Raw genomic sequence first — 115,343 nt, forward strand, 5'->3', positions numbered from 1 at the left:
CCTTGTCAATGCGGGAGCCGACGTACTCGTTGCCGGAAGTTTTGTTTTCAAATCCAAAAATCCCACCACTACTATTGCAGAATTGGCAAACTTGGCCAGCACCTAATATTGATCCAACAGGTATTTGATTAAATCTGTAGTGGTTACGATTCCCACTAATTTTTCGTCTTGAACGACAGGCAATGCGTGATATTCCTTTTCGGCCAAAATCTCGGCTACCTCTTTGATGGTAACATCAGCTGGGATACTCTGAATATTTTTGGCCATTACCTGAGGTACCGTGAACATATTATATACGATTGTTTCCACACTTTCCTCATCTTCATAGGCGCCATCGGCAAAACTTATTCTAAGCAGATCGGTAAGGCTCAGCATGCCTATTACTCTTTCCCCATCTACAACGGGAATATGACGAATTTTATGCTCCTTAAAAAGGCGCTCAGCAGTATCAAGTCCATCGGTTTTGTTCAGCACTACCAGATTGGTGGTCATAATAGTGGAAATCGGAGTTCTTTGTCTAAGGCTCATAATCAATCATTTTAAAATTAGTATAGCCTAAAGGTCTCCCTTTTCAAAAGGGTTAAATATGATATTTGTCATTATTGCCCACAAATTTATGATACGCATACCACAGCCAAGTCTTTTTAACGGGCTCTTAGTTTTTCCTTTACAAATCCAGTATTTTTGCCTTCTATTCGTTATTCATAATGGACAAACAGAATGTATTCGATATACTCATTGTAGGTGGTGGACCTATCGGGATTGCCTGCGGACTGGAAGCAAAAAAAGGCACTCAATTATCTTATTTTAGAAAAAGGCCCAATAGTCAACTCGCTTTTCAATTATCCTGTGAACATGCAGTTCTTTTCCTCTTCGGAGCGATTGGAGATTGACAACGTTCCCTTTATCAGCAATGAGGCCAAGCCAAAGCGAAACGAGGCTCTGGAATATTATCGAAGAATCGTAACAAGCAATGAGCTAAACATCCATCTATTTGAAATGGTGGAACAAGTGTACAAATCGGATAGTTCATTTTCGATTGAGACCAACAAATCTAACTATACCGCAAACAACGTAATCGTTGCGACTGGTTTTTATGACCTTCCCAACGTATTGAACGTTCCTGGAGAAGACCTGCCCAAAGTATCCCATTATTACAAAGACCCCCACTTTTATGCCAGTCAGAAATTAGCCGTTGTGGGAGCTAGCAATTCTGCCATCGACGCTGCCCTGGAATGTTGGAGAAAGGGTTCAGAAGTATCATTGATTATTAGAGGCCCCGAGGTTGGCCAACGTGTAAAATATTGGGTACGGCCCGATATCATTAACCGTATCGAAGAGGGTAGCATTAAGGCATATTACAATTCAGAAGTCAAAGAGATTACCGAAAATGAGATTATCATTGAAACTCCAGAAGGAATCATCTCGCTTGAAAATGATTTTGTTTTGGCATTGACAGGATATAGGCCCAATTTCGAGTTTTTGGAAAAAATGGGCATTGAACTTTCGGCAGACGAAAAAAGACTTCCAAATTATAATCCGGAAACCATGCAGACCAATGTTGAAGGACTTTATCTAGCCGGAGTTATTTGCGGAGGTATGGAAACCCACAAATGGTTTATAGAAAATTCCCGGATTCACGCACCTATCATCATCCAAGACATTTTGACTAAAAAGGATAGCTAGCCTACATGCACCCCAATTTTCAGGGAGCACCGATTCACCATATAAAGGTTATTTCAAGGCCTTCATTTTCAAGAACTTTGTATCATCAAAACCAGTTCTTATGAAAATCCAATACCCCTTAGCCTTACTTATTTTTATTGCACTCGCTAAATATTACGATAGAAACCCAAACGTTTCAAAAGTAGATGTAAACGAGAAGAATTATAAATCCTACAAACTTTTAGTAGAAAGAGGAGCTTTTCATGATGACTCGTTTCAATTGACCTTTGATTCAATAGTGTTCGTTCCAAGTGCAAATTCGTTTCATGATGTCGAGAAATATATTCTTTACAACACTGTATCTTTAGACAGTTCTCTCACAATCAATTTCTTCAAGGAATTGGAATACGAAGGGTTTTGGAAACTTAAGGATACGTATAAAACGGAATCTTCGTGTACCAGCCAACTACGAGTTACCCTAATGAAAGGCCAAAAATCAAAAACCGTACTTTGTGATGATTTTGAAAGGGATTGTCCCGAATTGATGAAATATATCGATAAAAAAGTAGTTGAATTGGAAGGAAATGATTTAAAAAGATTTTACCTACCAGGCTAAAAAATTAGAAATGAGGAAAATACGTCCTGTTTTTCTTTATTGTTCAATCCGAAGATTATTTGACAATCTTTGGATTGTATTCTGTTTGCTGGGTTTTCATCTTTCTGCCCAAACCGATTCATTGGTACCGGCTTCGGGTGGTGACAAAATTTGGTTTTCCACGATTCCCAATACAAAACAAGAATCTTTAGAGCCCTATTACAAAGCGTTGAAAAATGCCGAGTACGGCGTACAGCGTTTCTCCGTGATAGATCAATTGGCCGCATTCCATATAGATCAGGCCAATACGGACTCCATTTTGTACTACGGAAACCTCTACAAAAAAGAGATAGCACTTTGGGACGCTCCAGAAAACGCGAAAAAAATACATTTCTCCAAAGCATATTACATGCTCGGAGTAGGTAACCGTTTTAATGGACTATTGGATAATAGTATTAAATGGCATATAAACGGTATTACGAGTGGAGAAGAAGGCAATAGTTCTAAAGGAGTCTATAGAAACAAGATAGGGCTGGCTAAAATATATATCTTGAAAGAAGAGGAAAATAAGGCCATTTCAGTTTTGGAAGAGGGTTTATCGGCTTTTGAAGATGAACTACCTTTAATTACCAATGATGCCCTTATTTGTCTTGGGGATGCATTCTTCAATCTAAAGGAATATGATGAGGCAAAATCACTTTACGAAAAAGCATTCGAAGGTGCTAAAAATTTGGGAACCTTACCCAAGAATTGGAAGTCAATTTAAAACTAGGCCGACTGGCAGAGATCGAAGGTGATTATGACCGAGCTTTCGAACAATATAATGAAACTAGAGAAAAAGGCCTTAAAGCCGGTATCACAGTATTTTATTTTGAAGGAACAATAAGAGTCGCCCATGTTTTTTATAAAGAAAAAAATTACGAAGCGGCCACCGCGGCCCTAAGCACCGCTTATGTAAACGCAATAGAGCGTGAAAACCTTAATTACCAAAAAGAGGTTTTGGAAATTCAAAGAAGAACTTTCGCAGCTACGGGAGATTATCAAAATGCGTACGCCGTAATGACGCAACTCGATGGTGTAACTTCCCAAATTCGTGCCCAACAACAGCAAAGGTTGAACAGGGAACTCGAAGTGCAGTACGAGACCTTACAGAAGGAAAAAGAAATTGACTCCTTACAAGAAGACCAAATTTTAAAAGCTGCCGAACTCAAGCGACAAAAGACGATAAAGAATGCTTTCTTAATCGGTTTCCTCATCATCTTGATTCCAATATTCGCCCTATTATATGTCTACTATCAAAAGCTTCAGGCGCAAAGTCAATTATCAAGTCAGCAAGAAGAGCTGAACAAGCAAAAGATGGCTGCTTTGAAACAAGAACAAGAACTGAATTTGATTAAGGCCTCCATTGATGGCCAAGATGAAGAACGTAAGCGAATCGCACAAGAACTTCACGACAGTATCGGAGGTAATTTGGCCGGCATCAAATTACAATTAGCGAGCTTGGACGGCACCTCAAAAAAACTCAAACCCATCTCAGACCAATTGGATGAAACCTATCAGTTGGTAAGGGATATTTCACATACTTTGATTCCCAAAAAATTTCGAGAACATGAGTTTACGGGACTCTTACAAGAATATTTGAACTCCATATCGGGTACGGGACAGGTTCAAATAGGTTTTCATCCGCATCCGAAGGGAAAAATAAATACCATTGATGAAAAGGAGCAATTAGAACTTTTCAATATCGTTAAAGAACTAATGACAAATACCTTAAAACATGCCGAAGCGACAAAAGTGGATATTCATTTGAGTTTGATCGATGATGAGCTATCGCTCTTATTTGAAGATAATGGAAATGGGTTCGATGCCACGGTTGCAACCGATGGGATTGGTTTTCAAAATATAAAGAATAGGGTGGCAGAGTTAAAAGGAAAATTGCATATTGATTCTACGCTAAAAAGAGGAACCATTATCTCAATAGAAATACCAATACATAAAATATCATGAAATACAATCTGATCATAGCCGACGACCATCAAATGTTCATCGATGGATTAATGAGCATTTTGAAGGATGCTCCTGAGTTCGATGTTACCACAACCTTCAAAAATGGAGCACAGGTAGTCAAATATTTAGATATCAACGGGGTGGATGACCTGCATCTTTTGGTTACGGACCTAACTATGCCCGAAATCGATGGTATAGAACTTAACAGTATCATAAAGGATAACTACCCAACTTTAAAAACTCTAGTGGTAAGTATGCATATTGATGGCGGGATGATCGATACCCTGATTCGAAACAATGTGGATGGCTATGTTCCTAAAAATGCCGAAAAAGAAGAACTTCTAGAAGCCATACGCACCATCGTCAAAGGAGAAAAGTATTTCTCAACGGAAATCAAGCGCGCCTATACCGATGCCATGTTCGAGAATAAAAAGCAAGCTGAAATTTCATTGACAGACCGTGAAAAAGAAGTGCTAAAACTTATCGCCGAAGAAAACACGACCCAAGAAATAGCCGATACCTTGTTCTTAAGTAAACATACGATTGAAAGCTATCGAAAGAATCTGATTTCGAAACTTCAGGTAAAGAATTTAGCTGGGTTGACCAAACACGCCATAAAAATGGGGTTGTTGGATTCTTAGAACATTCCATCACCCGCCTCGCTATGTAGTACTTTAAGTTAAACAAGCTATGAAAAATTAAAAAAGGTCTTGCTTTGCAAGACCTTTTTTGTGACCGCGGAGGGATTCAAACCCCCAACCCTCAGAGCCGAAATCTGATGCGCTATTCAGTTGCGCCACGCGGCCATTTTAGTATTCAGTGGGCAGTAGCAGTATACAGTTAGGGAAATTACTGCCAACTGGTACTGCCTACTGCCACTAGTTCAATTTACTCTTTACAATATTCGAGATCGTCTTCCCATCGGCCTGGCCTGCCAATTCTTTGGAGACCATGCCCATAACTTTACCCATATCCTTCATTCCCTCAGCACCTATTGCTTTGATGGTACGAACGACAACTTTTTCGATTTCATCTTCGCTCAATTGTTCCGGTAGAAATTTTTCGATGATCGCGATTTGCGCCAATTCGGGTTCCGCCAAATCTACCCTACCTTGATCGGCAAAAATAGCAGCACTATCTTTTCGCTGCTTTACCAATCGCTGTACCAACTTAATCTCATCATCTCCACTCATCTCTGTTCCAGAACCTTTTTCGGTCCGTGCCAACAACAATGCGGACTTGATAGCTCTGAGTGATTCTAGGGCAACTTTGTCCTTGGCCTTCATAGCTACTTTCATCTGTTCCATCACTTGCTGTTGTAAGCTCATCTTTGGATAATTTTGGACTGCGAAGATAAAAAATAAACCCGAAAATGATACTCAATTTTCGGGTTTAATAGTATTGGGTAAACGTATCTTGAATACGTTTAATCTACATTGTCGTTCAAGAATGAATTATTAGATCGCAACTGAACCTCACCATTGCTATCTTCGCCTAGGGTAGTTCGTGATACCTTATTTTCCCTTGGGGTCTCATTCAAATTTACACCCTGTCTCTTGTAGGCCGGCTCCTTTTCGATTTCATCGATATTGTTCGCATTGTTATGGAACTTATAGTTAAAATCTTTCAGCTTTTTTCGACGTTCATCCGCTCTTTCTTTTAACAAAACTTCTAAAGGGGTGTCCATCGGGTCTATTTCCTTTGATTCGGAAACAACTTCCTCCTTCTCAACCTCGATTACCTTTCTTTCAAAGACCAACTCATCCTCTACTATTTTCGGCTCGAATTCTTCAGCCTTTGATTTGGCCCCGGTAAGACTGTTTTCCAACTCCATATAGTCATCCAGACTGTAACGGGTCTCACCCTCTTTATTATACTCCAAAACAGGAATAACCTCAATATGATCCGTTACATCGATTTCCATTACTTCTTCGTCTAGACTGAAGGTGATGATATTGTCTTTGGATTCCTCGTCATCTTCCGAGCTTGATAGAGGCATGTCGAAGCTCATCGCGAACTGATCCTCTTCTTCCTCTTTTGCAGAAAGTTCTTGTGGATCGACCACATCGATGTGCTCGACTTCATCTTTTGATTCGATAATTACAAAATCATCCTCAGAAATATTTTCTGCAATAACCTCTTCATAGAAAACATTGAAGTTTTTTATGTAGTTCGTTGTCGGAATCAATTCCATTTCCTCTTCCAGAACATTTTTAAGAATAGGCTCGTCAAAAACTTCTTCGGCTTCAAGGTGATGAACAATATTTTGTGAGGTCAGGTTTTGTACCGCCCTTTGTTCATCCTCCAAGGTATGAATGATTTTTTTGGACTCCGTATTTACAATATCATCTTGCTGATCGATATTAAAACCGGTGGCAATAACTGTAACCGCAATCGCATCGCCTAATTCCTCGTCCTCACCTACACCCATTATGATATTGGCACCATGACCGGCCTCAATTTGAATATGATCGTTAATCTCACCGATTTCATCTATGGTAATTTCAGACGAGCCGGAAACAATCAATAATAAGACATTTTTAGCGCCTGTAATCTTGTTATCGTTCAACAACGGGGAATCCAGCGCCTTCATAATGGCCTCATTGGCCCTTGCCGAACCTGAAGCTATGGCAGAGCCCATTATAGCCGTACCACTATTGGAAAGTACCGTCTTGGCATCGCGCAAATCGATGTTCTGCGTGTAGTGATGTGTAATTACTTCGGCAATACCACGAGCCGCGGTAGCCAGAACTTCGTCCGCTTTTGAAAAACCTGCTTTGAAGCCTAAATTTCCATAAACTTCCCTTAATTTATTGTTATTGATGACTATGAGCGAGTCAACATTGTTACGTAGCTTTTCAATTCCGAGTTGTGCTTGTTGGCAACGCATTTTACCCTCGAACTGAAACGGCATGGTTACGATACCAACAGTAAGAATATCCATTTCTTTAGCCTGTTTGGCAATTACGGGAGCAGCACCAGTACCTGTTCCCCCACCCATACCGGCGGTTATAAAGACCATTTTCGTGGTATGGTCCAACATACCTTTGATGTCTTCCATGCTTTCAATGGCCGCCTGTTCCCCAACTTCAGGATTCGCACCCGCCCCAAGACCTTCGGTCAATGAAACCCCCAATTGAATTTTATTGGGCACCGTGCTATTCGTGAGTGCCTGCTGATCTGTGTTCAAGATCACAAAATCGACCCCATTGATTCCGGCCTGGAACATGTGGTTGATAGCATTGCTTCCGCCACCGCCTACACCGATGACTTTAATAACATTGCTTTGGTTCTTGGGAAGATCAAAAGCTATTCCTTCAAATTCCGTTTCGTTGCTCATAGTATTTATATTACTGGTTATAGTTTTATTCGTATTCAATGCTTACTCCGCGTTGTCCAAAAAGTCCTTCAATTTTTCAGACCACTTGTCAAAAACCGATTTTCGTTCTTTTCTTGGTCCGTTTGATGAAGCCATTTCTTCGTCATGACCCGCATACGCCATCTCATGTTCGGGCTCTTGCGGTTGTTTAGGATTTGTTGCCCCCTTTTCATCGTTCTTGACCGCATTCATCAACAGGCCAACAGCGGTGGCATACAACGGACTTGCCACTTCTTCATCGGAATCGCCTGCCAAGTGTTCGTTAGGATATCCAATTCGAGTGTCCATGCCTGTGATATACTCCACCAATTGTTTAAGGTGTTTTAGCTGACTTCCACCTCCCGTAAGCACAATACCTGCAATCAATTTCTTTTTTTGTTCTTCGTGCCCGTAGTTTTTTATCTCGACATAGACCTGTTCTATGATTTCCACCACGCGGGCGTGAATGATTTTGGAAAGGTTTTTTAACGTAATCTCCTTGGGTTCCCTACCGCGTAAACCAGGAATAGAAACAATCTCATTGTCTTTGTTCTCACCGGGCCAAGCCGAGCCAAACTTCATTTTTAATAGTTCAGCTTGCTTTTCAATGATAGAACAGCCTTCCTTAATATCTTCGGTAATTACACCGCCACCAAAAGGTATTACCGCCGTGTGGCGAATAATTCCGTCTTTGAAAATGGCAAGATCCGTGGTACCGCCACCAATATCGATCAGGGCAACACCCGCCTCTTTTTCTTCTTGACTCAAAACCGCTTCGGATGATGCCAAAGGTTCCAAAGTAATATTCCCTAAATTAAGGCCAGCGCTCTTGATGCATCGCCCCACATTCTTAATGGAGGAGACTTGACCGACCACTACGTGAAAATTCGCCTCAAGACGACCGCCGTACATTCCAATGGGCTGTTTTATTTCTGCCTGCCCATCAACTTTATATTCTTGTGGAAGCACGTGGATAATTTCCTCTCCGGGAAGCATAACCAGCTTGTACACCTGGTTCACTAATTTGTCAAGGTCGTCCTCGTTAATAACCTCCTCCGAATCTGGACGTGTAATGTAGTCGCTGTGTTGGAGACTTCGAATATGCTGACCTGCAATACCGACGACCACGGAGCCGATTTTAAGACCTGAATTCGCTTCGGCCTCCTCGACCGCCTGTTGAATCGATTTAATGGTCTGGGTAATATTGTTAACGACACCTCGATGTACCCCAAGGCTTTTGGATCTTCCGATGCCCAAGACCTCGATTTTTCCGTATTCGTTTTCCTTACCGATTATGGCAACGATTTTGGTGGTTCCAATGTCCAGCCCGACTGAATAATTACCTTGTTCCATTTGATTGATTTAAATTTTGGTGCACACTACTTGATTATTGAACTCAAGACTCACGATTGCAAAGTCTTCTAGGGTCTTATCTTTGTTCGCCTTTGCATAAAAGGCCTTGAAATTTTTAAATTTCTCTTCAAGATTATCGACCCCGCCCAGATTTACTACAAATTCTTCCATTCTGAACTTGAGCTGATACTTTTCCTCCTCCTCTACATGTATGCCTATGACATTTTTTCGAAGGAAATCATCTGTGTTAATATATTCCAGAATCTTATAGACATCCTCCAAACTTTGGCCCGTAATTTTCCCTGTGATGATGGGCACTCTTGCGGAGTGACTCATGGACAACGGCATGCGTTTTCCTTCATCATCAAGATAAAATTTTGTATTCCCCTCTATTCTCCCGATTGGCCTTCGCTGTACGATTTTTGACGTAAGCTCCCCATTTACAGTAAGATACACTTGGGCATTTTTCACCATGTCATTGGTCTCAATGACCTCTTCTATAGTATTCAAAACTAATTTTTCTTTGGGCACATTTGTGAGGTCGCCATAATTTTGTATTAACAATTTATTAACCATACCCTCTGTTATGTAAAGGTTCTGATCCCCAACGAATTGTATGTTCAAACCCTTTACGGTCTTCTTTTTACTTCGTTCGTTCGAGAATGCAAACAGTCCGGAAATAACAAGTAAAAGAGCTATTGTCTTTATATAGTTCCAATTAATGCGCATAATTCAATTCTTTTTTAATTCTTGATACTTCTAACCCGATATCGCCGGCACCCATGGTCACCAATACTTCAGGATCTTGATTTTTTATTTCTTGAATCAACTCGGATTTATCGATTCTTTTTTTATTGGAATTTTCTATTTTTTCGAGCAACCATTGTGAACTGATTCCTTCCATTGGTTTTTCCTAGCGGGATAGATATCCAACAACACGATGCTATCGAATTTCGACAAGCTTTCTGCAAAGGCATCGCCGAAATCCCTTGTTCTCGAAAATAAATGGGGTTGAAAAATAGCCAGTACTTTTTTGCCCGGATGCATTTCACAAATTGCATCGTAAACTGCATTAATCTCAGTCGGATGATGCGCATAATCATCGATGAAGACAAAATCATCTTTTTTTATCTTGTACGAGAACCGGCGTTGTACGCCCTTAAAAGTTTCCATAGCTTTCGCTAGACGAGACTGGGGAGACCCTGTTTGCACCGCCATGGCAAAAGCGACCAATCCGTTGAGCAGATTATGCCGTCCGGGTTTGTTGAATTTGACTCCCGATAGGGTAGCTTCGGGAGTCGTCAAGTCAAATATGTAGGAGCCATGTTCTATTTTCAAGTTTCTGATACAATAATCAGAATCGTCTTCTATGCCATATGTGATTCCCTTTAAGGGGAGTCCTTTCCTTATGAATAATTTCCCGTCTGAAGCAATACGGGCAACGAATTCTTCGAACGATTTTTTAAGTTCGTCGTGGTTTCCGTAAATGTCCAAATGATCCGCATCCATCGAGGTCACACAAGCTACATCGGGGAACAATCTTAAAAAGGAACGATCGAACTCATCGGCCTCGACCACTGAATAATCCGTTCCGGAAAAAGAAGTTGCTGTTGAAGTCTTCCGATATCCCTCCTAAAAAAGCAGTGAACGGCGTGCCCGTCTCTTTGAGCAAGTGGGCCAAAATACTCGAAGTCGTCGTTTTGCCATGTGTGCCTGCGACCGCAAAACAAAAAGTGTCTTTCGTAATCAGTCCCAAAACCTCAGAGCGTTTTTTAACGTCAAAACCTCTATCCAAAAAATATTGATATTCTGAATGTTCGGAAGGTACCGCAGGGGTGTACACGATTAAAGTGGTATCTTTTTCTGTAAATTTTTCAGGAATTGAATTCACATGGTCTTCGTAATGGATTTCAATTCCGAGTTCACTCAATTCCTGTGTCAAAGGAGTTTCGGTCTTGTCATATCCTGCAACATTTTTATCGATGAACTTAAAATAACGTGCCAGGGCGGACATGCCGATGCCTCCGATGCCGATGAAGTAGACGTTATGTATTTTTTTAAGATCCACTAGTCCAATAGTTTTTCTATTTCGTCCACAATATGCTTTGTGGCGTCGGGCAATGCTAATTTTTTGATGTTCGCACTAAGACGATCCTGCTTATCTTTTGATTGGACCAATAATGAAAAAACCGATTCAAATTCGGAATCCAAATCTTTTTCCCTTAACAAGATAGCCGCATCTTCATCGACCAGTGCCTCGGCATTTTTGGTCTGATGGTCTTCAGCCACGTTCGGTGAAGGAATGAAAATGACAGGCTTACCTACAATACAGAGTTCCGAGACCGATCCTGCCCCAGCTCTAGAAATGATTATGTCAGCTGCCGTATAGGTCAGGTCCATGCGATTCAAAAAATCAAAAACCTTAATTGTATCGGAGGTGTATTCTTTGTATTCCTCGAAATACAGTTTTCCACATTGCCATATAATCTGAAGGTCGTTCGCCCTGAAAAAATCAAGTTTCGATTCTACCAGTTGATTGATGCGTCTTGCCCCTAGGCTGCCACCCAAAATCAAAAGGGTCGGTTTATTGACTTCTAATCCAAAGAATTCTAAAGCCTCATTTTTATTTTTTTGTATTTCTACCAGATCACCACGTACGGGGTTTCCGGTCTTTACTATTTTTTCCTTCGGAAAGAATTCTTCCATTCCGTCATAGGCAACACAGATTTTGGCGACCTTATCTTTCAACAGTTTGTTGGTAATTCCGGCAAAAGAATTCTGTTCTTGCAATACACAAGGTATTCCCCTGCCACTGGCCACTTTCAGCAATGGACCACTTGCAAACCCGCCGGTACCTACTACGGCATCGGGCTTAAATCGGGATACTATTTTACCAGACTTCAACAAACTACTTATCAATTTAAAGGGAAACATCAAATTTCTAAGGGTTAGTTTCCGTTGCAACCCTGTAATCCATAATCCTTCTATTTCGTACCCTGCTTGTGGTACTTTTTCCATTTCCATTCGATCCTTGGCACCGACGAATAAAAATTCAGCGTTTGGATATCTTCTTTTTCAATTCATTGGCGATGGCGATTGCGGGATAAATATGGCCGCCCGTACCGCCACCAGAAAGTATGAACCTATAATTGCCCACTCAAGACCTCTAAAGGGTTCGTACTATTTATATCGACCGTCTCTTTTTCGGTCGCTAGATTTTTATTGCTTACACTTAATATGATACCAATGGCCAAACAGGTCATCCAACCCGATGTTCCACCACTACTGATCAATGGCAGATTCTGCCCAGTCACGGGAAATAGTTCTACCGCCACTGCCATGTTGATCAAGGCCTGAAAAATTATAGGAAGCCCTACACCCAAAGCCAATAATTTTCCAAAAGTGGTGGTCGCACCATTAGCTATTACAACTATTCTAAATAAGAGAAATAGATAGAACAACATCAGACCAAAACCTCCGACCAGTCCGTATTCCTCGACAATTATGGCATAAATAAAATCGGAAGAACTCTGCGGAAGGAAATTCTTTTGAATACTTTTTCCAGCTCCTTTCCCAACAATACCTCCAGTAGCAATGGCAATCTTTGCCCTCTCTATTTGGTAGTCCGCCTCGGAGTCTCCCGGACTCCAAAAACTTTCTATCCTGCTCGTCCATGTATCGACACGGTTGGGAAACATATCAGGAAAGGCTTTTGCCACTAGAATGAATAGTGTAAGGCACAAGATTCCGGTCCCCACGATTCCCATTAAATATTTTATAGGATATCCGCCGATAAAGCATAATAGTAAAACCATCGAAAAAATAATGGCCGCTGTGGAAAAATTGGCCGGTAAAATCAGTATCACCGTCAAAAAAACAGGAATCCATAAGGGCAAAATACTTTCTTGAAACCTCACGGTCTTATCCTTGATTTTGGTAAGATATCGTGCAACATAAATCATCAAGACCACAGCCGCCAACGTGGACGCTTGAAACTTGATCCCAATAAACGGTAGTTGGATCCAACGACTTGCATTGGCCCCTTCCATAGTGGTGCCCTGTGCCAATGTCAATGCCAAAAGCACAATTACGATCGGCATGGCAATCAACGAAAGCCCTTTAAAAAAATGGGTCGGAATGCGATGTACGCCATAAATAATTCCGAATCCCAAGAGCAGAAGCACTGCATGTTTTACCAACCAGCCCATAGGCGTGCCACTCCCGACCACGTAGACCAGGTTGCTACTGGCGCTATATACAGGCAAAAATGAGAAGAGCCCCAAGAGCGCTACTACGGCCCAAAGTGCTTTATCTCCTTTTATATTTTTAAAAACATCACCCACTCTTATAGGTTTTTTATTGCTTCCTTAAATTGATCTCCCCTATCCTCGTAATTTTCAAAAAGGTCAAAACTGGCACAAGCGGGCGAAAGCAATACGGTGTCGCCTCTTTGCGCAATTTTATAGGCAACCTTCACGGCCTCTTCCATGGCGAAAGTCTCCACCATCAAATCGACCACGTTGCCAAAAAAGTCCTTTATTTTAGAATTATCCTCACCCAAGCAAATAATGGCCTTGACCTTTTCACGAACCAACGGCATCAATTCCTTATAATCATTTCCTTTATCGACACCGCCTACAATCCAAACAATTGGTGTTTTGACACTGTCCAGCGCATAGAACACTGAATTGACATTGGTCGCCTTGGAATCGTTGATGTATTGCACATGTTGAATCTTCAGCACTTTTTCTAGTCGATGTGGCGCGCCTTGAAAATTCTCGATACTTTGACGAATCGTCTCCTTTCTGATACCGATAAGTTTCGCCACCATAGCCGCTGCCATGGTATTTTTTAAATTATGTTGGCCTTCCAATGCTAGTGCGTCTGTCGTCATTTCAATGGTATTATTAGTTGTCGTTATTCTTATTCTATTGTTCTTGATGTATGCTCCTTCTTCCAATTCATTTTGAAGTGAAAAAGGCAATGCTTTGGATTTGACGGGATGGACTTTCAACCAGTCTACAATGACCTCGTCATCTGCATCGTAGATGAAGAAATCTTCTTCGGTCTGGTTTTCGGCAATCCGGAATTTTGAGGCGATATAATTTTCAAACTTGTAATCATACCGGTTTAAATGATCCGGCGTGATATTGGTCAAAATGGCGATATGAGGTTTGAAATCCGTAATTCCGTCCAATTGAAAGCTGCTGATCTCCAGCACATAATACTCAAAGTTGTACTCCGCTACCATCTTCGCAAAACTGTCACCGATGTTTCCGGCCATTCCGACATTACGGTTTCCTTCGCTTATAATATGGTTTGTGAGCATTGTGGTCGTTGTCTTACCATTGCTTCCCGTGATACCAATGATTTTTGCATCGGTATAGCGTGAGGCGAACTCTATCTCCGAAATCACCGGAATACCTTTTCCGGTCAATTTCATCACCAAAGCCACTTTATCAGGTATCCCCGGACTCTTCATGGCCACATCGGCATTCAGAATTTTATCCTCGGTATGCTTCTCTTCTTCCCAATCAATTCCAAAATGTTCAAGAACGTCTTTGTACTTTTTTTTATTTTTCCTTTATCGGAAACAAAAACTTCAAATCCTTTTTGTTTCCCCAAGATAGCCGTGCCTACGCCGCTTTCGCCCGCTCCCAAGACTACTAGCCTTTTCATCTTATCTGATTTTTAAGGTCACAAAGGTTAAAATGGCCAGTAAGATTCCTATAATCCAGAATCGGGTTACGATCTTACTCTCGTGATACCCTTTCTTTTGATAATGATGGTGCAAGGGTGCCATCAAAAAAATGCGCTTACCCTCGCCCAATCTTTTTTTTGTGTATTTGAAATAACCGACCTGTGCCATTACGGATAGCGATTCGGCGAAGAAAACCCCACACAACAGCGGTATAAGCAATTCTTTGCGTACAATTATGGCAATTACAGCGATTACGCCACCAATTGTCAGGCTACCTGTATCACCCATAAAAACCTGAGCGGGATAGGCGTTGTACCATAGAAATCCGACCAAGGCTCCTGCAAAGGCAGTTATGAAAACCAGCAACTCCCCTGCCCTCGGTATGTACATGATGTTCAAATATTCGGAAACGATCGTATTACCCGAGACCCATGCGAAAATTCCCAAGGTTAAAACTATTATTGCGGATGTACCACCTGCAAGCCCGTCGATACCATCGGTCAGGTTCGCACCGTTGGAAACCGCGGTCACAATGAAAATTACAATGGGGATAAAAATCATCCAAGCATATTTCTCCAGTCCTTCTCCGGCCCATGATATCAAGCCGGAGTAGTCAAATTCGTTGTTCTTAAAAAATGGCACTGTAGTCATTGTGGATTTGATTTCCTTACCTTGAACCGGTTCCACAGTATACTGCTCCGTAATCATGGTACTATCTGAATCTTTCATGGTCACTTCAGGGTGGAAGTACAGCGTGGCACCAACCCCAAGCCCTAAAACGACCTGTCCCATAACCTTGAATCTTCCTTTAAGTCCTTTTTTATCCTTCTTAAAAATTTTGATATAATCATCCGCAAAGCCAATTATACCCATCCAGATAGTTGTTACTATAAGGAGTATTACGTAGATATTATCAAGCCATCTGGCAAATAATAAAACGGGAATCAACGTCGACATGATAATAATCAGACCCCCCATGGTCGGGGTTCCTGCCTTTTGTTTCTGCCCGGCCAAACCTAGATCTCGAATGGTTTCTCCTATTTGTTTGCGTTGTAGAAACAAGATTACCCGCTTACCATAAGCAGTGGCAATGACCAAGGAAAGTAATATGGCCATGGCGGCCCTGAACGTAAGAAACTGGAACAACCCTGCCCCCGGCACCTGATACTCATTTTCCAAATATTCAAACAGATAATACAGCATTCTTTTAAAGTTCAAGTTCAAGTGTCAAATTCAAACTCAAAATGAGTTCCTTGGCAATTGACCTGTATTGTTCGTTATGGCTTTACTTTCTTTTATCGTTTCTACTGTTGACGTGTACCTCTTCTCTGCTAAGCACCCAGATCGACTATTTATTCAATTGCTTCAATACATCCTTCACAATTTCGAAATCGTCAAAATCGATTCGCTTGCCATTGGTCTCTTGATACGTTTCATGACCCTTGCCCGCAACTAGTATGATATCGTTCGATACCGCCAGTTGGCACGCGGTTTTAATGGCCTGTTCACGATTTTCTATGGACAAAATTTTTTTGCGTTCTGGGGCTCCACACCGGCCTCCATTTCTCCGATAATGGCATTGGGCGACTCTGACCGCGGATTATCGGAAGTAAAAATCGCGGTATTGCTCATTTCTGAAGCGATATGACCCATAACCGGACGCTTAGACCTGTCTCTATCGCCACCACACCCCACAACGGTGATGACGTTTTCATTTCCAGTTCTCAACGTGTTGATAGTATCAAGCACGTTTTTTAGCGCATCCGGTGTATGGGCATAATCTACTATCGCTGTAATTCTTTCCCTTGATATATAATATTGAAACCTGCCGTCGACATTTTCGAGTTCGCTCAAAATACGAAGGGTTTCTAGTTTCTCTAATCCTAATAAATCTGCAGTGGCGTAAATGGCCAATATGTTATAGGCATTAAAATGACCAATGAGCTTGGTCCATAATTCGTTATCATCGATTTTGAGCAGTTGCCCATCGAATTGATTCTCCAGAATTTGGGCTCTATAATCCGCAAATGTCTTCAAGGCATACGTGAATTTTCGCGCCTTGGTGTTCTGTAGCATGACCAACCCATTTTTATCATCGATGTTGGTAAGGGCAAAGGCCTTTTTGGGGAGATTATCAAAAAGTATTTTCTTGGTATCGCGGTATTCTGCGAAAGTCTTATGATAGTCAAGATGATCATGTGATAGATTGGTGAAGATTGCACCTTCAAAAACCAATCCTTCGGTTCGCTTTTGGTGTATGCCATGTGAACTCACCTCCATGAAACAAAATTCGACTCCGGCCTCGTTCATCAAGTTTAAATGGCTATTGATGGTCAATGCATCTGGAGTGGTGTGGCTCGTCGAATACTCGGCATCATCGACCATGATTTTTATGGTGGATATGAGTCCCACTTTGAATCCCGCCTTTTTGAATAATTGATACAAAAGACTGCTAATCGTGGTCTTTCCGTTCGTGCCTGTAACGCCAACTAGCCTTAAATTTTTCGAAGGATTGTCATAAAAATTGGAAGCCATAATAGCCAACGCCTTGTTGCCATTATCCACTTCTGCATAGGTTATTCCATTGACCATCTGCTCAGGGAGTTCTTCACAGATAATCGCCTTGGCGCCCTGATTGATCGCTTTTTCGATATACTGATGGCCGTCGGTTATAGTTCCCTTGATGGCTACAAAGACATCGTCCATTCCCACTTTACGGGAATCGAAACAAACCGTATTGACCATGACACTGGTAGATCCGCTAACAGCGGTCAGGCCCACACCATATAATATGTCTTTGAGTAGCTTCATGAAAGTTCCAAGACTATTTTTTCTACCTTATTAATATCAGTTCCCTGTGATACGGACTGCTTTTTAACGCTTCCATTGCCTTTGATTTCGACCTTTAAACCCAGATTTTCTAGAATCGATACGGCATCCATGCCGCTCATACCTTGTACATTGGGTACTTTATTATATTTCTTTTGGGCCTCGAGGTAATACTTTTGATGTGAACCTTCTAATTGGGCACCCTCGGCGATTTTCATCTCGACCTCATCAATCAAGGGATTATTCGCATAAATCTTTTGCGCTATTGATTTGAAGACCGGTCCCGATACGTCGGCCCCATAATAGCCCACACTCCGATCAGGTTCGTGAATAACCACAATACAGGAGTATTTGGGGTTTTCTGCAGGAAAATACCCAGCGAAACTTGAGATATACTTGAGTTTATCAGGGTCTTTGGCGACATAGTTCTTTTGGGTCGTCCCTGTTTTTCCGGCCATTGAAAAATTAGGGGAATAGAGACGGTGACCTGTACCATGCTTTTTCTCCACTATATTTTTCAATAACTGTTTTACTTTTCCAATAGTTTCTTTCGAGCAGATCGCGGGATTGATAACTTCCTTATCAAATGTCTTGACCGTACGGTTCATTTCTTTGACCTCTTTGATCAATCTCGGTTTTACCATTTCACCATCGTTGGCGATGGCATTGTAAAATGTTAACGTCTGCAATGGAGTTAAAGAAACTTCATATCCATAGGCCATCTGTGCCAACGAAAGACCTGACCAGCCCTTATCGCCAGGGAATCTTATTACCGGAATGCCTTCACCCTTAATCGGAAGACCCAATTCTTTATGAAGCCCCATCTTCATAAGTCCGTTTACATATTTGGCGGGTTTCTCCTTATAGCCGTTGTGAATCATTCTTGCAAAGGCCGTATTCGAGGAAACTTCAAATGCCTTACCCATAGAGATTTTCCCGTAACCCCCGTTTTTGGCATCTTTTACCCTATGCCTATAGATTTTCCAATATCCTTTTTCGGTATCGATGACCGTACTGGTGTCGATTACTTTATCTTCCAAGGCGGTTACCAAGTTCATTAATTTGAATGTCGAGCCCGGTTCATGTGATTCGCCAATAGCATAGTTCAAACGCTCGTAGTACTTGCCGTCTTTTGTTTTTCCTAAATTGGCGATGGCCTTTACTTCTCCCGTCTCGGTTTCCATCACAATGACGCATCCGTGGTCGGCCTTGTAATGTTCCAATTGCTTTAATAATGCATGATGTGCGATATCTTGAATATTGACGTCTATAGTCGAATACACATCATAGCCGTCTTTAGGCTCGACGATATTGTCCCAACCGATAGGCTTCCATTGTCCTTTGGCAATTTTTTGTTTTAACCTTTTTCCTTCGGTACCTCTTAGGTAAGGACCGAAAGCCCTCTCGAGGCCTACACCCGCATAACGGTCATATTCGTTAAGACGTTCATACCCAATACTTCGTTCCGCGATTTTTCCTAAAGGATGTTCACGTACCGTTTTCTGTTCGATAATCAATCCCCCTTTATATGGGCCTTTCTCGAACAATGGAAAATCTTTTACGGCCATATAATCCGAATAATCGAGGTTTCTTGCCAAAAGGGCATAACGATTTTTGTTCTCTTTGGCTTTTCGGAGTACTTGTTGGTAATGTGACGAAGGTTTGTCCAACAATTTTGCCAAGGCGTCTGCCAATGGCTTTACATTTTCCTTAAAATCTTCATCACTAACCGTGACCGCATCAAAACGTATGGCATATCGTGAAACCGAGGTTGCCAATAGACTACCGTCATCGGAGTAGAGATCACCGCGATTCGGGGCAATGGTAAACATGCGCTCGGTACGCTCCATGGCCAGGTCTCGATACTTTTCACCATCCACGATTTGAATACTGACCAGCTTAAAAAGCACGGCACAGGCGAACAAAAACAGGAAACCTGCAATGAAATACAACCGGGTCAATATTTTCTTGTTAGTTACGGCCATTATTCTTTAGCGGATTTTACCCGTATTTTTTTAGGAGGAGTTTCAGAAGGATACAATTCCTTCTTGGCCAGATTCTGGGAAATCGTGGATTCCAATTTTAATTTTTGAATGTCTTTATGAATGTCTACGAATTCACTTCGAAGCTCTTTGACCTCTTCGTTCAACGTGGCTATCTGATGTACCTTTTTATCAGCGCTATGCGAACTACCAATCATTACGGTCGCCAAAAAACTGGCAAAAATGATAAATAGCCAGTTTTTGGGTGCGTCGCCACTCACCAAAAACTTTCCTTTTAATATGTCCAACAATCCTTTCTTCATCATATTGACATGTATTTTAAATGCGCTCCGCTATTCGGAGTTTGGCACTTCGCGACCTATTGTTCATTGCTATTTCTTCTTTTGATGGAATTATCAATCCCCCTACTTTTTTAAAGGGAACCTGAATGTTCCCATAAAAATCTTTCTCGGGCTCCCCCTCGAATTGGCCCGCCCGAATAAATCGCTTCACCAAACGATCTTCGAGCGAGTGGTAACTCAAAATGCTCAGTCTGCCGCCTTTGTTCAAAAGCTCGGGAGTCTGCGTTAAAAACTCCTTGACGACCTCGATTTCTTGATTTACCTCAATACGGATGGCTTGATAGATCTGCGCCAGTATTTTGTGCTCTTTCGATTGGGGCAAAAAAGGCTTTAAACTCGATTTCAACTGCGCCGTTGTCAGAATTGTTGCTATTTCTCTTTGGGCGATTATCGTTTTTGCAATCGCATTCGCATTGCGTAAATCACCATATTCAAAGAGAATCCGTCTGAGGTTGTCATAATCATATGCGTTGACCACATCATAGGCCGATGTTGTATTTTTCTTGCTCATGCGCATATCGAGCTCAGCATCGAAGCGTGTTGAAAATCCACGTTCGGCTTTATTGAACTGATGCGACGAGACCCCGAAATCGGCCAAAATTCCATCTACTTTCCGAATGCCATAGAACTTTAAAAATTGTGTGGTGTACCTGAAATTTTCATTGATCAATGTGAACCTATCGTCATCGATCGTATTTTCAAGTGCATCTTCATCTTGATCAAAGGCAATCAACTTGCCTTCGCTTCCCAGACGTTTCAATATTTCTTTTGAATGGCCTCCGCCACCGAAGGTCACATCCACATAAATTCCATCCTCCTTTATATTCAGCCCATCAACGGACTCTTTTAAAAGAACAGGGTTATGATACATCGTCGCCATCATCTCCGTCATCACCCATTACCTCTTCGGCCAGGGCCGCAAAATCTTCGGCGGTCTCATCCAAGACCTTTTCATAGCTATCCTTATCCCATATCTCTACAATATTGATGGCCGAGCTTAATACTACCTCTTTGCTTATGCCCGCAATGGACACCAAGTTCTTGGGTATCAATAATCTTCCGGTGGCATCTATCTCGACGACTTTGACCCCAGCGGAAAAACGTCGAATGAAATCGTTGTTCTTTTTCTTGAAGCGGTTCTTCTTGTTCATTTTCTGCATGAGCAGATTCCACTCTTCCATTGGGTAGAGCTCCAAACAGGGTTGAAAAACCGATCGTTTGATTACAAAACCGTTGTTAAGTACCGGAGACATCTGATTTTTTAGGGCAACAGGTAACATTACCCTACCTTTGGTATCGGCCTTACAATCGTATGTTCCGATAAAATTGATCACGTAAACGGTTGGTTTTTCTTTTAATAACTCAAATATATAAATATTATTACCACATTTTACCACAAATTACCACTTTATTGGTAAAATTTATCATTTTGAGCATTTTACACGCGCCAAAGACGACGTAGCACCCGCTATTTTTTGAAATCCAATAGGTCGTATTTGAGCCCTAAAAACACTTGTAAAACAGTTGTAGGTGTTACTCAATCTGCTTGGATGTTAAGGAATATGTCTATATTTGCGCCCATAGACCAGAAGTATCCTGAATGGAAGAAAAGATAATTACCGAAGGCAAATACAGGTATATTGAAAAGGGTGAGGGAACTCCCATAATTATTTTACATGGTCTAATGGGAGGGTTGAGCAACTTTCACGGTGTTACAGATCATTTTCCGAAAAATGGATATAAGGTGCTGGTACCTGAGCTACCGATTTATGATATGCCTTTGCTCAAGACCAACGTTAAGCAATTCGCCAAGTTTCTTAAGAAATTCATAGAATTTAAAGGCCTAAAAGATGTCATTCTTTTGGGAAACTCCTTGGGAGGCCACATTGGGCTCTTGCATACCAAAATGTACCCGAAAATGGTCAAGGCGCTCGTAATTACGGGTAGTTCAGGATTATACGAAAGTGCCATGGGCGATGGTTATCCAAAACGTGGGGACTATGAATTTATCAAACAAAAGGCCCAAAATGTTTTCTATGACCCCGCCGTCGCCACCAAAGAAATAGTGGACGAGGTCTTTGCTACCGTCAACGACCGCGTGAAGTTGGTCAAGACGCTTGCCATTGCCAAAAGTGCCATACGGCATAATATGGCACAAGATTTACCGAAAATGCGAACTCCGACCTGTATCATTTGGGGAAAAAATGACAGTGTTACCCCACCTGATGTAGCCGAACTGTTTCATGAATTACTGCCCGATTCGAATCTTTTTTGGGTCGAAAAATGTGGCCATGCCCCTATGATGGAGCATCCCCAAGAGTTCAACTCGATTCTCGATGCTTGGTTGGAGGAGAGAGGGTTTTAGATAGTTGGCGGTGGGCAGTCGCAGTAGGTAGTACTGTTAGACGATGGGCGAATTTTTTTGCTGATGATTACCTGAACGTTTAGTGAACAAAAGTCTATTTTCCCTATTCTATTTTCAAAACTCCTTAAGATGAAAATCAAGACCGCCGACTTTGTGATGAGCAACTCCGACGTTGCCAAATGCCCGAACGAACCTTTGCCGGAATACGCTTTTATAGGTCGTTCCAATGTGGGGAAGTCTTCCCTCATCAATATGTTGACCGAACGCAAAAGTTTGGCCAAGACTTCGGGTCGGCCCGGAAAAACCCAACTCATCAACCATTTTAAGATCAATAGCAATTGGTTTTTGGTCGATTTACCGGGTTATGGATACGCCAAAGTGTCGAAAAAAGATAAAAGGACTTTTCAAAAATATATTACCAATTACTTTTTACAACGCCAACAACTGGTCTGCAGTTTTGTTTTGGTCGACATTCGACACGAGCCGCAAACAATCGATTTGGAGTTTATGGAATGGATGGGTGAAAACCAGATTCCGTTTTGCATCATATTTACCAAGGCGGACAAGCTGAAACCAAAGGCTATTGAAAGAAATGTCGATGCCTATATCGGGCAATTATTAAGTGGGATTTGGGAAGAGGCCCCACACTATTTTATTACCTCCTCTTCGAAGGGAGTCGGTCGCGATGAACTTTTGAGCTATATTGATTCAATAAATAATGAATTTTTTGAAGCTCAAAAAAATTAATCGCTAAGTACGCTGTTCAATTAAATTAATTAACGATTGGGCATTCTCCAAACTTTTTAGTTCTTCCGGATTTACAAAAACTTCCAATCCATCACTTGTCGCCGCCAAAACAATGGGGAACGTAAACTTGTGCCCGAACTTCGATGCGTACTGCTTTTTGAATTCATCCTTATGCAAAAATTCCATGGGAATTTCGGACTCCTTTTCGAAATTTTGCCCATACTTTATTTTCGGTAAACGCCCCAAAGGTCAATTCACATAAATTACATTCATACGTGTTCGGACTCAAAATTTTGTGGGCCCCATCAATTATGGCATTTCGAAATCCTGAGTCGGCATTGTAGATAAAAATGAGTTTTTGCATTCGTGTTTTTTGGGTTGAAGGTGAATATACTATATTTAAGGTATTGTCTTAACCCGTTGTACATTTTGATAGTTTTCATGTTATTTTTATCTAAAATCTTCATTCTTTGCCTCTAATCCTAAAGGAAGGAATGAAGATTTCCCCGATTCACCCTTCAGGAAGGGGAAAAATTGGAGAAATCAGTTCAAAATGTACAACGGGGTTTGTCTTATCAAATTAGAACTCCTTACCAAAAACCATAAAAATGAAAAAAACGATATTCCCGATTCTATTGATCTTGCTATTTTTAGGATGCCAAGAAGAACCTAAGGAAAAAATTCCCCCGATCATAGCTCCTTTTTCCGACGTAGATACCTTGGCCATCAATGATTGGTGGAACCGTGCCGAAAACCCGATCATCAATTTAAAAGTGGGACGGGATAGTGTGGTCGCCTTCGGAATCTACACAGTATCAAATAATATTTTGAAGCTCAGTGCCCAATTATATCCGCTGTATCCAGAAGAAACGCGGGAAGTCCGCTTGGAAATCGAAGAAAACGGCTCGTGGAAAGAAGTACAAAAGCAAACTATCAACGATTTGGGTTGGTCCGCCTTGTTCCGCATCGAGAATTGGGATGATTCCAAAGAGGCAAAATACCGAATCCTTCACGGCGAAAATGCACAGTACGAGGGACTCATACGAAAAAACCCGAAGGATAAAGAACAACTTTCCCTAGCGGCACTTTCCTGCAATTCGAACCAAGACCGTGGTATGCGCGAAAATTATGTGCGCAATATCAACCATCAAGATCCTGATCGATCTTTTTTGCGGGAGACCAATCGTACGACCACACCGAACATACCGCCGCATGGCTGAAATTCGGACTCCAGTTTCGCGAAACCTTCCGAAACCGACCGGCCATTACCATACCTGATGACCATGATATCGGGCAGGGCAATCTTTGGGGTGAAAACGGAAAGGTATCGACTTCGCAAGGTAGTCCCGATGGTGGATATCGGTACCACCCCGAATATGTGAAAATGGTCGAGCGTTGCCAAACGGCACATTTACCGGATGCCTACGACCCGACACCCGTACAGCAAGGTATCGGCGTGTACTACACCAATTTGTTATGGGGAGGCGTGGACTTTGCCATTTTGGAGGATCGTAAATTCAAATCTGGACCAGAAGGCAAGATTCCACAACAAGGGCCTAGGCCCGATCATATTCGAAATCCCGATTATGATCCGGCTTCTATCGATTTACCGGGGCTTACACTCTTGGGCGACCGCCAATTGAATTTCTTGGATGCTTGGGGCACTCAAAATACCGATGCCCTAAAAGTAGTGCTCTCTCAGACCGGCTTTTGCGGTGGAGCACATATTCACGGTACGTTGGACAATCGACTGCATGCCGACCTTGACTCTAACGGATGGCCCCAAACCGGACGTAATAAAGCCCTGGAAAAAATCAAAAAGGCAAACGCGATACATATTGCCGGCGACCAACATTTGGCCACGGTCATCAAACAAGGTATCGATGAATTCGGTGATGGCCCGTGGGCCTTTGTCGTACCCGCCATTGTGAATGATTACTACAGCCGTTGGTGGTGGCCCGAAGATGAGAACGAAGGAGCCAACCCGAACAGGAACACCGAGCTGCCGTGGACCGGGGATTACCTCGACGGTTTCAACAACAAAATCAGTATGATGGCCTATGTAAACCCAGAGAGTCATTCAAAAGGGGGCGGCTACGGATTGATTCATCTTGACAAAAAAGAAAAGGCGGCCACCTTTGAATGCTGGCCCCGCTATGTGGATGTCACCCAAGATGGTGCACAACAATTTGAGGGGTGGCCGATTACAGTTTCGATGGAATAGAATTCGTCTTTCATATAGGTATTTTGTATATCAATCGATATATAGAATCACTTTTGATATACAAAATGAACATATGTTCATTTTGTATATCACATTATATTTCAGGGGTTTTCAAAAGAAATTGTAATTTTAAAATAGTAACGAAATATGCATATATATATGTATGTGTTGGCGTACATTATCAAACTAAAGACATAAGAATGGAAAATTTAAAAAATATTTGCATCCTATTTTTTTTCATTATTGTTATACCAAACTGCAAAGCCCAGCCGAATAATTCTGAATCAACTGCATTTACCAATATTACGTTGATCGATGTGGAAAAATCCAAGTCATTAGAGAATATGACAATCATTATTAGTGATGACAAAATAAAATCTGTTTTTTCGAGCAATTCACAGCAAATTCCAACCAGTGCTGAAATTATCGATATGACAGGTCATTATATTATTCCGGGTCTAATAGATGGACATGTTCATCTTTTTGCAAATCAAAATAGAAATGCTGATTTAAAAAAACTTCTGTTTTCTGGGGTTACCTCTTTACGGGATATGGGTGGTGATGCCAGAGTATATCAAAAACTTAATCAAAATATAGCAAACGGATCAATACCATCTCCTAATATATATTATTCCGCAACCTTCTTTGGTCCAGAATTTTTAGTAGATCCTCGCACAAAATTTGCAAACAAGGGAATTAACCCAGGAGAAGCTCCATGGATGAGGGTTGTAAACGATGATACTAACCTAAGGAAGGTAATTTCCGAAGCAAAGGAAATCGGAGTAACTGGAATTAAGGCCTATGCTTCAATTTCACCCGATTTACTTAAAAAGATTTCGGAAGAAGCTCATAATCAAGGATTGAAAGTTTGGAGCCACTCAGCTACTTTTCCAAGTAAACCAAGTGACGCAGTAAAGGCAAATGTGGATGCTATATCACATGGTGTTGGAATGATAGCAGAAAAGGCTGAAACAGTTCCTAATTCATTTAATGATGCGATACGTAATTTTATCCCAATTCAAGATTTTGAAAATGCTAACGCCTTATCTAATGTATATGTTAATCTACTCCAATCAATGAAATCCAATGGAACTATATTCGAACCAACTATCTCAGCTTGGAAAAGAGTTCAAACTGAAAATAAGGATGCTGAAAAGAATGAGAAAAAAATAAACCCAAAGAGTAATATGACACAAGCAAAGACTAAAATGAACATTCCCGCTATGAATAAATGGGTTAATAACATAACCAATGCTGCCTATATTAATGGAGTTACTATTTCAGCCGGAACCGACTTTACGCGGACAATAAAGTGGATTCAAGATGAGATTCGGTTTCTTGTTGAATCTGGTCTTACTGAAATTGACGCCATCAGAGCAGCAACTTTGAATAATGCCATGGTAATTGGAATTGATAAAACTCATGGTTCAATTTCAATTGGCAAGCAAGCTGATTTAGTTATTTTAACCAAAAACCCATTAGAAAATATTGAAAATATAAGAAGTGTAAAAATAGTTTATAAAGACGGGAAACGGTATTCAGCAAAAGAGTAAATTAAAACGTACGCCAACAAAGGCTCCTATGAAAAGCCTTAGTCCAGTTCTCTAAAGTTAATTAATATTTTCTTTTTTACTTAAGACCGCAAAATCTTTGAGATTTTGCTTTAGGGCAGAAAAAAAGAAAAGAACACAGAAAAATAAAAATACCATGAAAGCAACGCCCGAACATAATAAGCGGATCGCAGAAATGACGTTTTCATCGGTGTATCCGCACTATATCACAAAAGTTGAGAAGAAAGGCAGAACCGTAGTAGAGTTACATCAGGTTATAAGGTGGCTGACCAGTTTCGACGATGAAAAACTTCAAGAGCTGATCGAAGAGAAAGCAACTTTTGAAACCTTCTTTAAAAAAGCCAAATTAAACCCTAATGCCCAGCTCATAAAAGGCGTCATCTGTGGCTACCGTATAGAGGAACTTGAAAATCCCTTAACAAAACAGGTACGGTATTTAGACAAATTGGTTGACGAATTGGCAAAGGGTAGAGCCATGGAAAAGATTTTGAGAACATAGTGCGCACAAATTACAAATCAACAAAATGCAAATCAAACAAGAAGACGATGGCAAACACGGTCAATTCTATATCGAGGTCGATGGGGATAGACTGGCCCAAATGACCTACACTTGGGCCGGACCGAACAAATTCATTATCGAGCACACGGAGGTCGATGATGCCCTGCGGGGAAAAAGTGCAGGAAAACAAATGGTCATGAAGGCCGTAGCGTTCGCCCGTGATCAGGGCAAGAAAATACTCCCTTTGTGTCCTTTTGCGAATAGTGTTTTTAAGAAGGTGCCCGAAATAAGGGATGTTTTATAATGTAGAATCTGAAAAAAATAGCATGAAAACAACGCTCCATAAAGCAAATACCCGAGGCCACGCCGACCGCGGTTGGCTGAACAGCTACCACACCTTTAGTTTTGCCAATTACCATGACCCAGAGCGTATGGGTTTTGGTGTGTTACGGGTATTGAACGATGATGAAGTTTCCGGCGGAATGGGATTTAGCAAGCACGGCCATAGCAATATGGAGATTATATCGATTCCGTTAGAAGGTGATCTAGAACATAAAGATAGTATGGGCAATGCCACCATTATCAAGCAAGGTGATATTCAGGCCATGAGTGCCGGTACGGGTGTACAGCACAGTGAGAAAAATAAGAATCGGGACAGACCGGTCAAATTCTTGCAGATTTGGGTCATTCCGAATAAAGTGAATGTGGAGCCAAAATACGACCAGATTACTTTGGATTCAATAATGCTTAAAAATAACTTCCAGCAAATTGTTTCTCCCAATTCAGATGATGAGGGAGTTTGGATCCATCAAAAGGCTTGGTTTCATTTGGGGGAATTCGAGGCGGGGCACGAAATCGAATATAGCTTGAAGGATCGTTCGAATGGAGTCTACATTTTCATCCTGGAAGGAAAAACAAAAATAAATGACCAACCACTCGCACGGCGGGATGGTCTTGGAGTACAAGAAGCCGAAACCTTGAATTTTTCCGTAAGCGAAAATGGCACAAAGATTCTACTGATGGAAGTGCCTATGGCCAACTAAGTCTTTTTTCTTCAGCAATGATTCGCGTTGCGCTCAAATACCTACCCTTAACCATTTCATTACATCAAATTAATTTATTCTATCTTGTGATGACTTAGTTTTATGACATCTGTCATATTATTCGTCAAAAGGTATCTTTAGTTTTATCATTCTAAATAACAACACACAATTATGGATAAAATTTCAACGATTCTGGTTCCTTTTGATTCTTCGACCGCTGCAAGAACCGCATTCGACTATGCCGTAAATTTTGTGGGAGATGACAAAAACATGGAAATTTGCTTGGCCTATGTCGAAGATGATGAAAAGATCGATATCACAAAAGCATTCGATGACCTACAAAAAAAGTATGCAAAAGAACTAAAGAAGCCCTTGCAACTTTTCACCCGGAAAGGTTCGTTGTCAAAAGCACTATCACAAATCCAAGAAAACCAAAAAATCGATTTGGTCATCATGGGAACCTCAGAAGTTGAAGACCATGAAATCAAGTTGATCAGTAATACTTCGAAATTCGTTTCGGAAGTCGATTCTCCCGTTCTGGTAATTCCAGAAAAAATGAACGAATTTCAAATCAAGAACATCGCCCTGGTTTTGGGAAAGGAAGAAATCGATGATCGACATGCCTTGGAAACCTTGCTGGACGTTGCCCGAAAATTCAATGCCAAAGTCCATGTCTTGACCATTGAAAATACATCTGAAATGTATGGCTATTCAGAAGCCGATCAAACCAATGAAAATTTGCTCGAATACTATCTGGAGAATTTTTATTCTGAACATACTTTTATCGAAAATCCCGATGTGGTCAAAGGCATCTTATCACATGCTTCTGAAAAAGAAATGGACATGATAGCCATACTTCCTAGAAATCATGCAAAAAAGAGTAATCCTTCCGAAGGAAGATTGACCGAAATGTTGACCCTAAAATCTAAAATTCCGGTTTTGGCCATTGATTGATTTATGAATCCGGTCGCTACTTCAGTTCTAATTTCTCCGCAAAATAATCGCAGAAATCTTTCATGGTGGCCGTCATTTTTTCATCTTGGGTAGCCTTCATAAACGTATCGGAAAGCGAGACCAAAGTCTGATGGAAGAAAATCTTCATCTCATCCACGGGCATATCTTTGGTCCAAAGGTCAATTTTTAACGACTCTTGGTTTTTACTGTCCCAAACCGAGAGCAGCATGGCCTTTGCGTCTTCGTTGTCCACTCCCCCGTCTTGGGCGGACCATGTTAGCTCTTCGGGCACGCGATTTTCATCGAGGCCGACTTTTAAGGTTATTTCTGAAGTATGCCGCACTGCCATTATTTCGAAGGTTTATAATTACTTTTCTTGAAAATTTCTTCCGAGGACACAGTCATAAGCTGTTCTAGCGTTAGTTCATTTATATCCATAAATGCTCTTACGATTTGCCATCCTATATATCGCCCAATTCTTCCGGGTGATTCATTGTCGAGTTCGAGACCGAATTTGGAAAAAGGGGCCGGGTCTAAAAAGCGAAGATTGAGTTTGTTGTCGGTACTATATAAATGTTCTTGCTCAATAAAATTGCGCCATATAGGTTCTTCATTGCCTTTGGCCCATTCTAATTGTTCTTCGGTAAATCCGATCTTTTCGGCATCGGTACCAAAGGGCATTATTTTATCCTTTATGTACAACTCTTTACCATATCGGATAATTTTCGAAAGAAAAGTACGTGCATCGGGCCGTGGCACCACTTTTTGAGTAAAGGCACTTGCCACATCACTGACCAAATATTTTCGATCCAATCCGTTTGCGATATATTGTTGCATCCCCTTATAAAATTTGTGATTCGCTCCGAGGTAATTATCGAGGCCGATGAGCAAGAGGGTATCGGCCAAAATTATGCGATTCTGATAATCGACCTCCGAAGTCAATGTAATGACCAGAGGTGCTTCATGTTTCGGAAAATAATATTTTATATGTTTGAACAATGCTTCCAAGTCTTCCCTTTCTCTTCCAAAATCAGGAAATGCTTGTTTTACCTCGGTAAGAATTTCAATTTGAAGCGTATCCGTCATTTTCGCCGACCATATACTATCAGAGTATTGTGGTGGGAACAAATAGGGATAGGCTTTTTTTAACCTGGGAAGATCGGAAGGCTGCGCATCGCCTACTTCCATATCGAACCTTGCGACCCGAAGTTCAAGCGGGATGCTGGCTATTTCCTCCGCGGTCTTATCATTATCATTACAGGCAAAAAACAGTGCCAAAATTAAAAAAAACACAAAAATCCTCTTTTCCATAGAAAGTAAATTCGGTTATGCTTTAATATTACCTTGCTACCCTTTATTTTTATCCGGCAAAGTTAACAGTTAACCTAATAAGAACCCTCATGCAGACCGAAAAAGTAATCGATTATATTGTCGAATGGCTAAAGGATTATGCCACAAAAGCCAAGATGAGCGGCTTTACCATTGGCATTTCGGGCGGAATCGATTCGGCAGTAACCTCGACCTTATGTGCAAAAACCGGACTTGAGCTGTTGTGTCTTGAAATGCCCATCCACCAAGCGAAAAGCCAGGTCAGTAGGGCACTGAACCATATTGATTGGCTCAAGGATAATTTTAAAGGGGTCGATTCGGCAACGGTGGATCTTACGCCCGTTTTCGAAGGTTTCAAGACCGCATTGCCAACCGTTGAACATGAAGAAGAACGATTTTTGACTTTGGCCAACGCGCGCGCGCGATTGCGCATGACAACATTATACTATTTTGCAGGACTTAAAAAATATCTGGTCGCAGGTACGGGAAACAAGGTCGAAGATTTCGGTGTAGGATTTTACACGAAGTACGGTGACGGAGGCGTCGATCTCAGCCCTATTGCAGATCTCTTAAAAACCGAGGTATATGAAATCGCCAAGTTTTTAGGAATTAACGAAGAAATCATCAAAGCGGCACCTACCGATGGACTTTGGGGAGACGACCGAACCGATGAAGACCAAATAGGCGCATCATACCCCGAATTGGAGTGGGCCATGCAGATGGATGCCCGTGGAAAGCAGACAGACGACTTTTCGGGAAGGGAGAAACAAGTATTCGAAATCTATAAAAAATTCAATACGGCCAACAAGCATAAAATGGTTCCGATACCGGTTTGCGACATTCCTGAAATGTTAAAACGTACCACTTAACTAAGAATCAGGTATATAAAACGAATATAATGGCTTACATTACCTTTTTTTGAGAAAAAAACTACAAATTTGTCTTCATAATTAGATATTTAAAACTTACATTGCGTGTGAGTAATTTACTCATATCTACGAGATTATAAGTATCGAAAAAACTAGACCAAAATGATTAAAGTATTAATTGCAGACAACCATCCAATCATTCGAATGGGTGTAAAAAATGTTTTAGAAGCGGCCTCAGGTTTTCAAGTTCTTGGTGAAGTATCCACGACATCCGAACTTTTTTCGAAATTGGAAGAACTTTCACCAGATGTGGTTATGCTTGAGATGGACATTCCTGAAATTAACGGTATAGCGACTTTGCGAAAGATCAAAAAAGAATACCCCGATGTACGGGTATTGATGTATAGTGGCCAATCTGAAGATGTTTATGCACTTAGTACCATTAGGGCAGGTGCGTTCGGCTACCTTTCGAAAGCATCCGATATCGACTACATCATCTCTGCCGTACGAAAAGTTGCCGAGGGCAATATGTTCATCACTAACGAACTGGCCCAGCGATTGGCATTCGACGAGGGTACACAAAAGCCAAGAAGATTCTTCAGAAAACTTTCGACAAGAGAGGTTGAAGTACTAAAACTATTGGCCAGTGGAAAACGAAACAAAGATGTGGCCGAAAGCCTCAATCTCAATGAGAAAACGGTCAGCACGTACAAGGCGCGCTTGATGAAAAAATTGAACGTTGACAATATGGTGGACCTTTTGCAACAGGCAAAAGCACTGGAGTTATATTAACGACATACTGCCGACCTGAAACAAAAAACCCAAGCTATGCTTGGGTTTTTTAATTTCCGAATTATGATAAAACCCTGTTCAATTTTTTGTTCAGTAATTTGTTCAGTTGTATATAATTCATAATTTCTTCCAAGGTCTCTTGATGGTCTTCTTCATTGTTTTTTGTTTCTCCCTGCAATGTCTCCATCCTTTTTTTGATCAAATAACAACGTAAGGTCAAAATGGTTTCGCTAACGAGTTGGGCAACTCCGCTCTTTTTCTCTTTCGGATAGATATCCTTGCTCTCCCAATCGTGTAAAACATATTTTTCTTCCTCCATCAAAATAGAGGATATTTCGGAAACCATTTCTTGATCCAGTTCGGCAATGAACGTATTTACCGAAAAATCTTCTTTCTCGTTCAACTGGGCAATCAATTTATAATATATTTTTCTGAAATGTTCGTTGGTCAGTTCAATCTCATCATCTTGAAGGTCGAGATAGACTTTTTCATAAACCTTTGCTTCCAACGATTCGGGCTCCAAAATCAAGTTTCCCTCCTCATTTTCTTTGAGTACAAGGTCTTCGAACTCTTGCTTTTCATTTCCGTATAGAAGTAGCATCTCAATAATCTTTCGTTCCAGCTCATATTGCACATCTACTTTTTCTACGGCAACCTCATTTTTTACAACTTCGAAGGCCTTCTGTTCTTGTTGTACCTTTTTCGAGGCATCCGATGCTTGCTTCTTACCAATTTGTGCCAAGGTACTAAAGAGCACACCCTCCGAAACGTTCATGATATGGGCGCATTCTTGAATATAGATTTCCCTTTTGATCGCATCCGGAATCTTGGAAATGCTATTCACAATGTCACGAACCGTATCTGCCCTCTTGATAGGGTCGTTGGCTGCCTCCTGGGCCAAAAGATTGGCCTTGAATTGAATAAAGTCCTTTGAGTTTTCTTCAAGATACAGCGTAACGTCTTCCAATTCGTTGTTCTTTGCAAAACTGTCGGGATCCTCACCTTCGGGAAAAGAGCATACTTTCACGTTCATACCCTGCTCCAAAATCAGGTCGATACCACGTACGGAAGCGCGGAGTCCCGCAGCATCGCCATCAAAAAGAACGGTGATGTTCTTAGTAAGGCGATTGACCAACCGAATCTGCTCGGGAGTCAATGCCGTACCGCTGGACGATACCACATTTTGTATGCCCCGCTGATAGAATTGAATGACATCGGTATACCCTTCGACCAAGAAACAATTGTCTTCTTTGGCAATGGCCTGTTTCGCATAATAGATGCCGTAGAGCACCTTGCTTTTATGGTAGATGTCACTCTCTGGGGAATTCAGATATTTCGCAGCTTTTTTGTCATTGCCTAAAATCCGTCCCCCGAACCCAAGTACACGTCCGCTCATCGAGTGGATGGGAAACATGACACGACCTTTAAAACGATCGAACTTTTTTGGATCACCAGGATTGGCGGTATCTTCTTTTACAATGGTCAATCCTGTTTTTTCTAGATATTCCAAACGATAGCCCTTATCAAGGGCCGCCATCGTAAAACCATCCCACTGATCCAGACAATACCCCAAATGGAACTTTTTGATGGTCTCATCGGTAAAACCGCGTTCTTTAAAATAACTGAGACCAATAGCTTTCCCTAACTCGGTTTCCCAAAGCATTTCGGAAAAATGTTTCTGGGCGAATTCAGAGACCAAGTACATACTCTCACGTTCGTTCGCCTCTTCTTTTTCCTCATCGGTGCGCTCGGTCTCCTCGACCTCGATGTTATACTTTTTAGCCAAATATTTTATAGCCTCGGGATAGGTGAAATGTTCGTGTTCCATCAAAAAGGCAACTACATTACCACCTTTGCCACTACTAAAATCCTTCCATATCTGCTTTACGGGCGAGACCATAAAACTGGGCGTGCGCTCATCGGTAAACGGACTCAACCCCTTAAAGTTCGAACCCGATTTTTTCAACTGTACAAAATCACCGATAACCTCCTCTAATCGGGCGGTTTCATATACTTGGTCTATGGTGGATTTTGAAATCAAAATGTTGTGGGTCTAGTTAAGCAAATATAACAATCCGTATCGGTAAATATAAGCTAAAATAGGCGTGCTAGAAAGAATGAACCCCCATTTTCAGGGAGTCCATTTTCACTATCAAAAGGGTAAAATCTGGTGGCCAATCACCGCAACTTTGTACCATAGAATTTAAAAACCCATTAATAACCTTAAAAACAAAAATTATGATCTGGGGAATTTCATTAGTATTATTGAGTATCATAGCCGTACCCTCGCTGATACTTTCAAAAAAACCGAACGCCAAAGAACTATTGGCAAAAATTGAACCGTATCAAGGCTGGATCGGTATCGTCTTCTGCTTCTTGGGAGTTTGGGGCGTCATTACCGCAATATTGAACCTGAACTGGTTGAGCCTAGCACCCATATGGTGGGTCACCATTTTGCTCGGTAATCTGGTCTCTGCAACTTTGGGTTTTATGCTTGGTTCAGGCCTGATCAACAAGCTTTTTCTCTCCAACAACGAATCCGCGAAGGCCAAGGCCGAGGAGTTTCGGGAGAAATTGGCCCCAAAACAAGGCAAATTAGGACTTTTGGGCATTGCGGTCGGAGTTTGGATGGTCGTAGCCTCCTTTTTATTCACCATTGCATAAGTTTATCGACTATTGAACGTTTCTTTATGAAAACTGTAAAACCATTTTCTATTAATCATACATTCGAAAAAAAACGGATATAAAACAAAAACCATGAAAAAATCAATTTTAGTTATTGCGCTCATCTTCACGACCATGACAACTTTCGCACAGAGTTATACCAACAATATAACCGTAAACGGAATACACAAATACTCCATGTCACCCGAATACACGGCAAAAATGATCGTAAGCATGTCGAACGTCTATTATGATGCAGAAACCATGTCAATGTCCGAAGTAAAATCAGGGTATCTTGATAAATTGGCCAAAATAGGCATTAGCAGCGATCGTCTTGAAGAAGATGACCTGCACTATTCTATGATGGGCTATGACAAAGAGGGTACCGTATTCGTTTTCAAGACCAAATCATTGGATGAAATAAAAAAGTTCTTGATGGTCAAATCGATCGGTGTAACGAAGTCTGACACGACCCTCGATGCCGAATTAACGGAAAATCAAATGGCCGAATATGCTAAGAGCGCCTTTGACAATGCCAAGAAAAAAGCGCAAGCCATTGCCGAAAAAGTCGGTAGAAAAATCGGAAAAGCCATTTATATCAGCGATACGAATTACACGAAAATTTCTGAATCGATGTATTACGGTAGTCCGGCAAACACCAAAGACTACTACATCTCGGTTTCTTTCGAGCTTCTTTAAAATATGAACTCATTTAAGTTGGTTGTTTATGAAAAGAGCTTTGTTCGCCTTAGTACTGTTGTTCATAGTCCTAAATGCATGCGGGCAAGGCTCTTCTTCCAAAAAAGACAACACCGTCTCGAAGCCGGAAAACCAGCATGTTACTTCACAATTTGATACGGACGGAAAAACTATCGATACGCGTTTTGTCATTCCTCAAGGATTCAGAAGAATTACGGCAGATAGTGCTTCTTTCGCCTATTATCTTAGAAACCTTCCCTTAAAACCATCAGGTGCGCCGGTTACCTATTTCGATGGACGCACCAAACCCAATAGGAATATTTACGATGCGGTAGTGGATTTACCGATAGGGAAACGAGATTTGCATCAATGTGCCGATGCCGTAATCCGATTAAGGGCCGAATATTTTTTTGAGGAAGAAAAATACGATAGCATCCATTTTAACTTTACCAATGGTTTTAATGCGGATTATCCAAATTGGCAAAAAGGAAAACGGATTGTGGTCGACGGAAATAAAGTATTTTGGAAACAATCATCACAAGCCTCAGACAGCTATAAAAGTTTCTGGAAGTATCTTGAAATGGTCTTTAGCTATGCCGGTACAGCTTCCTTGGAAAAAGAACTGAAACCGACCGACCTTGAAGAAATGAAAATCGGGAATGTCTTTATCAAGGGAGGTTTTCCAGGACATGCCGTTATTGTGGTCGATATGGCTGTTCAAGAATCTACAGGCGAAAAAGTATTTCTTTTGGCACAAAGTTATATGCCGGCCCAAGAAATTCAGATTCTTAAAAATCCAATTAATCCAAATTTGAGTCCGTGGTATTCTGTCGATTTTGGCAATACGCTCAAAACTCCGGAATGGACGTTCAAAAAATCACATCTTAAACGATTTTAGTATTTCCTATCTTTGGATAAATCATTGGTCATGATTCTCTTTTTAGGCACAAGACCTGGAAAAACCGAAATAAAACAACTTCAAAATGTTAACTGTCCCTTTTGCGCACAATCGGGAACGCTGACCGTTTCAAAGACCAGCAACTGGTTCCATTTATTCTGGATAAAACTTTTCAGAATATCATCGAATACCGTTGCCGAATGTTCGCATTGCAAGCGTGTCTATTTTGAAGAGGAGTTTTCGGAGGAGATGCTACGCGCACTTTCGTGAGAAACCTGTCCACGAGCTTCTTACAAAAGGTCGACAGATTGCCGCACTTTGCTCGCAATAGCGTCACAAATCAAATCGCAACCCTAAAGAAATGTTATGCTGTTCCACATCGGCATTCTTGAAAATAGGATTGAGGTCGTACTTGGCATACAACAATATTCCATCGAAACCAGCATAGGCACTGAGTCCGTATACGAAATTGGTCGTATTATAGCCTCGCTTCAATTTGTCTTTTACATTTTCGCCGTTGCGGTTGTATTTCAATTTTTGACGCGTACCTAGATTAAAACCTCCGTAGCCACCTATACCGAGTCTAAACTGGTTTCGCAAAGAGTAGCGAATTGTCTTTTCGGTTTCTCTACGTTTCGAAGGCCCGAATTCAAGGTGTACGGGAAAAACAAGATTATCCATCCTAAACTTTGATTTTTTCAAATCAAATTCGAATTCTTCGAGCGATACCTGACCGTTGTTTGCTTCGAAATACTGATTGCCCTTGGGTTTTAACCCATTAAACTGAAACGAAAAACCGTAGTTAAAGCGCATGAAATTCGAATTCTTGAAGACCCGTGTACGCCAAGACCATCCTAATTCGGCAAACCTGCTTCCTCCTATTTTGTATGGGGAATCTTCAAGCGACTGGCCATCTACCAGAGCATTGTTCAGCCCCACCGCAAAAACAAAGTCCGAATTGGTCCTGCGATCATATTTCAGGGGTCTGTTTCGACTTTTGAAAATAGTCCAAGGTTCTCCATCACCTAGCGTTATACTAATACCGTCATCTTCATCACGAATGGTGAACTCATTCTCATTTTGCAAAACCGCTCCTTCATTACGGTCAAGCAACGCAATTTTGTTATCGATAATCGCTATCCTATTTTCTATGTTCAAAGCTCGCTTTTTTGCAGCTTCTTCTTTTAAGGTATTGGCTTCAGCGGTAGTGATTTCGCCATCCTCCAAACGCTCGTTGATGTATGAAACTTCAGATTTCAATGCTTCTTTTTCTTGTTCGGTTATTTCCGCTTTTTGAGCATTCAATTGCTCGATTCTTTCCTTGTACCATTCTTGTCCCGAGGCATTTTGAATTGAAAATGCAACTACTAATGCGAAAAGATAAACAGCTAGTCTACTCATGATGATTTGATTTTGATAAGCTCCTCCGGACCTCTCCGCCAGGAGCGGAGAGGAGAATGGAAGCCTGATTGATGAATGATTGATGAATTAGTTATTACGGTCGACCACAGCGGTTCTTACTTTTAGGAATCCGGATTTCAGTTTTTCGAAAATCTGATTTCTAAAGGATTGATCAAGTTCTTCCTCCACCTCTGATAGAAGGGCCATGGCATCGACGGAACCGCTATTGGAAAATAATTTATCGGTCAGCAGTTCTTGTTGGGCCATTCTCAAAAGAGAATCTACTTCGGCATCGGTCAAAGCGGATGTATCTTGTTCCATGGCATCGACTTGGGCTACCATTTCAGCAATTTTGGCTTCGATACGTGCGTCTGAAACCGACAATTTTGACCTAGTATCGTTATCCTCGATTTTGACTTCAAAATCATTTGATGTCTTCTCGGGTCCAACATCTCCAACAACTACATCACCTTGTATAACTTCAGATGATTTTTTTTGAACATCTTCAAGAACTATGGTAGTTTCAATTGTCTTTTCTACAGGAGTTGTTTCTTCTTCCAATTCACTTTTAACATCAGTTTTTGGTGAATTCACTATTTCGACTTCAGGAGTTGATTTTATATCCGGTCCTTTAAAAACCAAAACTGAGATTAGAATCAGCCCCACAACACTGGCCGCGATACCATACCAGAAATAACTTTTACTTTTTGAAGTTTCGGGCATTTCCAATTGTTCGGAAATTCTTTCCCACGCATCCAGTGAGGGTTGAATTTCCCGCCCTTTCAGCCTTTCCTGTATATGTTTTTCAAACTTATTGGTTTCCATAACCGATGATATTTTGTTTTTTCAATTGGGCCTGTAACATTTTACGGGCCTTGAATAATTGTGATTTGGAAGTACTCTCGCTGATTTGTAACATATCCGCTATTTCTTGGTGTCTATACCCTTCCACGGCGAAAAGAACAAAAACCAATTTATAACCTTCAGGAAGCTTATCGATTAGAATTTGTATGTATTCAGCATCCAAATCATTTGAAATCGAAATACTATTAGCTTCTTTTTGTTCGAAAATGTCATCATCATAAACTACGAATTGACGTTTTCTTAGGTATGAAATACTCTCTCGAATCATGATTCTTCGGATCCATCCCTCAAAACTTCCCTCAAACTTAAATGTGTGCAAATGTTGAAAGACTTTCACAAAGCCATTAATCATTACATTCTCGGCAAAATGAATGTCCTTGATATATTGGCGGCATACACCCAACATTTTAGGGGCATGGGTCTCATACAGTCGACGTTGCGCCTCTCGGTCACCTTTGATCGACTTTTTAATGAGTTGTTTCTCGTTTGTATAAAATGGAATGATCTTCAATTTTAAAGGCTTCTATTTAACTAGACGAAGAATATAGCAAAAACGTTGCCTGAAGAAATTTTTTTTAGGAATTATTTTTAAACCTATTGATTTTTAGTGGATTGGATTATTTTTTTCGATCGACCACATAATCTACCATCAGACGTAGGGCACTCTTATATTCTGATTCAGGATAATGATCTAACAAGGTGAGTGCCTCGGTCTTGAACTCGAGCATTTTTTGCACGGCATATTCCAATCCGCCATTATCTTTTACAAAAGCGATGACTTCTTTGACCCTTTTTTTATCCTTGTTATGATTCTTTACCGAATTGATTACCCATTTTTTGTCCTTCGGATTACAATGGTTCAAAACATAAATTAGCGGCAAGGTCATTTTTTGTTCCTTGATATCAATACCGGTAGGTTTGCCAATTTTATTTTCCCCATAGTCAAAGAGGTCGTCCTTTATTTGAAAGGCCATTCCGCAGAGCTCTCCAAATTTTCGAAAATTCTCCACATCGGGAGAATCGGGTTTTACCGAACAAGCACCTAAACTGCAACATGCCGCAATCAAAGTCGCCGTTTTTTGACGAATAATTTCGTAATATACATCTTCCGTAATATCAAGTCTTCGCGCTTTTTCGATTTGCAACAGCTCGCCTTCGCTAATTTCGCGCATCGCTACGGAAATAATCTTAAGCAAATCAAAATCTCCATTATCAACGGACAAAAGCATTCCTCTGGCCAATAAAAAATCGCCGACCAGCACCGCAATCTTATTTTTCCAAAGGGCATTTATTGAAAAAAAAACCTCGACGTTTATTACTATCGTCGACCACGTCATCATGCACCAAACTGGCCGTATGTATCAATTCGATGACCGAAGCCCCGCGATAGGTGCGTTCGTTGACTTCACCATTGCTCAACAATTTGGCAGTCAAAAAAACGAACATCGGGCGCATTTGTTTGCCCTTACGGTTCACAATATAATAGGTGATACGATTGAGAAGGGCTACTTTCGAAGCCATGGATTGATGGAATTTCTGCTCAAAGAGCTCCATCTCTTCCCTTACGGGTTCCTTTATTTGGGATACTATTTTCAAAGGATTCTCGGTTTATTGGGTAGGCTAGTGTATTCCTGTAAAAATAGGGAAAAGCAAGGAGTATTCAGTAGGCAGTTGCAGTTCGCAGTATTTCTTTGTTCAAGCCCGCCTGCTGGCGAGGCGGGGTTCAATTTTCCTTTGCAAAAGAGGTTCAGGGTTTAAAGAAGTTTTCAGCGAGACCCTCAAAAATAGATCAAACTCTTGGGTAATATCTTTTGATTAAACCCACAATTTTACCCTCAGGATAACCTATTCGACCTTAAATCATAGTTTTTCTATTGCCCAAATCAAGGACTACATACTAACACTGTCTACTGCTTATTCGCTAATTGCCCACAAGCCGCATCGATATCCTTTCCTCGAGAACGTCGGACCGTTACAATAATTCCATTTCGCTCCAACGTATCAACATACATCTCGATCGCCCGGTTCGAGGCTTGCTTGAATTCACCATCATCTATGGGGTTGTATTCGATGAGGTTCACTTTTGAGGGAGCGAATTTGCAAAAATCAACTAATGCGTCCGCATCTTTTTGAGAATCGTTGATACCTTCCCAAACAACATATTCATAGGTAATACGACTTTTTGTCTTTTCATACCAATAATCCAATGCCGTGCGTAAATCTTCCAAAGAGAAAGTGGCATTGAACGGCATAATGGAAGTACGTATATCATCGATCGCTGAATGTAACGAAACCGCCAATTTAAATTTTACTGCATCATCGGCCATTTTCCGAATCATTTTGGGTACTCCTGAAGTGGAGACGGTAATTCGTTTTGGCGACATACCAAGGCCTTCTTGAGAAGTGATTTTTTCGATAGCCTTCAGTACATTGTTATAGTTCATCAACGGCTCGCCCATACCCATAAATACAATATTGCTCAGAGGCCTATCAAAATACAAACGACTTTCATTGTCGATAGCGACTACTTGATCATAGATTTCGTCCGGGTTCAAGTTGCGCATACGCTTCAATCGGGCAGTAGCACAGAACTTACAGTCTAGACTACAGCCCACTTGGCTTGACACGCAGGCGGTCGTTCTCGTCTTTGTAGGAATCAGTACCGATTCGACGATCAAATCGTCATGCAGACGGACAGCATTCTTAATCGTGCCGTCGGAACTGCGTTGCATTTGATCTACTTTTATATGGTTGATCACAAAATTAGCTTCGAGCATTTCCCTGGTTTCTTTCGAAATATTGGTCATGCCCTCAAAAGAATGTGCAGATTTTTGCCAAAGCCATTCGTACACCTGATTTCCCCGAAAGGCCTTATCGCCCTGCGAAATAAAAAAGTCACGCAACTGTGCCTTGGTAAGGGCTCGTATGTCTTTCTTTTTTGTCTTCTCCATTATATGGAAATAAAAATCCCTCTTATTCACTTTGATGATAGAGGGATTGATTTTTATGTTGACAGATTTCCGTCTCCACGGAAATAAAAATAAATCTGATTTATAATATCAGCATGGCATCACCATAAGAATAAAATCGGTATCCTTCCAAAATAGCCTCTTTGTAACACTTCTTCATTAAATCGTGGCCCATGAACGCCGATACCATCATTAACAAGGTCGATTTCGGTAAATGGAAATTGGTCACCATGGCGTTGGCAATACTGAACTCATGTGGCGGAAAAACGAATTTGTTCGTCCATCCGTCAAAAGTATTCAACATGTGGTCCGATGATACGGCACTTTCCAGGCCTCGCATGGCGGTCGTGCCCACGGCACAGATTCTTCGCTTGTTCCGTTTTGCGTTATTGACTATTTCCGTAGCCTTTTCATCGATAATCAATTCTTCACTGTCCATTTTATGCTTGGAGAGATCTTCCACTTCTACCGGATTGAAAGTACCAAGACCAACATGTAATGTTAATTCGGCAAAATTGATTCCTTTATTTCCAAACGCTTCAAAAGATGTTTTGAAAAATGGAGTCCTGCGGTAGGTGCTGCCACCGCTCCTTCGTGCTTTGCATAAATGGTCTGGTATCGATCTTCGTCCTCAGGTTCAACATCGCGTTTAATATATTTGGGCAATGGGGTTTGGCCAAGTTCCTTTAGTTTCCTTCTAAAATCGGTGTAAGAACCATCATATAAAAATCGTAGTGTTCGACCGCGTGAGGTGGTATTATCGATGACCTCAGCAACCAAGCTTTCATCTTCCCCGAAATAGAGTTTGTTTCCGATACGGATTTTTCGTGCGGGATCTACCAGAACGTCCCAAAGACGTTGTTCCTCGTTCAGCTCTCGAAGTAGAAACACCTCGATTCTCGCACCGGTCTTTTCCTTATTTCCGTACAATCGTGCAGGAAACACCTTAGTATTGTTCAACACCATTACATCATCCTCATCAAAATAATCAATAAGGTCTTTGAACATTTTATGCTCTATTTTGCCGGTTTCCCGATGAACTACCATAAGTTTCGACTCGTCTCTGTTTTCAGCGGGACGTTCAGCCAATAAATTTTCGGGAAGTTCAAAACTGAAGTGCGATAATTTCATAAACTATTTTTAGTTACGTGTTTTGCGGCTGCAAATATACGATTCGGCCATAGGCGTTGTCAAGTAAAAGAACGATTAAATAAAATTTATAATTTACGAACGTTGAATTGTAGTTTTTCTAGATCCTTCCAAAAATCGGGATACGATTTTGACACGACCTCGGCATCGTTCATCTCAAAGGCATTTTTCATTGCCAGTGGCCCAAAAGCCATGGCCATTCTGTGGTCGTTATAAGTGTCGACCACAACTTGATCAGGGGCAATTTTTGAAGGTTGCAAAGTCAGGTCTTTGTCACTAACAGAAATATCGGCACCAAATTTCAGAAGTTCGGTTTTCATAGCTTCCAATCGATCCGTCTCCTTTATTTTTAAGGTATGTAAGCCAGTTAGGTAGCAACCCACCCCCAGGCCAAAACAGGTCACTGCGATAGTTTGTGCTATGTCAGGAGCATTGGAAAGATCGAAGTTGACAGTTCGTGATTCGCACTTGGCTATCTTACGGAGAACAATTTTGTTATTCTTGAAACCTGTATCTACCCCAAACCCTTTATAAAGCTCTGAAAGCACGCTATCACCTTGCAGACTATTTTTTCGATAAGAAGAAAGTTCAACCTCTGATCCGATATCGCTCAAGGCGACTATACTATAAAAATAGGAAGCGGAACTCCAATCCGATTCAACCACTAAAGTAATTGGCTCAATGGCTGTCTTTGGTGTCACCCTTATTGTATTACCTACAAACGAAGTGGTTACTCCAATCCGTTCTAAAAGCCCTAGGGTCATTTTTATATAGGGTACCGACGTTATTTTTCCGATGAGCACTAGTTCTAGTCCATTTTTCAAACTCGGTGCGATCAGCAGTAGAGATGAAATATACTGGCTACTTACATCTGCAGGGAGGCTAACTTTACTTTTTTCAGCTTTTTTCCCTTAATTCGAATGGGTGGATACCCTTCGTTGTGTACATATTCAATATCGGCGCCAAGACTACGTAGCGCATCTACCAAAACTTTTATCGGACGTTCGGTCATACGCTGCGAGCCCGTAAGGGTCACATCATTGTTTTCTTGGGAAGCAAAATAACTTGTAAGAAAACGCATCGCGGTACCCGCATGATGAATATCTACGACTCCGTTTGAAATTTGAAGTCCTTTTTGCATGACTTCGGCATCATCGGAGTTGGACAAATTGCTTATTTGAATACTCGGATATAGTGCCTGCAACAAAAGAGATCGATTCGATTCACTTTTTGAGCCCGTAATTTGAATACTTTCGTGCAGAAGATGGCTCGGAGGTCCGGATAGGTATACTTTCAAACTTGTTTTTTTAAGACCAAAAAAGAAAGCCCAAATATAGTACTATTTGAGCTTTTTATTGTTTTGATGACGGTCGTGATCTCTTTGGGTCTTTACCTCAAGCTTTTTGTCGAAAGCTTGCTGTAAATTGACTCCGGTTTGGTTTGCCAGACAAAGTACGACGAAGACCACATCTGCAAGTTCTTCGCCCAGATCTTTTGTTTTATCCGATTCCTTTTCACTCTGTTCACCGTATCGACGGGCGATGATACGGGCCACTTCACCCACCTCTTCGGTCAGCTGGGCCATATTCGTCAATTCATTAAAGTAGCGTACTCCATGGGCTTTGATCCAATTATCTACCGCCAGCTGCGCTTTCTGTATGTCCATTATCAGAGATTTTAGACAAAACTACCTTTTCATTCATTTTTTCAATCACTTTTTTATAATATTCTTTTAGGGAATCATAATACAAAGCAGGAATAATGGCGTTGTTTATTTCTGAGACAACTTTAAGCTGCACCATATTTGGCGTGCTCATGATAGTGTACCTGAAAGCACCCATACCGTCAGGCAAGGCAATGGCCAAGGGCCCAGGCACCGTTTCAACCTCATAATTCTCAGGTAGCATAATCGAAAAAGTATATTCTTCACCGGAAGGATATCCGAAGTCTATGGGAAATTCCCTCTTCTCCAATTTAAAAGGATTTTCGGTACTTCTAAAAAAGAACATGGGTGAAAAATAGATCTTATCGGAAATTATATCCATTCCATCCTCTTTGGTATAATCATATGAGCTTATTACAGGTTTATTGGTATCCTTGGCATTCTTAACGGTAAACTCACTAATCTCGATATCACCGTTTTCTACTTCCAAATCATCCAAGAAAGCCTCCTCGGTATCCTCGAAATAAGATTCCCTAAACGCAATGGCGTTATGGTCAGAATTTAAAACGCGAACCTTACCATTGATCATTCCATCTTCGGTAAAACCGGCGTTCATAAAAATCTTTCTTGAACTTTTGTTTCTTGGATAAAGATTTATGGTAGACGATGTTCCATCCTTTTTGATTTTTCTTCCTTCCCAATTCAGGGTTCTAAAAGGCAAGACGTTCGGCATACTATAAAAACTGGTGGCATCAAGCAATATCGTTCCGGCAGGCAGTTCTACCGCGCTTATGACATAGTTGTATCCTTCCCTGGTCGGAAAAAGGGGTATGCCATTTTTTTCTGGTACTGACCAATACCGGATCCGCCTTAAGCCCGGCATATCGTAACATCGAGGTCAACATCAGATTGATTTCTGCTACGTTGCCCTTATTTTCCTTATATGCTTTTTTTACGCCGTCAGCGGTATATTTATTGTAAAAGCCATTCCATTTTACCTTTGATTTCACAAATTCGAAAATGGAAATAATCTTTTGTTCATCATCTTGAATACCGGAAACAATTGCATCGATTTCATCTTCGAAATAGCCGGTTTTATTCAATTCGGCACCGAAACTTGAATTCTCGAAAATTGATTTTACAACAGCCGACCAATCGGTGGCATAGGTATCAATGGGCGTATTCGGAAATTTTGTATAAGAAAGTTCATATTTGACCCCAGATCTATAATTCTGCATTCCATTGACATACGGCTCTTCTTTCAAGGCCGGTATATCGGTCAGTTCATAGGTAGCTAACGTACTTACATAATCGACCGTTGACGTTTCTCGCTTCGTAGTGACGCCGCCGCCCGTGCCGTTTCCTGACTTTTGCACCACACGTTGGGAAAGGTTGGCCTTTCTGTTCTTCTGCTCGACTTTAGGGACTACCCTTAAAAATCCTTTGGTATTTACCCTGAAGTTAAAGTACTCGGGGGAATCCATAATAGCTTCCAGCTTCTTGATGGGAATGTCATGTTGAAAAACAAACTCGTCAACATTGGCCAGAAAAGGGGAAACAAACTTGTACCTGTATTCGATTACTGAACCTTCTTTTACCTTCGGCATGGTAAAAGACTGTTGATCATAGTACTTTGAAAGTTCTACCTCAAATTCTCCATCCTTCCTGAGTTTTTCTTCCACAATCTTTCCGTTCTCCAAATTATAGGTAACCGCTTTCAGGCTATTGACCTTTTCCCTATTACTACCATCTTTATATAGGGCAATTTTCTTGGTAGCGTAGTCAAAGCCATCCTTATTATAAATTTTGATGCGTTCGTGAACCTCGGTAACTTGTTGAAAGCCCAGACCGGTAACATAATCGAAGTTGGTTTTGCGGTATTTATATAAGTAGGTCGCCGCTGCCGAAGAATCCAATGGATTATATGTTTCTTGAAGCTCTTCTTTTGAAACTTTTCCAAAGGAGTAGTTTTGAGCGGTTGTAATCTGAACTGTAATAATCAGTAAAATTAAAAGTAACTTCTTCATGATATGGTTTATGATTTTATCAAGACGATTTTAGAATTATCCCATTTTGAAACTTCTTTCATAAAAGTTCGATACGCGTCATAGTCTGTGTTCTGATATTTTCCTTCTTTTACCAAGAACTTCCTCTTAAGGATTATATTTTTATCCGATTTCGCATAGGTACAGAAATAAGACCCAAAATCATTGGTAATTTCTTTGTCTTCGGGAATTGCTTCTATACTGTATCCTTCAGGGATATGAATGCTAATTTCATCTTCGTCAAGAAATCCCCTTTGTATTACAAATGGTAGTTTTCGGTCGCGATATCGATTTGGAATATATTTGACCTTGTTAAATGTATTACCCACGAACAACATTCGATCGCCACTTCTAGATGCATAGTTTACGGCATCTACGGATAGTTTTTCATTAAAAACAATAGCATCTTTTTCATTTTGAAAATCATATGAGTTAATATGCAGGTTGTTGATATTGTCCCAATATGACTTATAATGCTTATGGATATTCTCTTTCGATCGTTGTTCGAGTCCGAAACGATCATCATACTGTATTCCTTTAGTAAGAATGGCGATATCGCCCGATATACTCCCGTCTTCATATAAAGTGTAAGCTCCTTTGGTATTTTGGTAGTTCTGTTCCTCGATATAGGAAGTAGTCGTCACGAGTTCCCCACCATCCGGTTTGATAACGAATGCCCTTCTTCCATCAGTAAAATCCCCAATGAATCCGAAGGGCAGTGTCTGTGAGGTACAGTCGATCCAATAATATTTTCCGTTGTAGGGAATCGCCAAAATAACATGGTTGCCTTGTGCTAGATCGGGAGAGTCCTCATCAAAATCTATCTTTCTGGGACCCGCCTGAACATGGGTGTAAAATGCCTCGACACCGACGGTCTTGAGCAATGCCCCGGTATAATTCGATAGTCCTTTACAATCACCATACTTAACACGGTCTACTTCGATGGCACTTATCGGCTGAATTCCCCCGATACCGACCTGAACGCTTATATATCGTGTATTGTCTTGCACATATTTATAGATGATCTTCGCTTTTTCGAGGTCATCGGTTACGCCTTCGACCAAATTCTTCGCTTTGTCGATCGTCGCCTGCGACAATTCATCCCGACCGGCCAAAAGGTTGGTATACATCCATTTTCCCAAATCGTTCCAATCTTTGATATGGGCTTGGTATCCCTCATAGTTAAATTTAACCGGACGTATCTTTATACATGGCGCAATGTCCTTAAAGGAAGGGCTCATAGACTCTTCCTTTATTGCCGGAATGTTTTTCGCCTCATACACTAAACTATTTGCAGTTTCTTTTTTGGTGACCGAAAAGCCCTCCAGGTTCAGTTCTTTTATTTCCGGTTTTAAGTCCGGTGATGAAAAGTCAATTTGAATTCGACTATGCTCCGTACTTAACTCATAATCGCTCAAGAAAGACCACATCGAACGAATTTCTCCGGTATTTTTAGTTTGGGTCTCATAAGTAAAGACTACGGTATAGGGATATTGAGTGGGAGAATAGGAATAATACTTGTACCTCGAATCGGAATATAACGTACCACCATCGACAGCACTTACATCCTTGAACTTATTTTCTTTTATTCGCTCAAGCCGATTTCCGGAAGCATCATAAATTTCCGCTTGAATATTTTTTACTTTTCTAGCATTGTCATAGCCGACAAAACACCCGGCAAACCTGTTGCCCATTTTGTTCAAAATGGTGACCACCTTTTTGCGATATACGACCATGTCGTCTTCGGCCTCTAAATCAATGAGAATCTCATCGGCCCGCAAAACGGCATTGGCATTCTGGGTCAGGTTTTTATCAAGTAACAGCGTTTGATACTGATTTTCTTGAGCAGAAATTACCAGGGTGAAAATGGCAAGGAGGGGAACAAAAAATAAACGCATTGGTCGGTTAAGTTGAAGTAATATAACGCCAAAGGTGTTATATTTCTTACATTTTCAACCAAAAAAATTCCAGATCTTCGTTCTATTCCTTATTTTTTGTATCCATAACGATGGTGACAGGGCCATCATTCAACAGTTCGACTTTCATATCAGCACCGAAAATTCCCGTGCCGACTTTTATACCCAGTTCGTTTTCGAGACTTAATACAAAATTTTCATACAAGGGAATGGCAATTTCGGGTTTTGCGGCCTTTATATATGAAGGTCGGTTTCCTTTTTTAGTGGCCGCATGTAAGGTAAATTGGCTTACCACTAAAGCCTCTCTCCCAACATCCAAAAGTGAGCGGTTCATAACACCTTCAGCGTCGTTAAAAATTCTCAGATTGGCTATTTTTCTAACAAGCCAATCAATGTCATCGTTACCATCCGCGTTTTCAATGCCTAAAAGTATGAGAAGACCTTTGCCAACTTCAGAGATTACACTTTCCTCGACCGTAACTTTAGCATATGTAACTCTTTGAACAACAGCTCTCATTTCTTGTCTTCAAATAAATCAGTTCGATAATTTTCATCCTCGCCCGCAGTCATCTGAACATAACTTCTGTACCTGCTCCAAGACACCGTGTTATTCTCCAGTGCTTCTTTAACCGCGCAATCCGGTTCATCCATATGAAGGCAATCATTGAATTTACACTCGCCCTTTAAGGCAAAAAACTCGGGAAAATAGTCCCCAATTTCTGCTGCCTCCATATCGACCATGCCAAAACCTTTGATTCCGGGTGTATCTATTATTCTCGCATCGAATCTTAAATCGAACATTTCGGCGAAGGTGGTCGTATGCTGACCCTGTAGATGTTGATCTGATATTTCCGCAGTCTTTAATTCCAGACCTGGTTCAATGGCATTGATCAAAGTCGATTTTCCAGCTCCTGAATGGCCGGCGAACATGCTCGTCTTTCCTTTCATAAGTTCTTTGACCTGATTTACATTTTTCCCGGTTTTGGCCGAAATGCCAATGCAGGTATAGCCGATTTTGCGATAAAGCGTGGCCAAAAATCGTATTTCATCCAATTGTTCATCGCTATACGTGTCCAATTTATTGAACAACAAAATCGCGGGGATATCATAGGCCTCGGCGGTTGCCAAAAACCTGTCGATAAAAATGGTATAGGTAGTCGGATTATTAAGCGTGACCAATAAAAATACCTGGTCGAGATTCGCTGCGATTATGTGTGTTTGTTTGGACAGGTTAACCGATTTTCGGATTATATAGTTTTTTCTGTCCCTAATTCTGGTAATTATACCGGTAACCTCATCGCCAGTTTCCTCGATTTCGAAATTTACAACGTCTCCAACCGCCACAGGATTGGTACTTTTAATTCCCTTTATCCTGAATTTTCCTTTTATCCTACATTCATAAAAAACACCTTCTTCGGTCTTTACGGTGTACCAACTTCCGGTAGATTTATAAACGATTCCTGTCATCAATTTTTTATCTATTACAAAGAAACAACAATACTTTCATAGTTTATTCACCTTGAATTGCTTTCAGTGGGCAATGAACCCTTGTAATTTGAAATTAGAACAATTAAGTTTATACGGTAAAATATGTTGCAGGATGCAACCTATCTGAAAACTTTTTGTCCTTTATTGTAAACCTTAAAAAAGTAAAATATGAGAAAATTACTTCTGGCGATTTGTTTTGTCACGGCCGCCACCCTTGAAATGAACGCGCAACAATTTAAAGTAATCACTAGTGTCGAATCGATTGTGCCCAGCGGCTTGGGGAGATCTCGAATTATCGATGCCAAGGAAGAAAAGGATTTTGCGGAGTACACCTCTGAACAGACCGAAGAGGACAATACCCGCAACAAATCGAAAAGAGGAGAAATTCGAGTAAAGAATTTTGAAGAAACAAAGCTGCTCAATTTTTACAATATCGCGGGAATCCGTTTTCAAAACATCGCTGCCAACGATGCGGTGATTTCTTCAAAGTTAAACGCAATGGCGGCAGAGGGTTGGGAACTTGCTTTTGTAACCAGTGGGGTCGAGGCGGATGCCGGAGATAAAGATGGGCAAGGCATTTTTATCACCCGATACGTTTTTAAAAAGGATTAATTGCGAAGCACTCACGATCAAGCGAAAAACAAAGCAATCCGTTGAACATGTCATACATGTGTTCAACGGATTGCTTTACTTCGCCCGCCTGCCGGCTGGCAGGTTCGCAATTATGTGCTAAGCCTTAATAATTTTCTCTTGATGGTTGATCGATTCTTGGTGAATTGCCTTGAACATTTTTAGTACAAATTCTTCACTCAAACCTTTCGTTTCGCCTTCAAGGATCATTTTTCCTAAAATTGCGTTCCATCGATTGCTCTGTAACACAGCAACGTTCTTCTCTTTTTTTAACCTTCCGATACCATCTGAGATTTTCATGCGCTTGCCCAAGGTATCAATGAGTTGATTATCGATGACATCGATTTGCGCCCTAAGATTGTTCAAATCTCTATTATAGGCTGTTTCTGGGTCGGTTTCCTTCGGAATTCTCAAATCTTTCATAATCTGCACCAAAGTTTCTGGTGTTACTTGTTGTGCCGCATCGCTCCATGCGTTATCTGGATCGTGATGGGTTTCTATCATCAATCCGTCGAAATTAAGGTCTAGCGCCATTTGTGAAACATCGAATATCATATCCCGTTTACCTGTGATGTGCGATGGGTCATTTATAATTGGTAAATCTGGAAACTTCGTCTGCAAATCGATGGCCATCTGCCATTCTGGAATGTTTCGGTACTTTGTTTTTTCATACGTAGAAAATCCTCTATGGATGACCCCCAGCTTTTTGATATTTGCCGTATGCAATCGCTCTACCGCACCCAACCACAAAGACAGGTCAGGATTGACGGGATTCTTAATCAAAACCACCTTATCGGTACCTTCTAGGGCATCGGCAATTTCTTGTACTATAAAAGGACTCACGGTCGATCTTGCGCCAATCCACAATAAATCAATATCGTGTTCCAAAGCGAGTTCAACATGAGCACGATTGGCCACCTCGGTAGCTGTTTTTAGGCCAGTTTCCTCTTTTACCCTTTGAAGCCATTTAAGGCCAAGCGCACCAACGCCTTCAAAATTACCCGGGCGTGTTCTGGGTTTCCAGATTCCGGCCCTATAATAACTAACATCAGTATCTTTTAAGCTATGCGCGATGCCCAATACTTGTTCTTCGGTCTCGGCACTACATGGTCCTGCGATCACCAGTGGATGCCATAATCCTAAATCATCCAACCATGCTCTCATTTGTTTTGAATTCTCCATTTTATTGTTTGTTAAGTGGTATTCCTTTTAATATTTCCTTTATTTTGTTGGTGTCGTTCATTTCGTTATAAATGCCTTCGAAATTCTCATCTTCCAACAGTTTTTTAAATTCTTGTAGATTCTGAATATACTCCTCTAAAGTCTCGACTACATTTGTCTTATTCTGTTCAAAAATTGGCGTCCACATGGCCGGGGAACTTTTTGCCAAGCGTACCGTGCTCTCGAATCCACTACCTGCCATGTCAAAAATATCACGTTCATTTTTCTCCTTCTCGATAACCGTCTTTCCTAACATAAAAGAACTGATGTGTGACAAATGCGATACATAGGCAATGTGCTTGTCATGTGCCTCTGGGTTCATATAACGAATGCGCATTCCGATTTGTTGAAATAGTTGTAAAGCCCTTTCTTGCAACTTAAAAGCTGTTTTTTCGACCTCACAGATAATATTGGTCTTGCCCTCATATAAGTTCTCAATAGCCGATGACGGACCTGAAAATTCCGTTCCCGCAATCGGATGGCATGCCAAGAAGTTTCTTCTCTTGGGATGGTCGCTCACCGTATCACATACCATTTTTTTAGTGGAGCCCCCGTCGAACACCACACAATCTTCATTAACTGCATCCAATATTGCAGGAAGCTCTTTGACCAAAACATCAACGGGAATGGTTACCGCTACCATATCGGCAAGGTGCAGTTCTTCGTACGTTGATTTTGCATCGATTATGTTCAAGCCCATGGCTTCGACCAAATGTGCATCGTTCGTATCGATTCCATAGATTTTGGCTTCAGGGTGTAATCTTTTCACATCCTTTGCAAAAGAACCTCCTATTAATCCGATACCAATGATGAATATGTTCATTTAATGAGCTTTTAAAATACATTAACCAACACCCCCTGCCCCCCTCAAGGGGGGAATTTATCTTGCCAGAATCAAAAATTTCACAAGCCATTCAACTTTTAACTCTTTTCCTTTTTGATTCTAAAATCGACCAATCGCTTCTCTTATTTTGTCTTCCGATACACACAACGAAAACCGAATATACCCTTCTCCATTATTTCCGAAAATGGTTCCAGGGGCAATGAATATATTTTTATCGTACAGTACTTCATCGACGAATTTTTCAGATGGTGCACTTCCTTCTGGCAATTTGGCCCAAACGAACATTCCAACGGCATTCTTGTCATAGGTACACTTTAATTTATTTGCCAGCTCGAACATCAAATCTCTTCGGGAGGTATAAATTTTATCCAATTCCTCAAACCATTCCTTTCCACTTTTCAGGGCAGCTATCGCTCCTTTTTGGATGCCATAGAACATGCCCGAATCCATATTGCTCTTTACTTTCAAAATAGCATTTATATGTCCGGCACTACCCAAAACCATGCCAACACGCCAACCGGCCATATTAAATGTTTTACTTAATGAATTCAATTCCAAGGCGATTTCTTTAGCCCCTTCTATGGCCAAAATACTGGTAGGGTTACTACTCAATACAAAACTGTAAGGGTTATCATTAACCAGTAATATGTCATTCTTTTTAGCGAAGTCGACCAATGCTGTCAATTGCTTTTTAGTCGCCGTTGCTCCCGTAGGCATGTGCGGATAACTCACCCACATCAACTTGACTTTGGAAAGATCCTGATGTTGCAAACCCTCCAAATCAGGAAACCAACCTTCAACTTCCTTTAAATCGTAATTTCTACCGACCCCACCGACCAGTTTTGTAACCGCATTGTATGTTGGATATCCGGGGTTAGGAATCAAGACTTCATCCCCTGGGTTCAAAAAGGCCATACTTATGTGCATGATGCCTTCCTTTGAACCCATTAGCGGTAAAATCTGGTCTACTGGATTCATTTCGACCTCGAACTTCGATTTATAAAAATCGGCTATAGCCTCTCTAAGTTCGGGCAAGCCCTGATAGCTTTGATACTGATGGGCACCAGCGTGCAAGACCGCATTTTTAACGGTTTCGATAACCGCCTCGGATGGTGCCAAATCTGGACTCCCAATTCCCATGTTGATAATTGGCCGTCCCGCGGCTATGAGTCCTCTTACCTCCCTCAATTTTTTGGAGAAGTAATATTCTTCGACGGAATGTAATCTATCTGCGGTACGAATCATATTCTTCCATTTTTATAGGCTCCGAGTACTTTAAAATCTTCCGACATAATTTCTAAAAGTGCTTTTGCCTTTTCGAAACTGGTATAGACATCAAAGGTTACATCAACAAAAAAGGCATATTTCCACGGGGTCTCGATGATAGGCAACGACTGTATTTTTGTCAAGTTCATATTACAATCGCTCATAACGTTCAAGATTGCCGCCAAGCTTCCCCGTTTATGATCCGTCACAAAGCGAACAGATGCCTTGTTGATATCTTCCTTCGGAATCTCCTTGTTCTTGGTCTTAACAATAATAAATCGGGTAGCGTTATTTTTAATCGTTTGGATTTCAGGGGCGATAATTTCAAGTCCGTATAGTTCTGCAGCGACCTTCGGAGCTATCGCCCCTACTCTCAATAAGCCTTTCTCCTGAATTTGTTTTGCAGTTTCAGCCGTATCCACATCCTCTACAACTTTTATATGTCGCTGGGTCTTCAAGAACTCACGACACTGCAATAGGGCCATTGGGTGCGAGCGAACCTCGAGAATATCGTTTATATGTTGCCCCTTTAAAGCCATCAAATTGTGGTGAATGTTCAAATAGTGTTCTCCAATAATATGTAGCGCATTATCATATACCAAGGCATAGTTAGGAATGATGGATCCCGCAATAGAATTTTCTATCGCCATGATGCCCTTATCCGCTGTGCCCTCCAATAAACAATCGACCAAACCATGAAATGACAAACATTCGACGAGGTCGATATCAGCACCATAGTATTCCCTAGCCACTTGATAATGGTTTGATCCCTTGATGCCTTGTATTGCTATTTTTAATCTCATTGGTATTCTATTCTGCGATCCCTTCGACAAGCTCAGGGTGTTTTCATTTTAAAGAAATGAAAAACAAAAAAAGTCCCGTTTTTCACGGGACTTCAATTTGCTTATATCATACAATAATTCACAACAGTCCCGTACCTCTTTTAAAAAAGAAGTAAAAATAGAAACCGTTCCAGAAATATTGCTTTGTCATAATACACTTAAACTTGGGCTAATGTAAGAATTAAAATTAAAAAACACCTTTTCGATATATTTTTTTATTTTCTTAGGTTTCCGGGGAATTGATCGAAGATAGTTATCCGCTACATAAGTTTTATTGGAAATAACGAATACTTCAAATCAAACCTATATTGTTTATTTTTGAAAAAATTCAATCAGCATGTCCATATCGGTCAAAAATATCAGCAAAACATTCGGAATTCAAAAGGCACTTGATGATGTTTCTTTCGATATTCGAAAAGGGGAAATTGTTGGATTTCTTGGGCCCAACGGTGCGGGAAAATCAACCATGATGAAGATATTAACGACCTATTATTCGGCGGATGGAGGCTCAGCCGAGGTGAACTCGTACGATGTGCAAACCGAAATGCGAAACGTACAAAAGAGTATCGGGTATTTACCGGAACACAATCCGTTGTACTTGGATATGTATGTTAAGGAATATCTTGGTTTTAACGCGGACGTCTATAAAGTAGATAAAAATAGAATTGCCGAGGTCATCGAACAAACCGGACTCACGCCAGAAGCCCACAAAAAAATAGGACAGCTTTCAAAAGGCTATCGCCAACGTGTTGGATTGGCCGCTGCCCTTTTGCATGATCCAGATGTACTAATTTTAGATGAGCCCACAACAGGGCTTGACCCTAACCAATTGCTCGAAATACGTAAACTCATCAAAGAAATCGGAAAAGAAAAAACGATACTCCTTTCCACCCATATCATGAAAGAGGTGGAGGCCGTCTGCGACCGGGTATTGATTATCAATAAAGGAACTTTGGTCGCCGATAAAAAACTATCCGACCTTCGCGAAGAAGATGAACAAATTATCGAAGTAGAGTTTGATTATCGGGTCGAGGAAGCTTTCTTGAACAAACTCCCAAATGTAACCCGTGTAAAAAATACGGGTGGTTTTATCTATGAAATTACCTTTAATACATCAAAAGATATGCGCCCTGCTGTCTTCGATTTTGCGCATGACAACAAACTAAAAACGCTACAACTGAGCAGAAAGAACAAGAATTTAGAGAGTTTGTTTACCGAAACAACGGGAGGCTAGAGATTTGAATAATTGTTCAAAGCTTTTCCTTTAAAATGGCAAGCATTGTTTTAATTCCTTCCCTGTAATTTCCCAATCGGATGTTTTCGTTCGGGCTATGTTGATTATTGTCCCGGTTGACTGTTGGAACAGTAACCGCAGGAATACCAAGTGTGGTGACGAACGGAGAGATGGGAATCGAACCACCACTCATTCGAATCATGATGGGTTCTTCGCCAAAGGCATTCTTTAAAGCGCTCCGCAACCAAATGCCCACTTCGGAATCAAAATCGGTTCTGAAAGATTGATAGGATATCTCCGAGGTAAAGGTCGCTATCTTATCATACGTCAACCTTTCTTCTTTGTTAGGTTCCCGATCTATTACATAAAAGCCCTGTTCTCCGATATGGTCTTTGACCAACTGTAATAATCGTTCTGGGTCCGTTTCGAGTACCAGACGCACATCGATTTCGGCCCTTGCCCATCCAGGAATAATTGTGCGCACCTTTTCATCAATCCAGCCCGATTGCATTCCTCGAATATTCAACGATGGGTATTGTATCGCCTCTTGGTAGTAGCTCCCCACCTTGTCCGCCTCTACAATTTGTAATCGTTTATTGATTTGAGATTCATCATCGGGGACCGCCTTCAGTATTTTTTCGGTATTGGCGTCGATATTAACTCCGTCATAAAACCCTGAAATGGTGACCCGGCCTTCATCATCTTTCATCGAAGCCAACAATTTCGACAACCGCAAAGCGGGATTCGGGGCATAATTTCCAAAATGGCCACTATGTTGCGGTACGACCGGTCCGTAGGTAGTCAACGTTATCGTCGCGATACCACGCGCGCCAAAAGTCAAGGTGGGTTTGTTGGTAATATGTCTGGGGCCATCGAAAATGATGAGCATATCGGCCTTGAGCAACTCCGAATTCTCTTTTACGGCTTTTGGCAATTGAGGTGAACCTAATTCTTCTTCAAAATCCATGATGACCTTGATGTTGTAGTTCGGGGTGATGTTTTCGGCCGCCGCAGCATCTAGCGCCGTCAAGAACATGGCGACAGGTCCTTTTGCGTCGCTCGTCGAACGGGCAAATACCCTCCAGTCATCTTCGTAGTTGTTAATTTCTTCCCAGGAGATTTCCTGCCAGTCCTGCCCTGATTTTTTCTTAAGAACAGGTTTGTACGGACTCTCTTGAAACCAGCGCGTGCTATCCACTGGCTGTCCATCGATTTGTAGATAAATCAGTACCGTTTGTTTTGCCTTTGGATGCTTTCGTTCAGCTAACAATAAGGGAACGGTTTCAGTATTCAACCTTTGTGTAGTAAAACCCCTTTTCTCAAAAGCATTTTCACACCAGGCAACGTTTTTCTCGATATCCTCGGGATAAAAGGCGTCGTTGGGAATACTCAAAAGTTCCCTCAGCATAGGAAAGGAAGCCTTGGCATACTCTTGGGAGAGTTTTTCAAGCTTATCCGCTTTTTGACCTAAAACAACTATAGGCAAAATACCGAGGAGTAGATAAAGAATGATTTTTGACGAAAAATAAAAAGGGATAAATGCTTTCATAGTGATTTAGAATTGGAATTACTTCCACTTGCACAATCACTAAAATAACACTTATCCCTATACTATGTAAGAGGTTAAACTCTTAAATAAATCTAGTTAAACTGTAATGCCAGCCCCAACCCATTGCGATTACTTACCGGCACTAAGTGAAACGACGTTGTGTTGCCCAAACTATCATTGTACTCCAAAATTGCCATCTTTTTGTTCTTCATGGCCGATTTGAAGAATATCGCTCCGATAAGGCCCGTACCCGCGGCTGTAATCAATGGCGCTGTCAACGGTTCGTTTTTATCCAAATTAGACAGTAGCCAAATGGAAGACCCGAAATTGGCCGCTCCGAACAACATACCACCCAAAGCCTGTTTCTTTGATTTTTTCCAGTACCCTTCTGAAACCGGACTTTCCATCATGATAGTATTGATTTCCTTCCAGCTTAGTTTTTCTTTGTCCTGATAGAACTGTTCGCCCCACATACCGGGGAACGAGGTAATTTCTTGAGCGGAAATATTTGTAGATATCATGCCGACGAAGGCTATCGCAAAAAGTATTTTAAAATTTTTCATAGTGCTTATTTTTGTTTAAAATTAATGAAATTACTTTAAACAAAAATGAATTTAACCTTGATCTAACAGTTCTTGAAACATATTTAGTTGCCGGTTAAACACCTTGTTTTCCCTTTCGGCCAATGCAGTATCTTTATTTTCTGCCAGAATATCAATAATTCGCCGATAGGCCTGCAAATCGGCCATAAGTTCTTCGATATTTTCATATTGTCCATCCATTGACAACTTTGAATAATAGGTCAAACGTTCTTGATATATGTTTTTTAGTTGATGGAAGAGTATTCTTCCTTTTTCAGTTTCACCTACTTGGTAATAACCATTCAGAAATGGTTCTACGAAGGTAGAATAGTCATAGTACTCAACGGGAATGTTTTCCATGGCCAAATCGATAATGGTATTGGCCTTTTCGACTTTGTTTTCCTCCAACAATTTTTCCAATAAACGTGCCAACGCAATCCGATGCGTTACCCCAAACTGTTTTCTCGTTTGGGGGTCATGATAAATTTCGGAACTTCCGGAATTGCCCCATTCCCAATTCATTACGATGTCATACATGAGTTCGGAATCAATACGGCCTTTCTCAAAAATACTTTCGGTTTCCGTTTTTATCGGAACAAGCTTATAGACCAGGCCATCCAATTGTAGGTAATCGGTCATCCAGATATATTCTTGCTCGTCAAAACTTCCTCCTGAAAAATATATGGGTCGTTCCCAATCATTTTTAGCGATGATATCCAACATCAAAAGACTTCCTTTACCTATTCCTGTTTCAGGCAAATCGATATCGATATAATCTACTATTTGGGCGGAGTCTTTCGCCTTAACCAATCCAGTCGCCAAAACTTTTTTTGTTAACGGGAACACGGATTTTGTTCGTGGGATAAAAAACAACATCCAAATATCCTTCCGAATAACTGGAAATATCCCTGCCTTGCTTTTCCAACAAACTCTTGACCTTGGTCTGGGGTTTATCACTGGCGACCCATTTTATAAAGTCCTGAATCGGCCAACGGGTATCGGTCATTGGAGCATGGTAAATCACATCTCGAGAACCATACTTGTACAGGTTATGCGTCAGTTGTGAAGGAATAGGCTCGCTCTTGTAGGCCTTTCGCTTCATCTGGTCGATGTACCAATCCGTATTGAAATAGGTCGTCACGATTACCCGTGTATCGGTTCTATGGCCTTCGATACCCTGAACATACCACAGCGGAAAAGTATCAACATCGCCGATGGTGAACAATATTGAGCCCGCATCCTTCTTGGTAGAATCCAAATATGCCTTTGCCATGGCCAAAGCGGTATAGCGATTTGAACGGTCATGGTCATCCCAATTTTGGTACGCCATCAATCCGGGAACGGCAAAAAAGCAAACGACAACCACAATTGGCACGAGAAGTTTGGGCTTTACCCATTTTCGGAACTCGTCAAAAAGTCCATATACGCCAAGCCCGATCCAAATGGCGAAAATGCAAAAAGAACCGACCAAAGAATAATCACGTTCCCGAGGCTGAAAAATCGGCGGATTCGTATAAAACTGTATCGCCAACCCCGTGAATAGGAAGAACACCAACAACACCCAAAACTGTTTCGGGTCTTTGGAAAGTTGGAAAATCAGTCCGATCAAACCTAATAACAGGGGCAAAAAGAAATAGGTGTTTCGGGCCTTATTTTCCAATACCTCGGTCGGGAGGTATTCTTGACTTCCCAATCGCATGTTGTCAATAATTGAAATACCGCTGAGCCATTCGCCATCGCCATTGAACCTCCCCTGCTCATCATTTTGGCGCCCGACGAAATTCCACATAAAATACCGCCAATACATATAGCCCAATTGAAAATGAAAAAGGTATTCGATATTCTGCCCAAGTGTAGGAGGCTTTACCTCGATATAGTCGCTCGCATCGGTCAAAAACCTGATATATTCTTCCGCATCGATTTCTCCATCGGCATATTGTTTACGAAGGGATTGGACGGCTTCTTGTAGCTCTGTGTTGCCTCGAAATTCCCTTTTTATAGTAAATTCGAGCGCACCATAATAGCGCATATAATTTTCGGCATTCTGTTCGCTCCACATTCGCGGAAGCCATCCCACATGTTTCGGACTAGAACCTCGTAATGCATCCTTATAATTGTTGGCGATGACATACTTACCGAGCTTATGATCCTTTTCATATTTTGGGCGGTCATTTTTTTCGGGATGGTCATCTGCAAACTTATCCGAATAATAAGCTCCATAAAACGGACTTGATGGCGCGGGATACTGCTCCCGATTGTAATAGGCCAAAAGTGAACGGGCATCTGACGGATTACCCTCGTTGATGACAATATTGGCGCTTGCACGAATCGGAAGCATCAACCAAGACGAGAACCCCAAAACCAAAAAAAGTAGGGAAACCACTATAGTATTTGCATTTCTGAATCCCTTCCTCTTTGTAAAGCGCAACCCCCAATAAAAAATACTTGCAAAAAGCAGCCCCATAATCAGACTTCCAGAATTAAAAGGGAGTCCAAAAGTGTTCACGAAAAACACTTCGCTCCACCCGAACAATTTTAGCACATAGGTCAAAGAGAATTTGAAAATCAATAGCAGTAGGGCAACTACGGCAATATTCGCAATGATAAAATTCTTGACCGTAACGGTTTTATGCTTTTTAAAATAATACAACAACCCAATAGAGGGAATCGCCAAAAACCCCATAAACTGAATACCGAAAGTGAGTCCGGTTACGAATGAAATTAGAATGAGCCATTTATTCCCTCGCGGATTTTCAAGATTGTCCGTCCATTTAAGTCCTAGCCATAATAAAAGGGCCATGACCAGACTTGCCATGGAATACACTTCGGTCTCCGTGGCGTTGAACCAAAAACTGTCGGAAAAGGTTATGGCCAAAGCACCTATTAGTCCGCTTCCTAAAATGGTAAGTGATTGTGCTTCCGAGGGTTTTTCCGTATTCATCAATTTACGAACCAGATTGGTAGTCGTCCAGAATAAAAAGAGAATGGTAAACGCGCTGGAAACTACGGAGACGTAATTGACCATCAGTGCCACTTGGGTCTTATCTATAGCGAACATCGCAAAAAATGCCCCGATCATTTGTAAAAACGGTGCACCAGGTGGATGGGCTACTTGTAATTTAGCAGATGTGGCAATGTATTCGCCTGCATCCCAAAAACTTACTGTTGGTTCTACTGTCAAAGCGTAAACGAGGAATGCAATGGCAAATGAAAACCACCCCAAACCAATGTTCCATTTTTGAAAATGTTCGGAAACCATACTACACTTTTCTACAAAGGACTTCTAGAAAAGTCTGAAATGGAATTTTATGTAGTTGGAATTAAGGACTAGTACGGGTACTAATTTTGTGTTTTTAATAATACTTTGAACACAGTCCCCTCTCCTAAATCCTCTCCCCCGACGGGAGAGGACTTTATACTTTTAAACGTCCTTCGACCTCAGGAATGAAGAATAGAAAACCTTATTTAAATAACTATTTGAAAAGTGAAATTTATTGAACCTTAAGCAATATTCTGGGGCCTTTGAAGATTATTGGCCCTCATTTCTTTGGAATAGCTCCTGTCGATTACCAACTTTCAGTTTGCTATAGATATTGGTAATATGCGTCTTGACCGTGCTGATGCTGATAAAGAGCTCGTTGGCAATCTCTTTGTTAGTCTTACCTTGTAGTATCAGATTTTGAATGGTGAGTTCTTGCTTGCTCAAGTCAGGCAAAGCTGGTTGCCTTTTTCTTCTAAAAACTAAAACTGCCCCTAAGCCAACTACTAAAAACCCTAAAATAAAATTAATCGCTCTGCTCCAAGCATATTTCTGTTCGACGACTTCCTGAGTCAAAAATGCCAGTTTTTTTTCGAGAAAAAGATAGTTTTCTGATGGTATTTCGCTTTCTTTCAATTCGTTCAAAAGGGCAAGATAATAGTCCGGGTTCTTGGCGATGTCTTGATCCAACAAATCTTTTTCGTCCAATTGCTGAATCCCAATCAATTTGACCATCAGAATGCGAAGGGAATCTTTGGCATAGCTTTTTAATTGGGAAGCTTCATCATCTTCTACCAATTGCGATTGTAGTAATTCCGTCTCGAAGGCCCGTAGTTTTTTCCATTCCCGGTCGGCAGTATTGGTAGAGGTATAGTCTGCAAAAGGCGTTACGCTTTTTGGAAAATAAATACTATCGTGTTTCGAAAGAATAAAAGTGGAACCATGGGCGATGGTATCTTGAATCGCCTCTTCCATTTGATTGACATACAAGCGGTAGACCGCATCATTATCGGAAAGATGTTTGCGGTCAAAAGAAAACGAACCGTCTTTTTTGATAGGCGACCAAGCCACAGGTTGGGCATATCTTAGATCCTCTAGGTTATCGACATCGAGTTTCGCCAAGTAAACCTTTTGACCTTGCGTTTTATCAGTGTCAATATCGACATAGCCGGAGATGGCGGTTTGGGCATGCATACGACATTGTCCGAATATTAATAAAAGGACGAAAAAACTTCTTGACATTTTTATTTCTTTTGTTTTTAATATATGTTATTTTAAAATTTATTTCCAATAACACGCTTTTAAAAAGAACCATTAAATTCGTATTCACTTAATAATCTTAATTCAAGGAGAATCTATCCATTCTAGGTTTAAAAAATCAGCTTTCTTATTCAATTTTTTTCTAGATGTCTTTGATAAAATATTCTCTGACCATACCCTAGATTCGCTGTCGCCATGTGTATTTAAAGCCTTAGAAAAGTACTTTGAAATTTCAAAAAGCCTACTATCCTTTATAGAAAGTTTCTTCAACAACTCTGTAAGGAGAGCTCCAAGCGGCGTATTGCTCAAATATGGAACGGAATCTTTTAAGAATGCCTCTGGTTTTGTCATTTTATAATATGTAACTGGTCCTGGTTGCCATTTAGCTACAACTTCACCATTATCAATTTTGGGGTTTGGCGACATGGGAGTTCTAGCGGAATACCAAGTTGCTATATCGCTCACACATATAAAATCTAAGCACTCTCTGGGATGCTTAAAGAGTTTAGCATCGCATTCAATCAATTTGTCGCTAACAATTTTTTTAGGTTCTGATCCACTTGCTTTCCATGAATGTGAATGCGCCAGTAGACCATAAATCACTGGACTACAAAGCTCATTCTTCCAATTAATTCTTTTTTTGTGCTTACTTGAATTTTTATGCTCAACGCCATAATAGAACATTTTTAATACTGGGTTTTCTTTAACTTTTTCATACAGGTTTTTAATTTTGACTGAATTTTCAACAGCTTTGTCAATATGACTTGCTTTTAGGGTGTTTTTACACTCGAATTCGGCAACTACACCAGCGGTAAGGAACAATTTTTTATCTAATAAAGCTTTAGGATACCATGGATAGAGAATGACAACATCAACCTGAGGACTGGTTTCGCCTGCTGGATTCATAAGTCTGCCCTTGGTTACGACCTGATAATCAGAAGGAAGCCAGTTTCTAAATATGGATGCCCAATTTTCTTCGCCTTGATCTCCTGCGGTTGCGGCATCTTCTGTAGAACGTTTTTGAATCCTGTCGTATTCGCCTTTCAGTTCTATAGTTAAAGATTGCATAAAATCAACTAGGTCATTACTCTTTTTCATTTCAAAGTATTAATTATGAAATCAATCTTTTAAAGTAAAAAACACTTCTCAAAGTTTTGGATATTTTGAATAGAGTTTATGGTAAATTTATAAAGTCTTGAGTCTAACATTCCGAAACTTGACCATGCCAATTTCGGCCGCTTGAAGCCCAATATACCCTTCTTTTAAATCATCGTTCTCAAGATCCGATACCAGAACACCATTGATCCAAGCTTGAATATGGTTTTTTCACATCGTATTCTATAGGTGTTCCATTTATTCAAAGTCTGTACTTGTGCCAGTGGGGTGGCCCTTGAAACTATGGCACCGGTTCTATCTTTTTGTTCTGGATGTTGATCCCAGATATTGATTTCATAGCAATCGGTATAACTTAGCGCATAATCTTTACAACGGATAAAAATACCCGAATTAATAGTCTCATCAGGATTAAACTCAAGCTCAAGTTCAAAGTCTTCATACGTATCCTTGGTCATTATAAAACCGGTGCCGCGGACCAAACTTCCGATGATTTCTTTGTCGGTAATTTTCCATTCGGCATCGCCCTTTTGTAGCCAATTCGTGCCATTGGGCTGGAATAGGGTTTTTGACCTATCACAAGAAATCAGTAACAAGGAAAACAAAATTAGGTATTGGCAGATTTTTTCCGGTTTCATATCGTTATTTTAGAGGCTGATGTCAAAATATTTATTGTGTACTTAAGGCTTCATAAAAAGATGATTAATATGCTCTCCTATTCCAACTCCAAAAAATTAGCAACATTCTGATAGTAGAATTTAATTAAAATTCTCTCTGTAAGTGCCAGCCCGTGATTCTTTTGACCCCTCAATGAAATTGAATCCGTTGTGCTTAAATAGGTCCAAAGACGGCTGTAGTTCTCATCTAAAGTCTGAGCCTCTGTGGTCAACTCCTCAAGTGACAAACCGGCCTTGGGATTTGAATTACCATAGTCCGTTCCGAAGAAAATTCGATCTTGATATTTTTCAAAAAAAGCGCTGACCTTATCCGAATCTTGACCGACCAAATCGCCAAAACGCGCTGCGGTTTCCACGTACATATTTGGAAACTTATCCAACCGCTCGGCAACCATATCCACATCGTGGGACATACTACCTAAGTGGGCACATAAAATCTTCAAATCAGGATTCTTGGCTATCCAATTATCCCGTGCGGTTATAATAGTCTCATATGAGGGAATCTCAGTGTGCTTATAAGCATGATACTCCGGATGCTCGGAATAATATCCAAAATGGGGATTGTTAGGATCATCCAAAGGTCGCCAAGCTTGAATAGGTTCCCCGATATGGGCCATTACGGGAATATTCCGTGATTTTAGAAAATCCCAAATGGGTTGTAGCCTAACATCATCGATTTGTATGAATGTACCGGAAGCATCTTTCGTGACCATACCGAAGTTTTTCCAGACTTTGACCATACGTGCGCCCTCATTGATTTCTTTTTCCAGACGTGCTATCTGTTTTTCTGCAAAATCAGGTGCATCGATTCCGACGCCTATCAGAGAGGAGCATAGGAAAAAGACATTTGATTGTGTTTTCGCATGGGCTACATATTCACTCCAACTTCTACCTATCCCTTTCGAATCGGCCTTGGAAACATCTACCAAAACACCTTGCATGTTCCATTTTTCGAAAAGACTTGGCATATAATCCCTTTCGTATTTATAGTGTGCATGCACATCGATTTTTTTTAAAGAATGCTGATCTAAAGTAACTGGGGAATCATCTTGGATTTTGTCTTTCTTCTCAGATTTACAAGCAATGCTTACGAAAAGAAATAGAACTATCAATTTTTTTCATTTTAATACGGCTTTGATTATGATGTCTTGAAGTTACTAATTAGCAATGTAAAATCAGATATAGTCTCTAATTTAAGAACGCAAACTTTCATTAAGACTCAAAATTAACGTATCTACGACCTCATCCAAATCCTCCTGCACTTTCGGATCCGTACAATTAATCAAAATAACAAAAACCATTTGCTCCTCAGGATACACAAAAAAGTTGGAATAGCCTCCCACCCCATTACCGATATGTCCATAATAAGGTCTGCCCTTTTGGTCTTGGCTGACTTGCCAACCGAGTCCGTAATAGGTTGGTTTTCCATCGATGAATTGTGAAGTCAAAAATTGAAACCTTGTTTCTTCATTTAAAATTTCACGCTCCAGATAGGCTTGTCCGAATTTGGCAATGTCTTCAGAAGTGGAAAGATAACCGCCACCTGCCAGTTTGTAGAAATTGTTCACGGGGATGGCCTCGCGGAAACCTCCTAGACGGTTTTTGGTGTAGAAAGTTGAAAGTAATTCTTCGTCGAACTCATGGAAGTCTCGACTGCGCTCGACCGGACAGTCAGGGGTAAAAGTATTCCCCATGCCCAAGGGGGTCAACACTTTTTTTTGAACATACTCTTCAAAGGGAATACCACTCACTTCTTCCATCGCCAACGAAATCAGTACCCAATCATAGCTATTGTAGAAATAATCCGTACCAGGTTCAAAGAGCAATGGGTCGTCTTTAAAGATTTTAATGCTTTCTTTGAAGGAATAGGGTTTATTTAGTCCGTATTCGGTGCCGCGATAACCTCGGATTCCAGCGGTATGGCTTGCCAGTTGCCGGATGGTAAAGTCCCATTGCTTTTTGGGAAAGTAATGCACATACTTATAAAAAGATTCATCCAATTCAATTTTGCCTTCCTCGACCATAAATGCAAGAGCAGTAGCCGCAATATTCTTGGAGACACTTGCAATTCGGAAAATAGTCTTTGTAGGATCAACAGGATCTTCTTTTTCGATATCCGCATAGCCATAGCCTTTTTGCAGGATTGTTTTTCCGTCTTTTAAAGCGGTAATCGAAAGTCCGGGGACTTTCTTTTGGTTGACCAAATTTAAAAGTAGCGCGTCGGCTCTTGCCAATCCCTGTAAATCAGGGCTTGGCCCCAACACCCTTTGGAAAGCCGAAAAATTCAATATTTTTTTTAGGATGGGGTTCATCATATTCGTCATTGGGAGCCACGCTTTCCGGGTGGCGCGGCAATCTGTTGCATTTTTACTGAAGTTTTTCTAAAAATAGCTTTGGTATACAAAGTTACAGATCGTTGCGTCGCTTTTAATATTCTGCAACCGTTAAACTTTGGTCAAGTTCCTCGCGAAGACGTCTATCGAAAAATCAATCTTCCCTTATACAACTCTTCAACCTCAACAATTGCAGGTCGGTTTGAACTCACTACATCACCGTTGCCACGAATCACACCTCGAACGGATACCTGCGGCTCGATAAACATGTCATTACTTCCTCGATGATCTACAATCACGTTTTGGGCAGTTAGGTTTTGGGCCTCGATTCGCGAGTCTCCGGCCGCTATAATCAGGCTGATATTTTCGGCAGCCCCCTTAATTTAAAATAGGCAATTCCGTTGGCAACGACCGATACACTCTGGGCATTGAGTTCCAAATCAAATTCACCATCCGTAGTTTCGGACTCGGGATCCAAAAACTCTCTGAAAAAAGCTCAAGGTTCGGATAGGCCAAAACCCCATCGCTTATAATTGCTTCCCCCGTACTGCTTCTGATTTCGGTAATGTTCGGGGCGGTCACATACACCTTTGTCAATCCGTATTCACGGAATAGGTTACAGCCATTTTCGTTGCGCAAAATCAATCTATCGCCTTCCACAATTGCAATTACTTCTTCAAATAAAAACTCCCCTGCTTCGATTTCGACCTTTTGGGTGTCGCCCTGTTTCACAGTCAGACCGACTTTTTCGAAGACCGTGATTTTTGAAAAATCGGGAACGGGAACTTCTCTACGAATGATTTCTCCTGAATTTTGGAGGCAGTCTGGGGCGGAGTCGGTGTTGCAGGAAGTAGCGAAGAATAAGATAAGCAACGAAAGTTTTGGTATCAAAACACCATCTGATTTTCCTGGAGCAACCCCTCCGCCTATCGGCACCTCCTCTTGAAAAAAGGGGAGGGCCCATTTCAAAAACCTTTCTACAAAACTCATAACGCCGAATTCATAACTCATAACTTTAAAACCTAATCCCCACCCCGAACTCAACAGCTTCCGCAGCCGCGGCGTGGGACTTTAACGTAATAGCGCCATACATTTTTTTTCCAAAATAACGTTTCATGCCTATACGATTATAAAGCCTTCCCTCAAAATCGAAAGGATAATACACATAGTATCCTAATTGAGCGATTACACTTAATTTATTGATAAAAAGTTCATGGCCCACAAATACCCCAACGCGTTTGTAATCATCATCTTCTTGAACTCCGTATTCGGGGAACGAGATGGCTTGATATCGAATCAATTCCTTTAAAAAATTGGAAAAAAGAAATCTGCGCCTAGTTGTATGGCACTTTTTCGACCTAAACGTTTATCGGCATAGCCCGAAAAAATATAAAAAGGATGTTGCCCCAGACCAATGATATCACTTTCATTGATACCCGTTCTAAATGCAAGGTTGTACCGTATGGGCTCCGTTACTTTTTCTCTATCGGGAGTGATGATATATTCCCGAGATAATCCACCATCTAAATCATAGGTCAATCCTGCATTGAGGGCAAACGTATTCGTTGATGTGTTCGGTGCCCTTACATTGGCGTTCGAATAGTGAATGACCGAAATACCGGCTTTAAAACCCAATCCCTTTAGAATATTTTCGCGATGAAAGTTCAACATCAAATAGGTCGAACTCATTATATCGGAACCATATGCATTGTTGCGAAAGTTATCATTTTTATCGTACGGGTTTGTCGTATAGGATATGCCCTGTCCTGCTCTAAGTTGGAGGTTTCTCTTTAAAAAGTAAAAATTATAGTGGGCAAAGATTCCAAAATTCTTCCCTAAGGTCTCGTTGTGCATGTTTTGATACACAAAAGAATACCCGAAATCGGGATAATTGTATAATTCTTCCCAGTCCTCTTCTCCATAGGTTTTCCGATTAAACCCAAGGATAAAGCCAGAAGGATGTTCACTGATCAAATGTGATATATCGGGATTGTGCAATAAAATGGAACCATAGAAGGTACTTGCATCCAACACGTATCTTTTTTTAATCTCCCCATCTTGGGAGAAACAAAAGAAAGCCCATAGAAAGGAGGGAAGAAACAGACTTGGCCTCATGGAGGGTAAAGGTAAGTACGATTATTTAAATATGAGTTGTGAATTACAAGGTACGAGGTACTATTTTAAAAATTCCAAATCACAAATTCCAAATTCCAAGGAAAACTTGAAACCTAAAAAACCTCTTTCGCGATGGCTTGGATATTGTCCGATTTTCCCATGGAATAATAATGGAGCACAGAAACGCCTGCCTCCTTCAATTCCTTTGATTGTTGGATGCCCCATTCGATGCCTACTTGACGAACGGCCTTGTTGTCTTTACAGGCATCCACGGCATCGATAAGATCTTGCGGAAGATCGATTCGGAAAACCTGAGGGAGTAGCTGTAAATGTCGCTTAACCGCAATCGGTTTGATTCCTGGAATTATGGGCACATCGATTCCCATTTCTTTCGCCGCATCCACGAATTCAAAAAACTTTTTATTATCAAAGAACATTTGGGTCACCACATAATCGGCACCTGCCTCTACTTTTTCTTTTAGTCGTATAAGGTCAGACTTCAAGGATGGAGCCTCCAAATGCTTTTCAGGATAGCCCGCAACGCCGATACAAAAATTGGCACAATCATCGGTTTCGATAACTTCATGCAGGTACTGTCCGCAATTTAGATCATGTATCTGTTTCACCAAACTTATGGCATACGGATGCCCGCCTTTGGTAGGCTCAAAATATTTTTCCTCACGCATAGCATCCCCGCGAAGGGCCATAACATTTTGAATGCCCAAATAATGGCAATCTACAAGAAGGTATTCGGTCTCTTCCTTGGTAAATCCGCCACAAAGCACATGTGGCACGGTATCGACATCATATTTATGCTTGATCGAAGCGCAGATGCCAACCGTACCCGGGCGCATTCTTGTCAATTTTTTATCAAGTAAGCCATCTCGATCGATGTAAACATACTCTTCCCGTGAAGTGGTGACATCAATAAATGGAGGTTTGAATTCCATCAGAGGATCTATGTTATCATACAGTTCCTGTATGTTCCGCCCTTTTACTGGAGGTATTATTTCAAAGGAAAACAATGTTTTTCCGTTGGCTTCTTTTATATGGTCAGTTACTTTCATTCTTTAAATAAATTAGTCATCCGCAATGTTCGGTGCCAGCCATTTTAAGGCCTTCTCCATCGAAATCCCTTTTCGCTCTGCATAATTCTTTACCTGATCTTCCTTTATTTTTCCTAATCCGAAATAGCGGGCTTCGGGATTACCGAAATAATACCCTGAAACGGATGCTGCGGGCCACATTGCCAAGCTCTCCGTCAATTTTACTCTTATTTTTTTCTCAACATCAAGTATTTCCCAAATTGTCAATTTTTCCAAATGATCCGGACAAGCGGGATACCCCGGTGCAGGACGAATACCTTTATATGATTCATTAATCAAATCTTCATTGCTCAAATCTTCGTTCGCAGCATACCCCCAATGTTTCGTTCGGACTTCTTTGTGCAAATATTCGGCAAAAGCTTCTGCCAAACGATCTGCCAAAGCTTTTATCATTATCGAACTATAATCGTCTAAATCCTTTTCATATTGGGCCGCCAATTCCGCCGTTCCAAAACCTGTAGTGACACAAAAACAGCCGATATAGTCTTGCTTTCCACTTTCTTTTGGAGATATAAAATCGGATAATGCATAATCAGGCACACCTTCCCTGCGCTGTAATTGTTGACGGAGGGTTCTGAAGACATATGTCTTGTTAACTTCCTCTTCGCCAGCCGCCCCTCGAATGCGCTCGGGATGACATTCTAACTCAATATCATCATCATTAACAGTATTGGCAGGAAATAATCCGAATATGCCTTTTGCCATTAATTTTTTTCTTCCAAAACCTTTTTCAACATCGTTTGGGCATCTGCGAACAATTCTGTCGCTTGATCACCCACAATATCGTCTTTCAAGATATCCGGATATTTCCCATGCAGTTCCCAGCTTCTGAAAAAAGGTGTCCAATCAATAAAATCGACCAGTTTTTCCAAATTCAAATCTTCGATAACTTGAATGCCAAGTTCATTGGGCTTGACTATTTCCGAGCTATTCCAATCGATCTTGAACTTATTTTTTCGGGCGGCTTCGATAGTTTTATATTCCTTTTGAACAGAACGTTTCAAGAACTTATCCCGAAAGACATCATAATCTTCCTTAATGGATTTCTTATAGCTGTCGGAGGAGTCTTTTTGCAAGAGGTCCCCGACCACCGTAACCGCTCGGGAGGCATCATTCACATGAACCACGGCCTGACTGTACTGCGGGTCTATCTTAACCGCCGTATGCGCCTTACTGGTCGTTGCACCCCCTATCAATAGTGGCACCTTAAAATTCTGCCGTTCCATTTCTTTGGCCAGGTGCACCATTTCGTCAAGCGAAGGGGTAATCAATCCGCTTAATCCGATAATGTCCACATTATGCTCAATGGCTTGTGCTATAATTTTTTCAGGCGGAACCATGACGCCCAAATCGACAATTTCATAATTATTGCAGGCAAGCACTACGCCTACGATATTCTTGCCGATATCATGAACGTCTCCCTTAACCGTTGCCATCAGTATTTTTCCGGCGCCATCGGAATCGCCTTCCTGCGGATTAAGCAATTTTTCCTCTTCAATATAGGGGAGCAAATGCGCCACCGCTTTCTTCATTACACGAGCTGACTTTACAACCTGGGGCAAAAACATTTTTCCACTCCCGAAAAGGTCGCCAACGACATTCATTCCCGTCATCAAATGACCTTCGATGACCTCGATGGGTTTGTCGGAAGCTTGTCGTGCTTCCTCAACATCCTCAACAATATATTGGTCAATACCTTTGACCAAAGCACGGGTAATTCGATCTTGTAAAAGTTCTTCGCGCCAAGACAGATCGACCTTGCTTTCCTTGGCCTTACCGACCACAGATTCGGCAAAATCGAGCAATCTTTCCGTAGCATCATCACGGCGATTGAGCATGACATCTTCAACACGCTCCAACAAATCTTTTGGAATATCGTCGTAGACCTCCAACATCGTCGGATTGACGATACCCATGTTCATTCCAGCCTTAATCGCATGGTACAAAAAGACAGAATGCATAGCTTCCCGAACAGGATTATTTCCCCGAAAAGAAAATGAAACATTGCTGACCCCACCACTTACACTTGCATATGGAAGGTTTTCACGTACCCATTTCGTTGCGTTGATAAAATCAAGTGCATTCAATTTATGCTCATCCATTCCCGTAGCGACGGGAAAAATATTCAGGTCAAAAATGATATCCTCGGGACGAAAACCAACTTTGTTAACTAAAATATCATACGAACGTTTGGAAATTTCGAGACGACGTTCATAATTATCGGCTTGCCCTACCTCATCAAAGGCCATAACTATGACTGCGGCACCATATCGCTTTATAAGTTTGGCATGATGGATAAATTCTTCTTCGCCTTCCTTTAAACTAATGGAATTCACGACACATTTGCCCTGTACTACTTGAAGTCCAGCTTCAATAATCTCCCATTTAGAACTATCTATCATTATGGGCACTCGTGAAATATCGGGTTCTGCAATCACCAAATTCAAAAACTTGACCATGGCTTCCTTGCCATCGATCAAACCATCATCCATATTGATGTCGATAATCTGCGCACCGCCTTCGACTTGGTCACGGGCAACATCTAGCGCTTCTTCGAACTTCTCTTCTTTGATCAGTCTCAAAAACTTCTTTGAGCCGGCTACATTGGTACGTTCGCCTACATTGATGAAATTGCTTTCTGGGGTGACGACGAGTGGTTCCAAGCCACTTAACTTTAAATATTTTGGTTTAGTTTCCTCCATCTATTCACTTTCAACCATTAAAGACCGTGGGTCGTATTGTTGTACTAAATCGGCTATGGCCGAAATATGCTCAGGTGTCGTTCCACAACATCCACCAACGATATTGACCAAACCTTTTTCGACATATTCTTTTATCTGCTCCGTCATTTTTTCGGGAGATTCATCGTATTCTCCAAAAGCATTTGGTAAACCTGCATTGGGGTGAGCCGAAATAAAGTGTTCCGATCTTTTGGATATCACTTCCAAATGAGGAACCAATTGGTTCGCACCCAAAGCACAATTGAATCCGACGGAAAGAATCGGAATATGCGATATTGAAATCAAGAAAGCTTCCGCCGTTTGTCCTGATAAGGTTCTGCCGGAAGCATCGGTAATTGTACCACTGACCATAATCGGCACATCGATATTTCGTTCTTCCTTGACCTCTTCAATAGCAAAAAGTGCGGCTTTGGCGTTTAATGTATCAAAAATGGTTTCTACCAAAAGAATATCCGCTCCACCATCGAGCAATGCCTCGACCTGTTGTTTGTAGGCGATGCGTAATTCATCGAAGGAAATCGCACGGAATCCCGGATCGTTCACGTCGGGAGACATACTGGCCGTTTTGTTGGTTGGGCCGATACTTCCCGCAACAAATCTTGGTTTCTGTGGTTCCCTTGCAGTGAATTCATCAGCAACTTTTTTCGCTATTCTGGCGGATTCGTAGTTGAGTTCGTAGACCAAATCCTCCATATGATAATCTGCCATGGCGATGGTCGTTCCGGAAAAGGTATTTGTTTCGACGATATCCGCTCCAGCAGCAAAATACTTCCGATGGACTTCGGCAATGGCCTCTGGCTGGGTTAATGACAAGAGATCATTGTTCCCCTGTAAGGGATGTTCCCAATCCTTAAAGCGGTCTCCACGAAAATCCTCTTCCTGAAATTTATAGCGCTGGAGCATCGTGCCCATGGCACCGTCCAAAACTAAAATCCTTTCTTTAAGTATCGCTTTAATGTCTATCATATATCAATGTAATTCGCCATCCATATACATTTAACCTTTGCCCATAGGGCAAACGTAGTGTATTGTAGTATCGTATATCAGGAACGGGAAAAGGTAAGACCAATGTCTTTTGTTATCTGCCGAGATACTGAAACCTGTTCAGCTCGCAGTAGAATGTAGCACCTTCTTTTGGCAAAGGGTTGCTAAGGCTTCATAGGGTCTAATCCCTCCACCTTTCTTGATAACGAATACAACTTGCGAATGAACTGACTGCAAAGTAACGCCACAGGGTAATCAAAAGCAAGAAAAGTCCAGGGTTTTTACAAGTTCTGGAATGAAAAACCAAATAAATGGAAACCTCCTGCCAATGAGAAGACAGGAGGCTTCGAGCCAATTAAAACTAACACAAATATTAAGCAATACTTCGCACAACTTCCTTTTTTGCTTCTTTCTTGCTACCATCAAAGCCTTCTACCCCGCCTACCGTGGTATATTTCATGACATATCGTTTTCCCGGATTGATGATTTGGTAGGCGTATTGACACATAACAGCCGCTTCGTGAAAACCGGACAATATCAACTTCAATTTGCCTTCATAGGTATTGACATCTCCAATGGCAAACACCCCGGGAATATTAGTCTGATAATCTTTTGCATTATTGACTTTGATCGCATTTTTTTCGATTTCCAATCCCCAATTACCTATAGGGCCCAATTTTGGGGAAAGACCGAAAAGAGGGATGAAATTGTCTACCTCCAAATACGTTTCGCCCTTTTCAGAATCATTCTGTTTTATGACAACGGCTTCTAAATGTTCGTCGCCATATAATTTTCGGACTTCGGCCTCCGTATAGAGTTTTATTTTGTCCAACTTCGCGAGTTCGGATGCTTTTTCTACGGAATCCAATGCACCACGGAATTCATTTCTTCGATGTACCAAAGAAACTTCAGCAGCTACATCGGCCAAGAAAATCGCCCAGTCCAAAGCGGAATCCCCGCCACCGGCAATGACTACTTTCTTATCGCGATAGACTTCAGGGTCTTTAATGATATATGCGACACCTCTATCTTCAAATTCTTGAATGTTTTCAATAGGAGGTTTTCTCGGTTCGAACGAACCCAATCCGCCAGCTATAACAACAACCGGAGCTTGATGTTGTGTTCCTTTATTGGTCGTAACTATGTAAGAACCATCATCTTGTTTGTCCAATGTTTCGGCTCGTTCGCCCAATGTGAATCCCGGTTCGAAGGGTTTTATTTGATCCATTAGGTTATCGACCAGATCACCGGCCAAGATTTCCGTAAAAGCCGGAATATCATATATCGGTTTCTTCGGATAGATTTCTGAACATTGTCCGCCATAGGTTGCGGCAGCGCATCTATCAAATGGCATTTCAATTTCAATAATCCGGCCTCGAAGACCGTGAATAATCCGGTTGGGCCTGCGCCTATGATTAGTATATCTGTTTTTATCATCTGTTTTTATCATCTGTTTTTATCATCTGTTTTTATCATCTGTTTTTAGTATTAAGTAATTAGTAAAAAATATTAAGTAGAAGTTGCCCTATGTCTGAAAAACTTATTGCTTTACACTTCTTACTTTCTACTAGTTTTATCATTTTTTACACTTTTTCGACCAATTTTTGCGTGATTTCATTCATTTTCTCCACTTTTTGCTCAAAATTTCCCTTTATTGTTTTTCTATAATCGTTAAGATTTTTTAGCATTTGGTTGATATCTTCCGGAATGACATCTTCGAAAAATTGACGTAAGCGTTTTGCTGTAGTCGGAGATTGTCCGTTCGTGGAAATCGCGATTTTTACATTTCCCTTTGTGACGATTCCCCCCATATAAAAATCACAATACGGAGGATTGTCGGCGACGTTGACTAGAATATTCAGTTTACGACAGTGTTTATAAATTTGAATGTTTACCTCTGGAACATCTGTGGTAGCTATGACCATATGTTTGCCATATAAGTAATTCGCATTATACTCGTCTACTATCAATTCGACATGATATTTGGCGGCCAATTCCTTTGTGGCGTTTCTGAACATAGGAGAAACCATAGTCACTTTCGCATCTGGACTCGACTTCGTCAAGAACGTTAGTTTTTCTTCAGCCACATTACCCCCTCCCACAATCAGAATATGAAGGTTCGAGGTTTTCAAAAAAATCGGATATAGGTTATTTCTTTCCATTAAAAACACTATTTATGGTCATTCCCGCCCTTCGGCTCCGCTCAGGATAAACTCCGTTGGGAATTTTTTTAAGGTTTGGTTTATGCTTTAGCGGCTTGGGCTTTCAATCTCTCCGTCTTCCCGCCAAAAAGGGCGAGAATCCACCTCTCCTCATCTGAGGGGAGGAGCCAATACCATTTTCATCATTTATATTTCTCACACTTTTTCTAGTTCGCAGTATTGTTCTTGAATCTCCAATATTTGCGCTCGATGCCGCACTACCTCGCCAATAATTATTATTGCCGGATTCGCCAATTCTTGCTTTTCTACTTCACACGCTATGGAATCGATGGTGCCAACTCCGACTTTTTCGTTTTCTCTTGTACCATTCTGAATAATCGCAATGGGAGTTTCCGATTTTCCTTCTTTTTTGAAAAGTTCAACGATTTGAGGAAGTTTTGACATTCCCATTAAAATGATCACCGTAGCGCTTGACTTGGCGGCCAGTCGCACATCATTTGACAATTTATGTTCTTTTGTAGTACCCGTAATTACCCAAAAACTCTCTGCTGAACCTCGCTTCGTAACCGGAATGTTTTGAGCCGCTGGCACGGAGAGACAAGATGAAATTCCCGGAACCATCGCGACTTCCAATCCATGCTGAGCAACATATTCCATTTCTTCTGAACCCCGTCCGAATACAAAGGGGTCTCCTCCTTTTAATCGCACTACATGTCCATGACTTTTTGCACGGCTAACAATCAACTCATTGATCTGTTCTTGTTGGTAAGAAAAGCACCCCCGGCGTTTCCCCACGAAAATTAATTCTGCCTGAGGTGCATACTCCAATAATTCCGTGTCGACCAAAGCATCGTATAAAACTACATCAGCATTCTGCAAGGCCTTTATGGCCTTCAGCGTAATAAGCTCTACGTCGCCTGGGCCTGCCCCTACTACGGTCAATTTTCCCAACCCCGGTTTCGGCTTCGCTCAGCCTCCGAGATATATTCTGAATATTTCACTATCTCTTTCATCTTTCTATACCTCTGCTAATTCCATTTTTCTGAAGGATTCTACTTTCTGTAACAATGCTTTTGCATCTTCTAAATAGCTTTTGGTAAAATCTTCAGTGGGTTCATTTTTGTTCAATTGTAATACCAAATCTTCAAATCCGCCTGCGATGGCAATTCTTCCTGCTGCAACAAACTTTTCATCAAAATCTTTAATGATGCTCGAATGGGTATTGACTTTCGTTTTTTCTGCGGTCAATAATGCCTTGGCCGAGTTGACCATCGAAGAATACGAATGATAGATGCTTGCTGCCCATTTTCCTTCATTAAAAGTTTCCTGGGCATTTTGGATTTTCTCTTGACTTTCAAGTAATAGCGTAGCAATCAAGTCAATTACAACTCCCGCGCATTCGCCAATACCGATTTCCTTTTTATATTTTTCAATAGTACCCCAATCGATAAAATCTTCTTGCGTCAAGTCTTCGATATCGGTCAAAGGCTTTAGAAAGTCGTAGAAATAGTGCTCTCCCTTTTCTGCATAATAATCCGCAAAAGGTTTTCCCTTTCCATTGGTCTCAAAATCATTCAAGATCAAACGCAGCGCCTCCGGACCTCTTTTACTTGGTATTTTTACAACCTTGTCTGCAAAACGGCCGTTTCCATTTCCATCGTTTCCACCACCTAATAAAACCTGAAGTGCTGGTGCAACCAATTTATCTTTTGTTCGGATGCTCATCCCTTGAAAACCGATGTTCGCCATATTGTGCTGCCCACAGGCGTTCATGCAACCACTAATTTTTATGACCACATCAGGATTGCTAATATATTGGGGGTATTCAGCTTTAATCAACCGTTCCAATTCCTCGGCAATTCCCGTGCTACTTGCAATTCCTAAATTACAAGTATCCGTACCCGGACAGGCCGTAATGTCCAATGCCTTATTATAACCCGCTTCTACAAAGCCCAACTTTTCGAGTTTCTGATAAAAGAAAGGAATCAGTTCTTCCTTGATATATGGAATCAAAATGTTCTGCCTCAATGATAATCGGATTTCCCCGCGGCATAATTCTGTACTAAATCCGCCAATAATCTTGCCTTACCCGTATAGAAATCTCCTAGCAAAACTTTAATACCTATAGCAACAAAACCTTCCTGTTTTTGAGAAACTATATTTGTAGACTTCCATTTCTCGAAAGCCAGTTTATCTTTGATTTCGGCATTTGAGATTTCTGTCTCCGCTACCTGGATCTTCGGATAGCTTTTGGCATCAATAGACCATGTTTGATATGGGATTGCCTTTTTCTCCTCCTCAAGTAAGGATTTGAATCCGTCAAGGCCAATATCTTTCAACAAAAATTTCATCCGCGCCTTGGCCCTACTTTTTCGTTCACCGTAGCGATCAAAAACACGAATTACACCATCCATTAAAGGGATAATTTTATCCGAAGGAAGAAATTCAAACAGCACTTCGGCATGGCGCGGTTGCGAACCCAATCCGCCACCGAGCATTACTTTGAATCCGCGAACGCCATCTTCTATTTTGGCAATAAACCCAAGATCGTGCATGTATGAAAGTCCGGTATCGGCATCGCTTGCAGAAAAGGAAACTTTGAACTTTCTGCCCATTTCTTGACTGATAGGATTACGAAGAAAATATCGAAACAATGCCTCGGCATAAGGCGAAACATCAAAAGGCTCATCAATATCAATTCCTGCGGTTTCACTTGCCGTTACATTTCGTACTGTATTTCCGCATGCCTCACGAAGGGTAACTTCGTCTTTTTCCAACTGCGCCCAAAGCTCGGGAGTTCTATCCAAATCGACATAGTGGATTTGAATATCCTGTCGCGTGGTGATATGCAAACGCCCAGTGGAAAACTCATCCGAGACATCACAAATACCATGCAATTGCTGCGAAGTCACTTTACCATACGGCAATTTGATGCGAATCATTTGAACACCTTGTTGTCGCTGACCGTAAACGCCACGTGCCAAACGAAGACTTCGGAATTTTTCCTCATCCAGTTTCCCATTATGGAACTCGTTTATCTTACGTTCCAACTCGAGAATATCTTTCTCAACTATCGGGTTCTCTATTTCAGTTCTAAAACTTTGCATTTTTCTTATTAAGAGTCAGGAATCTACATACTAGAACCAAGACTATTATTTTTCTTATTTTCCTATGGGGTAAATAGGTTATATATTTTCAGCATTCCGCAAAACACCCCTAAGGTCCCCTCAAGGGGACAATCATTTAATGAACTTTTTAATTGATGAAACCGGCCCCTACTGTGCTATTCGTTTGGGTGTCTATCAAAATAAAAGAGCCGTTGGTTCTATGATTTTTGAACTTATCATAAAAAATAGGTTTGTTCAATTTAAAGGTTACCTGGGCAATATCGTTCATGCCAAGTCCATTTACATTTTCTTCGATCCCTGAATAATCAGGATTTATTTTATGATGGATGTTGTCCACTTTCGCCAACACTTTGTTCACGCCGTGTTGGACCACATATTTTTTACCGGTGGTTAAATTATCGGAATCCATCCAAGAAATTGTGGCGATAAATTGCTTTTCAATAGTTGGCAAATCACCCGCTTTTACTAACATATCCCCCCTACTTAGGTTGATTTCATCCTCCAGGGTTATGGTTACCGACGAACGTCTTGCAGCCGTCTGATACTTTTGATCGTAAAAATAGATTTCCTTGATTTTCGACCTTGTTTGTGATGGCAGTGCAACGACCTCATCACCCACACTCAATTCACCCCCATAAACCTTTCCTGCAAATCCCCGGAAATCATGGTGCTCATCCGTCTTGGGACGGATAACATATTGTACCGGGAAACGTGGCGTACCTACGTTGGACACCGCAGCCAAATCCAAACCTTCTAAATGTTCGAGCAATGTTTCGCCTTTGTACCAAGGTGTATTCTCAGACCGGTTGACTACATTATCGCCCTTTAAGGCACTCACGGGAATAAACGTGATTTTCTGATCTTCGTAATCGCGCTTGCCCATCAATTCCGTAAAATCGGCTTTGATTTCATTATATCTATCCTCCGAAAAGTCGACCAGGTCCATTTTATTGATGGCAACAACAACCTCTTTGATACGTAACAAATTGTTGATGAAAAAGTGCCGGTTCGTCTGCTCGATGACTCCTTTTCGCGCATCAATCAAAATTATCGCAGCTTGGCTCGTTGAAGCGCCAGTAACCATATTTCGTGTGTACTCGACATGGCCTGGGGTATCGGCAATGATATAACTTTTGGTAGATGTGGAGAAATAGATATGGGCTACATCAATAGTTATTCCCTGCTCACGTTCTGCAACGAGTCCGTCCGTCGCCAATGAGAAATCCAAATAATCGTACCCGTTTTTCTTACTAGTCTTTTCGATGGCCTCCAACTTATCGGTAGTCAACGATTTTGTATCATATAGCAGTCTGCCGATCAAGGTACTTTTACCGTCGTCTACACTACCAGCTGTTGCTATTTTTAGTACTTCCATTTGTTTTAGTAATATAAAAATTAACTAGTATGCAATATCACGCAACAGTCTTAAACTGTTCGCTTTATACTGCCTACACTCTATTAAAAGTATCCTTGTTGTTTTCTTTTTTCCATGGCCGCTTCTGAACGCTTATCATCGATTCGCGCACCTCTTTCGGAAATTGTGGAATCGCGTATTTCTTGAACCACGGATTCGATATCCGTGGCCTCGGAAAACACTGCCGCGGTACAGCTCATATCGCCTACGGTTCTAAATCGGACCATTCTTTCCAAAACTTCTTCATCTTCTTCTTGAAAGACATAGTCAGAATGTGACCAAATTAGCCCATCCCTTAAAAACACTTTTCGCTTGTGAGCAAAATAGATGGACGGGATTTCAATATTTTCTTTTTCGATAAAGGACCAAACATCTAACTCGGTCCAATTCGATATTGGAAAAACGCGGACGTTCTGCCCCAATTCGATTTGACCGTTCAACATATCAAAGAGTTCAGGACGTTGATTTCTTTCGTCCCATTGACCGAAATCATCGCGTACCGAAAAAATGCGTTCCTTGGCGCGGGCTTTTTCCTCATCTCGCCTTGCTCCACCGATACAGGCATCGAATTTGAATTCTTCGATGGCATCTAAAAGTGTTGTGGTTTGAAGGGAATTTCTGCTCGAATATTTCCCGGATTCTTCCTTTACTTTTCCTTGGTCGATGGAATCTTGAACATTTCGAACGATTAGTTCGAGACCTAGTTCCTCAACCAATCTATCACGGAATTCAATAGTTTCCGGAAAATTATGCCCTGTATCGATATGCATTAAAGGAAACGGAATCTTGGCCGGCCAAAAGGCTTTTTGCGCCAATCGAACCAGCGTGATGGAATCCTTTCCTCCGGAAAACAACAGAACCGGTTTTTCAAACTGAGCGGCCACTTCCCGAAAGATGTAGATGGCTTCATTTTCTAATGCATTTATGTGTGCAGTACTGCTATTCATTTGAATTACGTTTTATGAGTGTAAACCACATTCCCGATTTTCCAGTACTTTGGTTGGGTCGAAATAGGTATGTTCGTTGGGTAGATTTCGTTCCCGTAAATAGGCATCCAGTTGGGTGTCTGACCAATGATAAAATGGACTTACCTTTAAAACCCCGTCCTTGCTCAGACTCAAAATATCCAATGAATCACGCAAAGCCGTTTGTCCCTTTCTAAGGTTCGTAAACCAAACATCAGGTTTATGTGCATCCATTGCTCTTCTGAAAGGCTCTAATTTCACCTGTTCCGTAAACTCGACATGTCTAGGGTCGTCAATCTGTGGAATACCCATGATGGTATCGCGATATGCGGTCGTTTGCTTGGGCACATACAGGTGAATATTTAATTGCAACCGTTGAATCAAATCATCGGCATGTTTGTAGGTATTCGGAGTATTATACCCTGTATCACACCAAATCACCGAAATGTCTTTTTTCCCTTCGACGACGGCATTAAGTATCGCTACTTCATATGGACGAAAATTGGTCGTGACCACCGGATCTCCCGCACGTTTGATAGCCCAAGAAATGATTTCTTCGGGTGGAATACCCTTAAATTGAATGTTCAGCTTTGTAATTTGTTCTTGTGTAAAGGCCATAGTACTCTGTTATTTTCCCCAGTTTATTCTATTCCACAATCGCTCGTGAAAGAAGTAAAGGAACATCTTGGTTATGAAATCTATCGATGCAATAGAGGCCGCTATAGCTACCTTGCCTGTAAGCAGATAGGATATCAATAAGGTATCCAAAGTGCCGATAACCCTCCAACTTACCGCTTTGGCCACACTGCGCATGGGTCGCTCTGATTTCTTATCGGAAACATATCGCGTCTTAATCTCTTTTTTGCTTAAAACAAACTGATCTACAATCATGAACTCAACTTAATCTAATTATCCTATCTATTTAATAGAGTGAACAAACATATAACAAAATTATTGTTTCGGAATACTGTTTTAGGATAAATTTATAATTATCCTATAGATTTAATAGATTATTAAAATTTTGAATGATAAATTAATGTTTATTCATGAATGTTTTGAAAATAGAAGAAGATTGAAAAGATTTCCTTCTGCTGGCCTTCAGGATTCAAAGGAGTAAAAAATCAGATGACCAGATCAGCGAGGGTATTGTTTCGGTACACCGCTAGATTGGCATCCCTGACTTTTAGCATCAACTTATTGACGGAACACGTATTTTCATCGGGGCAGTCATCGCATTTTTCGTAAAAATTCAAACTGACGCAGGGCACCATGGCAATTGGGCCTTCCAAAATTCGCATCACATCGGTCATCAAGATTTCATTGGCATTCTTAATCAGGTAGTAGCCCCCACCCTTTCCTTTTTTTGAACCTAGGAATCCGGTTTTTCTTAATGACAATAGAATGCTTTCCAAAAACTTTTGTGAAATGTTCTCATGCTTTGCAATTTCGGCAATCTGAACCGGAGTGTTATCTTTTTGTGAAGCCAAATAGGTCAAGGCCTTCAAGCCGTATTTTGTCTTTTTGGAGAGCATGTTGCTAAGATAATGAAAAAGCGTGGGCGGTATACAATTGGTAATAAGTGGAATTAACCCAACGCCTGCCGAATATCCCCAATAATATCATCGATATGCTCCAACCCAACTGAAACACGGACCATACCATCGGTAACACCCGTTTCGGCTCTTTCTTCGACTGTCAACTTGCTATGCGTAGTTGAAGCAGGGTGCGTTACAATACTTCGCGAATCGCCCAAATTTGCGGAAAGGGATAACATTTTTATGGAATCGAAGAATTTTTGTCCGGCTTCAATTCCACCTTTGATTTCAAAGGCAACCACACAGCCTCCGGCCTTCATCTGTTTTTTGGCTATATCATATTTGGGATGTGATTGCAAAAATGGATATCTGACCCAATTCACTTTTTCATGACCTTCCAAAAATTCCGCAAGTTTTAACGCATTTTCGCAATGACGGTCTACACGAATAGCCAAAGTCTCCAAGCTTTTTGATAGGACCCAGGCATTGAATGGAGATAGCGAAGGGCCCGAAATTCTTGAAAATCTATAAATTTTGTCGATAAGAACTGCATTGCCTACTGTCATTCCGGCTAAAACCCGTCCTTGCCCGTCCATTAATTTGGTTCCGGAATGAATGACCAAGTCGGCACCGAATTTTAAGGGTTGTTGCAGATATGGGGAAGCGAAGCAGTTGTCCACAATATAAATGAGATTGTGCTTCTTGGCAATTGCGCCAAGTACTTCCAAATCCACAACATCTACCCCGGGATTTGTGGGCGATTCCGCAAAAATTATTTTTGTGTTCGCCTGAATACGATTTTCAACGGTATCAAGTTCATCTATCTTGAAATAGGTATGCGAAATATTCCATTTTGGGAAAATATTGTTGAACAACGAATGGGTGGAGCCAAAGATATTTCGAGCCGAAAGAATATGATCCCCACTGTCAAGCAATGCTGCAAAAGTCGAAAACACGGCCGCCATACCAGAAGCAAAGGCAAAACCGGCCTCGGCTCCTTCCATTTGGCATACTTTTTCAATAAACTCCGATGAATTCGGATTGGAATATCGTGAATAGACATTTCGGTCTTTTTCTTCGGCAAAGGATGCACGCATATCCTCGGCATCCTCGAAGACAAAACTTGAGGTCAGGTACATGGGTACTGAATGCTCCAGATTTTCTGTTCGTTTGAGTTGCGTTCGTATGGCGTTGGTTTCAAATTGCTTTTTCATATTTATCGTCATTCCCGTGAAGGCAGGAATTTTTTAAAACTTTCTTAATTCTAAAAACTTTCTTTTGTTTTCTGGGGAGTCTGAGTGTTCCTAAAACATCCCCCTTACTCCCCCTTCAAAGGGGGAATTTCTTTATTCAAATTTCGTACTTCGTACCTCGACTATCCTTTTTCAGCTATCCGCAAAATATCACCAAAAACACCTCTAGCAGTTACTGCGGCACCGGCGCCGGCACCCTGAATGACCAACGGGTGTTCTCCATACGATTCCGTGTAAATTTCGATAATCGAGTCGGAACCCTTTACTTGGCCAAGAGCACTTTCTTTGGTTACGGATATTAACTTTACATCCAAAATACCCTTTTCTTTTTGAAGGTTTCCGTGTAAATCACCTACATATCGTAATACGTGACCCGGTTTTTGATTCTTTTTGATCTCGTTGAATTTATCGTCCAAGGCATCCAAGTTCCTCAAGAAAAAATCGACTTCCCCTTTTTGCAATGCCGCCGGAATCAGATTTTGGATGTTGATATCCGAAAACTCGTTTCTTAAATCGAGCTCTCTGGCTAGTATCAAAAGTTTTCTTCCCACATCGTTACCTGAAAGGTCTTCACGCGGGTCGGGTTCGGTAAAGCCTTTTTGCATCGCATCTTTTAGAATGGATGAAAAAGGTGCACCTACTTCCGAAAACGTATTGAATATATAGCTCAAACTTCCTGAAAATACTCCCTTGATTCTTGTTATGTTCTCACCGGAAAGATGCAACAATTTAATGGTATCGATCAAGGGCAGACCTGCCCCCACATTCGTTTCATACAAATATTGCTTTTGACCTTTTGACAACTCTTCGCGCAACAATTGATAATAATCAAACCCCAATGTATTGGCTATTTTATTCGATGATACCAAGTCAAAACCGTTTTCGACGAACTCAAAATAGTTCGCAACAAAATCCTTGCTGGCCGTATTATCGACCACGATCAAATTTTCAAGATGATTTGATTTGGCAAAGGCAAAAACATCCTGCACTTTATAATCCCTTCCTTTTTCTTGAATCGACGATTTCCATGTTTTAGGAAGGCCCTCTTTCAAAAGAAGTAATTTTTTAGAATTGGCAACAGCAAAAACATTCAAATCAATTCCTTTTCTTTTTTCAATAGTTTTTGAGGATTTTAAAATCTGGTCGATCAATGTTCCACCTACATTGCCATGACCAAATATGGCCACATTGACCTTTTTGCTGATGCCAAAAATCTGGCCGTGCATGACATTGAGCGCTTTTTTGAGATCCGATTTCTTGACCACCAAACTTACGTTCTTTCCTGTAATGGTATTGTTGAACAACAACGGAACGATTTGATTTTTAATGAGCGCATTGTACGGTTTATGAAAAGAACTCAAATCTTGGCCTACAATCGAAATGACAGAAACTTGATCTACCACGGTAATCGTATTGATATCCTTGGCGTAGAAATCGCTACTGAATTCATGCTGCAACGCTTTCTTTGCCTGTTGTGCTTTGTTCGCATTGACCACCAATCCGATTCCTCTTTCTGATGATCCTTGGGAAATAATACTCACACTGATATTGTTCTCACCCAAGGCTCTAAAGATCCTGGCATCAACGCCGACTTTTCCAAGCAATCCCCTTCCTTCTAAATTGATCAAGGAAACATTTTCGATGACCGACAACGATTTAATTCCTTCTTTATTGGTCTTTGCACTGATCAAAGTACCCTCATTTTCCCTTCGGAATGTATTAAGAATGCGAAGTGGAATATTTTTTTCTATCAGGGGAATAATGGTCTTCGCATGTAAAATGTTAGCCCCAAAACTGGCCAGCTCGTTCGCCTCGGCATACGAAAGTTCAGAAATGCGCTTCGCCTCATCCACAAAATCAGGATTTGCGGTAAAAATTCCATCAACATGGGTGTAGTTCTGCAACTCTTCGGCATCCAAAAAGTTGGCAATCAATGCCGCGGAATAATTGCTTCCGTTTCTTCCCAAGGTTGTTGTCTCATCGTTTTCGGTCGACGCTATAAACCCTGTAATAACGGGTACGGCATCGGTATCCAACTTGGCAAACTCCCGCAATACATTCTCCTTGGAAATAGCTTCCAAAACATGGGCATCCCCAAAATTATCATCCGTTTTAATGAGTTTTCTTGAATCGACAAAAACCGCTTTGATACCTTTTCCGATAAGTAATTTGGTGACTAACATGCCCGAAATCAATTCCCCATAGGCCAAAACTTGATCCTTGATTTTCTTGCTATAATCCCCTAAGAAAGAAACACCTTCGAACAATTTGAAGAGATTAGCATACTCTTCGGAAAGACTGACATTTTTATAGGTATGGCTTTGGTATTTCTCAAAGGCTTCGAAGTCTTGCGAAAAATCTTCTCCATTCGCAGCTTTGTCCAAAATGATTTCCAGTTGGTCCGTTGCTTTTTCACGGGCGGAAAGTACTACCGCTATATTTTCCCCATTATCAACTTTTGCCTTCACGATTTCGAGCACACTACCTAGTCCTTCACCATTGCTCAGTGATTTTCCACCAAATTTTAAGACCTTTATTTTTTGGGATTTTCCGTTTTGATTGAAAATACCATCCAACAGTTTCTGCATTTGCTCGAACTCGATCAAAAAAGCATCGTGCCCATGCAGCGATTGTACCTCACCATAGGTCACATTACTATTGGCCTGGGCCAATTGCCTAAAAGTTTCTTTATTCTCCTTGGCCGTAAAAAACAGGTCCGAGTCTACTCCTACAATGTGAATGTTCGTATCACTATTTTGCAAGTCAATAAATGGCTGTTCCCCATTTCGAGTGATGTCAATGGTCTTCAGTAACTGGTTCATCAGTTTATAAGCATATAACTGGAAACGTTCCTGAAGTTTTTCGCCATGGTGCATCAGCCAACTTTCTACATTGAAGACCTGTAATTCTTCATTGGTGCTACGCTTGAAACGTTCCTTGAAAGATTCTGGTGTGCGATAACAAAGCATAGCATGCATTCTAGCATCATGTACAGGCTGTTTGGAGTTTACCAAAAACTGTTCTTGAATCTGGCAGTTGGCTATCAACCAATCGGTAGATTTCCAATCCGACGCCACGGGAATCAGATGCTCCGTAATTTTCGGATTCAGTGCCGCCATTTCCCAAGCGATACCCCCGCCTAGCGAACCTCCTATAATGGCGAAGAGTTTTTTTATTTCAATTTGATCCAGTCCCAAGAGAAACATCTTCGCCACGTCTCCTGCGACGAAATCCTTGTAATTATCGATTACAAATCCGTCATGACCGTTTCCGGGAATGTTAAAGGAAAGTATGGTGTATTTGTTCGTATCGATACACTTTCCTTCGCCGATAAGTGCTGCCCACCAGCCGTCATCTCCAGTTACGTTTGAGTTTCCGGTAAGGGCATGGTTGACCAAAACAATTGGGGCCGAATGAAGTTCTTTTCCAAATAATTGATAGGAAAGTTCAATGTCTTGGGAGACTCCGCTGAGGGTGGTGTAGTTTTTTAAATGTAAGTGGTTGAGCATATAAAATATATGGTGATAGAACTGTCTGTTCGAGCGCAGTCGAGAACTAAACCATCTCGACTGCGCTCGATGTGACAGCAGATTTTTTAAGCCAATACAGATTTATCGATTGTTGCAAACGCAACTTCCAAATCGGACTTCAAATCGTCCAAGTTTTCAAGTCCGACAGACAAACGAATCAAATCTTTGGTAACCCCGGTCGACTCTTGTGCCGCATCATCCAATTGTTGGTGTGTGGTACTTGCCGGATGAATAATCAAAGATTTAGTATCCCCGATATTGGCCAATAACGAGAACAATTTGGTGTTATCCGCTATCTTCTTAGCGGACTCAAAACCACCTTTTACACCAAAAGTTACGATACTACTCTGTCCTTTTGGAAGATAGGCCTCCGCTTGGGCAAAATACTTGCTCGTTTTCAGACCAGGATAGTTGACCCATGCCACCTCATCACGCTCTTGCAACCACTTTGCAAAGGCAAGGGCATTTTCACTATGCTTTTTCATTCTTATCTCCAAAGTCTCCAAACCTTGAATGATCTGAAACGCATTGAAAGGACTCAAAGCCGCACCAAAATCACGTAATCCCTCAATTCGTGCTTTTATGATAAAGGCAATCGGTCCGACCGCATCGTGATATACTAATCCATGATAACCGGCAGATGGCTCTGTGAACTCAGGGAAATTTCCGTTGGCCCAATCAAAGTTTCCTGCATCGATAATAGCACCACCTAAAGCCGTCCCATTACCATTGATATATTTTGTCAACGAATGTATTACGATGTTGGCACCATGTTCGATAGGATTCAATAAAGCCGGTGTTGCGACCGTATTATCAACTATGAATGGAATCTTGGCACTTTTTGCTTCCGAAGAAATTGCTTTTAAGTCCAATACGTCTAATTTGGGATTCCCAAGGGATTCCACAAAAATGGCCCGTGTGTTTTCTTTTACCGCCTTTCCAAAATTGGTCGGGTCTTCGGGGTCTACAAAAGTTGTGGTAATTCCAAGTCTGGGAAGCGTAACGCTTAAAAGATTATAGGTGCCACCATATAAACTGTTGGACGCTACAATATGATCCCCGCTTTTTAACAAAACCATGAGCGTAGTAGCTATGGCAGCGGTGCCCGAGGCAGTTACCAAAGCGGCGACACCACCTTCCAAGGCGGCCAATCGTTGCTCCAAAATATCGTTTGTGGGATTATTTATTCGAGTGTAAATGTTACCGAATTCCGCCAAACCAAAAAGATTGGCCGCGTGGTCAGAGTTATTGAAAACATAGGCTGTGCTTTGATAAATAGGTACGGCACGAGTACCTCCGTTTACGGTAACGTCATGTCCTGCATGCAAGGCATTCGTTGAAAATTTGTGTTCACTCATGATTTAAGGTTTTATGCATCCAAATATTATTTGGAATACTGGTTTCTAATAGATTCCCGCCTTTGCGGGAATGACAAAAAAGATTTATTAAAAGCCAAACCTCCAGCTGCGGACTGTACAGTCTGGTTAAATCAAAAAGTTATTAAGAAAGCGAAAAATTACCGATGTAATTTAGTTGCGTTATCTTCCGAGATACCGAAATAAATTCGGCACGCAGTAGAATGTAGCACCTTCTTTGCTACCGACAATTTTCGGGAGAACAAAGGGTTGCTAAGGCTTCAAAGGGTCTATTCCCTCCACCTTTCTTGATAACAATTCAATACGTGTCTGAACTTTTGGAAAAACAAATATAAGGATGGATATTTATTTTCCTAGTAAATCGATGGAAAAATTGATTTATCCTTTTCCTAATAAATCTGTCAGGTTATATAACCTGACAGATTTAAGGTATGTTAATCTATTAAAGAATTACTATAATTTAAATGCTTTTTTGACTTTATCCACCATATCCAATTTCTCCCAAGTAAAAAGTTCTACCTCTTTTTCGATACGCCCATTGTATGGTGATTCGTAAACTCTTTTAACGATTTTAGATTCCCTGCCCATATGGCCATAAGCAGCTGATTCCAAATAAATGGGATTTCTCAATTTCAGTCTTTTTTCAATGGCAAACGGACGCATATCGAACAATTTTTCAACCTTTTTTGCGATTTCGCCATCGGTCAAGGCGACATTTGTAGTGCCATAGGTATCCACAAAAATAGAGGTAGGTTCCACTACACCGATCGCGTAACTTACCTGGACTAAAATCTCATCGGCAACACCTGCAGCGACCAAGTTTTTGGCAATATGTCGTGAAGCATAAGCTGCACTTCGGTCAACCTTGCTCGGATCTTTTCCGCTGAATGCACCACCGCCGTGGGCTCCTTTTCCACCGTAGGTGTCAACGATGATTTTTCTTCCTGTAAGTCCTGTATCGCCATGCGGTCCGCCGATTACGAACTTTCCGGTAGGGTTGATGTGATATTTGATTTGGTCATCGAACAGATTCTGGATTTTCTTCGGAAGCTTATTTTTCACTTTCGGAATCAGAATCTCGATAATGTCCTTTTTAATCTTGGCCAACATTTTGTCATCATTCTTATCGAAGGCATCATGTTGGGTAGATACTACAATCGTGTCGATGCGCTGAGGTACATTGTCATCGGAGTATTCGATGGTTACCTGCGACTTGGCATCCGGTCTTAGGTATTTTATTTCTTTGTTTGCCCTTCTCAAATCAGCCAATACCTGTAAAATCTTGTGCGATATATCGAGTGCCAAAGGCATATAATTCGAAGTCTCTTTCGTGGCATAGCCGAACATCATGCCTTGATCACCAGCACCTTGCTCTTCTTTCTTTCCCCGGTCGACACCCTGATTAATATCTTGTGATTGTTCATGGATCAATGAAATTACACCGCATGAATCTCCACTAAATTGGTATTCTCCTTTGGTATATCCAATTTTGTTAATAACATCCCGTGCGATGTTCTGTACATCCAAGTAGGTATCACTTTTAACTTCTCCGGCCAAAACGACCTGACCCGTTGTAACAAGTGTTTCACAAGCCACTTTGCTTTCAGGGTCGAAGGCCAAAAAATGGTCTAAAAGAGCATCGCTGATCTGATCGGCGACTTTATCCGGGTGTCCCTCACTAACGGATTCAGAGGTAAAGAGATATGACATATCTTATACTATTTTATTTTATAAATCGGGGATTTGACGGAACGGTCGAAAGAAGCATGATATTCTTTAATCAATATCAACTGCTTTAGCATTTTTCTTGCGCCAAACCTTAATTTGGCATACGAGGTTGCAATCAGTCAAATCCCTCCTCGTGTTTGAGAACGCAAAAATATGAAAATTGTTTTGGTGGCAAAGACAATCTTACAAGTTTTGTTCAAAGCGGCAAAAAGTTCTTCGAAATGCACTTGTACAAATAGGGGTCTTTGACGCAAGGCCAAATTTATGGTTGCAATTTCAGAAACACGAATATCTATTGCGTATTTAACCTACTATTTTTTCCAAAACTCGATATACTTCGTATATTGTGCGCCATCCCTCAAAGGAAAACACCAACCATAAAATAGCGCAAAAATGCATATTGCCGTTGCAGGAAACATTGGAGCCGGAAAGACCACTTTGACAAAATTATTGGCCAAACACTATAAATGGGAGGCCCACTTCGAAGATGTGGTCGACAACCCGTATCTCGACGATTTTTATAATCAAATGGAGCGGTGGAGTTTCAACCTTCAAATCTATTTTCTTAACCATCGCTATCGGCAAATCTTAAAAATTAGGGAGAGCGGCAAGAATATCATTCAAGATCGAACCATCTATGAGGATGCCTATATTTTTGCGCCCAACCTGCACGCGATGGGGCTTATGACCAATCGCGACTTTACCAATTATTCCAGTCTTTTTGAGTTGATGGAGAGCTTGGTACAACCGCCTGATCTGCTCATCTATCTGAGGAGTTCTATTCCAAATCTAGTCAAGCAGATACACAAACGAGGAAGAGACTATGAAAATTCCATTTCCATTGATTACCTAAGCCGATTGAACGAACGTTATGAGGCATGGGTACATGGTTATGAAAAGGGGAATCTTCTTGTTATTGATGTGGACACACTGGATTTTGTGGACAATCCTGAGGATTTAGGCACGATCATCAATAAAATTGACGCCGAAATCAACGGGCTTTTCTAGGCTGTTCATATCAAGATAGCAGCTAAATTTTAAATCAAAGCAGTCCTATTTCCTTGGCATGATCTCTAACCTGATCACTATGCTTCGCAAAAAGAACCGGGGTAACTTCAAATTCGTTGAACAAGCTGCGAACCCGTTCCATTCTCTTTTTATGGCCAACATCTCGTAAATAAATGGCCAATATGCGATTTGGATATTCCTCCGAGATTTCTTTATAGATGTCGGCATCGTGCTCACCACTATCCCCTATCAGTAAAAATTTCAGCTTTGGGTATGTTTTTAGAATATTACGAATCTCATGTTGTTTATGCGGCTTTTCCGTATCGTGGTTATTGGTCAAAGCGGCCCGTAAGCTCCTCAATAAAATAGGGCCTTTGGGAAAATTGTTTTTTGTCAGGAAGAACTCCAGATAACGATATAGATTCCAAGGACTGTTGCTAACATAGAATATCGGATTGGCAGCCTTCCCTGATTTACCGCGATGTAGTTGGTGATAAAGTTCGGCCGCCCCTTTGAGGGGAGTTCGTTTGCCCACGTTCGAAAAAAAGTGCGAAGTATGGCGCGCCATTTTAAAAAAGAGGCCACCCCGGTCCATAGAATGGTATCGTCGATGTCACTGATAATTCCATATTCTGCATTTTCATTCGGGATCAGCATTTCGCCGGGAAAACGATTTTCATGCAGAATCTCACTTTTTAAAGAAAAATCGGAATATGAGATTTCATATTTCATCCAACCCTCATCATTGATTAAGAGACCAAGATTTTCCATTGGCAAATCAACCAAATAATAGCCCTCATCATTAGTTTCGCCCGATATGGCTCGACCATCAGTTAATTTTATACTTAAGGGCGTGTGCCTTATTTCATCGGCATCGAATCGCTGATAGGTATTACGAATCAATTTGTAAAGACCCTTATCAGCCAAGTCGATTTCCTCATCCTCCAGCGCCCTTCCCTTTAAATACAAATGCGTATTGGTGCCGTAGGTCTGAAAGGCGATAATCTGTAGTTTGTCTTTTTTACCAAATAATCCCATGATTCCAAATATAAAGAATCACGTTATGCTACAATGGTCTTTAAGCATCAAAAAATTGACCATACTAATTCAGAAACGTACTTGGCTCAATCAAAGGTCGTTTTCACTCATTCTTCATTTCAGGAGCACGATTTATGCAGTAGGTTTAAATAGTTAAAACCACCTAAGGCTAACCGATTTCGCGCGCATGGAAATCAATTGAACTTTAAATCATGTAAAACCCGCCTGTCGACCCCGCCTTCCGAAGTCTCGTACGGAGGGCAGACAGATAGGCACAAAAATTTAAAAAGATGGAACCAAAAAAGAATCCGAAAAAAGATGTGAACCGCAACCGAGGACTTTATTTTATAGCAGGACTCGCACTAGTGCTTTTGCTTACCTTCGTGGCTTTGGAGTGGAAGACGTATGATAAAAAAATCTATGATGTGGGAATGAATAGTCCAGATACCGGGATTGAGGAAGAGATTCCCCCAATTATACTACCCAATATGCCACCACCTCCACCACCGCCAGTTATAGCTAATGAAATTGAAATTATCAAAGAGGATGACCCCCGTAAGGAAACCCCAATAGCCATTACAGAAGTTACTCCAGAAACTCCCATTGTGATCGATAGCATTATTGTCGAAGAACCTGACGAAGATATACCCGTACCCTTTTCAGTTATCGAAAATGTTCCTGTATTCCCTGGATGCGAAAGAGAAACTGATAAAAAAGCATGTTTTAATACGATGATTTTAAAACATGTCAAAAAAACGTTTCGTTACCCGGAAATTGCACAAGAAATGGGTATTCAAGGGAAAGTTTACATGAATTTTGTAATCCAAAAAGATGGAAGTATTGGTGATATTCAAATCATGAGAAGTCCTGATAAAAATCTTGGCGAAGAGGCCACACGAATCATTGACAAACTGCCAAAAATGATTCCGGGAAAACAACGTGGTAAAGCCGTAAGAGTTCCGTTTAGCATTCCTATTACCTTTAAGTTGCAGTAAAAAAAAGAGGCAAACTTCACAAGTTTGCCTCTTTCAATAGTATATCAACTAAAGATCATTGCTTTATGACCTCCATTCTTTCAATAGTAATTTCAGTCTCCTTGCCTTTTGATTCGATGGTAGCATTTTCGAATTCCTTTAATTGTGCCTCAACCTCGTCCTGAGTTCCTTTAAAGGTTTTTTCTTCGGTAACTTTTTCTCCGTTTATCACGGTAGAATAAGCAATGGTCGCCTCTGCTAAATCAGCATTTTCAGCATCCATAGTCACGGTGATTGTTTTTTCCTCCTTGTTGAGGTCACCTGCCACTCCAGTTACACTCAAGGCGATACTTGGCGCAATGACAAGGGCCACAACGGACATCAATTTTAAGAGGATGTTCAAAGAAGGTCCTGAGGTATCCTTAAACGGATCTCCAACGGTATCACCAACAACGGCTGCTTTATGTGCATCGCTACCTTTACGACCATCGGATTCAATCATCTTCTTGGCATTATCCCAAGCACCACCGGCATTCGATTGGAAAATCGCCATCAGAACTCCGGCTGATGTAACACCGGCCAATAGTCCACCCAACATTTCGGCTCCGCCGATAAATCCAACGGCGACGGGTACAGCAATCGCCAATAGGCCCGGTAATACCATTTCCTTGATAGATGCCTTTGTAGAAATGTCAACACATTTGTCGTATTCTGCATATCCGTCAGCTTCATCAAAAATTCTTCGTTGCTCAGGAGTCGCTTTCGACATATCTGAATCAACGGCTCGCATCACTTCCAAGGCAGCTTTCAATTGAGGAATATCCCTAAACTGGCGACGCACTTCTTCGATCATGGCCATCGCTGCACGCCCAACGGCGTTCATCGATAAAGCAGAAAATACAAAAGGAAGCATGGCACCGACCAAAAGTCCAGCCATAACAGTCGGCTTGGATACATCAATGGAAGTAACATTCGCAACCTTCATAAAGGCGGCGAAAAGTGCCAATGCCGTCAAAGCAGCGGAGGCAATTGCAAAACCTTTTCCGATAGCGGCGGTCGTATTACCCACGGCATCCAATTTATCGGTACGTTCGCGAACCTCGCTCGGTAATTCGGCCATTTCGGCAATACCACCGGCATTATCGGAAATCGGTCCATAAGCATCAACCGCCAATTGTATACCCGTATTGGCCAACATACCTACAGCGGCAATGGCAATACCGTACAAACCGGCAAAGTGATGCGAAATTAAAATGGCGGCTGCAATCAATAATATCGGAATCATGGTCGACATCATACCTACCCCAAGACCTGCAATAATGTTGGTAGCGGCACCTGTCTCCGATTGTCTAACAATAGACTTCACGGGCTTAGTACCTGTACCTGTATAATATTCCGTAATCTTTCCAACACCTAGACCTGCTACCAAACCGGCAAGTGTAGCAAAGAAGATTCCATTCGCACCACTTGGTAATCCTTCAACCGTTTCAGGAATCAAAGCGTGAATAATAAAGTATGAAGCAATGACCATTAATAGGGCAGAACCGAATTCACCAATATTCAGAGCTGTTTGTGGGTTACCACCATCCTTAACTTTTACAAAGAAAGTACCGATGATGGACATGATAATACCTACCGCAGCCAAGACCAAAGGAAGATAAACGGCACCAAGACCAGCAAAATCCGGAGTAATAATAAAAGCACCCAATACCATGGTACCTATAATCGAACCTACATACGATTCAAAAAGGTCGGCTCCCATACCGGCAACATCGCCAACATTATCACCAACGTTATCCGCAATGGTAGCAGGGTTCAAAGGATGATCTTCAGGAATACCTGCTTCAACTTTTCCAACCAAATCCGCTCCGACATCCGCAGCTTTGGTATAAATACCTCCACCTACACGTGCAAATAGCGCAATAGAAGAAGCTCCTAAAGAAAATCCGGAAAGTACGTTCAAGACCAAACCTAAATTATCGGCTCCTGGCCATATTTCTTGATAGATCATAAAGAGTCCGCTCAGGCCTAAGACACCCAAACCTACAACACCTAATCCCATTACGGCACCCCCGGCAAAAGCTACTTCAAGGGCCTTGCCCAGTGAAGTACGAGCTGCTTGGGTCGTTCTTACGTTCGCCTTGGTAGCTACACGCATTCCGATGAACCCAGCTAATGCAGAACATATCGCACCTACAATAAATGATACGGCCACCATTCCGTTGGAGCCAGCCTCGTTACTCCCTTTAAAATATAAAAGAACCGCTACTGCAATAACAAAGATGGACAGAATTTTGTATTCGGCCTTCAAAAAAGACATGGCGCCATCGGCAATATTCTTTGCGATTCTAGCCATTTTGGCATCCCCCACTTCTTGTTTGGAGACCCACATATTCTTGATGAAAACAAAGGCAAGGGCAATTAGCCCAAATACCGGTAAGAACTTCACTATTAATTCCATTCGATTAGTTGTTTATTAGTTTTAAATGGCTGCAAAAATAGTAAAAAACTTGATTTGCACCTACCATAGAAAGCATCAATGTGAAACCGTCAAGTAAATAAGTCTTCGGGGCGGTTAGCCGGCCTTAAAACACACTTAAACAAAAAGCAGCACCGTTCGGGTGCTGCTTTTATCATTACTAGTGTACTCTTAATTTATTTTATGCTTACTTCTTCCGTAGGCACATCACTTTTTGAGAAACGACGAATGCATTTTGCTACAATTTCCTTGGCTTCGTGAACATCGCCCCATCCGCCAACATCGACTTTCTTCTTTTCTAAATCTTTGTAGACTTTGAAAAAATGCTCAATTTCTTTTAATAAATGAGGATTCAAGTCGCTTAAATCATGCAATTTATCGCTATTTGGATCCGAAACGGGCACACAGATTACTTTTTCATCAGGACCTTTTTCGTCGGCCATATGAAACACTCCAATCGGTTTAACTTCCATGACGCAGCCGGGAAAGGTGGGTTCGGTCACTAAAACCAACACATCCAACGGGTCGCCATCCAGGGCTAAACTTTCTGGTAGAAAACCATAGTCCGCCGGATACATCATCGAGGAAAAAATCATCCGGTCATAACGGATTTTTTTCAACTCAAAATCGTACTCGTATTTATTTCTACTTCCTTTGGGAATTTCTATTAAAACATCGAACGATGTCACTTCATCTGCACTCATAACTTCCTTGTTTTTGGGAGTGCAAAGATACTTCAATCCATAACCTTAATCCCCACGAAATCGTTAAAATACCCCGAATAAGGATTATGGGTTTAAGAGCCCGTTTAGGATTTTGTGATTAGAATTTTTATAGGCCATTTTTTCGACCTTTTAGGCAAAATTTTTAAGCATAGCCTTAGCTACGGTTCAAAATTTTAACGAAGAAGGGTGGAAAAAGAGGCGTAAAAAAATAATCGACAAAATCCTAAACGGGCTCTAAATCGGCAAGTTCTTTATTAAAAATTAAAACCAAAGGTTCCTGTTACCCCAAAAGGTCTTGCGTTCGGACTGTCCAAATAATTGCCCCTAAAGTTAAAATCTATTCTAAAAATCTTGAAAATGTTTCCGACGCCGACCGAATATTCATAATAAATTCTATCGCTTGGAGCCCTTAATGGTGTAGTAGAACTCGCAGGGCCGCTCAACGCAGTATTGGCGTCCGAAAGTTCACCCCAAACCCCACGTAGGGCCACTATTTCCCTCAAATTCAATTTTCGTAGAAAGGGTATCCGCGAAAAAAGTCTTCCATTGAAGTTGTGCTCCAAATGCACCGATGCATAGGTATCCGTTACGAATTCGTAAAAATCAAGATTTGGAAAGGTGCCATAATTCGTGAAAAAAGTCTGATTACCGGGCACAACGTTCAAAAGCCCCAAAGGTACCTCTCCAAAGGTTTTACCGATTTCAACGGTACTGAAAAGTCTTCCGAAACCACCGACTTGCCAAGGCTGGCTATAGGAGAATTGCAATTTGCTATAATCAAAATCACTATCCCAAATGCCGTCGATACCTTTTGTATATTTTAGAAGTAGGGTGCTATAATTATCATTGATATCCTTTCGTTCGACTCCATAACCAATCGTTCTTTTACCGGGCGTGTAGATCAACAAGGTCTGAAAATCGAATTGTCTTATTTCAGATGACACACCTGTCGGGGCGGTAGGGTCAATATACTCTAAACTAAAGTCTGCCGGTAAAGCCGAACTCAATGTTCTGAAGGTGCCGCCGACCCCGATTCGAAAATTTATCAGGGGTTCGATTTCAAGGTTCAGGGCGCTTAAGTTTATTTTGGTCAATCGATTGTTTGCTCCTACGGTCAATAAAGATGAAGACGCTATGCTTCTACCTAAAACATCGTTGGTGGCCGTAAGGCTAACCCCAAGTTGTTCGATATCACGTCGATTTCCACCGGAGATGATCAACCTGTTTTTTTTATCCAAGAGGAATTTTCCTGAAATACCATGCTTGAACTTTCGATCCATAAATCCGTAGGCCATATACCCTTCGATCCGCCAAGGGTCATTCTGTCCAAAAAAGGTTCGCGCACCTAACCGTACTCGTGGGCCTTCGGCATCATTGTATCCGAAGACATCGTAGACCGAACCAATATCTAGATTCCACTTATCGATTTCAACATAGCCAGACCCCAAAATACTGACCAAATTGTAGTATGATTTGAATTTGGGCACGGTCTTGAGGGTATCCAACAACTGGTAGATTCCTTTTTCATCTTTGTTCAGGTCTTCGAGTCGGTTCTTTTCCCAAAAGGCATCATCTTTTACAGTTTCGGTAGGATCAAAGGATTCTTGTCAGGTTTATAGAACTCCCTTGGTTTTTCTTCATCGAATCGATAGTTATCATAGACAGTCGTACGTTTTCCATAAACCCCGCGAGATTTTTCCTTTTTCTGAAAGCTAAAATCACTTAGCATATAATCGCGTTTCAAAAGGAATACCGAATCGTTGACCACCTCGAAATCTTGCTCGATATAGATTTCCTTGACCCAATTGATATTGGCACTTTTCGTTACTTCTAAATTGATGTTCTTAATGGCGTAGGTAGAATCATTGACCCAGAAATCGCCCTTAAAGGTCAGCTCGTTTTTTCTTCTTGGATAGTAGACAATATTGTAGCACCATTTATTGTCGATAAATGCGCTATCTCTCAAAGCATAGTTATAGGTATCTATTCCCGTTCGTGATAATGGACTCGTAAAACTCTTGTCGAAGAATTTTAAATAATTGTTGTAGATGTCATAGTCTTGATACAGGTCAGCCACGAAAGCTATGATGGCTTGGTTGTTATCAAATCCTGAATTTTTGTTTCCGAGGATATCTTCTTTTTCCTCTTTAAACCTATTGTCACCATGAACTTGTGAAAAAGTTTCGTTCAAGAAAATGGGCAGATATGTCTTGCCTGTTATCCGGGAAGTATCTAAATCTTGAAAAACGAATTCAAGGCCTTTGAAGATTTTTTTCTTCATCAAGGCACTGTCGATAGTATTGAGGTCAAATTCTATCTTTTCATATTTATCATAGGCATACTGATTGAATTTTCGAATACCGTTCTCCCTTTTCTTAGCCCATATTTTCCGCAAAATATCAATTGCAGGATTGTTCTTTTTGGACTGCTTTCCAGCAATCAATATGACTTCCTTGAGCTGCTCGGTAGCTTCCTTCAACTCAATGTTCATATCATAGTTGACCTTCGAACTAAGCGAAATTTCAAGATCGGCAAAACCTATGAAAGAAACTACCAAAGTGTCATAGGTCACCTCCGACTCCATATAAAACCGGCCGTTGTCATTTGTAATGGTGCCCTCGGTAGAATTCTTGAAAAGGATGTTGGCAAAAGCCACAGGCTCACCGGATTCGTCGGTCACGATACCCCCCACTTTTGTTTGGGCGTTGACCAAAAGGACAATAAAAAGAAAAAGGGAAAAAAGAATTTTTCTCATTGAAATTGTGTGTTCTCGCGGCACGAAGTACAAATAACGTACCATAAAAAACAAATGCCTCGCCGAGCGTTTGTCAGCGAAGCAAATGTAGCCTTACAAATTCGTTAACCTTATTTATATAACACTTTCTTAACAGCCTTGATCACGTCTTCATGGTTGGGCAACCATTCGGCCAATAATACCGGGGAATAGGGCGCTGGTGTATCGGCAGTATTTATCTTCTGTATCGGGGCATCGAGGTAATCAAAAGCATGAGCCTGAACATGGTAGGTAATTTCTGTGGCTACGTTACCAAAGGGCCAAGCTTCTTCCAAAACAACCAATCGGTTCGTTTTCTTCACGGATGTTAAAACCGCTTCGTAGTCCAAAGGTTTTACGGTTCGCAAGTCGATGATTTCACAACTTATTCCTTCTTTTTCAAGTTCATCGGCAGCTTTGTCAGCTTCCTTTATGATTTTTCCGAAGGATACAATTGTTACGTCGGAACCTTCCCTGCGGATGTCAGCTACTCCTATCGGAATAGTATATTCCCCTTCGGGAACTTCTCCTTTATCTCCATACATCTGTTCCGATTCCATAAAAATAACAGGGTCGTCATCACGAATGGCCGATTTCAACAATCCCTTCGCATCAGCGGGATTCGATGGTACAATTACTTTCAGACCGGGACAGTTGGCATACCAGCTCTCAAAAGCTTGTGAATGGGTAGCGGCAAGTTGGCCCGCAGAAGCTGTAGGCCCACGGAACACGATCGGACAAGGAAACTGTCCGCCCGACATTTGCCGAATCTTCGCCGCATTATTGATAATCTGATCGATACCTACCAATGCAAAGTTAAATGTCATGAATTCGATGATAGGCCGATTGCCCGTCATGGTTGATCCTACTCCTACCCCTGAAAAACCAAGTTCTGAAATGGGGGTGTCAATAACTCGTTTCGCGCCGAACTCGTCCAACATCCCTTTCGAAGCCTTGTAGGCGCCATTGTATTCCGCAACTTCTTCACCCATCAGATAAATGGATTCATCGCGTCGCATTTCTTCCGACATCGCCTCAACTATGGCTTCCCTAAACTGTAGTGTCTTCATATTTTGAAGTATATAATTATGGAGTCTCTATTTTTACGTACGTCAAAAACGCAAGCAAAAATAGGAAAATATATGATCAATGGATCAAGGGTTCCGTTTAAAAAAAGTTTCAAAATTTACTATGCGTGCATAGTATTTTATAAAAAGATTCCATATCTTCGTGAGGTCAATTTTAAAGACTTAACTGCATGAAGATTTTAGTTTGTATTAGCAATGTACCGGACACCACATCGAAGATAAACTTTACGGATGGCGATACGAAATTCGACGCCAACGGGGTGCAATTCGTAATCAATCCGAATGACGAGTTTGGATTGACGCGAGCCATGTGGTTCAAGGAAAAACAAGGCGCAACGGTGCACGTAGCTACTGTAGGCGAGGCCAATGTGGAGCCTACTATGCGAAAGGCTTTGGCCATTGGTGCAGATGAGGCGATTCGGGTCAATGCCATTCCAACCGACGGATTTTTCGTCGCACAACAACTTGCCGCGGTCGTGAAAGAAGGTGGGTACGATCTGGTTATCGGTGGTAGAGAATCCATCGACTACAACGGCGGTATGGTGCCCGGCATTCTCGCGACATTATTGGATATGAATTTCGTGAATACCTGTATTGATTTAGAGGTGGATGGAACATCCGTTTCCGCAACTCGAGAAATCGACGGTGGAAAGGAAAAAATCACCACTACTCTTCCCATGGTTATTGGCGGACAAAAAGGATTGGTCGAAGAAAAAGACCTAAAAATTCCAAATATGCGCGGGATTATGCAAGCGAGGCAAAAGAAATTGAATGTGGTCGAACCGGTTGATGCTACAAATGCCACCACCGACAAAAAATTCGACAAACCAGCACCGAAGGGCGCCGTTAAGTTGGTCGATAATGTGGAAGATCTTGTGAATCTTTTACATAACGAAGCGAAAGTTATCTAAAATAAATTCCAAGCATCAAATCCCAAATTCCAAAGTGTGTTAATTGGGGCTAATCCCCCTAAGAGGATTATAAAGATGATGGTCAAGTGATATAAAAATTTAATTAAGAAAAATGAGCGTATTAGCATACACCGAATCAGAAAACGGAAAATTCAAAAAAAGTGCCTTCGAAGTGGCTTCCTATGCCAGTGCGGTCGCCAAACAGATGGGTACTTCCGCCACGGCAGTAAGTTTCAATGCCGATGGAGGGGACAGTCTTGGTAGCTACGGAGTCTCCAAAATTTTGAACATATCCGATGACAAGCTCAAGACCTTCAATGCTAAAGCATATGCCCTCGCCATTGTAGAGGCAGCAGAAAAGGAAGGTGCTAAGGTCATTATCGTCAGTTCGAGCACCGATTCGAAATTTTTGGTGCCGATCTTGGCCGCAAAGTTAAAGGCGGGTTATGTACCCAATGTTGTAGCCGCACCAGAAGGTACTTCACCATTGACCGTAAAAAGAACAGCGTTCAGCAATAAAGGTTTTGCCCATACGGAGATAAATACCGATGTAAGCATTATTGGGGTTTCCAATAATTCGTACGGCGCTCACGAAAACAACGTAAGTGCTTCCGTAGAAAGTTTTAGCCCAGCCTTAAGTGAGGATGATTTTGCAGTGAAATCCACCGAAATAGACAAAGTGGTCGGAAAAGCTACCATTGCCGATGCCGATATTGTGGTATCGGGAGGAAGAGGCTTGAAAGGACCCGAAAACTGGGGAATGATTGAAGAACTAGCCGATGTTCTTGGTGCCGCAACCGCCTGTTCAAAACCCGTTTCGGATATGGGTTGGAGGCCACACGGGGAACATGTCGGACAGACCGGAAAGCCCGTAGCCAGCAATCTTTATATCGCGATCGGAATCTCAGGGGCAATCCAACATCTAGCAGGTGTGAGCGCCTCAAAAACAAAAGTGGTCATCAACAATGACCCGGAAGCCCCATTCTTTAAGGCAGCAGATTACGGAATCGTCGGCGATGCCTTTGAAGTCGTTCCAAAACTCACTGAAAAATTAAAAGAATTTAAGGCGCAGAACTCTTAATTTTTGTTAATTTGCACGGCTTAACGGGCTGTTTAAATATTATGGTACGCCCAACTATTTAAACAGCTTTTTGTATTTTTATAAGGTATGAGCTTAGTAAGGTTAAAAATAAAGGGAATATCGTACAGCCAGACACAAAATGGTGCCTATGCCCTTATTTTGAATGAAGTCGAAGGTGATCGCAAGCTTCCTATCGTAATTGGGGCCTTCGAGGCACAGTCCATCGCCATAGCCCTTGAAAAAGAAATAAAGCCACCTAGGCCGCTGACCCACGACCTTTTCAAAAATTTTGCCGATCGGTTCGATATCGTCATCAAGCAGGTCATTATCCATAAATTAGTCGATGGTGTTTTTTATTCCAGTATCATTTGCGAACGCGATAAGATCGAGGAAATTATCGATGCCCGTACCAGCGATGCAATTGCCCTTGCACTTCGCTTTAATGCACCCATTTTCACCTACAAGACCATCTTAGACAAGGCCGGAATCTTCTTGAAATTCTCTTCGAAGGATAAGGACAAGGATGAAAAGGACGACAGTATCATGGTCGATGAAATCTTGCAGGAAGGCGAGACCGTAGAAATTGATGCAGGCGTTGCCGGAGCCTTTAAGGAACTAACCCTCGAGGAATTACATCAAGAATTGGATAAGGCCGTGGCTAATGAAGACTATGAAAAGGCCGCCAAACTTCGTGACGAAATTTCGAAACGCAATTAACCACCGATCAAGCATATATGAAAACCCAACTACGGATTCTCCTGCTTGTTTTCTTCGTTTCTTTTTTCACTTTTTCCCAAGACACTCCAACCATTGATTCGCTGCAAACCAGCTTGAATACCGTTTCGGCAAATGAAACTGCCATTACAACCATTTCCGAAATGGTGCCCAATGAAGGTTTTAGCATAAATAGCTTGTGGCGGGGAATTTTGGGCATGTCGGTGCTGATAATGATTGCCTTTCTTTTTAGTTCCAATCGCAGGGCCATCAATTGGCGAACCGTGGGTATTGGGATGGCACTGCAACTACTTATTGCCATTGGGGTGTTAAAAGTACCTTTCGTACAGTGGATCTTCAAAAAATTGGGGCAGGTCTTTGTAAGCATTCTTGACTTTACTCGGGCCGGGAGTAAATTTCTGTTCGAAGGACTCGTGGTCGATACGACCACTTTCGGCTATATTTTTGCTTTTCAGGTCTTGCCCACGATTATATTCTTCTCCGCATTGACTTCGTTGTTGTTTTATTTGGGTGTAATTCAAAAAGTAGTCAAAGCCTTGGCTTGGCTATTATCAAAAAGTTTAGGAATATCAGGTGCCGAAAGCCTCTCTGTGGCTGGCAACATTTTTTGGGTCAGACCGAAGCGCCTTTATTGATCAAGGCCTATTTGGAAAAAATGACCAAATCGGAAATATTGTTGGTGATGATCGGTGGTATGGCGACCGTTGCCGGGGCGGTTTTAGCCGCATACATCGGATTTCTAGGAGGTGAGGACGCGGCCCTACGTCTCATTTTTGCAAAGCATCTATTGGCCGCCTCGGTGATGGCAGCACCTGGAGCAATTGTCGTTTCAAAAATACTCTACCCGCAGACCGAAGCCGTGAATACCGATGTACATGTTTCGACGGATAAAATTGGTGCCAATATACTCGATGCCATTTCAAACGGAACCACGGAAGGATTAAAATTGGCCGTAAACGTCGGTGCCATGCTGCTGGTATTCGTGGCCATTATCGCAATGATCAATGGCATCTTGGGCGGTCTTGGGGATCTTACGAACCTCAACAGTTGGATCGGCGAAAATACTTCCTATGACAAATTCTCGCTAGAAGCCATCTTAGGAAGCATTTTCGCTCCTTGATGTGGCTCATCGGAATCGCTGAGGAAGATATCATGTTGATGGGGCAACTTTTGGGCATTAAACTGGCCGCCAGTGAATTTGTCGGCTATATTCAATTGGCCGAACTAAAAGATATGGCGACCACTCCCCATTTAAAGTTCAACAAATCGGTCATCATGGCCACTTATATGTTATGCGGATTTGCCAATTTTGCCTCCATCGGCATTCAGATCGGGGGTATCGGTTCATTGGCCCCTACCCAACGCAAGACACTTTCTGAATTTGGGATGAAAGCCGTATTGGGCGGTTCGATTGCTTCTTTGCTTTCGGCTACAATTGCCGGGATGATTTTGGGCTAAGTTTCGTTGATAAAATATAATAACTCAAAGCATTAGGCATTTGACCTTTTACCTATAACGCTTTACCTTTAACCCCACTATGAAACAATACCACGACTTACTTAAACACGTCCTAGAGAATGGCAACCAAAAAGGCGACCGCACCGGTACAGGTACCATTAGTGTTTTTGGCCATCAAATGCGTTTTGACTTGAGCGAGGGTTTCCCCATGGTCACGACCAAAAAGTTACATTTAAAGTCTATTGTATATGAATTGCTTTGGTTTTTAAAGGGCGATACTAATATTGGCTTCCTTCAAGAAAACGGCGTTCGCATCTGGAACGAATGGGCCGATGAAAATGGAAATCTGGGTCCGGTCTACGGCCACCAATGGCGCAACTGGAACAATGATGATATCGACCAAATCAAAGAGGTTGTGCATTCCTTAAAGAACAATCCGAATAGTAGGCGCATGATGGTCACAGCATGGAACCCGAGCGTGTTGCCAGATACGTCAATATCGTTTGCAGAAAATGTGGCGAACGGCAAAGCCGCGCTCCCACCCTGCCATGCCTTTTTTCAATTTTATGTAGCCGACGGAAGACTATCTTGCCAACTCTATCAACGCAGCGCGGACATCTTTTTGGGTGTGCCTTTTAACATCGCTTCATATGCCCTATTTACCATGATGATGGCACAAGTTTGTGGCTATGAACCCGGAGAATTCATTCACACTTTTGGTGACGCCCATATTTACAATAACCACATGGAGCAGGTAGAACTTCAGTTAAGCCGGGAGCCAAGGCCTTTACCAAAAATGATCCTTAACCCTGAAGTCAAGGATATCTTCGATTTTAAATTCGAGGACTTTACGTTGGTGAACTACAATCCGCATCCGCATATTAAAGGGGTTGTGGCGATTTAATCTCCTATGCTCCTAATAAGTCAAAAATTGTTGTTATTCCAATAACATAGCAATTTATTTTTTTGGAAGTTTGAAAGTAAGTAGCGTCGTTAAGATTCGACCCATACCATGAAACTTCAAAAATCTCATCATTCATGTCCAAAGAAAAACCCGATTTTTCAAAACTCAAAGCCCTATTTATCAATTGCACCCTAAAAAAATCTCCAAGAAAAAGTCATACCCGCGGATTGATGGATGTTTCGATGAATATCATGAAATCGGAAGGCGTCGAGGTAGACGTTTTAAGATTAGTGGATTTTGATGTGCCGGTTGGCGTACAACCCGATATGACCAAAGAAGGGTTCGACAAAGATGATTGGCCCGACATCTACAAAAAAGTTGATGCGGCGAATATTCTCGTCATCGGTACGCCCATCTGGTTGGGCGAACGTTCATCCATCGCCACAAAACTTATCGAACGGTTATATGCGATGAGCGGCATGCAAAATGATAAAGGCCAATATATGTATTATGGTAAGGCTGGAGGCTGTATCATCACCGGAAATGAAGATGGCGTAAAACATTGTGCCATGGGCATGTTGTATGCGTTACAACATTTAGGGTATAGTATTCCGCCACAGGCCGATGCCGGTTGGATAGGAGAGGTAGGCCCAGGCCCCAGTTATTTGGATGAGGAAGCAGACGCCAAAAACAACGATTTTACGAATCGAAATACCACGTTCATGACCTACAACCTCTTGCACTTGGCTAAAATATTGAAAGAGAATAATGGGTATCCGGCTTACGGAAATTCTAGAGCAGCTTGGGATGACGGTACACGCTGGAATTTTGAAAATCCTGAATATCGTTGATTTTAAAACCGATTCCATCAAACTGAAATGCTATTGAGTCCGATATGAATTATTATAATTCAATAAAAAATTTGCTATGATTCTTACCGATTCCCTTTTGGATTTCTTTTTGGAAACCCGAAAACATACCGAAGCTATTTGTGAACCCTTGGAGATCGAAGATTATGTGGTGCAGCCCATTGTAGATGTTTCGCCTCCGAAATGGCACTTGGGCCATTCCACTTGGTTTTTCGAGGAATTCATTCTAAAACCCCACGCCAAAGACTACACCATTTTTAATGTTGATTTCAGCTTTGTTTTCAATAGTTATTACGAGACCGTGGGGAAACGAGTAGTTCGCTCTGACCGGGGAAACCTTTCGAGACCTTCAGTTGAAAAGGTGTATGAATACCGAAAATATGTGACCCAAGCCATTAAAGCGTTGTTTGAAGACCATTCTGATTCAGAATTACATGATCTTCTCGAAATCGGAATCCACCATGAAAAACAGCACCAAGAACTGTTGTTGACCGATATTAAATATATTTTGGGCAACAAACCGCTGCTTCCTGTATATTCTGATGATTTTAAAGAGCACTCGAACGAAGACCATGCACAGGATTGGATATCTATCGAAGAAGGCATTTATGAAATCGGCCATGACTCAGACGACTTTTGTTATGACAACGAATTGGGCAGGCATAAGGTGTATTTACATCCGTATGAAATATCCAACAAATTGGTAACCAATCAAGAATTCATAGAATTTATCAATGATGAAGGCTACAAAAAATTTGACCTCTGGCATGCCGAGGGTTGGGATTGGGTGAACCAGAACAATATCGAGTCACCTTTATATTGGCACAAAATCGATGGGCAATGGTATCAATACACTTTAGGCGGAATAAAAAAAGTACTAGGCAATGCACCCGTGACCCACATTTCCTATTTTGAGGCCTTTGCCTTTGCCCAATGGAAAGGATGTCGCCTGCCGACGGAATTCGAGTGGGAAACGGCCCAAAAATATTTTCCCTGGGGCCAACGCTGGGAATGGACGGAAAGTGCCTACCTACCCTACCCCAATTATCAAAAGGCAGAAGGCTCATTGGGCGAATACAACGGTAAATTCATGGTCAACCAAAAAGTATTGCGTGGAGGCTCGGTAGCTACACCTATTAAACATACAAGACCGACCTACCGTAATTTTTTCCAAACAAATTTAAGATGGCAATTTACCGGGTTACGGTTGGCCAGATAATTTCGAAACATATTTTATGCATAAGCAGATAGCTACACTATTTGAAACCCAATTCGAGAAAGACGTATACAAGGGATTGACCGATTATCCGAAACACCTTTCCTCCAAATATTTTTATGATGCCAAGGGCGATAAACTTTTTCAGGATATCATGCACATGCCCGAATACTATTTGACGGATTGTGAATTCGAAATTCTTGACGAATACAAGCAAGAAATTACCGATCTTTTTACTCTGGGAAACCCGAATTTCAATCTTATCGAATTAGGTGCCGGGGATGGCAAAAAGACCAAAATACTTTTAAAGCATCTTTCAGAAAAAAATATAGATTTCACCTACCAACCCATCGACATCAGTCAAAATGTTTTAAATCAGTTGGAGAACTCGTTGCAAGAAGAGCTTCTCGATGTTCAAGTAAAAACACAACAGGGAACCTATTTTGAAGCACTGGAACGAATAAATTCCAACAACGGAACGAAAAAAGTTATCCTGTTTTTAGGAAGTAATATTGGTAACCTGCTTCATCAGCAGGCTATTGAATTTTTGCAGCGTGTGCAAAAACTCATGCATGAGGATGATCTTTTCTTTGTGGGCTTTGATCAGAAGAAAGATCCACAGACCATATTAGATGCTTACAATGACAAATCCGGAATCACGGAGGCCTTTAATAAGAATCTTTTGACCCGCATCAACAACGAAATGGAAGCCGATTTCAATCTGGATGAATTTTTGCATTGGGAAGTCTATGACCCCGAAACCGGCATTGCTAAAAGTTATCTGGTCTCAAAAAAAGAACAGAGCGTATGGATTGAAAAATTACGCTTAAAAATCGAATTCAGGGCTTGGGAAACGATTCATACCGAAATTTCCCAAAAATATGACGACCGAACCGTACAATGGCTCGCCGAGAAATCAGGATTGCAAATTGAAAACGTATTTGTGGATTCGAAGGGGTATTATAAGAATTATGTTTTCAAAAAGAGATGTTAGATTTTTAGACAAAAAAATTTTATTAACTCATAAAATTTCTCAACTTATAAACCCCATAAACTCATAAACTTTTTTGAACTTGAACTTGAAAATATGAAAGCCATCTGGAACAACACGGTAATCGCAGAAAGTAATAACACCATAGTCATCGAAAACAATCATTACTTTCCTGCGGATAGCATAAAAAAAGAATATTTTAAAGAGAGCGATACTCACACTACTTGTCCGTGGAAAGGGCAAGCATCATATTATTCCTTAGAGATAGACGGCAAAGAAAATAAAGATGCGGTCTGGTATTACCCCGAGGTCAGCGAATTGGCAAAATCGATCAAAGGTAGGGTCGCTTTTTGGAAAGGGGTAATTGTGGAGAAGTAAACGTCTTTGCGAGGAGCTTAAAAAATTATGAAATGGGCCCTATAGTCAAGGCAATCATGCAAACTTTTGAAGCGTCGAAACCCATTTCGACAGATTGCTTCGCTACGCTCGCAATGACCCACAAAAAAAGGCCCGAAAGTTTAAACTTTCGGGCCTTTTTAAATTTCTTTCCAGCTAATTAAAGCTCAAGAACAGCGTTTTCGCCACCTGCGAAATCGTTCCATTGGAAACGGTCTGCCTCAGGCTCGTTTACATAATTGCCATCGATAATGTACTTAAACTCGAAAGTACCTTCTTTAGGAAGTTCCAAAGTACCTTTGAAGTTTCCGTTTTTCTGTTTTGTCAATGAGCTTGCCTTGTTAGCTTTCCAGTTGTTGAAATCACCAACAACCGCTACTTTTTTTGCTTCTTCAGCAGGTACGGTAAAAGTTACCTTACATACTGGTTTACTTTTTAAATACTGTTTTTTAATAGCCATGATAAAAATATTTTAAATTAAATTGGATTTTGTCGTTTTTAAATTCGCTGCAAAACTACTACTTTAAAATGCTCATTTACAATGACTAATGTCATTTTTATCATTTTCACAATATTTTGGCATCAATTAACACCGAATTCCAAAAAAAGCTAATTTATTTTTCAAGTAGCTAAATTCTATATCCCTTTTTTTAAGATTTTTGCTATTTTATCTATGTCATTTTCAGTGTTATAGAAGTGAAAACTGAGTCGAATTCCATCGCCTCGTTGTGCACAGATCACTTTTTCTTTCGAAAGATGATTATATAAACCATCATGGCCCTTGATATTGAAGATTGTGCTATGATCTTTTCGTTCGGTGATATCCTCATTAAGTAGTCCGAGATTCGTAAAAGTTTCCTTCGCTTTGTTCGAAAGTCGTTTGTTCTGCGCTGCGATATTATCTATTCCGATACCATTGAGAAAATCAAGCGAGAATTTTAGGCTTCCAAAATTGAAGGTATCCAAATGGCCCGGTTCAAAGTGTTTTGCAAATCGAATTGAATTCCGCATTTCCTTATTGGCGTTCGCGGCACTAAAGCCGATCGACTTTACCGAAAAGTATTCCTGAACACGATCTTTGAATAGCAGAAAACCATTACCATAACCTGACAATAACCATTTGTAGGCACTGGCTCCTAAAATGTCGATCGCCGAATCTTCAAAATCGAAACGTTCCGTGCCACAATACTGTGTGCCGTCGGCTATTATGATTAAGTCCGTATATTCTTCTTTTACTTTTTTCAGGAATTCGAGGTCAATTTTGATTCCGTTGAGCCACTGTACCAAACTTAGGGCCAAGACCGAAAAATTTCCACTTTCCAGCTTTTCCCAAATATTTTCTTCCAAACGGGCATTTATCCTTGCATATTCAATAGAAAAACCTCTATCCTCAAAAGGCCAATTGACGGATGGGTAGTCGTTTTCCAATAGTAAGATTTTGCTTCTTTTGTCCAATCCTTCCAAGAGCAGGTTCAATCCTAAAGAAAAATTGGGCACTAAAGCTACATTTTCGACCTTACAGCCCAAAAAGGTAGCCAGCGCCTTTCTCGCTCCGGGAATATAATTTTGCATTCCATCTGCCCGTGCCTCGCTTGCCCCAACTAAAAAGTCGACACTATGTTGTTTGCGCCATTCGGTCAAACTTCGGTACATGAGGCCCGAAGCGGCCGTATTTGCATAGATACAGTCCGTAAGGATCGGAAACTCGTTTTGTATGTTTTGCATTTCCCGTGAATTTTAATCTCTATCGATTCGCTTATCTTTGTGGTTAAAGATACCTATTCACATGTTCTCCAAGAACAAAAACAAATCGGAAGTAGATTTAGAGCAGCACGACCTGTTGGAGACGGCCCACGCACGTATCAAACAGAAAAAGCGGTTGTATGTACACTTTGTTATTTTTTTGATCGGTAGTGTTTTTCTAATCCTCATCAATAAAATTTTAAAATACGGGGAAACCTATGATTGGTTTATATGGGGCATTACCTTTTGGGCCTTTTTGTTCGTCATACATGTCTTCAATGTCTTTGTGACCCAAAAATTCATGGGAAAAGAATGGGAACGTACCCAACGCGAAAAATTGGTGCGTAGGCAAAAGGAACGCATCGCCGAAATTCAAAAGAAAATCGAGACTGAATTTCCGCTATCCCAAATCAATAAAAAAAAGAGCTGTGAACACTATTTGCATGATAGCCGCGGCTGCGGAAGACAATGCCCTGGGAAAAGATAACGACCTGCTCTGGCACCTGCCCGATGATTTCAAACGTTTTAAAAAACTGACGTCGGGACACAAAATCATTATGGGTCGCAAGACTTTTGAGAGCTTCCCGAAACCGTTGCCCAATCGTATTCATATTATTATTACCCGAGATAAAAAATACCAAGTGCAGTTCGACGATTGCATTGTGGCACATTCTTTTGATGAAGCCATAAAGCTTATTGAAAACGAAGAACTTTCATTTATTATCGGGGGCGGGGAAATCTATAAACAAGGCGAGCACTTTGCCAACCAAATCGAATTGACACGTATACATGCCACTTTTGATGATGCAGATACGTTTTTCCCGGAAATCGATGAGAACATCTGGAAATTGGTAAAGGAAGAATATCATTCAAAAGATGAAAAGCACAAATTTGATTTTACGTATTTTACGTATGTAAAGAAGTAGGGCGCTAATTCGTCGTGAACTCATGGTGATGCCTTCGTAGAAAAAATTTATTCCCTCCAAAACCGTCCCGTAAAAGGTCAATTAACTAAACTACTAAAAGAGACCAGGAATGGGACACTCTCAGAAAATGTATTGCATACTAAATAAATTGTCCCGTAAAACGGCCGTGGCTGTTGCAGAACTCCGATAAATAGCAATTTTTGCTTTTACCTATGTGCGGAAATCCGTAAATTAAAGGTATGCAAGGCAGAAAAAATTATACCGAAAAACTCTTCCTAAGTTTCCAGTTATCGGACCGGATCCCAAAGGAAAATCTTTACAGAAGACTCCGCGAAACGCTCGACCTGAGTTTTCTTTATAAGGATACTAAAGAACTTTACGGCAAGACCGGCAACCCCTCGATCGACCCCGTGGTCTTTTTTAAGCTACTGATCACGGGATACCTTGAGAACATCACCTCCGACCGAAAACTGGTGGAACATTGCTGCATGCGAATGGACGTGCTCTACTTTCTGGGCTATGACCTGGACGAGGAGCTGCCATGGCATTCAACGATCAGCAGGACGAGACAGCTTTACCCGGAATCCCTTTTTGTGACTTTGTTCAACAAGGTATTCACCCTGTGCGTCGACAGCGGGATGGTATCCGGACACACCCAAGCAGTGGATTCGGCCCCGATAAAGGCAAATGCGTCCATGGAGAGCGTAGTGCCGAAAATGCCCGCCACCCCTATGGAGGACCACTTGAAAAAAGTGTCGGAAGAAAATCGGGAAACTACGGAAAAACGTAGGGGAGGCGTATCTCCCGTACGTGTCTCCGCCCCGGCACACGAACTGAAGCGCATGGAGAAGCACCACCAAAATCTGAGGGACAGTCCGGTACAACTGGTCGGCGCGTCCCACAAGAAGGCACGTCTGCTGAGCAACAAGACACACTACAACCCACACGATCCGGATGCCCGTATATCGGTTAAGCCGGGCAAGGCCAGAAAGCTGAACTACCACTGTAGTATGGCGGTGGATACCGCGGAAGGGGTCATCTCGAATATCCAGGCCGACTTTGCCGACGGTAGGGACAGCCAGTACTTGAAGGATATCAGCCTAAAGGTGCTGGACCGTTTAAGGAAGAACGAGCTGATAATGACGGATATCCTGGCGGACGCAGGTTATTCCAATGGGTCCAACTACGATTTTCTCGAACAAAGGAAGATTACAGGGTGGATACCCGTTTTCGGGAAATACAAACCCAAGATAGACGGTTTTCCATACAACAGGGAAAAGGACGAATACAATTGCCCGATGAACAGGCCAATACCTTTCAAGGGGTTCCGAACCAACCGGGACGGTAGCGTACTGAAATGTTATTGGGCGGCACCGAAAGACTGCAAGGCCTGCCCCATGAAATCCCAATGTGTGCCGAATACCAAATGTAAAAAAATCACCAGAACCATCTATGACGAACAATACTTGAGGGCCTACGCCAGACAGCACAGCGAAAGGGGCAAACGAATGAAAAACCTTAGACAAAGTACGGTAGAGCCCGTGTTCGGTAGTCTGACCCAGTTCTACGGCCCAAGAAGAATAGGCGTACTGGGCAAGGCCGGTGCGCACAAGGTCATACTCATGGCGGCAATCGCCTTCAACCTGAAAAAGTACCTAAAGAAAGGGGGAAGGAAACCTTCCATAAGTATTTTAAGGGCCATTATGGATGTACTTCAAGGCCACTTGAGCGCTTTTTATCGGCAAATCCAACCAAGACCGGTTCTTATTAAGACTCGCTGAAAACAGCCTGATTACATCCGTATCTTGTGTACGGACCACTTCTGCAACGGCCACGGCCATTTTATGGAACCTTTATTACTTACTGAAATTATATTTGAGATTGATGTAAAATGGACTGCTGACATTGGGAGAATTAAAAAATGACCAGGATGTAGGTATTACCAATATTCAACAATCAAAGACCGCTGTGAAAGACATGCTATTGTAACCATTTTAAAAATCGCAATACGAATAAATCGACAATTTCAATTGCAATGAGTAAAATGATAATCCACTCTAATCTACTGCTTTCCTTTTGATCCAATATAGCTTTGAAAAATTCAAGGTTTTCCTGAATAATCGCTAATCGTTCGTTTGTCTGTCTTAAACTGCCATTAAGTCCGAACGCTTTTCTCAACTCCGTAGATTTGCCACTAGATCCAGTACTTTCATGGATATCTTGGATGGTATCCAAAACATTTTTGTTTTCCTCAATCTCAGTTTTAATGTTCCATAAGCTACCTAAATGTATCTTTAGTTGCCTTTTCGTAATTTTTAATTTACCATTCGCCCGTAAATAAGTGTTCTGCGCTGTCGTAATTGCCCACAACTGGTTGGTAATTTTAGCATACTTGTTCATGGTGACAGATTGTACTATGGTATGCAATACCTTTTTTAGAGCAACACTATCGAGATAAGGAAGTGTCACTTTATTGAAAGAATCATCACTTATATTTTTATGCACTACAAGATTCAATGATTGTGGAGAATGACTAATTTGAAATTCATTATATAATTGCCTTAATTCATTGCAAATTCCATTTTTTCTATCCTTGGAAGGATCAAAAAACCCGACCATCCCATATTGAAAAATATAAAGAAACTTTTCTTCGCCGATTTTTTCGTTTAGATCTTCGTTGTCAGAAAACAGTTCTTCCCACGACAAGATACGTACGCAGTCCGTGACGGCCATCATGGCTGCGGTTTGATATACGTTGACGTTGTACATGGTCTTTCCTCGATTAAATAACATTATCATCAAGATTCCTGATTTTATATCACTTGTTTTGTAGTTTCATATCCTAATATATCTAAGAGTTCCTCTGATTTTTGCCGATTCTTAAACAAAGTTGTACTTAGAAGCCCGTTCTCGTCCTTATCGATTAAAATATGTTGGGGATGTGGAATCAAGCAATGTTGTAGACCGCCATAGCCACTGATTGCTTCCTGATAAGCCCCTGTATTGAAAAACCCTATGTAAAGTGGCCGTTCTTGTTGAAATTTTGGCAAATAGAGGTCATTGGCGCACCCCTCGTTAGAATAATAGTCATCCCCATCACAGGTAAGTCCGCCTAACAGTACTTTCTCATAGTGATCGTGCCATCCGTTAAGAGGCAACATCATAAATTTTTTGTTAATGG

At 41.3% G+C, this 115,343-nt stretch carries 96 protein-coding genes, 1 tRNA gene, 15 pseudogenes and 2 riboswitches (2 of these 114 cut by a window edge); of the genes and pseudogenes, 37 read left to right on the plus strand and 75 right to left on the minus strand.

Going from position 1 to position 115,343, the window contains the following annotated elements:
• Positions 1-106: the end of a ribulose-phosphate 3-epimerase gene (rpe, locus tag N8A86_RS03665; RefSeq protein WP_273567840.1), read on the plus strand. 578 nt of this gene lie to the left of the window's left edge; only the last 106 of its 684 coding nucleotides appear in the window; the start codon falls outside the window, past its left edge; it ends in the stop codon at positions 104-106.
• On the opposite strand, the gene N8A86_RS03670 is transcribed toward rpe, so the two are convergent.
• A complete protein-coding gene (locus N8A86_RS03670) occupies positions 103-528 on the minus strand; it encodes a CBS domain-containing protein (protein WP_273567841.1) in 426 nt (141 codons plus the stop codon). The genes rpe and N8A86_RS03670 overlap by 4 nt on opposite strands.
• Positions 529-707: 179 nt before the next feature.
• On the opposite strand from N8A86_RS03670, the pseudogene N8A86_RS03675 reads away from it, so the two are divergent.
• The 5 genes and pseudogenes from N8A86_RS03675 to N8A86_RS03695 all read left to right on the plus strand — a co-directional run bounded on the left by N8A86_RS03675 (position 708) and on the right by N8A86_RS03695 (position 4,908).
• Positions 708-1,686 (plus strand): annotated as a pseudogene (locus N8A86_RS03675) (YpdA family putative bacillithiol disulfide reductase).
• A 100-nt stretch (positions 1,687-1,786) separates the two neighbouring features.
• The gene (locus N8A86_RS03680) at positions 1,787-2,281 is read left to right on the plus strand and encodes a hypothetical protein (RefSeq protein ID WP_273567842.1); all 495 of its coding nucleotides are present in this window, start codon (positions 1,787-1,789) and stop codon (positions 2,279-2,281) included.
• A gap of 10 nt (positions 2,282-2,291) precedes the next feature.
• Positions 2,292-3,026 (plus strand): tetratricopeptide repeat protein, encoded by a 735-nt coding sequence (locus N8A86_RS03685; protein WP_273567843.1) that lies wholly within the window; start codon positions 2,292-2,294, stop codon positions 3,024-3,026.
• Positions 3,011-4,267, plus strand: coding sequence for a sensor histidine kinase (locus tag N8A86_RS03690; RefSeq protein WP_273567844.1), 1,257 nt, complete (start codon positions 3,011-3,013; stop codon positions 4,265-4,267). Before N8A86_RS03685 ends, N8A86_RS03690 begins: the two co-directional genes overlap by 16 nt.
• Complete coding sequence (locus tag N8A86_RS03695; RefSeq protein ID WP_273567845.1) at positions 4,264-4,908, plus strand: response regulator; 645 nt, start codon at positions 4,264-4,266, stop codon at positions 4,906-4,908. The genes N8A86_RS03690 and N8A86_RS03695 overlap by 4 nt, the downstream gene beginning before the upstream one ends.
• Positions 4,909-4,999: 91 nt before the next feature.
• Here N8A86_RS03695 and N8A86_RS03700 read toward each other — a convergent pair.
• From N8A86_RS03700 to mraZ, 15 genes and pseudogenes are all read right to left on the minus strand, one after another.
• Positions 5,000-5,073: transfer RNA gene (locus N8A86_RS03700), tRNA-Arg, on the minus strand.
• Positions 5,074-5,145: 72 nt separating this feature from the next.
• Positions 5,146-5,595, minus strand: coding sequence for a GatB/YqeY domain-containing protein (locus N8A86_RS03705; protein ID WP_273567846.1), 450 nt, complete (start codon positions 5,593-5,595; stop codon positions 5,146-5,148).
• 98 nt (positions 5,596-5,693) lie between these two features.
• Positions 5,694-7,607 (minus strand): cell division protein FtsZ, encoded by a 1,914-nt coding sequence (gene ftsZ, locus N8A86_RS03710; protein WP_273567847.1) that lies wholly within the window; start codon positions 7,605-7,607, stop codon positions 5,694-5,696.
• Positions 7,608-7,649: 42 nt separating this feature from the next.
• Positions 7,650-8,978, minus strand: a complete 1,329-nt coding sequence (ftsA, locus tag N8A86_RS03715; RefSeq protein WP_273567848.1) for a cell division protein FtsA — start codon at positions 8,976-8,978, stop codon at positions 7,650-7,652.
• Between the two features lie 9 nt (positions 8,979-8,987).
• Entirely contained in the window at positions 8,988-9,707 is a 720-nt protein-coding gene (locus N8A86_RS03720; protein ID WP_273567849.1) for a cell division protein FtsQ/DivIB, read from the minus strand.
• Positions 9,697-11,046: pseudogene (murC, locus tag N8A86_RS03725) on the minus strand (UDP-N-acetylmuramate--L-alanine ligase). Before murC ends, N8A86_RS03720 begins: the two are co-directional and overlap by 11 nt.
• Positions 11,046-12,135 (minus strand): annotated as a pseudogene (gene murG / locus N8A86_RS03730) (undecaprenyldiphospho-muramoylpentapeptide beta-N-acetylglucosaminyltransferase). Before murG ends, murC begins: the two co-directional pseudogenes overlap by 1 nt.
• On the minus strand, positions 12,122-13,321 hold the full coding sequence (locus N8A86_RS03735; protein ID WP_273567850.1) for an FtsW/RodA/SpoVE family cell cycle protein: 1,200 nt from the start codon (positions 13,319-13,321) through the stop codon (positions 12,122-12,124). The pseudogene murG and the gene N8A86_RS03735 overlap by 14 nt, the downstream one beginning before the upstream one ends.
• Before the next feature lie 2 nt (positions 13,322-13,323).
• Positions 13,324-14,657, minus strand: a pseudogene (gene murD, locus N8A86_RS03740) (UDP-N-acetylmuramoyl-L-alanine--D-glutamate ligase).
• 1 nt (position 14,658) lies between these two features.
• A complete protein-coding gene (mraY, locus tag N8A86_RS03745; RefSeq protein WP_273567851.1) occupies positions 14,659-15,882 on the minus strand; it encodes a phospho-N-acetylmuramoyl-pentapeptide-transferase in 1,224 nt (407 codons plus the stop codon).
• 145 nt (positions 15,883-16,027) lie between these two features.
• Positions 16,028-17,490: pseudogene (locus N8A86_RS03750) on the minus strand (UDP-N-acetylmuramoyl-L-alanyl-D-glutamate--2,6-diaminopimelate ligase).
• Positions 17,487-19,493: a penicillin-binding protein gene (locus tag N8A86_RS03755; RefSeq protein ID WP_273567852.1), complete on the minus strand. Its 2,007-nt coding sequence runs from the start codon at positions 19,491-19,493 to the stop codon at positions 17,487-17,489. The pseudogene N8A86_RS03750 and the gene N8A86_RS03755 overlap by 4 nt, the downstream one beginning before the upstream one ends.
• Entirely contained in the window at positions 19,493-19,813 is a 321-nt protein-coding gene (locus N8A86_RS03760) for an FtsL-like putative cell division protein (protein WP_273569015.1), read from the minus strand. Before N8A86_RS03760 ends, N8A86_RS03755 begins: the two co-directional genes overlap by 1 nt.
• A gap of 16 nt (positions 19,814-19,829) precedes the next feature.
• The gene (gene rsmH, locus N8A86_RS03765; protein ID WP_430682194.1) at positions 19,830-20,744 is read right to left on the minus strand and encodes a 16S rRNA (cytosine(1402)-N(4))-methyltransferase RsmH; all 915 of its coding nucleotides are present in this window, start codon (positions 20,742-20,744) and stop codon (positions 19,830-19,832) included.
• Positions 20,713-21,186: a division/cell wall cluster transcriptional repressor MraZ gene (mraZ, locus tag N8A86_RS03770; protein WP_273567853.1), complete on the minus strand. Its 474-nt coding sequence runs from the start codon at positions 21,184-21,186 to the stop codon at positions 20,713-20,715. Before mraZ ends, rsmH begins: the two co-directional genes overlap by 32 nt.
• 266 nt (positions 21,187-21,452) lie before the next feature.
• On the opposite strand from mraZ, the gene N8A86_RS03775 reads away from it, so the two are divergent.
• Both N8A86_RS03775 and yihA read left to right on the plus strand, forming a co-directional pair.
• The gene (locus N8A86_RS03775) at positions 21,453-22,217 is read left to right on the plus strand and encodes an alpha/beta fold hydrolase (protein ID WP_273567854.1); all 765 of its coding nucleotides are present in this window, start codon (positions 21,453-21,455) and stop codon (positions 22,215-22,217) included.
• A gap of 129 nt (positions 22,218-22,346) precedes the next feature.
• On the plus strand, positions 22,347-22,964 hold the full coding sequence (yihA, locus tag N8A86_RS03780; protein ID WP_273567855.1) for a ribosome biogenesis GTP-binding protein YihA/YsxC: 618 nt from the start codon (positions 22,347-22,349) through the stop codon (positions 22,962-22,964).
• A gap of 3 nt (positions 22,965-22,967) precedes the next feature.
• On the opposite strand, the gene N8A86_RS03785 is transcribed toward yihA, so the two are convergent.
• Positions 22,968-23,150, minus strand: coding sequence for a hypothetical protein (locus N8A86_RS03785; protein ID WP_273567856.1), 183 nt, complete (start codon positions 23,148-23,150; stop codon positions 22,968-22,970).
• Complete coding sequence (locus N8A86_RS03790; protein ID WP_273567857.1) at positions 23,134-23,328, minus strand: hypothetical protein; 195 nt, start codon at positions 23,326-23,328, stop codon at positions 23,134-23,136. The genes N8A86_RS03785 and N8A86_RS03790 overlap by 17 nt, the downstream gene beginning before the upstream one ends.
• 244 nt (positions 23,329-23,572) lie before the next feature.
• Between N8A86_RS03790 and N8A86_RS03795 the strand changes: the two genes are divergently transcribed.
• From N8A86_RS03795 to N8A86_RS03825, 7 genes are all read left to right on the plus strand, one after another.
• On the plus strand, positions 23,573-24,184 hold the full coding sequence (locus N8A86_RS03795) for a hypothetical protein (RefSeq protein WP_273567858.1): 612 nt from the start codon (positions 23,573-23,575) through the stop codon (positions 24,182-24,184).
• A 68-nt stretch (positions 24,185-24,252) separates the two neighbouring features.
• Positions 24,253-25,188 carry an alkaline phosphatase D family protein gene (locus N8A86_RS03800; RefSeq protein ID WP_273569017.1) on the plus strand — a complete coding sequence of 312 codons (936 nt, stop codon included), beginning with the start codon at positions 24,253-24,255 and terminating at the stop codon, positions 25,186-25,188.
• Between the two features lie 200 nt (positions 25,189-25,388).
• Positions 25,389-26,741, plus strand: a complete 1,353-nt coding sequence (locus tag N8A86_RS03805) for an amidohydrolase family protein (RefSeq protein ID WP_273567859.1) — start codon at positions 25,389-25,391, stop codon at positions 26,739-26,741.
• Positions 26,742-26,895: 154 nt separating this feature from the next.
• Positions 26,896-27,258: a DUF2200 domain-containing protein gene (locus tag N8A86_RS03810; RefSeq protein ID WP_273567860.1), complete on the plus strand. Its 363-nt coding sequence runs from the start codon at positions 26,896-26,898 to the stop codon at positions 27,256-27,258.
• 25 nt (positions 27,259-27,283) lie between these two features.
• The gene (locus N8A86_RS03815; RefSeq protein WP_273567861.1) at positions 27,284-27,562 is read left to right on the plus strand and encodes a GNAT family N-acetyltransferase; all 279 of its coding nucleotides are present in this window, start codon (positions 27,284-27,286) and stop codon (positions 27,560-27,562) included.
• Between the two features lie 22 nt (positions 27,563-27,584).
• Positions 27,585-28,301, plus strand: a complete 717-nt coding sequence (locus N8A86_RS03820; RefSeq protein ID WP_273567862.1) for a pirin family protein — start codon at positions 27,585-27,587, stop codon at positions 28,299-28,301.
• 171 nt (positions 28,302-28,472) lie between these two features.
• On the plus strand, positions 28,473-29,255 hold the full coding sequence (locus N8A86_RS03825) for a universal stress protein (protein ID WP_273567863.1): 783 nt from the start codon (positions 28,473-28,475) through the stop codon (positions 29,253-29,255).
• 16 nt (positions 29,256-29,271) lie between these two features.
• Here N8A86_RS03825 and gldC read toward each other — a convergent pair whose 3' ends face one another.
• Positions 29,272-29,604 (minus strand): gliding motility protein GldC, encoded by a 333-nt coding sequence (gldC, locus tag N8A86_RS03830; protein ID WP_273567864.1) that lies wholly within the window; start codon positions 29,602-29,604, stop codon positions 29,272-29,274.
• Entirely contained in the window at positions 29,604-30,566 is a 963-nt protein-coding gene (gene gldB, locus N8A86_RS03835) for a gliding motility lipoprotein GldB (protein WP_273567865.1), read from the minus strand. Before gldB ends, gldC begins: the two co-directional genes overlap by 1 nt.
• 89 nt (positions 30,567-30,655) lie before the next feature.
• On the opposite strand from gldB, the gene nadE reads away from it, so the two are divergent.
• Positions 30,656-31,453 carry an NAD(+) synthase gene (gene nadE, locus N8A86_RS03840; RefSeq protein WP_273567866.1) on the plus strand — a complete coding sequence of 266 codons (798 nt, stop codon included), beginning with the start codon at positions 30,656-30,658 and terminating at the stop codon, positions 31,451-31,453.
• Between the two features lie 162 nt (positions 31,454-31,615).
• The gene (locus N8A86_RS03845) at positions 31,616-32,245 is read left to right on the plus strand and encodes a response regulator (protein WP_273567867.1); all 630 of its coding nucleotides are present in this window, start codon (positions 31,616-31,618) and stop codon (positions 32,243-32,245) included.
• 61 nt (positions 32,246-32,306) lie between these two features.
• Here N8A86_RS03845 and dnaG read toward each other — a convergent pair whose 3' ends face one another.
• Positions 32,307-34,286: a DNA primase gene (gene dnaG / locus N8A86_RS03850; RefSeq protein WP_273567868.1), complete on the minus strand. Its 1,980-nt coding sequence runs from the start codon at positions 34,284-34,286 to the stop codon at positions 32,307-32,309.
• A gap of 197 nt (positions 34,287-34,483) precedes the next feature.
• On the opposite strand from dnaG, the gene N8A86_RS03855 reads away from it, so the two are divergent.
• The 4 genes from N8A86_RS03855 (at position 34,484) to N8A86_RS03870 (ending at position 36,776) form a co-directional block, all read left to right on the plus strand.
• Complete coding sequence (locus tag N8A86_RS03855) at positions 34,484-34,909, plus strand: hypothetical protein (RefSeq protein ID WP_273567869.1); 426 nt, start codon at positions 34,484-34,486, stop codon at positions 34,907-34,909.
• Between the two features lie 93 nt (positions 34,910-35,002).
• Positions 35,003-35,608, plus strand: a complete 606-nt coding sequence (locus N8A86_RS03860; RefSeq protein WP_273567870.1) for an SIMPL domain-containing protein — start codon at positions 35,003-35,005, stop codon at positions 35,606-35,608.
• A gap of 28 nt (positions 35,609-35,636) precedes the next feature.
• Entirely contained in the window at positions 35,637-36,506 is an 870-nt protein-coding gene (locus tag N8A86_RS03865) for a DUF4846 domain-containing protein (RefSeq protein WP_273567871.1), read from the plus strand.
• Between the two features lie 30 nt (positions 36,507-36,536).
• Positions 36,537-36,776, plus strand: coding sequence for a zinc-ribbon domain-containing protein (locus tag N8A86_RS03870; protein ID WP_273567872.1), 240 nt, complete (start codon positions 36,537-36,539; stop codon positions 36,774-36,776).
• Between the two features lie 63 nt (positions 36,777-36,839).
• Here the strand turns inward: N8A86_RS03870 and N8A86_RS03875 are convergent, their stop codons facing one another.
• The 13 genes and pseudogenes from N8A86_RS03875 to rsgA all read right to left on the minus strand — a co-directional run bounded on the left by N8A86_RS03875 (position 36,840) and on the right by rsgA (position 49,980).
• A complete protein-coding gene (locus tag N8A86_RS03875) occupies positions 36,840-37,907 on the minus strand; it encodes a porin family protein (RefSeq protein ID WP_273567873.1) in 1,068 nt (355 codons plus the stop codon).
• 87 nt (positions 37,908-37,994) lie between these two features.
• Positions 37,995-38,732 carry a hypothetical protein gene (locus N8A86_RS03880; protein WP_273567874.1) on the minus strand — a complete coding sequence of 246 codons (738 nt, stop codon included), beginning with the start codon at positions 38,730-38,732 and terminating at the stop codon, positions 37,995-37,997.
• Positions 38,719-39,282 (minus strand): RNA polymerase sigma factor, encoded by a 564-nt coding sequence (locus N8A86_RS03885; protein WP_273567875.1) that lies wholly within the window; start codon positions 39,280-39,282, stop codon positions 38,719-38,721. Before N8A86_RS03885 ends, N8A86_RS03880 begins: the two co-directional genes overlap by 14 nt.
• 106 nt (positions 39,283-39,388) lie before the next feature.
• Positions 39,389-40,367 (minus strand): annotated as a pseudogene (locus N8A86_RS03890) (polyprenyl synthetase family protein).
• Positions 40,368-40,678: 311 nt separating this feature from the next.
• Positions 40,679-41,722, minus strand: coding sequence for a dual-specificity RNA methyltransferase RlmN (gene rlmN, locus N8A86_RS03895; protein ID WP_273567876.1), 1,044 nt, complete (start codon positions 41,720-41,722; stop codon positions 40,679-40,681).
• A 100-nt stretch (positions 41,723-41,822) separates the two neighbouring features.
• A pseudogene (gene queA, locus N8A86_RS03900) lies at positions 41,823-42,871 on the minus strand (tRNA preQ1(34) S-adenosylmethionine ribosyltransferase-isomerase QueA).
• A gap of 86 nt (positions 42,872-42,957) precedes the next feature.
• Positions 42,958-44,186: pseudogene (locus N8A86_RS03905) on the minus strand (3-phosphoshikimate 1-carboxyvinyltransferase).
• A 42-nt stretch (positions 44,187-44,228) separates the two neighbouring features.
• A complete protein-coding gene (locus N8A86_RS03910; RefSeq protein ID WP_273567877.1) occupies positions 44,229-44,555 on the minus strand; it encodes a nucleotide pyrophosphohydrolase in 327 nt (108 codons plus the stop codon).
• Complete coding sequence (locus tag N8A86_RS03915; RefSeq protein WP_273567878.1) at positions 44,521-45,285, minus strand: DUF3858 domain-containing protein; 765 nt, start codon at positions 45,283-45,285, stop codon at positions 44,521-44,523. Before N8A86_RS03915 ends, N8A86_RS03910 begins: the two co-directional genes overlap by 35 nt.
• 19 nt (positions 45,286-45,304) lie before the next feature.
• Positions 45,305-46,579 (minus strand): DUF3857 domain-containing protein, encoded by a 1,275-nt coding sequence (locus N8A86_RS03920; protein WP_273567879.1) that lies wholly within the window; start codon positions 46,577-46,579, stop codon positions 45,305-45,307.
• 8 nt (positions 46,580-46,587) lie between these two features.
• Positions 46,588-48,495: a DUF3858 domain-containing protein gene (locus tag N8A86_RS03925; protein WP_273567880.1), complete on the minus strand. Its 1,908-nt coding sequence runs from the start codon at positions 48,493-48,495 to the stop codon at positions 46,588-46,590.
• A gap of 82 nt (positions 48,496-48,577) precedes the next feature.
• Positions 48,578-49,030 (minus strand): D-aminoacyl-tRNA deacylase, encoded by a 453-nt coding sequence (dtd, locus tag N8A86_RS03930; RefSeq protein WP_273567881.1) that lies wholly within the window; start codon positions 49,028-49,030, stop codon positions 48,578-48,580.
• A complete protein-coding gene (gene rsgA, locus N8A86_RS03935) occupies positions 49,027-49,980 on the minus strand; it encodes a ribosome small subunit-dependent GTPase A (RefSeq protein WP_273567882.1) in 954 nt (317 codons plus the stop codon). Before rsgA ends, dtd begins: the two co-directional genes overlap by 4 nt.
• 189 nt (positions 49,981-50,169) lie before the next feature.
• On the opposite strand from rsgA, the gene N8A86_RS03940 reads away from it, so the two are divergent.
• Positions 50,170-50,613 (plus strand): hypothetical protein, encoded by a 444-nt coding sequence (locus N8A86_RS03940; RefSeq protein WP_430682177.1) that lies wholly within the window; start codon positions 50,170-50,172, stop codon positions 50,611-50,613.
• A 117-nt stretch (positions 50,614-50,730) separates the two neighbouring features.
• On the opposite strand, the gene N8A86_RS03945 is transcribed toward N8A86_RS03940, so the two are convergent.
• From N8A86_RS03945 to N8A86_RS03960, 4 genes are all read right to left on the minus strand, one after another.
• Positions 50,731-51,813 carry a bifunctional 3-deoxy-7-phosphoheptulonate synthase/chorismate mutase type II gene (locus N8A86_RS03945; RefSeq protein ID WP_273567883.1) on the minus strand — a complete coding sequence of 361 codons (1,083 nt, stop codon included), beginning with the start codon at positions 51,811-51,813 and terminating at the stop codon, positions 50,731-50,733.
• Position 51,814: 1 nt separating this feature from the next.
• Positions 51,815-52,675 (minus strand): prephenate dehydrogenase, encoded by an 861-nt coding sequence (locus N8A86_RS03950; protein ID WP_273567884.1) that lies wholly within the window; start codon positions 52,673-52,675, stop codon positions 51,815-51,817.
• A gap of 120 nt (positions 52,676-52,795) precedes the next feature.
• Complete coding sequence (locus N8A86_RS03955; protein ID WP_273567885.1) at positions 52,796-53,941, minus strand: pyridoxal phosphate-dependent aminotransferase; 1,146 nt, start codon at positions 53,939-53,941, stop codon at positions 52,796-52,798.
• A complete protein-coding gene (locus N8A86_RS03960; RefSeq protein ID WP_273567886.1) occupies positions 53,938-54,765 on the minus strand; it encodes a prephenate dehydratase in 828 nt (275 codons plus the stop codon). The genes N8A86_RS03955 and N8A86_RS03960 overlap by 4 nt, the downstream gene beginning before the upstream one ends.
• A 376-nt stretch (positions 54,766-55,141) precedes the next feature.
• Between N8A86_RS03960 and gldA the strand changes: the two genes are divergently transcribed.
• A complete protein-coding gene (gldA, locus tag N8A86_RS03965; protein WP_273567887.1) occupies positions 55,142-56,038 on the plus strand; it encodes a gliding motility-associated ABC transporter ATP-binding subunit GldA in 897 nt (298 codons plus the stop codon).
• A gap of 16 nt (positions 56,039-56,054) precedes the next feature.
• Here gldA and N8A86_RS03970 read toward each other — a convergent pair whose 3' ends face one another.
• The 28 genes and pseudogenes from N8A86_RS03970 to metK form a co-directional block, all read right to left on the minus strand.
• Positions 56,055-57,587: a M20/M25/M40 family metallo-hydrolase gene (locus N8A86_RS03970; protein WP_273567888.1), complete on the minus strand. Its 1,533-nt coding sequence runs from the start codon at positions 57,585-57,587 to the stop codon at positions 56,055-56,057.
• A gap of 92 nt (positions 57,588-57,679) precedes the next feature.
• Complete coding sequence (locus tag N8A86_RS03975; RefSeq protein ID WP_273567889.1) at positions 57,680-58,150, minus strand: hypothetical protein; 471 nt, start codon at positions 58,148-58,150, stop codon at positions 57,680-57,682.
• Positions 58,151-58,201: 51 nt separating this feature from the next.
• Positions 58,202-58,990 (minus strand): hypothetical protein, encoded by a 789-nt coding sequence (locus N8A86_RS21370; RefSeq protein ID WP_337251735.1) that lies wholly within the window; start codon positions 58,988-58,990, stop codon positions 58,202-58,204.
• Positions 58,971-61,427, minus strand: a complete 2,457-nt coding sequence (locus tag N8A86_RS03980; RefSeq protein ID WP_337251736.1) for a glycosyltransferase family 117 protein — start codon at positions 61,425-61,427, stop codon at positions 58,971-58,973. The genes N8A86_RS21370 and N8A86_RS03980 overlap by 20 nt, the downstream gene beginning before the upstream one ends.
• 270 nt (positions 61,428-61,697) lie before the next feature.
• The gene (locus N8A86_RS03985; RefSeq protein ID WP_273567890.1) at positions 61,698-62,669 is read right to left on the minus strand and encodes a helix-turn-helix domain-containing protein; all 972 of its coding nucleotides are present in this window, start codon (positions 62,667-62,669) and stop codon (positions 61,698-61,700) included.
• A 102-nt stretch (positions 62,670-62,771) separates the two neighbouring features.
• Positions 62,772-63,785, minus strand: coding sequence for a DUF6602 domain-containing protein (locus N8A86_RS03990; protein WP_273567891.1), 1,014 nt, complete (start codon positions 63,783-63,785; stop codon positions 62,772-62,774).
• 87 nt (positions 63,786-63,872) lie between these two features.
• Positions 63,873-64,438, minus strand: a pseudogene (locus N8A86_RS03995) (3-keto-disaccharide hydrolase).
• 77 nt (positions 64,439-64,515) lie between these two features.
• Complete coding sequence (locus N8A86_RS04000) at positions 64,516-65,589, minus strand: amidohydrolase family protein (RefSeq protein ID WP_273567892.1); 1,074 nt, start codon at positions 65,587-65,589, stop codon at positions 64,516-64,518.
• A gap of 81 nt (positions 65,590-65,670) precedes the next feature.
• Positions 65,671-66,792: a serine hydrolase domain-containing protein gene (locus N8A86_RS04005; RefSeq protein WP_273567893.1), complete on the minus strand. Its 1,122-nt coding sequence runs from the start codon at positions 66,790-66,792 to the stop codon at positions 65,671-65,673.
• Between the two features lie 161 nt (positions 66,793-66,953).
• The gene (locus N8A86_RS04010) at positions 66,954-67,193 is read right to left on the minus strand and encodes a GIN domain-containing protein (protein WP_337251798.1); all 240 of its coding nucleotides are present in this window, start codon (positions 67,191-67,193) and stop codon (positions 66,954-66,956) included.
• The gene (locus N8A86_RS04015; protein WP_273567894.1) at positions 67,189-67,800 is read right to left on the minus strand and encodes a GIN domain-containing protein; all 612 of its coding nucleotides are present in this window, start codon (positions 67,798-67,800) and stop codon (positions 67,189-67,191) included. Before N8A86_RS04015 ends, N8A86_RS04010 begins: the two co-directional genes overlap by 5 nt.
• A 25-nt stretch (positions 67,801-67,825) precedes the next feature.
• Positions 67,826-68,925 (minus strand): annotated as a pseudogene (locus tag N8A86_RS04020) (acyloxyacyl hydrolase).
• Between the two features lie 113 nt (positions 68,926-69,038).
• On the minus strand, positions 69,039-69,992 hold the full coding sequence (gene metF, locus N8A86_RS04025) for a methylenetetrahydrofolate reductase [NAD(P)H] (protein ID WP_273567895.1): 954 nt from the start codon (positions 69,990-69,992) through the stop codon (positions 69,039-69,041).
• A 12-nt stretch (positions 69,993-70,004) separates the two neighbouring features.
• Positions 70,005-72,733: pseudogene (gene metH / locus N8A86_RS04030) on the minus strand (methionine synthase).
• Positions 72,734-73,738, minus strand: a complete 1,005-nt coding sequence (locus N8A86_RS04035) for a homocysteine S-methyltransferase family protein (protein WP_273567896.1) — start codon at positions 73,736-73,738, stop codon at positions 72,734-72,736.
• 109 nt (positions 73,739-73,847) lie between these two features.
• A riboswitch (SAM riboswitch) is annotated at positions 73,848-73,965 on the minus strand.
• Positions 73,966-74,129: 164 nt separating this feature from the next.
• A pseudogene (locus N8A86_RS04040) lies at positions 74,130-75,193 on the minus strand (NAD(P)/FAD-dependent oxidoreductase).
• Between the two features lie 146 nt (positions 75,194-75,339).
• Positions 75,340-75,918, minus strand: coding sequence for a precorrin-2 dehydrogenase/sirohydrochlorin ferrochelatase family protein (locus N8A86_RS04045; protein ID WP_273567897.1), 579 nt, complete (start codon positions 75,916-75,918; stop codon positions 75,340-75,342).
• A 195-nt stretch (positions 75,919-76,113) separates the two neighbouring features.
• Entirely contained in the window at positions 76,114-76,869 is a 756-nt protein-coding gene (gene cobA / locus N8A86_RS04050) for a uroporphyrinogen-III C-methyltransferase (protein ID WP_273567898.1), read from the minus strand.
• Between the two features lie 66 nt (positions 76,870-76,935).
• Positions 76,936-79,025, minus strand: a pseudogene (locus N8A86_RS04055) (HEPN domain-containing protein).
• A 148-nt stretch (positions 79,026-79,173) separates the two neighbouring features.
• Positions 79,174-80,421, minus strand: a complete 1,248-nt coding sequence (locus N8A86_RS04060) for a sulfate adenylyltransferase subunit 1 (RefSeq protein WP_273567899.1) — start codon at positions 80,419-80,421, stop codon at positions 79,174-79,176.
• 83 nt (positions 80,422-80,504) lie between these two features.
• Positions 80,505-81,407: a sulfate adenylyltransferase subunit CysD gene (gene cysD / locus N8A86_RS04065; protein WP_273567900.1), complete on the minus strand. Its 903-nt coding sequence runs from the start codon at positions 81,405-81,407 to the stop codon at positions 80,505-80,507.
• 12 nt (positions 81,408-81,419) lie between these two features.
• Positions 81,420-82,043 (minus strand): phosphoadenosine phosphosulfate reductase domain-containing protein, encoded by a 624-nt coding sequence (locus N8A86_RS04070; protein ID WP_273567901.1) that lies wholly within the window; start codon positions 82,041-82,043, stop codon positions 81,420-81,422.
• A gap of 9 nt (positions 82,044-82,052) precedes the next feature.
• A complete protein-coding gene (locus N8A86_RS04075) occupies positions 82,053-82,316 on the minus strand; it encodes a DUF2061 domain-containing protein (RefSeq protein WP_273567902.1) in 264 nt (87 codons plus the stop codon).
• A 230-nt stretch (positions 82,317-82,546) separates the two neighbouring features.
• Positions 82,547-82,957: an RrF2 family transcriptional regulator gene (locus tag N8A86_RS04080; RefSeq protein WP_273567903.1), complete on the minus strand. Its 411-nt coding sequence runs from the start codon at positions 82,955-82,957 to the stop codon at positions 82,547-82,549.
• 53 nt (positions 82,958-83,010) lie between these two features.
• On the minus strand, positions 83,011-84,174 hold the full coding sequence (locus N8A86_RS04085) for a trans-sulfuration enzyme family protein (protein WP_273567904.1): 1,164 nt from the start codon (positions 84,172-84,174) through the stop codon (positions 83,011-83,013).
• 161 nt (positions 84,175-84,335) lie between these two features.
• On the minus strand, positions 84,336-87,722 hold the full coding sequence (thrA, locus tag N8A86_RS04090) for a bifunctional aspartate kinase/homoserine dehydrogenase I (RefSeq protein ID WP_273567905.1): 3,387 nt from the start codon (positions 87,720-87,722) through the stop codon (positions 84,336-84,338).
• An 86-nt stretch (positions 87,723-87,808) separates the two neighbouring features.
• On the minus strand, positions 87,809-89,101 hold the full coding sequence (locus N8A86_RS04095; protein ID WP_273567906.1) for an O-acetylhomoserine aminocarboxypropyltransferase/cysteine synthase family protein: 1,293 nt from the start codon (positions 89,099-89,101) through the stop codon (positions 87,809-87,811).
• A 177-nt stretch (positions 89,102-89,278) separates the two neighbouring features.
• Positions 89,279-89,416, minus strand: a riboswitch (SAM riboswitch).
• Between the two features lie 156 nt (positions 89,417-89,572).
• Complete coding sequence (gene metK, locus N8A86_RS04100) at positions 89,573-90,829, minus strand: methionine adenosyltransferase (RefSeq protein ID WP_273567907.1); 1,257 nt, start codon at positions 90,827-90,829, stop codon at positions 89,573-89,575.
• A 411-nt stretch (positions 90,830-91,240) separates the two neighbouring features.
• On the opposite strand from metK, the gene N8A86_RS04105 reads away from it, so the two are divergent.
• Positions 91,241-91,855, plus strand: a complete 615-nt coding sequence (locus N8A86_RS04105) for a deoxynucleoside kinase (RefSeq protein WP_273567908.1) — start codon at positions 91,241-91,243, stop codon at positions 91,853-91,855.
• Between the two features lie 34 nt (positions 91,856-91,889).
• Here the strand turns inward: N8A86_RS04105 and N8A86_RS21375 are convergent, their stop codons facing one another.
• A complete protein-coding gene (locus N8A86_RS21375) occupies positions 91,890-92,450 on the minus strand; it encodes a phosphatase domain-containing protein (protein WP_337251737.1) in 561 nt (186 codons plus the stop codon).
• A gap of 733 nt (positions 92,451-93,183) precedes the next feature.
• On the opposite strand from N8A86_RS21375, the gene N8A86_RS04115 reads away from it, so the two are divergent.
• Positions 93,184-93,888, plus strand: a complete 705-nt coding sequence (locus tag N8A86_RS04115) for an energy transducer TonB (RefSeq protein WP_273567909.1) — start codon at positions 93,184-93,186, stop codon at positions 93,886-93,888.
• 55 nt (positions 93,889-93,943) lie between these two features.
• On the opposite strand, the gene N8A86_RS04120 is transcribed toward N8A86_RS04115, so the two are convergent.
• The 4 genes and pseudogenes from N8A86_RS04120 to N8A86_RS04135 all read right to left on the minus strand — a co-directional run bounded on the left by N8A86_RS04120 (position 93,944) and on the right by N8A86_RS04135 (position 100,914).
• Positions 93,944-96,328 carry a sodium-translocating pyrophosphatase gene (locus tag N8A86_RS04120; RefSeq protein WP_273567910.1) on the minus strand — a complete coding sequence of 795 codons (2,385 nt, stop codon included), beginning with the start codon at positions 96,326-96,328 and terminating at the stop codon, positions 93,944-93,946.
• 194 nt (positions 96,329-96,522) lie between these two features.
• Positions 96,523-97,050, minus strand: coding sequence for an inorganic diphosphatase (locus tag N8A86_RS04125; RefSeq protein WP_273567911.1), 528 nt, complete (start codon positions 97,048-97,050; stop codon positions 96,523-96,525).
• Positions 97,051-97,325: 275 nt separating this feature from the next.
• Positions 97,326-99,826 (minus strand): annotated as a pseudogene (locus N8A86_RS04130) (DUF5686 family protein).
• A 110-nt stretch (positions 99,827-99,936) separates the two neighbouring features.
• Positions 99,937-100,914 carry a pyruvate dehydrogenase complex E1 component subunit beta gene (locus N8A86_RS04135; RefSeq protein ID WP_273567912.1) on the minus strand — a complete coding sequence of 326 codons (978 nt, stop codon included), beginning with the start codon at positions 100,912-100,914 and terminating at the stop codon, positions 99,937-99,939.
• A 188-nt stretch (positions 100,915-101,102) separates the two neighbouring features.
• Between N8A86_RS04135 and N8A86_RS04140 the strand changes: the two genes are divergently transcribed.
• From N8A86_RS04140 to N8A86_RS04180, 9 genes and pseudogenes are all read left to right on the plus strand, one after another.
• Positions 101,103-101,843, plus strand: coding sequence for an electron transfer flavoprotein subunit beta/FixA family protein (locus tag N8A86_RS04140; RefSeq protein ID WP_273567913.1), 741 nt, complete (start codon positions 101,103-101,105; stop codon positions 101,841-101,843).
• A 112-nt stretch (positions 101,844-101,955) separates the two neighbouring features.
• Positions 101,956-102,924, plus strand: coding sequence for an electron transfer flavoprotein subunit alpha/FixB family protein (locus N8A86_RS04145; RefSeq protein ID WP_273567914.1), 969 nt, complete (start codon positions 101,956-101,958; stop codon positions 102,922-102,924).
• An 87-nt stretch (positions 102,925-103,011) separates the two neighbouring features.
• Complete coding sequence (locus tag N8A86_RS04150; protein WP_273567915.1) at positions 103,012-103,641, plus strand: bifunctional nuclease family protein; 630 nt, start codon at positions 103,012-103,014, stop codon at positions 103,639-103,641.
• A 161-nt stretch (positions 103,642-103,802) separates the two neighbouring features.
• A pseudogene (locus N8A86_RS04155) lies at positions 103,803-105,117 on the plus strand (NupC/NupG family nucleoside CNT transporter).
• Between the two features lie 79 nt (positions 105,118-105,196).
• The gene (locus tag N8A86_RS04160; protein WP_273567916.1) at positions 105,197-106,021 is read left to right on the plus strand and encodes a thymidylate synthase; all 825 of its coding nucleotides are present in this window, start codon (positions 105,197-105,199) and stop codon (positions 106,019-106,021) included.
• 134 nt (positions 106,022-106,155) lie between these two features.
• Positions 106,156-106,872 (plus strand): flavodoxin family protein, encoded by a 717-nt coding sequence (locus tag N8A86_RS04165; RefSeq protein WP_273567917.1) that lies wholly within the window; start codon positions 106,156-106,158, stop codon positions 106,870-106,872.
• A gap of 76 nt (positions 106,873-106,948) precedes the next feature.
• Positions 106,949-108,109: an ergothioneine biosynthesis protein EgtB gene (egtB, locus tag N8A86_RS04170; protein ID WP_273567918.1), complete on the plus strand. Its 1,161-nt coding sequence runs from the start codon at positions 106,949-106,951 to the stop codon at positions 108,107-108,109.
• 16 nt (positions 108,110-108,125) lie between these two features.
• The gene (egtD, locus tag N8A86_RS04175) at positions 108,126-109,100 is read left to right on the plus strand and encodes an L-histidine N(alpha)-methyltransferase (protein ID WP_273567919.1); all 975 of its coding nucleotides are present in this window, start codon (positions 108,126-108,128) and stop codon (positions 109,098-109,100) included.
• A gap of 93 nt (positions 109,101-109,193) precedes the next feature.
• Positions 109,194-109,475, plus strand: a complete 282-nt coding sequence (locus tag N8A86_RS04180; RefSeq protein ID WP_273567920.1) for a DUF427 domain-containing protein — start codon at positions 109,194-109,196, stop codon at positions 109,473-109,475.
• 178 nt (positions 109,476-109,653) lie between these two features.
• On the opposite strand, the gene N8A86_RS04185 is transcribed toward N8A86_RS04180, so the two are convergent.
• Both N8A86_RS04185 and N8A86_RS04190 read right to left on the minus strand, forming a co-directional pair.
• Positions 109,654-109,953 (minus strand): isoamylase early set domain-containing protein, encoded by a 300-nt coding sequence (locus N8A86_RS04185; RefSeq protein ID WP_273567921.1) that lies wholly within the window; start codon positions 109,951-109,953, stop codon positions 109,654-109,656.
• A gap of 176 nt (positions 109,954-110,129) precedes the next feature.
• Complete coding sequence (locus N8A86_RS04190) at positions 110,130-111,218, minus strand: aminotransferase class V-fold PLP-dependent enzyme (protein ID WP_273567922.1); 1,089 nt, start codon at positions 111,216-111,218, stop codon at positions 110,130-110,132.
• Between the two features lie 61 nt (positions 111,219-111,279).
• Between N8A86_RS04190 and N8A86_RS04195 the strand changes: the two genes are divergently transcribed.
• The 3 genes from N8A86_RS04195 to N8A86_RS04205 all read left to right on the plus strand — a co-directional run bounded on the left by N8A86_RS04195 (position 111,280) and on the right by N8A86_RS04205 (position 113,943).
• On the plus strand, positions 111,280-111,723 hold the full coding sequence (locus tag N8A86_RS04195) for a 2TM domain-containing protein (RefSeq protein ID WP_273567923.1): 444 nt from the start codon (positions 111,280-111,282) through the stop codon (positions 111,721-111,723).
• Complete coding sequence (locus N8A86_RS04200) at positions 111,665-112,162, plus strand: dihydrofolate reductase (RefSeq protein ID WP_430682178.1); 498 nt, start codon at positions 111,665-111,667, stop codon at positions 112,160-112,162. The genes N8A86_RS04195 and N8A86_RS04200 overlap by 59 nt, the downstream gene beginning before the upstream one ends.
• A 239-nt stretch (positions 112,163-112,401) precedes the next feature.
• Positions 112,402-113,943, plus strand: coding sequence for an IS1182 family transposase (locus N8A86_RS04205; RefSeq protein WP_273567924.1), 1,542 nt, complete (start codon positions 112,402-112,404; stop codon positions 113,941-113,943).
• A 199-nt stretch (positions 113,944-114,142) separates the two neighbouring features.
• Here N8A86_RS04205 and N8A86_RS04210 read toward each other — a convergent pair whose 3' ends face one another.
• Together N8A86_RS04210 and N8A86_RS04215 are read right to left on the minus strand one after the other, a co-directional pair.
• Positions 114,143-114,961 (minus strand): RMD1 family protein, encoded by an 819-nt coding sequence (locus N8A86_RS04210; RefSeq protein WP_273569021.1) that lies wholly within the window; start codon positions 114,959-114,961, stop codon positions 114,143-114,145.
• 14 nt (positions 114,962-114,975) lie between these two features.
• A protein-coding gene (locus N8A86_RS04215; RefSeq protein WP_273567925.1) for a type III PLP-dependent enzyme domain-containing protein crosses the window boundary here: on the minus strand, positions 114,976-115,343 show its 3' portion. It continues 1,045 nt past the right edge of the window; 368 of the gene's 1,413 nt are visible here — the last part of the coding sequence; the start codon falls outside the window, past its right edge — the gene reads right to left on this strand; its stop codon occupies positions 114,976-114,978.

This window comes from Maribacter halichondriae (genome assembly GCF_027474825.1).
Lineage (GTDB): Bacteria > Bacteroidota > Bacteroidia > Flavobacteriales > Flavobacteriaceae > Meishania > Meishania halichondriae.

Bases quoted from the DNA above. Each gene is read 5' to 3' on its own strand.
- N8A86_RS03670 (WP_273567841.1), bottom strand. From the start codon at position 528: ATGAGCCTTAGACAAAGAACTCCGATTTCCACTATTATGACCACCAAT.
- N8A86_RS03680 (WP_273567842.1), top strand. From the start codon at position 1,787: ATGAAAATCCAATACCCCTTAGCCTTACTTATTTTTATTGCACTCGCT.
- N8A86_RS03685 (WP_273567843.1), top strand. From the start codon at position 2,292: ATGAGGAAAATACGTCCTGTTTTTCTTTATTGTTCAATCCGAAGATTA.
- N8A86_RS03695 (WP_273567845.1), top strand. From the start codon at position 4,264: ATGAAATACAATCTGATCATAGCCGACGACCATCAAATGTTCATCGAT.
- N8A86_RS03705 (WP_273567846.1), bottom strand. From the start codon at position 5,595: ATGAGCTTACAACAGCAAGTGATGGAACAGATGAAAGTAGCTATGAAG.
- ftsZ (WP_273567847.1), bottom strand. From the start codon at position 7,607: ATGAGCAACGAAACGGAATTTGAAGGAATAGCTTTTGATCTTCCCAAG.
- ftsA (WP_273567848.1), bottom strand. From the start codon at position 8,978: ATGGAACAAGGTAATTATTCAGTCGGGCTGGACATTGGAACCACCAAA.
- N8A86_RS03720 (WP_273567849.1), bottom strand. From the start codon at position 9,707: ATGCGCATTAATTGGAACTATATAAAGACAATAGCTCTTTTACTTGTT.
- mraY (WP_273567851.1), bottom strand. From the start codon at position 15,882: ATGCTGTATTATCTGTTTGAATATTTGGAAAATGAGTATCAGGTGCCG.
- N8A86_RS03755 (WP_273567852.1), bottom strand. From the start codon at position 19,493: ATGGCCGTAACTAACAAGAAAATATTGACCCGGTTGTATTTCATTGCA.
- N8A86_RS03760 (WP_273569015.1), bottom strand. From the start codon at position 19,813: ATGAAGAAAGGATTGTTGGACATATTAAAAGGAAAGTTTTTGGTGAGT.
- rsmH (WP_430682194.1), bottom strand. From the start codon at position 20,744: ATGACGGAGATGATGGCGACGATGTATCATAACCCTGTTCTTTTAAAA.
- N8A86_RS03775 (WP_273567854.1), top strand. From the start codon at position 21,453: ATGGAAGAAAAGATAATTACCGAAGGCAAATACAGGTATATTGAAAAG.
- yihA (WP_273567855.1), top strand. From the start codon at position 22,347: ATGAAAATCAAGACCGCCGACTTTGTGATGAGCAACTCCGACGTTGCC.
- N8A86_RS03785 (WP_273567856.1), bottom strand. From the start codon at position 23,150: ATGGAATTTTTGCATAAGGATGAATTCAAAAAGCAGTACGCATCGAAG.
- N8A86_RS03790 (WP_273567857.1), bottom strand. From the start codon at position 23,328: ATGCAAAAACTCATTTTTATCTACAATGCCGACTCAGGATTTCGAAAT.
- N8A86_RS03795 (WP_273567858.1), top strand. From the start codon at position 23,573: ATGAAAAAAACGATATTCCCGATTCTATTGATCTTGCTATTTTTAGGA.
- N8A86_RS03805 (WP_273567859.1), top strand. From the start codon at position 25,389: ATGGAAAATTTAAAAAATATTTGCATCCTATTTTTTTTCATTATTGTT.
- N8A86_RS03810 (WP_273567860.1), top strand. From the start codon at position 26,896: ATGAAAGCAACGCCCGAACATAATAAGCGGATCGCAGAAATGACGTTT.
- N8A86_RS03815 (WP_273567861.1), top strand. From the start codon at position 27,284: ATGCAAATCAAACAAGAAGACGATGGCAAACACGGTCAATTCTATATC.
- N8A86_RS03820 (WP_273567862.1), top strand. From the start codon at position 27,585: ATGAAAACAACGCTCCATAAAGCAAATACCCGAGGCCACGCCGACCGC.
- N8A86_RS03825 (WP_273567863.1), top strand. From the start codon at position 28,473: ATGGATAAAATTTCAACGATTCTGGTTCCTTTTGATTCTTCGACCGCT.
- gldC (WP_273567864.1), bottom strand. From the start codon at position 29,604: ATGGCAGTGCGGCATACTTCAGAAATAACCTTAAAAGTCGGCCTCGAT.
- gldB (WP_273567865.1), bottom strand. From the start codon at position 30,566: ATGGAAAAGAGGATTTTTGTGTTTTTTTTAATTTTGGCACTGTTTTTT.
- nadE (WP_273567866.1), top strand. From the start codon at position 30,656: ATGCAGACCGAAAAAGTAATCGATTATATTGTCGAATGGCTAAAGGAT.
- N8A86_RS03845 (WP_273567867.1), top strand. From the start codon at position 31,616: ATGATTAAAGTATTAATTGCAGACAACCATCCAATCATTCGAATGGGT.
- N8A86_RS03855 (WP_273567869.1), top strand. From the start codon at position 34,484: ATGATCTGGGGAATTTCATTAGTATTATTGAGTATCATAGCCGTACCC.
- N8A86_RS03860 (WP_273567870.1), top strand. From the start codon at position 35,003: ATGAAAAAATCAATTTTAGTTATTGCGCTCATCTTCACGACCATGACA.
- N8A86_RS03865 (WP_273567871.1), top strand. From the start codon at position 35,637: ATGAAAAGAGCTTTGTTCGCCTTAGTACTGTTGTTCATAGTCCTAAAT.
- N8A86_RS03870 (WP_273567872.1), top strand. From the start codon at position 36,537: ATGATTCTCTTTTTAGGCACAAGACCTGGAAAAACCGAAATAAAACAA.
- N8A86_RS03875 (WP_273567873.1), bottom strand. From the start codon at position 37,907: ATGAGTAGACTAGCTGTTTATCTTTTCGCATTAGTAGTTGCATTTTCA.
- N8A86_RS03880 (WP_273567874.1), bottom strand. From the start codon at position 38,732: ATGGAAACCAATAAGTTTGAAAAACATATACAGGAAAGGCTGAAAGGG.
- rlmN (WP_273567876.1), bottom strand. From the start codon at position 41,722: ATGGAGAAGACAAAAAAGAAAGACATACGAGCCCTTACCAAGGCACAG.
- N8A86_RS03910 (WP_273567877.1), bottom strand. From the start codon at position 44,555: ATGGACATACAGAAAGCGCAGCTGGCGGTAGATAATTGGATCAAAGCC.
- N8A86_RS03915 (WP_273567878.1), bottom strand. From the start codon at position 45,285: ATGCCGAACGTCTTGCCTTTTAGAACCCTGAATTGGGAAGGAAGAAAA.
- N8A86_RS03920 (WP_273567879.1), bottom strand. From the start codon at position 46,579: ATGAAGAAGTTACTTTTAATTTTACTGATTATTACAGTTCAGATTACA.
- N8A86_RS03925 (WP_273567880.1), bottom strand. From the start codon at position 48,495: ATGCGTTTATTTTTTGTTCCCCTCCTTGCCATTTTCACCCTGGTAATT.
- dtd (WP_273567881.1), bottom strand. From the start codon at position 49,030: ATGAGAGCTGTTGTTCAAAGAGTTACATATGCTAAAGTTACGGTCGAG.
- rsgA (WP_273567882.1), bottom strand. From the start codon at position 49,980: ATGACAGGAATCGTTTATAAATCTACCGGAAGTTGGTACACCGTAAAG.
- N8A86_RS03940 (WP_430682177.1), top strand. From the start codon at position 50,170: ATGAGAAAATTACTTCTGGCGATTTGTTTTGTCACGGCCGCCACCCTT.
- N8A86_RS03945 (WP_273567883.1), bottom strand. From the start codon at position 51,813: ATGGAGAATTCAAAACAAATGAGAGCATGGTTGGATGATTTAGGATTA.
- N8A86_RS03950 (WP_273567884.1), bottom strand. From the start codon at position 52,675: ATGAACATATTCATCATTGGTATCGGATTAATAGGAGGTTCTTTTGCA.
- N8A86_RS03955 (WP_273567885.1), bottom strand. From the start codon at position 53,941: ATGATTCGTACCGCAGATAGATTACATTCCGTCGAAGAATATTACTTC.
- N8A86_RS03960 (WP_273567886.1), bottom strand. From the start codon at position 54,765: ATGAGATTAAAAATAGCAATACAAGGCATCAAGGGATCAAACCATTAT.
- gldA (WP_273567887.1), top strand. From the start codon at position 55,142: ATGTCCATATCGGTCAAAAATATCAGCAAAACATTCGGAATTCAAAAG.
- N8A86_RS03970 (WP_273567888.1), bottom strand. From the start codon at position 57,587: ATGAAAGCATTTATCCCTTTTTATTTTTCGTCAAAAATCATTCTTTAT.
- N8A86_RS03975 (WP_273567889.1), bottom strand. From the start codon at position 58,150: ATGAAAAATTTTAAAATACTTTTTGCGATAGCCTTCGTCGGCATGATA.
- N8A86_RS03980 (WP_337251736.1), bottom strand. From the start codon at position 61,427: ATGGTTTCCGAACATTTTCAAAAATGGAACATTGGTTTGGGGTGGTTT.
- N8A86_RS03985 (WP_273567890.1), bottom strand. From the start codon at position 62,669: ATGTCAAGAAGTTTTTTCGTCCTTTTATTAATATTCGGACAATGTCGT.
- N8A86_RS03990 (WP_273567891.1), bottom strand. From the start codon at position 63,785: ATGAAAAAGAGTAATGACCTAGTTGATTTTATGCAATCTTTAACTATA.
- N8A86_RS04005 (WP_273567893.1), bottom strand. From the start codon at position 66,792: ATGATGAACCCCATCCTAAAAAAAATATTGAATTTTTCGGCTTTCCAA.
- N8A86_RS04015 (WP_273567894.1), bottom strand. From the start codon at position 67,800: ATGAGTTTTGTAGAAAGGTTTTTGAAATGGGCCCTCCCCTTTTTTCAA.
- metF (WP_273567895.1), bottom strand. From the start codon at position 69,992: ATGAAAGTAACTGACCATATAAAAGAAGCCAACGGAAAAACATTGTTT.
- N8A86_RS04035 (WP_273567896.1), bottom strand. From the start codon at position 73,738: ATGATAGACATTAAAGCGATACTTAAAGAAAGGATTTTAGTTTTGGAC.
- N8A86_RS04045 (WP_273567897.1), bottom strand. From the start codon at position 75,918: ATGGAAAGAAATAACCTATATCCGATTTTTTTGAAAACCTCGAACCTT.
- N8A86_RS04060 (WP_273567899.1), bottom strand. From the start codon at position 80,421: ATGGAAGTACTAAAAATAGCAACAGCTGGTAGTGTAGACGACGGTAAA.
- cysD (WP_273567900.1), bottom strand. From the start codon at position 81,407: ATGAATAGCAGTACTGCACACATAAATGCATTAGAAAATGAAGCCATC.
- N8A86_RS04070 (WP_273567901.1), bottom strand. From the start codon at position 82,043: ATGGCCTTTACACAAGAACAAATTACAAAGCTGAACATTCAATTTAAG.
- N8A86_RS04075 (WP_273567902.1), bottom strand. From the start codon at position 82,316: ATGATTGTAGATCAGTTTGTTTTAAGCAAAAAAGAGATTAAGACGCGA.
- N8A86_RS04080 (WP_273567903.1), bottom strand. From the start codon at position 82,957: ATGCTCTCCAAAAAGACAAAATACGGCTTGAAGGCCTTGACCTATTTG.
- N8A86_RS04085 (WP_273567904.1), bottom strand. From the start codon at position 84,174: ATGAAAAAGCAATTTGAAACCAACGCCATACGAACGCAACTCAAACGA.
- thrA (WP_273567905.1), bottom strand. From the start codon at position 87,722: ATGCTCAACCACTTACATTTAAAAAACTACACCACCCTCAGCGGAGTC.
- N8A86_RS04095 (WP_273567906.1), bottom strand. From the start codon at position 89,101: ATGAGTGAACACAAATTTTCAACGAATGCCTTGCATGCAGGACATGAC.
- metK (WP_273567907.1), bottom strand. From the start codon at position 90,829: ATGTCATATCTCTTTACCTCTGAATCCGTTAGTGAGGGACACCCGGAT.
- N8A86_RS04105 (WP_273567908.1), top strand. From the start codon at position 91,241: ATGCATATTGCCGTTGCAGGAAACATTGGAGCCGGAAAGACCACTTTG.
- N8A86_RS21375 (WP_337251737.1), bottom strand. From the start codon at position 92,450: ATGGACCGGGGTGGCCTCTTTTTTAAAATGGCGCGCCATACTTCGCAC.
- N8A86_RS04115 (WP_273567909.1), top strand. From the start codon at position 93,184: ATGGAACCAAAAAAGAATCCGAAAAAAGATGTGAACCGCAACCGAGGA.
- N8A86_RS04120 (WP_273567910.1), bottom strand. From the start codon at position 96,328: ATGGAATTAATAGTGAAGTTCTTACCGGTATTTGGGCTAATTGCCCTT.
- N8A86_RS04125 (WP_273567911.1), bottom strand. From the start codon at position 97,050: ATGAGTGCAGATGAAGTGACATCGTTCGATGTTTTAATAGAAATTCCC.
- N8A86_RS04135 (WP_273567912.1), bottom strand. From the start codon at position 100,914: ATGAAGACACTACAGTTTAGGGAAGCCATAGTTGAGGCGATGTCGGAA.
- N8A86_RS04140 (WP_273567913.1), top strand. From the start codon at position 101,103: ATGAAGATTTTAGTTTGTATTAGCAATGTACCGGACACCACATCGAAG.
- N8A86_RS04145 (WP_273567914.1), top strand. From the start codon at position 101,956: ATGAGCGTATTAGCATACACCGAATCAGAAAACGGAAAATTCAAAAAA.
- N8A86_RS04150 (WP_273567915.1), top strand. From the start codon at position 103,012: ATGAGCTTAGTAAGGTTAAAAATAAAGGGAATATCGTACAGCCAGACA.
- N8A86_RS04160 (WP_273567916.1), top strand. From the start codon at position 105,197: ATGAAACAATACCACGACTTACTTAAACACGTCCTAGAGAATGGCAAC.
- N8A86_RS04165 (WP_273567917.1), top strand. From the start codon at position 106,156: ATGTCCAAAGAAAAACCCGATTTTTCAAAACTCAAAGCCCTATTTATC.
- egtB (WP_273567918.1), top strand. From the start codon at position 106,949: ATGATTCTTACCGATTCCCTTTTGGATTTCTTTTTGGAAACCCGAAAA.
- egtD (WP_273567919.1), top strand. From the start codon at position 108,126: ATGCATAAGCAGATAGCTACACTATTTGAAACCCAATTCGAGAAAGAC.
- N8A86_RS04180 (WP_273567920.1), top strand. From the start codon at position 109,194: ATGAAAGCCATCTGGAACAACACGGTAATCGCAGAAAGTAATAACACC.
- N8A86_RS04185 (WP_273567921.1), bottom strand. From the start codon at position 109,953: ATGGCTATTAAAAAACAGTATTTAAAAAGTAAACCAGTATGTAAGGTA.
- N8A86_RS04190 (WP_273567922.1), bottom strand. From the start codon at position 111,218: ATGCAAAACATACAAAACGAGTTTCCGATCCTTACGGACTGTATCTAT.
- N8A86_RS04195 (WP_273567923.1), top strand. From the start codon at position 111,280: ATGTTCTCCAAGAACAAAAACAAATCGGAAGTAGATTTAGAGCAGCAC.
- N8A86_RS04205 (WP_273567924.1), top strand. From the start codon at position 112,402: ATGCAAGGCAGAAAAAATTATACCGAAAAACTCTTCCTAAGTTTCCAG.
- N8A86_RS04210 (WP_273569021.1), bottom strand. From the start codon at position 114,961: ATGATAATGTTATTTAATCGAGGAAAGACCATGTACAACGTCAACGTA.